Below are 114806 nucleotides of genomic sequence, written 5' to 3'. Positions count from 1 at the left end.
TCCTGCGCGCGATCCCCGATGAGATCCAGGAGGCGGCGTTCATCGACGGCGCCAGTCGCATCGGGTTCTTCTGGCGCATGGTCCTGCCGCTCTCGCTTCCGGGCGTCATCACCACCGGCATCCTGGCCTTCATCGGCAGCTGGAACAGCTACCTGCTGCCCCTGTTCATCCTCAACAACGAGGTCGCCTTCACGCTGCCGCTCGGCGTGCAGTCCTTCTCGTCGCAGTACTCGGTCGACACCGCCAAAGTGCTCGCCTTCACCTCGCTGTCCATGATCCCTGCGCTGATCTTCTTCAGCGTGTTCGAACGACGGATCGTGGGCGGACTCACCGGCGCGGTCAAGGGCTGATCAGACGGATGCCGCGGCATCCGTCTCCTCGAAGAAAGAGAACCACGTGTATTCAGATGAGGCACGGGCGGCATCGCCGCGCGTCCGCGACCTGCTCGCGCAGATGACCCTAGAGGAGAAGCGGGCGCAGCTCGTCGGATTCTGGGTCGACCAGGGCGACGAGGTCGTCGCTCCGATGGCCGGTGAGATGCAGACCTCCACCCGCTACGAAGAGGCGACCGCGCACGGTCTAGGCCATCTCACCCGGGTCTACGGCACGCGTCCGGTCGAGCCGGTGGAGCGCGCGGAATGGCTCTGGAGCGAGCAGCGGCGGCTCCGCGAGCGGTCCCGTCTCGGCATTCCCGCCATCGTGCACGAAGAGTGCCTCACGGGGCTCGCCGCCTGGAAGGCGGCCACTTTCCCGACGCCTCTGGGCTGGGGTGCCGCCTTCGACCCCGCACTCGTCGAGGAGATGGGCCGCACCATCGGGCGATCCATGCGTGAGCTCGGCATCCATCAGGGCCTGGCTCCCGTCCTCGATGTCGTCCGCGATCCTCGCTGGGGGCGCGTGGACGAGTGCATCGGCGAGGATCCCTATCTCGTCGGAGTCCTCGGCACCGCATACGTGCGCGGGCTGCAGAGCGAGGGCGTCCACGCGACCCTCAAGCACTTCGTCGGCTACTCCGGCTCACGCGCCGGCCGCAACCACGCGCCGGTGCAGGCCGGCGCCCGCGAGATCGCGGACGTGCTGCTGCCGCCGTTCGAGATGGCGGTGCGCGAGGGCGGCGCCCGCAGCGTCATGAACTCGTACTCCGAGATCGACGGCATCCCGGTGGCAGCGACCACGCAGTACCTGACCGACCTGCTGCGCGACGAGTGGGGATTCGACGGCGTCGTTGTCTCGGACTACTTCTCGATCGCGTTCCTTCAGACGATGCACCAGGTCGCCGCGGATCGCGCCGACGCGGCACGTCAGGCGATCGAGGCGGGGATCGACGTCGAGCTGCCCAGCGCCGACGCCTTCGAGGCGCTCCCCGAACTCGTGCGGGCGGGCATCCTCGACCCCGAGGTGCTCGATCGCGCCGTCGCGCGCGTCCTGGCGCAGAAGGAGGACCTCGGCCTGCTCGACGAGCGGTTCGAGACGCCGCCGAGCCGCGTCGACCTCGACTCGCCCGCACACCGCGCCATCGCCCGCGCGCTGGCCGAGGAGTCCCTCGTCCTGCTCAGCAACGACGGACTGCTGCCCCTGGGCGCCGGACGAACGGACCGGATCGCGCTGATCGGCCCCAATGCCGCGAGCTCCGAGGCGCTGATGGGCTGCTACTCCTTCGTGAACCACGTGCTCGCCCATCATCCCGACTCGCCGCTCGGCGTCTCGCTGCCGACCGTCCAGGACGCGCTGGCATCCGAGTTCCCCGGCGCCGTCATCGTGCACGAGCCCGGGTGCGAGGTCGAGGGCGACGATCGCTCCGGCATCGCTGCCGCCGTCGAGGCCGCACGGGCCGCCGACGTCGCCGTCGTGGTCGTCGGCGACCGGGCGGGACTGTTCGGCCGCGGCACGGTCGGCGAGGGGAACGACGTCGACTCCCTCGAGCTGCCCGGCATCCAGCGCGAGCTGGTCGAGGCGGTGTGCGCCACCGGCACGCCGGTCGTGCTCGTCCTGCTCACCGGGCGGCCCTACGCCATCGGATGGGCGCTTCCCGAGCGAGCCGTGAAGGGCGGCGCCGTCACCGGGCTCGGTGCGGTCCCGACGGGCTCGACCCCGAGCCCGTGGGCCGACGCGTCGGCTCCGCGCCCGGCCGCCGTGCTGCAGGCGTTCTTCCCGGGAGAGGAGGGCGGCGGCGCGATCGCAGCGGTCCTCGCCGGCACCGCCTCACCCTCGGGTCACCTGCCGGTGTCACTCCCCCGCGCCGCCGGCGCGCAGCCGTACTCGTACCTGCATCCGACCCTGGGCGGCTCGTCCGATGTGACCAGCGCCGACTCGGACCCCCTGCTGCCCTTCGGCCACGGACTCACCTACACGACGTTCTCTCGCGACGCCCTCGAGGTGGACGGCGACGTCGCTGCCGGGGCATCCTTCACCGTCTCGGTGCGCGTCCGCAACACCGGCGAGCGATCGGGCACCGATCTCGTGCAGCTCTACGCGCGCGACGAGGTCGGCAGCGTCACGCGCCCCGTCGCGCAGCTGCTCGCATTCGAGCGGATCGCGCTCGAAGCCGGTGAGGAGGCCGTCGTGCGCTTCGAGGTTCCCACGCAGCGCCTGGCGTTCACCGGCGTGCAGGGCCGTCGCATCGTCGAGCCCGGCGACATCACGCTGTGGGTCGGACCGTCCTGCGCGGAGCGCGAGACCACGGCCGCCCTCACGGTCACCGGAGCGCTCTACGAGGTCGGCCTCGACGATCCCCGCGTCGCCACCGCCACCGTGGTGCGCGGCGTTAGGGAGCGCGTGGCCTGACGAGCGGCGCACGCTTCGACAGGTCGACCGGGCTTGCGCAGGAGGTCTCGCTCGCCGAACCTCCTGGGCAGGCCCCGTCGTCCTGTTGAGCGAGGTCGCCGACGCCTCAGAGGGATGCCGGAACAGCCCCGCGCCACTGCGCCACCGGTGTCAGGGGCACGAGGTCGGGCGTGGTCACCGTTGTGGCGAGCCGCTCCCGCACGCCGGAGGATGCCGAGACGCCGAGCAGCGTCATGATCTCGAGGACGTGCAGCGCCATCTCGCCGCTGGCACGGCCGGCGCCGCTCACGAGGTCGATCAGTCCGGCACCGCGTCCGGCATCGACGTATCCGGCGGCGGGCGGAAGGGTCTGCCACTGCTCCCCGTGCGGCTGAAGCAGCACGTCGCCGGAGAAGTGGTTGGGGTCGGGCACCACGAGGGAGCCGGTCACACCGTGCACCTCGATCGGCGCAGCGGTCGACGCGACGCCGTCGAAGCTCATCGTGACCGTCGAGAGCGCGCCGGAGGCGTGGTGCAGGATGCCGGTCAGGTGCGTGTCGACCTCGACTCCGATCGACTCGCCCGCGCGCGGACCGGTGGCGATGACCCGCTCGGCGCGCGACCGCGACGCGGCACCCGAAACCGCCTCGACGGGGCCGAGCAGCTGCACCAGGCTCGTGAGATAGTACGGACCCATATCGAGGAGGGGCCCGCCGCCTTCGCGGTAGTAGAAGTCGGGCTGCGGGTGCCAGTGCTCGTGGCCGGGCGAGATCCACATCGCGGCCGCCGAGACGGGGCGTCCGATGCGGCCGTCCTCGATCGCCGCTCGAGCGGTCTGGACGCCGGTGCCGAGCACCGTGTCGGGCGCGCACCCGAGGCGCCTGCCCGCTCGCGTCGCGGCATCCACGATGCTCATCGCATCGGCGAGCGTCGCCGCGAGCGGCTTCTCGCCGTAGACGTCCTTGCCGTGCGCGATCGCAGCGAGCGCTACCTCGGCGTGGGCGGCGGGAATCGTGAGGTTGAGCACGGTCTGCACCTCGTCGTCGGCGACGAGCTCGGCCGTCGTGAGCACACGGCAGCCGGGGATGCGCTCGGCCACGGCGGCCGCACGCGATGCGTCGAGGTCTGCGACGGCGACGACGCGCACCTGATCAGACCCCAGGAGCGTGTCGAGGTACTGCCGTGAGATGACGCCGAGACCGACGATGCCTACCGGGTGCGCGATGCCCACAGCATGCCCCTTTCGATGATCGTGCGAACGTTCGGGTCGCTGAGCACATCGACGCTGTGCCCGGGAGTCGCGACGAACACGCGCCCGGCGCCCCATTCACGGGTCCACACCGCCGGGGAGGTGATGGCGCGGTGCCACGGGTGATAGGGCTGCACCGGGTGCGTGGTGGTGGCGAGCACGTCGTTCAGATCGTCGTGGAGCACCCAGTACTGCTCGGTGCGCAGCGAGAAGTCGTCGAGCCCCGCGGTGATCTCGTGCGCGCGCCCGAGCTCGGTCAGCTGCACCGTGTACTCGAGGTAGTTGTCGGTTTCGCCTCCGTGCACCTCGTCGGGATGCTTCGACGGATGCGTGGCGAACTGCCCGCCGACCAGCTGCAGGTAGTCGGAGCTCGCGCGATACGAGTCGGCGATGCCGCCGTGCCAGCCGGCGAGGCCGGTGCCCGCGGCCACGGCGGACCGGAGCCCGGCCACCGCCTCCCCCGAGATCTCGGACATCGTCACGCACTGGACGACGAGGTCGGTCTGCGACATCCGGGCTGCGTCCGCGTAGACGTCGGGCGACTCCTCGATCGTGATGTCGAACCCGGAGTCGCGCAGGAACGGCATGAAGAGGTCCGTCGCCTCCACCGGGTGGTGTCCGTCCCAGCCGCCACGGACGATCAGCGCCGATCGGGTCATGAGCCTGCTCCTCGTGTCGTCATCGTCATCGTCATCGTGCGAGCTCCCTGCCCTCCGAACATGCCACCGGTGGTCGCGCCGGTCGAGAAGCTTGCGCAAAACTGGAGGCATGCGAGTCACCCTGGCGAGCGTCGCGGCCGAAGCGGGCGTCAGCGTCGCGACCGCCTCGCGCGCGCTCTCGGGCCGCGGCGACCTCTCCCCGGGCACACGGCGGCGGGTTCTGGCCGCCGCGCGTCGCATGGGGTATCGCCGGGACCCCTCCGGCGGCGGGCGGCCCGCGGCATCCGCTCGCCTCATCGATCTCGTCCTGAGCGGCTTCCACAACCCCTACTCCGACGAGGTCACCGCCGGAGCGCGCAGCGCGGCGGCCGCCGCGGGCTACGACCTCGTGCTCACCGAGGAGCGCGACAGTCCCGACGACGACTGGCCGATGCGCATCCGCCGCCGCGGGTCGGCCGGTGTGGTGCTCGGACTCGTCTCGCCGACCGCGTCTCAGCTGGCGGCGCTGGCGGATGCCGAGATCCCGGTGATCCTGCTGGATCCCCGGGCGGAATCGCTCCATGGCCTCGCGAGCGTGCGCACCACCGATCACGAGGGCGGCCGGGCGGCCGCGGCGCACCTGATCTCGCGCGGAGCGACCCGCTTCGCAGTGGTTCGGGGCACGCCGGCGTACCGCTTCGGACGAGCCCGGCACGAGGGCTTCCGTGCGGGGCTGCACACCCTCAGCCCCGACACGGAAGCCACGGTGGTCAGCGGCGACTGGGGAGCGGCGAGCGCCCGGGAGGCCGTCCTCCCGCTGCTGCGCGCGCTTCCACCGGGCGAGCGACTGGGGGTGTTCGCCTGCACCGACGAGATGGCCGCCGGCGTCTACGGCGCGGCGGCTGCAGCCGGACGCCGCATCCCCGACGACGTCCTCGTGGTGGGCTTCGACGACCTGCGTGGCGCGCGCTGGCTGACGCCCCCACTCACCACCGTGCGCCAGCCCATCCGCGAGATGGCGGCGGCGGCGGTCGATGCACTCGCCGAGGCCGCCGACGGCGGGGCGCTGCCGGACGAGCCCATCGTCCGACCGACGCGGCTGGTCCCCCGCGGATCGAGCTGAGGACGGACGGTCCGCCGCATCGGGCGCCCGAACCGGACGAACCGTCGCATGCCGCTGCGCCGGGCACGCGAGTAGCGTGGGGAGAACGTCAGACGGAAGGCCTGCCATGTCCACCACCGAGCAATCCGTTACCCAGCGCCCTGTCCGCAGCGACGCGGAGCTGCAGCAGATGGCGAAGGACCATCTGTGGATGCACTTCGCACGCCAGTCCGTCATGACCGAAGGTCCCGGCGTGCCCATCATCGTCAAGGGCGAGGGTCACCACATCTGGGATTCGCAGGGCAAGCGCTACATCGACGGCCTCTCGGGCCTGTTCGTCGTCGCGGCGGGCCACGGCCGCAAGCGCCTGGCCGAGACGGCGGCGAGGCAGGCCGAACAGCTGGCGTTCTTCCCGATCTGGTCGTACGCCCACCCCGCGGCGATCGAGCTCGCCGATCGGCTGGCCGACTACGCTCCCGGCGATCTCAACAAGGTCTTCTTCTCCACCGGCGGCGGCGAGGCCGTCGAGACGGCGTTCAAGCTCGCCAAGTACTACTGGAAGCTGCAGGGCCAGCCCACCAAGCACAAGGTGATCTCGCGCTCGGTCGCGTATCACGGCACCCCGCAGGGCGCGCTCGCGATCACCGGCATCCCCGCGATGAAGGCCATGTTCGAGCCGCTCACGCCCGGCGGGTTCCGGGTGCCGAACACCAACTTCTACCGCGCGTCCGACATGGGCGCGCCGACCTCGAGCCTCGAGGAGTTCGGCGTCTGGGCCGCAGATCGCATCGAGGAGATGATCCAGTTCGAAGGGCCCGACACCGTCGCGGCCGTCTTCCTCGAGCCCGTGCAGAACTCCGGCGGCTGCTTTCCTCCGCCTCCCGGGTACTTCCAGCGCGTCCGCGAGATCTGCGACAAGTACGACGTGCTGCTGGTGTCTGACGAGGTCATCTGCGCCTTCGGCCGCATCGGCCACATGTTCGCGTGCGACGCGTACGGCTACCAGCCCGACATGATCACGTTCGCCAAGGCCGTCACGAGCGGCTACTCGCCGCTGGGCGGCACCATCGTGTCGGACCGCATCTACGAGCCCTTCGCCCACGGCGACACCGCGTTCTATCACGGCTACACCTTCGGCGGTCACCCGGTCTCGGCGGCGGTCGCCATGGAGAACCTGGACATCTTCGAGGAGGAGGGCCTGAACGAACGCGTCCGTGAGAACTCGCCGGTCTTCCGCAAGACGCTCGAGAGGCTCACCGACCTCCCGATCGTCGGCGACGTGCGCGGCGACGGCTACTTCTTCGGCATCGAGCTGGTCAAGGACAAGGCGACGAAGGAGACCTTCGACGACGACGAGTCCGAGCGCCTGCTGCGCGGATTCCTCTCGAAGGCCCTGTTCGACGCCGGCCTCTACTGCCGCGCCGACGACCGAGGGGATCCCGTCATCCAGCTCGCACCGCCTCTCACGATCGGTCCGAGCGAGTTCGACGAGATCGAGCAGATCCTGCGCAGCGTCCTCACGGAGGCCTGGACTCGCCTCTGACGGACGACGGCGTCCGGACGGCGCCCGCTGCGTCGCTATACCACATGCCAGCGGCGGTGCGTCCGGAGGGTTAGGGTAAGCGCGTGGGCACGATTTACTACGGTGGATCGGCCATGCCGATCCACATCGAGGACCGTACGCTGGCGCACCTGAAGGTCGTCATCGCAACGAAGCTTCGGCGTGACGAGAGCTTTACGGTCTCGTGGCGTCACCCCGACGACCAGCCGCGGGGCCGCAGCACGATCTGGCTGCATCCGTCGATCCCGCTGCGGTTCGTCTTCGACGATCCCGACCCGACGGAGCTGAGCCGGGAGTGGATCGAAGAGCTGGCGAACTCGGCCAACTCCTCCGGGGGGATCATGCTCGTCGCCGAGCACTTCGACACCGGCCCCGTTCCCACGATCCAGGACGGTGACGACTCGGGCGACGTGACGCTGGGCACCGTCGAGGTCGAGAACCTCGAGATCGACAACCTCAAGGTGGCCGGCGGCGACATCCCGTCCACGACGCTCACCAGCAGCTGAGAGCCGAGCCGCTCACCCGGAATCGGCCGATCCGATCTCGGCTCAGCCGACCTCGGGCTCCGCCTCTCCCGACGGCTCGGGAAGGATCGTCAGTCCTCCCGGTCCGCTGGCGGCGAGCATGAGCTCTTCGACCCACAGGCGGTTGATGCGCGGCGGACGGCTGCCGAAGAAGTGGAACTGCAGCGGCACCGCCGGCGCGATCCAGTAGCTGCGCCGGCCGCTGCCGTCCCCCACCTCGACGTCGAACATGAAGGGCTCCGAGCGGCGGAGCTTGTTCATCATGACGATGCGGAGGTGAGCGAGCGTCCGGTCGTCGATGTCGATCGAGTTGCCACTCGTGTCGTAGATGAACCTGCCCATGCCAGGAGCATAGTCGGGCTCGAACCCGGTTCAGCGCGGCGCGAAGGCGGCGTGGAAGAGCGCCCGCGCACGCGTTGCGACGGCGGGCCGCTGTGCTGCATCGGCTCGCGCGAGCTCGGTCGCCAGCATCCCGGTCGCCATCGTCACGTCGTCGGTGTCGATGTGGGTTCCGACCCGCCCGGCCGCATGATCGCGGGCGACCACGCCGGCCACCAGCCGGTAGAACCGCTCGCCGAGACCCGCGACCCGCGGATCGCTCATGTCGGCGGTGATGAGCTCGATGAACGCCGTCGAGACCACGGCCTGGTCCACCACCCGATCGAGCAGGTCATCGACGGTCCGGTCGTACGACGCGGTGTACTCCTCGAGGTCGCGCACATTGTCTTCGAACACGGCGACGGCCAGCGAGATCCGATCCGGGAAGTGCCGGTAGAGACTCCCCTGTCCCACGCCGGCGCGCTTGGCGACGGCGCTGAACGGGGCGCCGAGCCCGCCTTCCGCGTACACCTCGCGCGCGGCGGTGATCAGGGCCCGGCGGTTGTCGGCCGCGGCGGCAGGACCGCGGTTCTGACGAGAGGGGATCGCCCGGGGAGGAGCGGAGTTCGACACGGGTGTAGCCTAGTACCGGACATAGTTGTCCGGTAGAAAGGACGCACTCATGAGCACCAGCACCCCGCCGACCGGCGGTTCCACCATCGCCACCTGGCTCGACGATCCGATCGGCGGTCCGATCCTGCGAGACCTCCTCGCACAGGGCGGGCAGAGCGCGGACGCGCTGGCGCCCGTCGCCGGCCTCCCCCTCGAGAAGCTCGTCGAGCTCAGCCGCGGCGCCTTCAGCCGCGAGGCGCTCGACCACCTCGTCCAGCAGGTCGCCACCACCGAGCGTCCGGAAGCGGCGCCCGGCGAGAGCGGCGGGGCCGAGGCATCCGCTCCCGCCGTTCCGAAGCGGCAGTGGACGGAGCGCATCGATCAGGGCCGGTTCACCGGCAAGACCATCATCGTCACGGGCGCCGGATCGGGCATCGGCCGGGCGACGGCGTCGCGCGTGGCCCGCGAGGGCGGCCGCGTGGTCGCCGTCGACGTGAGCCAGGAGCGGCTCGACGAGCTCGTCGCGGCGCACGCAGACGGTGACATCGTGCCGCTCGTCGCCGACATCACCGACGACGCCGGCGTGGCCCGGATCATCGGGGCCGCCGGCGGGACCGTCGATGGGCTCGCCAACATCGCCGGGATCATGGACGACATGACGCCGGTCGCAGAGGTGACGGATGCCGTGTGGCAGCGTGTCTTCCGCGTGAACGTGGACGGCACCATGAAGCTCATGCGCGCGGTCATCCCCGGCATGCTCGCGCAGGGCGGCGGATCGATCGTCAACACCGCGTCCGAGGCCGCGCTGCGCGGCTCCGCCGCCGGGGTCGCCTACACCGCCTCGAAGCACGCGGTCGTCGGCCTGACGAAGTCCAGCGCCTTCATGTACGGTCCCAGCGGCATCCGCGTCAACGCCGTCGCGCCCGGCCCGACGATCACCAACATCGAGGCGTCGTTCGCGTCGCCGCTGGGCGCGAGCCGCGTGCAGACCGCGATGGCCGTCATGCCGACGCCGGTGAGCGCCGACGCCCTGGCGGCCTCGATCACGTTCCTGCTGAGCGACGACGGCGTGAACGTCAACGGCGTCGTGCTCGCGAGCGACGGCGGCTGGTCGGCCGCCTGAGCCCCTTCGACCCGCGGCGCTCCGGGTGACCCGAACCTCCGGAGCGCCGCGCACCACCGGGTCGGTCAGAACGGCCAGACGAGCGGCACGTACAGCACCGCCATGGCGAAGAAGAAGAGGGCAAGCGGCAGCCCGAGCCGCCAGTAGTCGCCGAAGCGGAAGCCTCCCGGTTCCATCACCATCAGGTTGGCCGGCGTCGCGATCGGCGTGAGGAACGCCGCCGCGCCGATCACCGCGAGAGCCATCATGAACGGCTGCACCGAGAGTTCCATCGAATGCGCAACGGCGATCGCGATCGGAGCCACGATCAGCACGGTTGCCGTGTTGCTGATCAGCTGACCGAGGACGAGAGCCAGGGCGCACAGTGCGGTCAAGGCGGCATGTGGTCCGGCGTCGCCCAGCATCGACAGCATCCATCCGGCTACGAGATCCGCGGTGCCGGTCGCGATGAACGCGGTCGACAGCGGAATCATGCCCGCGATCAGCACCACGGTCGTCCACGAGATCGAGCGGTACGCCTGCGTCACGCTCACCGTCCGCGTCAGGACCAGTGCGCACGCCGCGAGGAGCGCAGCGACGGCGGGCGGAACGAGCCCGGTCGCCAAGAGCACGACCATCCCCAGCAGGATGCCGATCGCCCGCTTGGCGCCCCGTCCCAGCGGGACCGAGCGGCGCAGCCGCTGCGGGTCGTCGACGACGAGCATCCCGGGCTCGCGCGATCGCCGCGAGAGGTCGTCCCACGCGCCCTGGAGCAGCAGGGCGTCGCCGGCCTGCACGAGGAACTCGGTGCCCTTCAGCAGCTCGTCGCCGCGGCGCGCTGCCAGGACGACGAGGTCACCGTCGGGATCGGTCATGCCCGCGCACACGCGTGTGCCGATGAGCGGTGAGCGGGGCGCCACGACCACTTCCGTGACACCGGTCACAGGTCCGAGGATCGTGCCTGTGTCGAGCGAGAGCGAGTACTGCTGACGCAGCAGACGCGCGTGGCGCACAAGGTCCAACGGCATGCGGGCAGCGGGCCGATCGGGCACGAGGCGGCCGCCGAGCAGCAGAATGACGATGGTGCCGGCCAGGACCGGGATGCCGACGAGCGCGTACTCGAAGAATCCGAAATGCCGACCGCCCGCGCCGATGGCGAAGTCCGACACCAGGATGTTGACCGGTGTGCCCGTGAGCAGGAGCAGGGAGCCCGCCGAGGCCGCGAAGGCGAGCGGCATCAGCAGCTTCGACGAGGCGATTCCGGCGCGGGCTGCGACGACCACGACGAGCGGCAGCAGCGCCGCCACCGCCCCGTTGATGCTGATGAGCGCCGTGAGCCCGGCCACGAGGAGCGCGATCACGAGCAGCAGTCGGCTGCGGGTCGAGCCGGCGCGACCGATCACCCTCTGCCCCGCCCACGCCGTCACTCCGGTCGCGTCGAGCGACTCGCTCACGACGAAGAGGGCCGCGATGAACAGCACCGTCGGATCCCCGAACCCCGCGAGCGCCTCCGGGAGTGTGAGCACGCCGGTGAAGAACAGCGCGAGCGCCACACCGATCGAGACGACGCCGATCGGGACGCGGTTGCTCACGAAGGCGGCGACCGCGAGAACCAGGATGACGAGCGTTGCCGCGACGGGGTCCACGAGATTCAGCGTACTGAGCGGGCGCGGCCGTCCCCCGCCGGATGATGCCAGCGCGCACCCGGGTGGCGCAGGCGCGGGGGAGGGTCAGGCGCGAAGAGTCGCGAGTCCGGCGACGTCGTAAGCGAGCTCGACGGCCTCGAAGATGGCGGCGTCGATCGTGCGCGGGGCGAACGCATCGCCGATCGTCACGATCCGCGGCGACGCATCAGGCGTGAGGGATGCCGCAGGCCCGGCGAGCGGAGACGCCGCGGCATCCATCATCCCGGCGATGCCGACGGAGGCGCGCGGCTCGATCGCGACGACCGTGTCGAGTCCGTCGAGCACGGTCACCTGACCGGTCACGGAATCGGTCAGCGCAAGAGTGCCGAGCCCGACCGCGTCCACGCGCTGCGCCGGGGTGCGGCGGAACCCGCCGTGCGCGCCGAGGCGCTCGAGAAGCAGCGGGCGGTCGTATCCTGCGCCGATGTGCGGGAACACGGTCTCGAACGGCGTCACCAGCTCGAGTTCGTCGACCGCCTCGAGCAGCGTCAGCACGATGCCGGCCGCATAGGCGGTGCCATCGGCATCCACCACCGCGATCCGTCGGCCGAGCGGGGATTCCGCGCCGGTCACAGCGCGCGGGTTATGCAGCGTGAGGGCTGCCGCGGCGAACGCGTCGATCGTGCCCGCCGCCGGGAATCCCCCGGCGTACGCCCCGCCGAGAGCGAGCGACGTGGCCCGCGGTGCCACCGCGCCGGTCGCCACGACGATGCCGTCCGGTGCCGCGGCGCGGAGCTCCTCCGCGGCAGCCAGCACGCCGAGCCGCACATCCACTCCGGTCGACGCCAGGTCGCGCTCGAGATCGTCGACGAGCAGGCCCACGCTCTCGCGCCCGGGAACGCGGCGCGCCAGCCGCAGCTGTCCGCCCAGCTCGTCCTCCCGCTCGAGCAAGGTGACGGCGTGCCCGTCGGCCGCGAGCTCGACAGCGGCGCGCATGCCGGCCGGTCCGCCGCCCACGACGATCCACCGCTGCACGGCCGCGGCCCGCGGTCGCTCGCCGCGCTCGCGTTCTCGCCCGGCGATCGGGTTCACGGTGCACGACATGGCGAGTCCGCGACTGCCGCGGCCGAGGCATCCCTGGTTCAGACGGATGCAGTGACGGATGCCGCGACCGTCCGGCGAGACGGGCTCGATGCCTAGCAGCTTGCGGCCGAGGTCGGGGTCCGCGATCTGCGCGCGGGTGAGCGCGACCATGTCGGCGATGCCGTCGCGGACGACCTCCTCGGCCTCTTCGACCGAGCGCGCCGCCCCCACTCCGAAGACGGGAACGTCGGGGTTCGCGGCCTTGACGGCGGCGACATCGTCGCGCAGCCACGCGAAGGGCATCGGCGACGACGGGAAGACGTAGTGGACGTTGTGATAGCCGCCCGCCGCCAGATCGAGGAAGTCGATGCGGGCCCCGGCCCGGAGCCGCGCGATGATCGCGCGCATGTCGGCACCATCCAGGCCGGCGCTGTTCAGACCAGCGCCGTCGGGGCCACCGGGACGGAACTCGTTCGCCACGATGCGGATGCCGACGGTGAAGTCGTCGCCGACGCGCGCCCGCACCGCCCGCAGCACCTCGCGCGGGAACCGGGTGCGGCCCTCGATGTCACCCCCGTACCCATCGGTACGCGCGTTGTACAGCGGGGAGAGGAACTGATGCAGGAGATATCCGTGCGCCATGTGGATCTCGACGCCGTCGAAGCCGCCGTCGCGCGCGTGCGCCGCCGACGTCGCCCAGCCCTCGACGAACGCGGCGATGTCGGCCGCATCCATCTCGCGCGTCGCGTGGGCGGTCGAGGGCGAGAGCAGGCGCGACGGGGCGTAGACCGCGCGCGGCCCGTCGGGTCCGTCCGGCTGGGCCTGCGCGCCGTGGTGGTTCAGCTGCACCAGGATCTTCGCGCCGGCCTCGTGCACGGCATCCGTCATCTTCTTCGCCGCCGGCACGGACTCGGGACGGAAGGCGTCCTGGAATCCGCGGATCGACCCCGACGGGTGCACGAAGTGGTTGCCCGCGACGAAGAGCCCGCAGCCGCCGCGCGCCCGGCGCACGTAGTACTCCGTCTCGCGGTCGGACTCGACGCGGTCGGAGTACTGCTTCGAGTGCGCGGTCTGCATGATCCGGTTCGGCACCGTCATCGCGCCGATCCGCAGCGGCTGCGCCAGCGGGGAGAGGATGCCGGGGCTCGCGGTCATGCTCCCGAGCCTACGGTCCGCCGCTCCCTGAGCCGTCCCGGTCCCCGAGCCCGTCGAAGGGCGCTTCCTCACCCGGGTCCCCGAGCCCGTCGAAGGACGCTTCCTCACCCGGGCCCTGAGCCCATCGAAGGGCGCTTCCTCACCCGGGCCCTGAGCCTGTCGAAGGGCGCTTCCTCACCCGGGCCCTGAGCCTGTCGAAGGGCGCTTCCTCACCCGGTCCCTGAGCCTGTCGAAGGGCGCTTCGACAAGCTCAGCGACCGAGCGACAAGCCCAGCGACCGAGCGGCAAGCTCAGCGACCGAGCGACAAGCTCAGCGACCGAGGGTCGCGAGCGCCTCGTCGAGGTCCGCGATGAGGTCGGCGGCGGTCTCGATGCCCACCGACAGGCGCACGACCTCCGGCGGGACGGCGAGCTCGGTCCCCCGCACCGAGGCGTGGGTCATCTCGTCGGGGTAGTTCATCAGCGACTCCACGCCGCCGAGCGACTCGGCGAGCTGGAAGAGCCGGGTCGACTCGGCGAAGCGGCGAGCGGATGCCGCGTCCTCGAGTGCGACCGACACGATGCCGCCGAACCCGCTCATCTGCGCGGCGGCCAGTTCGTGCCCCGGGTGAGTGGCGAGCCCCGGGTAGTAGACACGGGCGACGGCGGAGTGAGCGTCGAGGAATCGGGCGATCGCCTGGGCGTTCTCGCTGTGCCGCTGCATGCGCAGGCCGAGCGTCTTGATGCCGCGCGTGGTGAGCCAGGCGTCCAGCGGGCCCGACACGGCGCCGACCGCGAACTGGAGGAACTTCGCCCGCTCGTACAGCGCGTCGTCGTCGAGCACGAGCGCTCCGCCGACGACGTCGGAGTGCCCGCCGAGGTATTTGGTCGTCGAGTGCACGACGACGTCGGCGCCGAGGGCGAGCGGCTGCTGCAGCGCCGGTGAAGCGAAGGTGTTGTCGACCACGACGAGGGCGCCGGCGTCGTGCCCGAGCCGGGCGAGGCCGGCGATGTCGGTGATGCGCAGGAGCGGGTTGCTGGGCGTCTCGACCCAGACGACCCGGGCGGGACGCTCCTCGAGCGCCGAGCGCACCGCGTCGAGGTCGCTCATGTCGACCACCCGGACACCGACGCCCCAGTCGCCCAGCACCCGCGCGATGAGCCGGTACGTGCCGCCGTACACGTCGCTGCCGAGCAGCACCTCGTCGCCCGGCTTCAGCGCCGCCCGCAGCAGTGCGTCCTCGGCGGCGAGCCCCGACGCGAACGACAGCGCGTGGGCGCCGCCCTCGAGGGCGGCGAGCTGGGTCTCGAGCGCGGTGCGCGTGGGGTTGCCGCTGCGCCCGTACTCGTAGCCTTCGCGAAGCCCGCCGATGCCGTCCTGCGCGTAGGTGGTGGAGAAGTGCACCGGAGGGATCACGGCCCCCGTCGTCGGGTCGAAGGCCTGACCGGCGTGCACCGCGGCTGTATCGAAGCCGGCGGTCTCGAATCCCCGGTGGGTCGTGGGGTCGCTCATGCGTCGTCTCCTTCGTGAGGGGTGGTGGATGCCGGGACGTCGAAGCCGTGCTCGCGCATCCAGTCGTCGTCGTAGAAGCGGTTGAGGTAGCCGCGGCCGTGATCGGGAAGCAGGACGACGACCACGGCGTCCGCCGGCAGATCCCGCGCCTCGCGCAGCGCAGCCACGACGGCCATGCCGCTGGATCCGCCGACGAGCAGCCCCTCCTCGCGCGCGAGGCGGCGGGTCATCGCGAACGACTCGGCATCGGAGATGCGGTGGATGCGATCCGGCACCGACGGGTCGTACGAGCCCGGCCAGAAGTCCTCGCCGACCCCCTCGACGAGGTACCCGTGGATCGGGCCGCCCGAGTAGATCGATCCTTCGGGGTCGGCTCCGATCACCCGCACGGCGCCGCTCGACACCTCGTGCAGATACCGCCCGGTGCCGGTGATGGTGCCGCCGGTGCCGATCCCTGCGACGAAGTGGGTGACCCGGCCGTCGGTGTCGCGCCAGGTCTCGGGCCCCGTGGTCTCGTAATGGCTGAGTGGCCCGTTCGGGTTCGCGAACTGATTCGGCTTGAAGGCCCCCGGGATCTCGCTCACCAGCCGGTCGGACACGCTGTAGTACGAGCGCGGATCGTCGGGCGGCACGCTCGTGTCGGTGACGACGACCTCGGCGCCATAGGCGCGGAGCACATCGACCTTGGCGCCTTCGAACTTGTCGGGCACGACGAAGATCATGCGGTAGCCGCGCTGAAGGGCGACCAGCGCCAGGCCGACACCGGTGTTGCCGCTGGTCGGCTCGACGATGGTGCCGCCCGGCTTCAGCAGTCCGTCCCGCTCGGCGGCGTCGACGATGCGGCGGGCGATGCGGTCCTTCGCCGAGCCGCCGGGGTTGAAGTACTCGACCTTGGCGAGCACGGTCGCGGCGATGCCGCCGGTGACGCGGGTCAGCTGGACGAGAGGGGTGTTGCCGACGAGGTCGGCCACGCTTTCGGCGTAACGCACAGATGTGTCCTCGGTGTTGCCGCGCGCGTGCGCGGGGAGATCAGTCGGGGGTCGCGGGGGCGTGGGCGAAGCGGGAGCTTCACCGGCAAGGGCGACAACAGCGACAGGTCAACACGCGGGCAAGTCTAGACCGGGCGCACGCGGCACGTCGAGGCACTTCGACGTCGGAGACCGCAGAGACGACGGATGACGCGGCCCGGCGTCCCGGCTCCGGTTCAGCCGCGAAGCGCGAGGGCGAAGGGAAGCACCGCGCCCGCACCGGCACGGTGCAGCGTGCGAGCGGCGACGGTGAGCGTCCACCGGCTGTCGACGGCGTCGTCGACCAGCAGCACCGGCCCCGCGGGCACATCGAGCGCGGAGGCGTCGAACCGGTCCCACACTCCGGCGAGCCGGAAGGCGCTGTTGCCGCCGGGCTGGCCCGTCGGGCCGCCGTCGACGAGCTCCAGCCGGCCGAGGTAGGGCAGCCGGCCGATCTCGGAGATGCCGCGGGCGAGCGAGTCCACCAGCTGCGGGCGACTGCGCGAGGGCATCGCCACCACCGCGACGGGGCGCTGCGCCCACCCCCACTCGGCGAGCACCCGGACGCACGCCGTCAGGACCTGGGGCGGCACGGGCGCGTCGGGCGCGTCGGCCGCGAACAGGTCGCGCAGCGTTCCGCCCCAGCCGAGGTCGGTCAGGCGCGCGAGGGCTCGGCCCTCCTGAGCCTGCTCGTCGGCGGGGATGCGGCCCTTGACCGGCAGCCCGAGCCGGTCGGCGCCGGTCGGCCATTGCCGGCGCGGCTCGATCGCCACCCCGACCCGGTCGAGGGCGGCGGTCGCGGCATCCGTCGCCTCGGCGGCCACGCCGGTCGGGTACCAGGCGCCCGCGCAGTTGTCGCACCGCCCGCAGGGGGCGGCCGTCTCGTCGTCGAGCGAGCGCTGCAGGAACTCCATGCGGCAGGACGAGGTCTCTTCGTACTCGATCATGTGGCGCTGCTCCGCCACGCGCTCGGCCGCGATGCGGCGGTAGCGCTCCTCGTCGTAGTCCCAGGGCGCACCGGTGGCGATCCACCCGCCCTGCACGCGCGCGACGGCGCCGTCGACGTCGAGCACCTTCAGCAGCAGCTCGAGCGGCGTGCGGCGGATGTCGACCACCGCCTCGAGCGCCGGCGTCGACATCGGGCCTGCCGACGCCGACAGCGCGTTCAGCACGCGTTCCGCCCGCTCGCGATCGGGCATGGAGGCTGTGGCGAAGTAGTGCCAGATGTCGCGGTCCTCGGCCCCGGGGAGCAGCAGCACATCGGCCGATGCGGTTGCGCGGCCCGCGCGCCCGACCTGCTGGTAGTACGAGACCGGAGACGACGGTGCACCGAGGTGCACGACGAAGCCGAGGTCGGGCTTGTCGAATCCCATGCCCAGAGCGCTGGTGGCGACGAGGGCTTTGACCCGGTTCTCCTTCAGCAGCCCTTCGGACTCCTCCCGCTCGTCGGTATCGGTCTGCCCGGTGTACGCGCGGACGTCGTAGCCGCGCTCGCGGAGAAGGCGCGCCGTGTCTGTGGCCGCCGACACGGTGAGGGTGTAGATGATGCCGGATCCCGGCAGGTCGCCCAGGTGATTGATGAGCCAGGCGAGGCGGCTGGGCGCGTTGGGCAGACGCAGCACGCCCAGGCGCAGCGAGGTGCGTGCGAGCGGTCCGCGGATGGTGAGCACGTCGGCCGGTGCATCGCTGCTCGCCCCGAGCTGCTCGGCGACGTCGGCGACCACCCGGCTGTTCGCCGTCGCGGTCGTCGCCAGGACCGGCACCCCGTCGGGCATCCGCGCGATGAGTTCGCGCAGGCGGCGGTAATCGGGCCGGAAGTCGTGACCCCAGTCGCTGATGCAATGGGCCTCGTCGACGACGAGCAGGCCGATGCGCGGAACAAGATCGGGCAGCTGCTCATCCCGGAACGACGGGTTGTTGAGCCTCTCAGGCGACACGAGCAGGACGTCGACCTCGTCGGCGTCGAGCTGCGCGATCACATCGCGCCACTCGTGCGCGTTCGTGGAGTTGATGGCGACGGCGCGCACCCCCGCCCGCCGGGCGGCGGCGATCTGGTCGCGCATCAGCGCGAGCAGCGGCGAGACGAGGACCGTCGGCCCGCCACCCCGCCGACGCAGCAGGAGTGTGGCGACGAAGTACACGGCCGACTTGCCCCACCCGGTCCGCTGGACGACCAGCGCGCGCCGGCGTCCATCGACGAGCGCCTCGATCGCCTCGAACTGCCCCTCGTGGAAGTCGGCGTCTTCGCGGCCGACGAGCGCGCGCAGGACTTCGCGCGCCTCGTCGCGGGTCGTCGTCGTCGCGGTCATGTGTTCCACCCTGCCCGATCCCCCTGACAGCGGGCCCGATCGGGTGAGACCGGGGAGGATCGGCGCCTCGCCGATGCCGGGGAGGAGCCGGCGGAGGCGCTGTGGATCCGCGGGTGCTAGCGTGACGGCATCCGTGAGGGAAAGGCGGTGCCGTGTTCGAGTCGTTCGGCGTCGCGCTGCGCCTCCTCCTCGAGATCGTCGGCGCCACCGCCGTACCGCAGCCGGGAGCTGCCGCCTTCGCCGTCCTCGCCGTGACCGCTCTCGCCCTCGTCGCCGTGATGCTGACGGCGTTCGGAGGGACGCTGCACGCCCGCGGCACACCCCCGACTCCCGAGCGCGGGATCGACGACTCCACGCGCCTCGCGCAGAGTCATCCGGATGCCCCGGGTCATTCGCGACCGCGAGCCCCGGGATCCGCGGCCTCGGCCGCGTAGCCTCCGACGCACGTCCGCACCGCCCACCCGGGCGGATCCCGACGTGTCCGCCGGCGCCGTCGTGGCCATACGCCACGCATCGGCATCGACGAAACGGACACCTCTCTTGGACCTCTACGCCTTCCCACCCATCGCCGCGATCCTCGACGCGGCCTACGCCGGACTCATGGGCCTCGCGGCCCTTCTCGAGCCGCTGACGGGATCGGCGGCTGCCGCGGCATCCGTCGTCCTGCTCACCCTCCTCGTGCGCGTCGCACTCATCCCCGTCGGGGTCTCCCAGGCCAAGGCCGAGCAGACCCGCAGCCGCCTCGCTCCGAAGCTCAGGGCTCTGCAGCAGCGCCACAAGCGCGATCGGGAACGGCTGCAGCGCGAGACGATGAAGCTCTACGCGGACGAGAAGGCCTCCCCCCTGGCGGGATGCCTGCCGATGCTCGCGCAGGCGCCGGTCATCGCGATCGTCTACACACTGTTCCTCCATTCGACGATCGCCGGCCACGCCAACGGCCTTCTCACCCAGCAGCTGCTCGGCGTGCCGCTGGGCGCGAGCCTGACCGGCGTGATCGTGACGGGAACGGTCTCTCTCGGCGCGCTCGGCGTCTTCGCCGCCGTGCTCGCCGTCATCGTCATCACCGCCGAGATCACGCGCCGCGCGTTCCGTCCCCCGGTCGACGACGCACCGGATGCCTCGGCCCTGGCCGGCGCCGGAATGGCACGGCTCGCCGGGGTCCTGCAGTTCGCGACCGCGGTCGTCGCGCTGTTCGTGCCGCTCGCTGCCGGCCTCTACCTGGCGACGACCGTCGCATGGACGCTCGTGCAGCGGGTGCTGCTGCGGCGGAGGTATCCGCTCGCGCCGGCGGATCCGAGAGACTCGGGCCGCGCGTGACCGGGGCGCGCCGGGAGAAGATGGGGTGTGCCGACCCTGACCACCCTGACCGACGACGGCTTCGCGTTCATCTCCGACTACCACCTCGCGACACTGTCGACGATCGCCCGCGACGGCCTCATCCATGCCGTCGCCGTGGGATTCACCGTCGACGACGGCGTCGTGCGGGTGATCACGTCGGACGGCACCCAGAAGGTGCGCAACATCGAGCGGGACTCGCGCGCGACCATCGCGCAGGTGGCGGGTCCGCGCTGGCTCAGCGTCGCCGGACGGGCGACGATCGAGCGCGACCCGGCGGAAGTCGCACGGGCGGAGGCCCTGTACGCCGAACGCTATCGGCCGCCGCGGGTCAATCCGCGCCGCGTCGTCATCCGGCTCGAGCCCGACACCGTGATGGGATCCAGGGGTCTGTTCGCCTGATCTCCGGCGAGTCATCGGCTCCGGCGTGTCGACCGCGGGCGAGTGAGCGGATCGTCTGCCAGAGTGATGCCCGAGGGCGGGGAACGGAGAGGGCGATGCAGCCGACGTTCGGCATCGAGGAGGAGTTCGTCCTGCTCGACCCGGTGACGCTGACCGCGGTGGACCGTGGGCCCGAGGCCATCGCCGCGCTGCACGACGCCGGCGCCGGCGTCGTCGACAGGGAGTTCTTCCCCTCGCAGGTCGAGTTCGCCTCCCCTGTGCTCTCCTCCGCCGACGAGGCCTGGGACGAGGTGCGCGGCTTCCGCCGGCGACTTGCCATGTGGGCCGAAGAGGAGGGCGTGATCGCGGCCGGCACCGGCACGCCGTTCCGCGTCCGGAAGCACTTCGGGGTCAGCAGCACGGATCGCTACACGCGCATCGCCCGCGACATCGCCGGGATCACGCCCGATCACCAGATCAACGGGCTGCACGTGCACGTCGCGATCCCGGACGCCGAGTTCGGCGTCCGCGCCTCCAACGCGCTGCGAGCGTGGCTGCCGACACTGCTCGCACTGGCGTCGAACTCGCCGTTCTGGCAGGGAGATGACACCGGCTTCGACAGCTGGCGGGCCATCCACGGTCGACGCTGGACCACGCACGGAATTCCGCCCGTGTTCCGCGACGCGGCGGAGCAGCAGAGGACTCTCGACGCCCTTTGGGGCATCGGCGCGAGCTCCGACCACGGCACGATCAACTGGAACGTGCGCCTGTCGGTCCACTACCCGACGATCGAGATCCGGGTGTTCGACTCCCAGCTCGACGGGCGCTCGAGCGTTGCGCTCGCTCTGATCACGCGGGCGCTCGTGGTCGCGGCAGCCGACCAGCCATCCGCATCCTCCGACATCGACATCACCGATGCGGCGCTCTGGCACGCCGCCCGGTACGGTGTTGGCTCGACCCTGGTGCATCCGTTCACCGGGACCCTCATACCCGCCGCGGAGGCACTGCGCGTGCTCGACGAGCACATCCGACCGCACCTCGCCGAGGCATCCGCTCACCGGCTCGTCGATGACCTGCTCAGCCGCGTCGCGCGCGACGGCTCGGGCGCCGCCCGGCAGAGGCGGGCCTACGCGGGGGGTCAGGCCGAACTGAGCGACCTCTACCGGGGCGAGCTCGACGACGGAGCGCCCTGGCGATGACGGCGTCGGAATGGACGACGCTCACCCGGCCCGCGGAGCCGGTCTGGCCGGCGACCGACGACAGGTTCCGCCGGTGGGAGGGATCGACGGTCCTCGGCCGCGGCGGACGGGTCTGGGACTGGGCACGCGCCGAGGTGCTGAGGTGGGGCGTGAAGACGCGCAGCGGGTTCCGGGTGACCCCCGAAGGCGCGGCTGCGGATGGCGACCGCCCCCTCATCACGGCGCACGCGTTCGGGCTCTCGATCAAGGAGCCCGTCGAGGTCGTGGCGGTCGTCGAGACGCCCGACCGGGTCGGCTTCGCCTACCGCACGCTGCCGGGCCATCCCATCTCGGGAGAGGAGGCGTTCATCGTGCACCGGGCCAGCGACGAGGTGACGCTGACGATCCGGTCGCTGACGCGTCCCGGCGACAGTCCGCGGTGGCGGGCGGCGTACCCGGCGCTGCTGGTGGCCCAGGCCGTCGCCCGGCGGCGCTACCTGCGAGCGCTCCGCCAGCGCGCCCGCGGCTGACGCGCCCGCCGCTCCCGGCGGGCCTGCTGCACCGCGCTACACCGGGGATCCCCTGAGCGCAACGGGGGTGGAGCGCCGCGCCGCCGATCGTACGCTCGCCGTCAGGAAGGGAGAGAACATGTCGGACACGCCCATTCCCCGGCTCTCGCCGGAGGACTCCAACCCCGCCAGCGACCTGAAGACCGACGTCATCAAGGACGTGGAGCGGGAGCACACCATCACCGGCGACGTCGTCGGCCCGCGCAGCGACGAGATCCCGGACGAGGAGTCCGACCAGAGCGAGTAGCCCTCCCGTAGAGCGGGTCGTTCGCCAGGACACGCCGGGCTTGAGCGCCCGCGGCGGCGTGTCTTGGCGAGTCGCATGGCCGAGAAGGCGAGTGGATGCCGGTGTCGGCGGTTCGCCGTACGCTCGCGGTGTGGCTACCCTCGACGACCTGCGCCGCATCGCCGCCGGGCTGCCCGGCAGCGAGGAGCGCATGACCACGGGCGGTGCGGCATGGTTCGTGCGCAGCAAGCTCTATGCGTGGGAGTGCCACCCGTGGCCGAGCATCCCCGACGACATGCGCGCGATCATCGCGGCCGAGCTCGTCGTCGGGGTGAAGGTCGGCGACCGCCTCGACGCGCTGGCCCTGCGCGAGATGGCACCCGATGTCTTCCTGCGCGCCACCACGACGTGGAGCGAGCCCAAGGTCGCGTTCCGGATGGCCGGCATCGACCAGACGCACCTCACCGAGCTCGTCACCGAGGCATGGTTCGTGCAGGCCCCGAAGTACCTGCGGCGCGAACTCGACGGCATCCGTCCCTGAAGAAGAGGGCGGCTCAGGCGTCCTCGAGCGCGGCCCGGGCGGCGGCCACCGCCTCGTCCGTCGCGGAGTAGGCGTGCTCGGCGGCCGGGAACGCCCGCGCCCGCACGTCCTGTGCGTACGCGGCGACGCCCGCCACCATGTCGGGGCCGATGGCGGCGTAGTGCTTCACGAACGACGCGGTCCTGCCCTCGGTGATGCCGAGCAGGTCGTGCATGACGAGCACCTGACCGTCGGCCGGGCCGGCGCCGATCCCGATCACCGGGATGCTCACCGACGGCAGCACGACCTCGACCACGTCGCTCGGAACCGCCTCGATCACGAGAAGGCTCGCGCCCGCCTCCTGCACGGCGAGCGCCTCACGCGCGAAGCGGGCGGCCGAGTCCGCCGTGCGGCCTTGCGCGCGGAGCCCGCCGAGCGCCGTGGCCGTCTGCGGGGTGAGGCCGACGTGACCGACGACGGGGATGCCCGCCGCGACGATCGCGCGGATCCGGCTGAGCCGCATGGCGCCGCCGCCCTCCAGCTTGACGGCGTCGGCGCCCGCCTCTTTGACGAAGCGCATCGCCGTCGCGACGGCCTGCTCGTCCGAGACCTCGGTCGACCCGAAGGGCACGTCGCAGACGACGAAAGCCGAGCGGATGCCGCGCCGCACCGCCGCCGCGAGCACCAGCATCTCGTCCACCGTCACGCGCACCGTCGAGTCGTGCCCGAGCACGACCTGCGCGCCCGAGTCGCCGACGAGCACCATGTCGACCTCGGCCTGCTCGGCGGCGCGCGCCGTCGGATAGTCGTAGGCGGTGACCATGACGATGGGCTCACCGGCCTCCTTCATCTCGGCGAGGCGGCGGAGAGTGATCTGGGGACGCATCATGCCCCTTCCTGAGAGAGCGGGCCGGGCCCCACGGCGTGGGCCGAGATCACGGTGTTGTCGATGAGTCGCGTGCGCCCCACCCGTGCCGCGACGGCGACGAGGACCGGGCGATCAAGCGCAGCGGCCGGCTCGAACGTGGCCGGATCGACCAGCGCCAGATACTCGAGGTCGATGCCCTCGCCGGCCAGCTCGGCGAGTCCGCGTGCGCGCAGCGCCTCGACATCGGCGAGGCCGGCGGCCGCGGCATCCGTCACCGCCTGCAGGGCACGGGGGATCGCGAGCGCGCGTGCGCGCTCGTCGGCGGTGAGGCGGGCGTTGCGGCTCGAGCGGGCGAGGCCGTCGGCGTCGCGCGAGGTCGGGCACACCACCAGTCGCACCGGCAGGTCGAGGTCGGCGACGAGGCGCTGGAGCACCGCGACCTGCTGCGCGTCCTTCGCGCCGAAGTAGGCGGCGTCGGGGAGGGCGGCGAGGAGCAGCTTCGTGACGATCGTCGCGACCCCGTCGAAATGCGCGCGGCCGCGTTGTGCGCCCTCGAGCGTCTCGGTGACCGGCCCGGCGATGCGCACCGTGGTGGCGAACCCGGTCGGATACATCTCGGCCGCATCGGGTGCGAAGACGATGTCGACCCCGGCCTCGGCCGCGAGGGCGGCGTCGCGGTCTTCGGTGCGCGGGTACGCGGCGAGGTCGGCCTGCTCATCGAACTGCGTCGGGTTGACGAAGATCGACATCACCACGGTGCGGTTCTCGGCGCGCGCGGCGCGAACCAGCGTCAGATGCCCCTCGTGCAAGGCGCCCATGGTCGGCACCAGGCCGACCGGTGTGTCGCGGCGCTCGCGCAGCGCCGTGCGCAGGTCGGAGACCGTCCGCACGATGATCACGGTCGGGCACCTCCGGACGGGCCCGGTCCGCGGCCGGCGAGGTCGCGCGTCGCGGCGGCGAGAGCGTCGAACAGCGCAAGGCGTTCGGGCAGACGCTCGGCCACGGCGGCGCGCTGGCGCGCGACGGTCTCGTCATCTCCCCGGGCGACGGGTCCCGTCAGCGCCGCGGCCCCCTGTGACTGCCAGTTGCGCGCTGCGGTGAGCACGAGCGGCGCGAGCGCCGCGCGGTCGACGCCGGCGGTCGCCGCGAGCTCCTCCGCGAACACCTCCAGCGCCACCAGGTAGTTCGCGGCGATCGACGCGGCGGCGTGGTAGGCCGGACGATCTTTCTCGTCCACCCGCAGAATCCGCAGTCCGAGGGCGCTCGCGAGCGCCTCTGCCACCGCCAGTGAGTCCGCCGTCGATCCGGCGACGGCGGCGGGCACGCCGGCGAACGAGGTGTCGTGGCCGGTGACGGTCATGAGGGGATGGATGCTGAAGGCCTCGTGCGGTGACAGCGGCGCTAGGGTCGTCGCACCTGACAGATGACCGACCGTTCGCCCGGGGGCGATCAGCGCGGCCGCGGCGTCGATCTCGGCATCCGGAACCGCCAGCAGCACGATCGCGGCGTCCTCCGCACGTGCACCACGACGGAGCGGGCCACGCACGTCGAGTCCCGCGGCCAGGAGTCCGGCGGCGAGCGCGGCGCCCATGCGGCCGGCGCCCACGATCGCGATCGGCCCCGCAGTGGACGGCGCAAGCGACGGCGCGGCGGCATGCGGGTGCTCGCGGGGGCGGTCCGGCATCCTCGTCGTCTCCCGTCAGGAACGCGGTCCTTTTCAGGACCTCGATCAAAAATACCGTGCGGAAGGAAGTCGGCCGGTCGACAGGGATGAGGCGGAGAAGCGCCGCGGGCTCTGGGCCGCGCCGGCGAGACGAGCGGAACCCCCTGCCCTTTCCAGGATAACGGGACAGGGGGGCCTTGCGGCAAGGGCCCCTCAGTGGCGCATACTGGTCGGCCGCCCGTGAGAACCGCCACCCGCGCGCCCCTCCTCCACCCCGCCTGCAGCTCGGAGTCGATGCCGTGAACCCCGCCATGACCAGCCCTTTCCAGCTCGCCGACCGCCTTGTCGCCAAGGCCGACCCTGCCCTCATCGCCGCCGACGAGCAGCACTTCGCCGCCGTCGTCGAGAGCCTCGAGCGCTCCATCGCCGAGATCTCGGACCGCCTCGAGATGCTCCGCCTGCAGCCCGGCGGCGGTGGCCAGGCCGCACTCGAGCGCGACCTCGAGATCCATCGCCTGTCGGGTCGCCTCCGCGTGCTCCGCCGCTTCACCCTCGACGCCTGCCTCGGCCGCATCGTGCCCACGGGCGACGCCGAGCCCCTCTACATCGGCCGCTTCGGGCTCAACGACCCCACCGGCCGGCGTCTGCTCCTCGACTGGCGCACGCCGGCGGCGGAGCCGTTCTTCGGCGCCACCCACGCCGATCCGATGGGTCTGCTCAGCCGCCGCCGCTATCGCTGGACCGGCGGCCGCGTGACCGACTACTGGGACGAGGTCTTCACACCGGAGGGCCTCGAGCACCATGCCGCTCTGGACGACCAGTCGGCGTTCATCGCGAGCCTCGGGGCGAGCCGCTCGCCGCAGATGCGCGACGTGCTCGGCACCATCCAGGCCGACCAGGACGCGATCATCCGTGCGGGTTCGCGCGGTGCACTCGTCGTCGACGGCGGACCCGGAACGGGCAAGACGGTCGTCGCGCTGCACCGCGCGGCGTACCTCGTCTACTCCGATCCGCACCTCGGCGCGGGTCGCGGCGGCGTGCTGTTCGTCGGCCCGAGCCCCGCCTACCTCTCGTATGTCACCGACGTACTGCCGAGCCTCGGCGAGGAGAGCGTGCAGACGTGCACCCTCGGCGATCTGATCGCCGAGGGAGCCGGCGCGCGGATCGAACGGGACCCGGCCGTCGCCCGTCTGAAGGCCGACCTGCGCATGATCGACGCCATCGAGCCCGCGGTCGCGCTCTACGAGGAGCCGCCGGCCACGGGCCTTCGCGTCGAGACACCGTGGGCGGACCTGTGGCTGTCGGCCGACGACTGGGCAGAGGCCTTCGCCTCCCCCGAGCCGGGCACTGCGCACAACGAGGCGCGCGACCAGGTGTGGGAGACGCTGCTCGACATCCTCATCGACCAGGTCGATGGGGAGGAGGTGCCGCCGCACCAGCTGCGGCGAGCGCTGGCGCGGCACGAGGAGCTCACGCGCGCCTTCCACCGTGCGTGGCCGCTGGTCGAGGCATCCGTCCTGGTCGCCGATCTGTGGTCGGTGCCGGCGTACCTGCGCCGCTGCGCGCCGTGGCTCTCGCCCGACGACGTGCAGCGATTGCAGCGAGCGGAGCCCGCAGCGTGGACCACGGCGGATCTGCCGCTGCTCGACGCGGCGCGGCGGCGGCTCGGCGACCCGATCGCCTCGCGGCGGCGTCGCGAACGCGAGGCGACGCTCGCCCGCGAGCGGGAGTACATGGGCGAGGTCGTGGAGAGACTCAAGGAGGCGGGAGACGAGCTGCTGCAGTGGATCGACGGCGACGACCTGCGCAACAGCCTCGTCGATGAAGCCGCACTGCCGTCGGTCGATCCCGATCTGCTCGCCGGACCCTTCGCGCACGTGATCGTCGACGAGGCGCAGGAGCTGACCGACGCGGAATGGCGGATGCTGCTGGCCCGGTGCCCGTCGCGGAGCTTCACGATCGTCGGCGACCGGGCGCAGGCACGCCACGGCTTCGCCGAGACCTGGCAGGAGCGCCTGGAGCATGCCGGGCTGACGGAGGTCTCGCTCGCCTCGCTCACGATCAACTACCGGACGCCGAGCGAGATCATGGTCGAGGCGGAGCCGGTGATCCGTGCGGCCATCCCGGACGCGAACGTCCCGACCTCGGTGCGCAGCAGCGGGACGCCGGTGACGCACGCGGCGGTGGCCGATCGTGACGCGATCCTCGACGCGTGGGTCGCGGATCACCCGGAGGGCATCGCCTGCGTGATCGGAGATCCCGCGTTCTCGGCACGCGAGCGCGTGCGCTCGCTCACCCCGGAGCTCGCGAAGGGTCTCGAGTTCGACCTCGTGGTGCTGGTCGAGCCCGATCGTCTCGGCGCCGGCATCGAGGGCGCCGTCGACCGCTACGTCGCCATGACGCGGGCGACGCAGCACCTCGCCATCCTCGAACCGGCGTGACCTCGCGGCGCCCGCGTGAGGAGCCGCTTTCTAGCGTGTTCGCCGACAGGGTGCAACCCCGGGTGGTTTTCCACACGGAGGGCGTAGAACCGAGGAGTGAAAAGGGTGATCTACGCGGGCACCGAGTTCCTGACCGGCGACAGGATCGCCGCGGCGCTGATGAGATACAGCGGGGCGCTGGCCGAGGCCGGGCAGGCCGAGACCATAGCGGTGCCGGCCGTCGGGGACGACGGCTCGGTCGTCGAGGTCATGGTGCTCATCGGCCCGGCCAGCCAGATCGTGGCCCAGGACGCCGACACCGACCATCCGGAGCTCGTCGACGAGGCGGTCATCGGCGAGCTCGACGCGAAGGCCGGCCGGCTGACCCCGACCGCCGTCGTCGAGACCGAGCCGGCCTTCGGTGCGGACTGGGACGGCGCCTCCTCGACCGACGACATCTGACTCAGGCAGCGACCGCTGCGCACCGGCACGCACTCCGCACGCCGAGGCGCATCATGCCCGACGAAGCGTGACGTCCGCGACGCCCGCTGGGGGCACCTCGACCGACAGGGCGGCGTGTCCCTGGAGAACCCTGGCGAGGACCGGCGCATCGGTGATGTTGCGCAGTCGCGCCCGGACGCCGTCGGCGACCGGGCGCAGCTCGACGAGCAGCTCGGGCCAGGGCTCGACGGCAAGCGCGTCGCCGCGCGTGAGCCGAGGGGCGAGGGGCGCATGGCGCGCCTGCAGCGGTTCGAGCAGATCCCGCCCGTACCGCCGCACGTCGGCCCTGGTCGGGGCGGGCGTCGACGGCGACGCGCTGACGGGACGGAAGCGGTAGCGGAACCGCCGCGTGACCTCCTGCCGCGCCTGGAAGTTGGTGAAGTGGAGGTTGTTCATCAGCCAGCTGTGGACGTGCCCGCGCGGAGCGTCGAGCGCCGTCGCCCACGTGCCGGTGTGGTAGCCGCCGACCTGAACCAGCGGGGCGTCCATGGCGCCCCAGAGCACACCAGCGTCGGCGCCCGCGATGCCCACCGCGTGCTGGATGGAGTACCAGTCCTTGCTCGTGTCCGGCAGCTGCTCCCGCTCCGCCGCGAACACCGCGCCCGCCGTCTCGAGGAGGAAGTCCGGCTCGGCGACAGCGAACGGGAACGACACGAAGACGCTCTCGGGCTCGAACCGCTCGGGCTTGCTCACGTGCACGTCGAGCTCGACGTCGGCGGCGTGGTCGGCGATCACGAGCGTCGACACCACGCGCGGGATGCCGGGGGTCGCCGTCTCCCATCGGATCTCGGTCACCCCGCCGCTGCGGCGGACGCGCACGGGCTCCGTGCCGGTGGCCACCGCGCGCAGGAAACCCGGGCCCGGGTGGTCGGGATGGAAGTGCTTCGGCGATGTCGTGATCATCGGGTGCCGCGACCCGGCCTCGACGAGCTCGTCGACCAGCGCGCCCAGCGGCGTCTCGGCCGAGGCATCCACCAGTTCACGGCCGTCCGTCGTGTCGATGAGCGACACGATGCCGCCGCGCCCCGGATCGACGCTCACCCGATATCGGCCGGCGACGATCGGCCCCTCCACCGCCTCCTCGGTCTGCGGAACGGGAACCGGCAGCACCGTGACGCCGAAGGGCGCGACCTCGGCCAGCGTCCGGACTCGACGGCTTCCCCCGATCTCGACATCCACGAGCTCGCGCCGCGGCGCCTCGGTGGGATTGACCACGACGATCACGCCGCCCTCGTCGCCGCCCGCGCGCTCGGCGGCCTCGGCTGCGGCATCCGGATCCTCGCCATCGGCGTAGGCGTAGCGGAACCACCCTTCGATGGCGAGGTCGCGCGCGTGGTCGAAGGCCTCGTAGGCGAACGCCGACTTGGCGTTGTGATGCGAGTGACTGAACGTCGAGTGGGGCTTGGAGTACGTCTCCCAGCTGCCCCACGTGTGCTCGCCGTACAGCAGCAGCTGCTCGTCGACGTGGCGGAGCGTCTCGGCGACCTCGTCGTCGGATCGCAGGCGGACCGGGCCGCGCCGATAGCCGAGGACGTCGAAGCCCGGCTCGTGAACCGACCCGCTGAGCGCGGCGAGGGAGAGCGTGCTCTGGGCGGCGCGGGCGAACGAGCGGGCCTCGCGGTACACCGCCACCTCGCGCGCGGTCGAGGCGTGGCCGTGCGACCACCAGTCCGCCCACTCACCGCGCACCGTCGGCACATCCAAGCCTTCGACCTCCGACTCGAGCTGGTCGAGCGCCTCGTCGATGGTCGCCGTGCGCATCGGAAGCTCGGGATGCCTCGCGTTCCAGTGACGCACGATGCCCAGGAAGTGCGCGGTCGGCCAGCGATTGTCGTTCCCCGCGTGCACGATCGCCGTGCTCCACGGATAGTCCGGGCGCTTCTCGAGCTCGTCGACGAATTCCGCGATACGGGCCTCGGCTCGTACTGCGTCGCCGTCGACGATGCCCCACTCCTCTCCGAAGCCGTAGTGCGTCGACAGCCAGACGAAGACACGGCGTCCCGACGGCCCTTCCCACCAGAAGCCGCTGGGCTGGGTGAACGGCGCGCGGCCGTGGTCGGGGTTGAGAGCCATCACCAGCCGGGTCAGCCCGGCGTCGCGCATCTGGTCGACGACGCCCCACGAGAGGCCGTTGACATCGCCGTGCTGCTGAGTGCGGATGTCGATGCCGGCCGCGCGGATGCTCTCGAGCTGCTCGTAGGCGGCGTCGAACTCGAAGGAGCTGGGCAGCTGCGTCATGTTGAGGTACCCGCCGGTCACCGAGACCGCGCCGGTTCGCGAGAGGTCCGCGAGCTGAGCCACCTGATCAGGCGTCGCTCGGCGCAGGAACGAGAGCACCGGACGTGCCACTTCGAAGGTCCAGCGGAAGCCGTCCGATCCGGTCGCCGGGAGCTCACGGGCGATCTCGAGCACCCGATCGACGATGCGCCCGTGCATCCGGTCGATCAGGCGAGGGCTGTTGGTGTAGCCGACGTCGTGGTGGGTGTGGCCGATGAGAAGGATCTGCTGGAGGGACATGGCGAGGTGAGGTTCCCGGGTGGTCGAGGGATGGGAAGAGGAGCGAAGGAAGGAGAAGGGCGGGTCGACCGAAGTCGACCCGCCCTGGTTCCCTGGAGCGAGCGTTGCGGATCAGCCCGCCGTCGCGTTGTCGTATGCCCGCATCGCGGCATCCTGCGCGTCGGCCAGCGCCTCTTCGGGCGTCTTGTCGCCGAGCAGCGCCGCAGTGATGGCGTTGTTCAGTTCGTTCTGGATGTCCTGACCGGCCGGCGACGACCCGAACGACTGGCCGTAGTCCAGCACCTCGTAGTACGTCGAGATGGTCTGGTCGAAGCCCGCGTTCCCCGACTCCACGACGTACTCCTCGCGGATCGACTGGTCGGGGCCGGGCGAACCGGTGAACAGGCCGGTGTTGATGCCGCCGTCCTCGGCGCGGGTCTCGGCACGCGCCTCGCCGGCAGCGGCCCAGGCCTCTTCGCTGGTGAGCTCGACCATCCACGCGCACGCGGCGGCCGCGTTCTCGGCACCCATCGGGATCACGAACGCCGTGCCGCCGGAGACCGAGAAGGGGTTCCCCTCGGCGTCTTTGAACGGCACCGCCTCGATCTGGATCTGATCCACGTACGGCGACAGCACGTTCGGGTACCACTGGGCGTTGACCTGCGCACCCACCTGGTCGGCGACGAACTGGTTGTTCTCGCCGAAGGTGTCGAACGAGTCGGTGAAGCTCTTCACGGCCGCGTAGCCGCCCTGAGCATCATTGATCTGCTTGAGCAGCTCGATGGCCGGGATGTTGGCCGGATCGTCGAGGGTGGGCACGCCCTCTTCGTCGGTCAGCTGCCCGCCCATGCCGAGGATCCACAGCGGCGCCTGCCCGGTGGAGACCGGGTCGAAGCCGAGTCGCGTGGGCACGCCGCCCGACTCCTGGTACATCTTCTCGACGGCGCCCAGCAGGGCGTCGGGGTTCGACGTGTCGATCTCCTCGTTCGTCACACCGGCCTCGTCCATCACCCGCTTGTTCAGGATGATCGCCGGCGGCTGGTAGAACTGCGGCACGGCCCACACCGCGTCGTCGTACCGGACGTCGTCCACGACGAACGGATACCAGTAGTCGTCGGGCGTCACGCCCTGCGCCTCGAAGCAGTCGTCGAGGGGCATGATCAGGTCCTGCGCCGCGTACTGCGTGACGTAGCGCCGATCCATCTGCACGACGTCCGGGACGTCGCCGCTCGCGATCCGGGTGGTGAACTTCTGGGCGTCGAACGCGGTGGCGTCGAGGTCGACCTCGACGTCGGTCAGCTGCTCGGCCGCATAGTCGACGCGCGACTGGCCCACATCGTCCGCGTTCTCGAAGCCCCACGCCTTCAGGGTGCCGGTCGGCTCTGCGGAGAAGTCCGCCGCCTCGCCGCCGCCGCCGTTTCCGCCGCCGCCGCCGCAGCCGGCGAGCACGACGGCCGACGCCGCGATGGCGGCGATTCCGATAATGCGCTTGCGCATCTGTTTCCCTTTCGATCGGGTGTTTTCTCGTGGATGTGAAGGTGGGTGTCGAGTCAGTGCGCCTGCGGCATCCGGATCATCCCTTCCGGCCCTGCGTCGCGACACCTTCGATGAAGTACCGCTGGCCGAAGGCGAAGATGATGAGCATCGGAAGCGTCACCAGGAGTGAGGCGACCATCACGTACTGGTAGTCCCCCTGCCCTCCGGCCGTGGGGCTGTACTTCGTCATGGCGTACGCGATGCCCAGTGGCGCCGTGAAGTCTTCGACGCTTCCTGCGTTCAGATAGATGAGCGCGGCCTGCAGATTGTTCCAGCTCGCCTGGAACTCGAACAGGAGCACGATCACGAACGACGGGATCGACAGCGGCATCGCGATGCGCCAGAACAGTCCCCAGTAGCTCGCGCCGTCCAGGCGTGCGGCCTCGAACAGCTCCTTCGGCAGACCGAGGAAGAACTGGCGTTGCAAGAAGATGTAGAAGGCCGAGCCGAACAGGTTCATGCCCCACAGCGGAACCCACGTGCCGAGGAAGCCCGTCTCCTTCCAGATGAGGTAGATCGGGATCATCGTCACGGCGCCCGGCAGCATCATGGTCGCCAGCACCAGCCCGAAGAGCAGGCCGCGTCCCGGGAATTTGAAGTAGGCGAAGCCGAAGGCGACGATCGAGCTCGAGATCGCGACGGCGCCGGCTGCGAGGAGCGCGATGGCGACGCTGTTCCACATCCAGCTCAGCAGCGGCAGCTGATTCCAGACTTCGACGTAGTTCTCGGGCATCCACGTCTTCGGGATGAGCGAGTTGTCGAAGACCTCGCCGCGGGGCTTGAGGCTGGCCGACAGCAGCCACACGAACGGGTAGAGGAACAGCAGGCCGAATCCGATCAGCACGATCGTCAGGACGATGCGGCCCACGAGCGACTTCGGCCGCGCCATGCTGCGGCGCCAGCGCGAGCGCTGAGGAACGGTGACGGCGACGGTGGCCGCCTCGGGAACGGGCCTGGCGACGCCCGGGGTCTGCAGCGACGCCGACATCAGCGGTCTCCCTCGTAGTAGACGAAGCGATTTCCGAACTTCACCTGGATCACCGTGATGACCATGATGATCACGAACAGGAGCCAGGCCATGGCGGCGGCGAAACCGAAGTTGAACTGCCGGAAGGCCTGCTGGAACAGGTAGATGGCATAGAACAGGGACGCCTCTGGCGAGGAGTTGCTCTGATCTCGCCAGAACAGCAGGAAGGCCTGGTCGAACACCTGGAACGCCGCGATCGAGAGCACGATGATGTTGAAGAACATGGCGCCCGAGATCATCGGGAGCGTGATCGAGAAGAACTTGCGGATCGGTCCCGCGCCGTCGAGCGAGGCGACCTCGTAGAGCTCACGCGGCACGTTCTTCAGCGCCGCGAGGAAGATCACCATCGTGCCCGCGACGGTCCACAGCGTCATGATGACGATGCTCGGTTTGACCCACGCGGGATCGACCAGCCATTGCGGACCCTGGATGCCGATGAGCCGCAGTCCCTGGTTGATCGCTCCCGTGTTGCCGTTCAACAGGAGGAAGAAGACGGCCGCCGTGGCGACGGCGGGCGTCATCTTCGGCAGGTAGTACAGCGTGCGCCAGAATCCGGCGGCGCGGGAGGCGCGGTCGAGCAGCATGGCGAGCACCAGCGCGAAGATGATCTCGAGCGGCACGGCCATCACCACGTAGAACAGTGTGTTGGCCAGCGAGACGCCCACGCGGGGATCCTCGAAGAGGCGCGCGTAGTTCTCGAAGCCGACCGGTCGTGCCGTGTTCGTCGCCAGGTTGTAGTTGCTGAACGAGATGTAGAGGCTGTAGACCATCGCGCCCGCGGTGAAGACGAGGAAGCCGATGATCCAGGGCGAGATGAAGAGGTAGCCCGCGATGGCCTCGCGCTTGTTGTAGTGCGTCTTGACCTTGGGAGCGCGCTTCTTCTTCCTGCGCTTCCCCTCGCCGCTCTCGGCTCGACCCTCCAGCGCCTCGACGTAGGCGTCGGGCTGGGATGTGAGGCTCATGGCCGAACCCCGCGTTCCGCGGGCTCGCGAGCATCGTTGTTCGTCATCTCACTTCTCCACATCGAGATGTGGCATCGTTACCACATGCTTGCGACTATACGTCGGGACTCCGCGTCCCCGCAACCGCTCCCCATCTGTCACGATGCGAGGGTAGACACGGGGCGTCGAATGGTCACCGGGCTTGCGCGAACCGCTTCTCCTGTGCTCGCCGGCAGGGCAGCCCGATGATCGACGCGGATGTCGCGGTCTACGGCGCCACGTCGGCAGGGGTCTGCGCGGCGGTGGCCGCCGCGCGAGCCGGTGCGCGCGTGCTCCTGCTGGAGCCGGGCCGACATGTCGGCGGCATGACGAGCGGCGGCCTGGGCTATACCGACGTCGGCGACCCGCGAGCCCTGGGCGGCATGGCTGCCCAGTTCCGGGCCGCCGTGGCCGAGCACTACGGCGTGCCGGTCGGTCGATACGCGGGACCCGAGCCGCACGTCGCCGAGGAGATCTTCCTGCGCTGGCTCGACCGGGCCGGCGTGACCGTGGTCATGCACGCGCCGCTCGTCGGCGTCGAGACGCACGATGGCCGCATCCGCACTGCGGCCTTCGGCGACGGGACGCGCGCGGCGGCTGCCGTGTTCGTCGACGCAAGCTACGAGGGAGATCTGCTCGCGGCATCCGGCGTCTCGTACGCCATCGGCCGCGAGTCCCGCGCACTCCACGGCGAGCAGTTCGCCGGCCGTCGTGAGGTCGTGCCGGGCCGCCACGCCATGCCACCCTGGATCTCGCCGTTCCGCGATGACCCGGCCGGTCTGCGAGAGGGCGAACTGCTGCCGCAGATCAAGCCGGCGCCGATGGCGGAGGTCGGGCACGGCGACGGCGGTGTCATGTCGTTCGGCTACCGCGTCTGCCTCTCGCGGGCGGCTGACCGCATCCCCTTCCGCCGGCGCGACGGCTACGACGACGCCCGGTGGGAGCTCGGCCGGCGGATCTTCGCCGACGCCGAACGACGCGGCGACGTGCATCCCGCGGGCCGGTACGTCGGCCTGGAGCCGAACCTTCCCGGCGGCAAGGCCGACGGCAACTCGCTCGGACCGTTCTCGCTGAGCGTGCTCGACGGGAGCGCGTGGGAGTACCCGGATGCCGATGCCCTCCGCCGTGAGCAGATCCGCCGGCATCATCTGCACCATGCCGAGGACTTCCTCTGGTTCCTCGCGAATGATCCGGCCGTCCCTGCCGAGGTGCGCCGCGGCATGCAGGAGTGGGGGCTTCCGGCCGACGAATTCGCCGACACCGGTCACCTGCCCCACCAGCTGTACGTGCGTGAGGCGCGTCGTATGGTCTCGCACGTCGTCCTGACCGAGCACGAGCTGCGCGCGGGAGCGGTGCCCCGCGACGTGGTCGCCCTCGGGTCGTACCACCTGGACATCCGCGAGGTGCAGCGCACCTGGCGGTGGGTGCACGAGCATCCGCAGCCGATCGCGATGGTGGTGAACGAGGGCTACCTGTCGGTTCCGGTGCCGGTGTACGGGATCGGCTACTCGGCACTCGTCCCTCGACGGGACGAGTGCTCGAACCTCGTCGCGGCGGTGTGCATCTTGGCATCGCACGTCGCATTCTCATCGGTCCGCATGGAGCCGCAGTACCAGATGCTCGGCCACGCCGCCGGGCTGGCCGCGGCGGCCGCGGCGCGGCGGCGGCAGGCCGTGCAGGATGTCGACGTGGACGACCTGCAGAGCGCGCTGCGCGACCAGGGAGGCGTGCTGTCGCTCTGAGCGCCGCCTCCGGCTCTTCAGGCGCGGTCGCTTCCCCGCGTCTGTCCTCAGCCCCAGGCGGATCCGGGGTCGAGCCGGCGCGCGTCGCGACCGTGCAGCGTGAGGGCGAGCTCGGCAGCCGCCTCGAGTTCTTCGCAGAGGTCGACGGCACGCAGCAGGTCGGTCGCGCAGACGACGCTGCCGTGGTTCGCCAGCAGCATCACGTGCGCCCCCTCCGCGGCGCGGCCGACCCCGTCGGCGAGCGCGTTCGATCCCGGAGGCGCGTAGTCGACCAGGGCCACCCGCCCCAGTGTGCGGATGCGGTAGGGCGTGTACGCGGGCAGCGGGTCGGCGCCCGGAGGGCACGCGAGGCACGACACGGCGGTCGCCGCCCGGGAATGCAGGTGGATCACGGCGCGAGCCTCCGGACGCGAGCGATACGCCGCGCAGTGCAGCGCCCACTCCTTCGTGGGCGCTGGGCCCGAGAGGTGCGACCCGTCGAGCGCGAGCTCGGCGAGGTCGCCCGTGGTCACCCGTCGCAGCGACGAGCCCGTCGGGGTGATCAGGATCCGGTCGCCGGCCCTCACGCTCGCGTTTCCCGAGCTCCCGGGCGAGAGTCCCGCCGACGCGACCGCGCGGCACGCCTGGACCAGCTGCTCGGCGGTCATCCGTCCTCCTCGAAGGCGGCCGAGAAGAAGTCCGTAGCGCCGAAGTTCCCCGATTTGAAGCACAGGTCCAGCTCGCGGCCGGCGGCGTCGGTCGCCGTCGTCCACGCGACGCCGGGTGCGGCGACGCGCCGCACCCGGAGCACCGAGACGCCGAGCGCCGCCGCGACCGCCCCCGATGTCTCGCCACCGGCGACGAGGATGCGCCGCACGCCGAGCGATGCGATCGAGGCCGCAGCGATGGCGGCGAGCGCGTCCTCCACCAGCGCCGCCGCCCGTTCACGACCCCACTGCTTCTGCGTGCGCAGGACGGCCGCAGGGTCGGCCGTGGCGGAGATCAGCGGAACGCCGCGCGCGCGGTCGATGAACGAGACGGCTTCGGCCACCGCGCGATCGAGATCTGTGGCGAGCGTGTCGACGTCGAGATCGAGCCGCGGGCCGCGGAAGGCAGCGACCTGCGCCCGCGTCCGCTCCGAGCCGCTCCCCGACAGGATGAGGGCGGCGCCGGGGGGCGCAGGTACGGGACGGCGGGGTTGCCCGTCGCCGAGTCGGCGCGCGAGAGCGACGGCGAGGCCGGCCGCCCCGCCGAGCAGCAGGTCGTCCGCGTCGGCGACGGCCCCGGCCGCGGCATCCAGGTCTCCCTCCTCCACGGCGTCGATGAGCACGTGGCGCACGCCGGCGGCGTGGAGGTCGCGGATGCCGGAGGCCACCGCCGCAGCGCCGGCCCGGGCCGCCTCGACCGGCACGAAGGCGACCGGGCGCGACGTCTGGCGCCCCAGCACACGAACCAGATCGGGGTCGCGCATGGGCGTGAGCGGATGGTGCGCGAGCGACGACTCCGAGAGCAGCCGATCTTCGACGAACAGGTGGCCCCGGTGCATCGTGCGCGCGACGGCGGGCGTGGCAGGGGTGCCCACGGAGGCGGCGGCTCCCAGCTCGTCGACGAGGGCATCGGCGGCGGGACCGATGTTGCCGTCGTCAGTGGAGTCGAACGTCGAGCAGTACTTCTGATAGATCCGGCGTGCCCCCATGACACGCAGGACCCGTGCGGCGCGGAGGCTCTCGTCGACCGCTTCGGCGACCGGCGCGGTCCGGGACTTCAGCGCGACGATGACGCACGCCTCGGTCGGCGCCTCATCGGCACGGGGAACGCCGAGCCGCACCTCGGCGCCGAGTCCCGCGGCCGTCACGCCGGCCGCCACATCGCAGGCGCCGGTGATGTCGTCGGCGATCACGCCGAGCTCGACGCTCATCCCGCCACCCGCACGACGACACCCGCGTCTTCGAAGCGGGCGATCACGTCGCGGTCCGCACGGTCGTCGGTGATGAGCGTGTCGACGATGTCGAGCCCGGCGATCCGCACGGCCGACGTCCGCGCGAGCTTGTCGGCGTCGGCGAGCAGCACCACGCGTTCGGACTGCCGGGCGAGGATGCGCTTGATCGCGGCGTCGAGCACGTTCGTGCCCCACAGCCCGTCGAGCCCGACCGCCGTCGCCGACAACAGGGCGAGATCGCACCGCACTCCGCGCAGGGTCTCTTCGGCGAGCGGGCCCGCGAAGCATCGGGTGTCGGGCTGGTAGTGGCCGCCGGCGGCGACCAGTCGCGGCTCGGGCTCTCGCGCGAGAGCCTCGATGACGGGAAGCGAGTGCGTCACGATGGTGTTCGCGCGCAGCAGGGAGGCGACACCGGCGACCGTCGTGCCCGCGTCCAGCGCCACCACCTCGGCACCTGCGGCCTCGCGAGCGGCGAGCTCGGCGATCGCACGCTTCTGCGCCGCGCCGACGGCGCCCCGTCGCTCGAACGGCACACCCACGGCGGCGATCGTCGCACCGCCGGCGACACGACGGAGCACGCCTTGATCCTCCAGCAGCCGCAGATCTCGGCGCACGGTCATCTCCGAGACGCCGAGCCGCTGGGCGGCGTCCGCCGAGGCGACATAGCCATCTGCCGTGACCAGGCGCTCGAGTTCGGCGCGGCGTCCCGGCGCACCCGTGTATCGCATGAACCCATCCTTCCGCCCTGACGATTATTGAACAAACTTGGCAAAACTGTTCGAAATGTCACAAACTTGACCCGTGACGCTCACCCTGGGTCTCGACATCGGCAGTACGACGACGAAGGCCGCCCTCGTCGCCGTGGGCGATGACGTCACAGTCCTGCGGGTGCGGCGAACCCCCACGCCGACCGACGCCGCGGAACTCATCGCCGCCGTCGCCGCCGTCTCGCGCGGATGCCTCGACGGAGCGGGCGAGCCCGTCGCGGCCGTCGGGATCGCGTCCATGGCCGAGAGCGGCGTCGCGGTCGGCGCCGACGGGGGCGCCCTCACTCCGCTGCTGCGATGGGATCGACGCGTCGACCGCGCGCACCTGGACGCGCTGCTGGCACGTTTTCCGCGGCTGCCCGGCGACACCGGCGTGCCGGCGACGACCAAGCCGGCCGCCGTCGCCCTCACGGCGCTGCGGGCGGAGCGTCCCGACATCTTCGCCGCCATGCGGCACTGGGCCGGCGTCGCCGACCTCGTCGCGCACGCGCTCTGCGGCGAGCGCGCCACCGACCACACCCTCGCGGCTCGCACGATGATGGCGGGCGCGGACGGCGAGGACTGGGACCCCGATCTTCTGGACGCCGTCGGCATCGACCGCTCCGTTCTCCCGCAGCTGCGGTCGCCCGGCGAGGCCGTCTCGACCACGACCGCGACCGCTCGCGTCTTCGGTCTGCCCGCGGGCGTCCCCGTCCACGTCGCCGGACACGATCACGCCGTCGGCGCGTGGGCGGTGGGCGCCCGCCGGCCCGGCGCCGTCGCCGATTCCCTCGGCACGGCGGAGGCGGTCGTCCGGGTGACGGATGCCGCCGCCACCGAGCGCGCGGTCGCGGAAGGCATCTCGGTCGGGCGCACCGTCGACGGGGCGGCGCGCACGATCCTCGGCGGGAGCCCCGCGTGCGGGGCCCTGCTCGCGTGGTGGGACGAGGAGCATCCGCAGGACGAGATCTTCGCGCGGCTGAACGAGCTCTCGGGCGACGCGTGGGCGACGAGCGGCTCCGTGGTCCTCCCCTATCCCTCCGGTCGCCAGTGCCCGTCGCCCGACCCGGCCGCACGCGTCCGGGTGCTCGGCCACGACGGCGGCACCGGCGGCCGCGCGCGCGCCCTGCTGCAGTCCCTCGTCCTCCACGCCCGCTGGATGCGAGAGACCGCCGACGCTCTGGCGGGGTCGCCGGCCACCGGCATCACCGTCCTCGGCTCGCTCGCCGAGCGCATCCCCGCCTGGCCGCGCCTCATCGCCGCCGGCGGGGTTCCCACGAGCCTCGCCGCGGCCGGCGAACCGGTCGCCGCCGGTGCCGCGCTCCTCGCCGCGGTGCGTCAGGGCGCGGCATCCGCCGCTCTCACCCTTTCCGGTGCGACCGTCGCTCCCGCGGACGCCCCCGACCTCGACAACGCCTACCGACGGTTCCTCACTACCGTCCTCACCCAAGGAGACCGATGACCACCCTCGATGCCATCGCCCGTCCGAGCGGCGCCTTCGCCATGGTTGCGATGGACCAGCGCGAGAGCCTGCGCCACATGTTCGACGTCGCCGGTCGCGGACGCCCCGCCGACGACGTGCTGATCGACTTCAAAGAAGCCGTGGCGGCCGAACTCGGCCCCTACGCCTCGGGCTTCCTCGCCGATCGGCAGTTCGGCTTCGATCGCGTCCGCGCCGCGCTGCCCGACACGACCGGCCTGATCCTCGCCGTCGACGCACTCGATCAGGCCGACGGCGGCCCGGTCGAAGACACGTCGCTGGATGAGGCCGCGCTCGCCGCGATTCCGGAGCAGGTCGACGCCCTCAAGCTGCTGCTCATCTGGCGGCGCGACGAGCGCCGGGAGGCGCGCGTCGAACTCGCGAGCCGCTTCATCGAGGTCGCCCGTGCCCACGGCGTGCTCTCGGTGCTCGAGCCGGTCGTCCGCGCGGCGCCCGGCGAGAGCGACTTCGATCCGGATGCCGCGATCCGCGAGGCCGCGCGCGAGCTGTCGGCTCTGCGGCCCGACCTCTACAAATCACAGGTTCCCCTCGCCGGTGCGGGTGACGAGGCTCAGCAGCGCGCCGCGAGTGCCGAGCTGAACCGCTGCATAACAGGCCCGTGGGTCGTCCTCTCCCAAGGCGTCGAGCGGGACCGCTTCGCGGATGCCGTCCGAGCGGCGTGCCTGGAGGGCGCCAGTGGATTCCTTGCAGGAAGAGCACTGTGGAGCGACATCGTCGGCAGCGACCGTGTGCGCGACGTGCTGCGCGCCCGCTCGGTGGACCGGCTGAAGGCGCTCGCCGAGATCGTCGACGGCTCGGCGCGTCCGTGGCAGGACGCCTGAGCATGCGCGCCGGCGTTCTCCACACGGTCCCCGCGCTGGTTCCCGTCTTCCACGGGCTGCTGACCGGCCGCCGCGACGACCTCGACATCGTGCACGTCGCCGATCCCTCGCTGCTCGCGCGCGCGGTCGCGTCGGGCATCACCGACGACGTCGTGAGCGACATCCGCGGTCACCTCGACGGCCTGCGCGCGACCGGCGCACGCGCGGTGCTGGTCACGTGCTCGTCGATCGGCGAGGCGGCGGCGGAAGCCGCGAGATCCGTGGGCCTGACCCTCGTGCGAGTCGACGCGGCGATGGCGGCGACCGCCGTCGAGCGCGCGCGCTCGGGCAGCGGACGCGTCCTCGTCCTCGCGACGCTGCCTGCCACCCTCGGGCCCACGAGCCGCCTCGTCGGTGCGGCTGCGTCGGGCACCGAGGTCGACGTGACGGCGCACGTGGTCGAGGGCGCGGCCGCCGCACGATCGGCAGGCGACCAGCAGCGGCACGACGCGCTCATCGCCGACGCCATCAGGGAGGCGTCCGGTTTGGACGTCATCGTCCTCGCCCAGGCGTCGATGGCGCCGGGCGCCGGAGACGATCCACGCGTGCTCACCTCGCCGGAGTCCGGAGCCGAGGCGTTCGTCGCCGCATTGAGGAGCGAGCCGTGAGCGGAGTCTCGCTCCTGACCTACGCCGACCGCCTTGCGGGCGACCTCGCGGGACTCGACCGGGTGCTGACGGAGGAGCTCTCGGTGTTCACGGGAGTCCACCTTCTGCCGTTCTTCACCCCCTTCGACGGCGACGACACCGGCTTCGACCCGGTGGACCACGCCGCCGTCGACCCGAGGCTGGGCTCGTGGGACGACGTCCGCGGCATCGCCTCCACGCGCGAGGTGACCGCCGATCTCATCGTGAATCACGTCTCGAACCGCTCCGCCGAGTTCGAGGACTGGCTCGCCCGAGGATCCGCGTCACCTCACGACGGCATGTTCCTCACGTTCGATCGTGTGTTCCCGCGCGGCGCATCCGAAGACGACATCACCGCCTTCTACCGCCCGCGTCCGGGCCTGCCGTTCACGCCCTACCGCGCTGCGGACGGCAGCCGTCGCCTCGTGTGGACGACCTTCATGCCCTCTCAGATAGACATCGACGTCGCCGACCCTGCCGGCGTCGCCTATCTCGAACGCCTCGCCGACACCCTCGCCGCCGGTGACGTCGCCACGGTTCGCCTGGACGCCGTCGGCTACGCGGTGAAGACCCCCGGCACGGACTCGTTCATGACGCCCGCGACGCTGAAGTTCGTGGCGACGGCTGCCGAGCTGATCCGCGCGCGGGGCATGCGCGTGCTGGTGGAGGTGCACGCGCACCACTCGCAGCAGCAGGCGATCGCGCCGCTGGTCGATCTCGTCTACGACTTCGCGTTCCCGCCGCTCCTGCTCGACGCCTTCGCCACCGGCCGCAGCGACCGCATCGCCTCGTGGCTCGGCATCCGCCCCGATAACGCCGTGACGGTGCTCGATACGCACGACGGCATCGGCGTGATCGACGCCGGGCCGTCGGCGGGCCGCCCGGGACTGCTGTCGCACGACGACATGGCAGAGGTCTTCCGGCGCGCGCACGACGCGACCGGCGGGCATTCGTCGGTCGCGTCCGTGATCCCGGCCTGGATGACCCTGCCGCATCAGATCAACGCCACCTTCTTCAGCGTGCTCGGGCGTGATGACCGGCGGATGCTGCTGGCCCGTGCGCTTCAGATCTTCCTGCCCGGCGAACCGCAGTTCTACTACGTCGGCCTGCTCGGCGGCGTGGACGACACCGAGCTCTTCGCGCGAACCGGCCAGGGACGGGAGGTGAACCGCCATCGCTACACTCCCGAAGAAGTGCGGCGGGCGCTCGACACCGACGTCACGCGCGGTCAGCTCGCGCTCGCACGGCTGCGCCGGGATCCGGTCTTCGCGGGGACGTTCTCGTGGGACGCACCCGACGACGCATCGCTCGTGCTCCGCTGGCGCGGGGGCGCTCACGAGGCGCTGCTGCGGGTCGCGTTCGACGATCCCGACTTCGAGATCACGCTCAACGGCACGCCGGTGGACCTCACGGCGTGAGAACGCCTCGGCCCCGAGGACCCGCCCGGCTCAGGGGCGCGCGTACCTCAGGCCTCGCGGAGGTCGCGGTCTCGGCATCCGTCAATGGAAGGGGCAGCGCGCTCCTTCGCCCGACCGGCGCACCCGGCCGCCCGAGCGCGGCATCGTGGGCAGTCGGCGACGATTCACTTCGAGCCCCGAGCCCCGGACCGTCACCCGCGGGTCGCTCAGCGCCGCGATCGCGACCGCGAGGCCGGCGATGGCCAGCTTCTCTCCCGGGCACCGGTGGCCGGTCGCCACGTCCGCGCCGCCATGGGGGATGAAGACGGTCAGCGCCTCGTAGTCCTCCACGTCCCGGAAGCGCTCGGGCTCGAAGTCGTCGGGGTGGGCCCACGAACGACGGTCGGTGTTCGTGCCCAGGAGGTCGAGCACGACGCGCCCGCCGGCAGCCATCCGCTGTCCGTCGATGTCGACGTCCTCGAGGGCCCAGCCGGGCAGCATCGGCACGAACGGCGCGGTGCGCCGGATCTCCTGAGCGAACATCACCGCCAGCGGGCCATCCACGAGCGTCCCGCGCTCCGCGGTCTCGGCCGTGATCCGCTCCCGCCACTCCGGCCGGTCGTGCAGCTCCTTGGCGGCATAGGCGACGAAGCGCGCGACCGCGATCATCGGACGCATGCTGTTCTGCAGCTCGATGCCGGCGAGCTTCGCAGGCAGAAGCTCCCCGGTGCGGTCCCGGTGCTGCGCCCACTCGTCCAGGGCCGTTCCCGGCTCGGCCGGCAGGCTCCCGGACCGCACCGCCTCGATCAGCCGCTCGGCGTGCCGGTCGGACCACCAGCGGTTCGCATGGGCGGCGACGAAAGCGGGCGAGTACGGTGCGCCGAAGCCGTAGACGATCTGCGCGAGCCGCGCCGCCCAGCGCGTCTGCGCATCTGCCGTTCCCGGAAGCCCTGCCCACTGCATGACGGCTCGGCCGAAGGCGCCCACGGCGGCGTCGTAGGCCGTCCTGACTCCTCCGCCGGCCCAGGCGTCGAGTTCGCGCTGCCATTCCCGTTCGAGCAGCGGCCTCAGGCGCTCGACCTGCGCGTCCTCGTAGGCGACGTCGACGAAGGTGGCCTTGCGGTGCCGATGGTCGTCACCATCGAGGCTGTGAACCGACCCGTGGCCGAACAGCGTCTCCTGGACGAGCGCGGGCATCGCCCCGTGGCGCGCGATGCGCCGCTCGTCGTAGAAGAGCTCCACTCCCTCCGCGCCCCGCACCAGCAGCGCGTCCTTGCCGAGCAGTCGCATCGGGGCCGATCGTGCGCCGGCGCGGACGCGGCGCCAGATGTGGGCCCCGGCATCGTAGCCGCGCGTGAGGATGGAGACGGAATCGTCGTGCAGGAGGCCGGGTCGAGTCTGCATACGCCCACAGTCGCAGGCGCCGGCCTGATCTCTCCAGGGGATGCCATCCCCGATGCGCTGTGCTACGGATGCCGCGTGCCGCGGCGATCTCGCCGGCTCGTCGGAGCGGCGGCGTCGGAGTCGTGGACCGTCTCCCCGCCCCCGGCTCGCGGGTTCGGCGCAGCGGCTGGTGGTTGAGCCAGGCCGCGCGGTACGTCCAGGTGCCGTAGGCGAAGAAGCCGACGACCATGCTCAGCGCGACGACGACGCCGGCCGCGATCCCCCACCCGATGGCGCCGCTGCCCGCGACGACGCACGAGCCGGCCAGCAGTCCGACGACGCACGCGTTGACGATGATGATCAGCGTGAACGAGCTGCCGAAGAGATGGCTGAAGTTCCGGTGACGCAGGAACGAGTACGTGCGCTCGACGCCGAGACGGTCGTCGGCGATTCCCGCGAGGAAGTAGCGCTCGATCGACGGGTCGAGGTCGGCGTAGGCGCCCCGCAGCCGGTTCATGGCGACGACGTACATCAGGTCTTCTTCGGCGACGTTGAGGACCCGGGTCTGGGTCATCAGCCCGACGAGCGCGAGGAACCCGAGGATCGCCAGAGCGGCTCCGGTGAACCAGCCGTCGAAGCTCGTCGCCTGACCGAGAAGGCCGATGGTGACCAGGCCGGCCGACACGAGGGTGAGATAGATGGTGATCCGGGTCAGCACCTCGGACTGCGCCGTGCCGCGTGCGGCGAGGAGTCCCCAGTGCTCGGTCGCGAGGATCTGCGCGCGCCGCCCGAGCGCTGCGTCGGAGAGCGATGGCTCCGGCGCCGGCGGGATGCCCGCGTCCCCAGGATCGACGGGAGGCTCGACGACCATGGCTCATTGTCCACCCGCCCCGTCGGGCGCACCAGGTCAGCGTGCGCGCTGCGCCGATCCGCGTCAGAGGCCGCGCCGCAGGCTGATCGCACGTCAGCGCTCCGCACGCTCCAGCACGGCGCGCACGAACGGCGGCACGACGTCTGTCGCGACCTTCGCCGGGTGCGCCTCCGCCCGCGCCAGTGCCGCCTCGACCTCGGGGCGCGTCGTCGTCCCCTCGTCGTAGGCGAGCGCCGCCACTCCCGCGGCGCCCATGTCGCGCGCGGCCTCGAGCCACGGGCGCAGCGACCGCGCCGGTTCCCGCTCCGTCGCGAGGCCGCCGAGCGCGGCGAGCTCCTCGAGGATCCGCCGCAGTTCCGCGGTGTGATCGCCGGCGAGCGCCGCCTCGGCGGCGAGCGCCAGCTCGGGATCCATCGGCGCGGACGGCGGCCACGACGACAACGTGCGCACGAGGGGTGCGAGGGCCGCGGCATCCGTCCCCGCCACGAGGTGCAGGGCCGCCTGCGCGGCGCGTTCAGGGTCGTAGGCGGCGGGATTCCAGGCCCAGTCCGCGAACGCCGCGATCCCGAAGCCGCCGGGCGCGAACTCGACCATCGGGTTGGTCCAGGCCCCGTGGAGGGCCGAGCCCTCGACATCGGCGGAGCGGCCGACCAGCGGGCCGAGGAAGGCGCGACCGCGGTCGAAGTCGTTGACCGGGAAGTTGTCCCACAGCAGCAGCCGATCGCCGAAGACCTCCGCGGCGGCGTCGATGTCGGCGCGGGTGATGTCGCCCACCACGATGTCTCGGCCGGTCCACCACACGAACGCGTCGCCGGGCAGCCCGGCCGCGAATGCCGTGCGGTACTCCGACGATCCGGTGCCCGCGTAGTCGGTTGCGACGACGAAGAGCTCGGCGTCCGGTCGGCGCGGTCGCAGCACCTGCTCGGCGAACCGCCGAGCCGTCAGGGCGTGAGCCTCGCCGAGGGCGCCGCCCCCCGAGCCGAAGCGCTCGCGATCGGCGGCGTGCGCCGGTTCGAGCGGGACGTCGTCGAACAGCAGCGCGACCGACGGGATGCCGGCGTCGAGCAGCTGCCGCGCCTTCGCAGCGAGCAGCTCGTGTTCACTGTCGTGGGAGAACGCCATCGACCCCGCGGGATGGATCGCCACCACGACGTCGACCCCATGGGCAGAGCCGTCGCGGGCGAGTTCGGCGAGACGCTTCAGCTCGGCCTCGGGATACAGCTCGCGCCACCGCTCGCGATGCCAGGGGTCGTCCTTGGGCGCGTAGACGTACGAGTTCAGACGGAGTCGCCCGGCAAGGCGCAGCGCGGCGCGGCGCTCGTCGTGCGACCACGGCTCGCCGTAGAAGCCCTCGATGATCCCCCGATGGCGCAGCGCCGGCCGATCCTCGATGACGACCCCCGGCACGAACCCGCCGTTCACCTCGCCCAGTTCGCGCAGGATGGTGCGTCCGTAGCGCAAGCCGCGAGGGTCGGATGCCTCCACCCGCGCGCGCCCGTCGGCGACCACCACGCGGTAGCCCTCGGCCGGCATCCCGTCGACGGCGACGACGTCGATCGGAAGCGATGCCTGCGGCCAGCGGCCGGCCCGGATCTCGCACACCCGAGGGGCAGGAAGGAGCGTGACGGAACCCGCGATGGCGTCGACATCGAGCACGTGGGAACGTTATCACATAGACTTTCCCACATGAGCTCCGCCCTCTCGCTGACGAGTGACGACGATCGACGGACGATCCGAGCCGCCACGTATTCGCTGTCGTGGCGCACCGGCCCCCGCGGCATCACGGTGTCGCCGTACCTCGATCTCGACGACGCCGACGGCAACCCGTGGATGCGCCTGTGCGCGCTGTCGAGCGTCCACACGCGCGCGGTCCACGACGAGACCATGTCGATCTCAGCGCCCGAGGTCCGCAGCGAGTCCGACGCCGTCGTGCTCACGATCCGCACCGCCTCCCCAGCCTGGACCGAGCGACTGCTCGAGATCCGCTGCACGCACGACAGCGTCGAGATCACGCTGGAGGCCGTCGGCAGCGGCGAGCTGACCGACGTCACGATCCTCGGCGGCGACGGAATCGTGCCGACCGGCGCGAGCGGGACCTTCCGCTCGGGATTCGAAGCCCAGTCGCTGTACGTGCCGAGCCCGACCGAGCCGGTCGCCTTCGTGCGCCCGGTCTGGTCGGCGGCGTCGCTGGGCGTCGTGGGAGACGCCGACCCCGGGCGACTCAACGGCATCTTCTCGCCGCCGCCCCTGGCTCTCGCGTTCGGGCGCGACCCGGCGACCGACGCGTTCACGCCGGGACCGGGCCCGTGGCTGGCGACCTGGCTGCGTGCGCCCGTGGCACAGCTGCGCTTCACGACGATGCGCTTCGACCCCGTCGACGGCGGCGGCCTGGTGAGGCTCGCGCACGAGGGCCACACCCGAGTCGACGGCGAGTGGCGCTCGCCCAGCCTCGTCATCCGGCCGGTGGCGTCGCCGGCCGCCGCACTGCAGGCCTACCGCGGCGACCTCGTCGACACCGGCTGTGCGTCCGGCGCCGCACCCGCCATCCAGCCGTGGTGGCTCGAGCCGCTGTTCTGCGGCTGGGGAGCGCAGGTCGCCCGCGCCGGCAAGAAGGGCTGGGCGCCCGACCTCTGCCGGCAGGAGACGTACGACGAGTTCCTCGCGACCTTGGCCGCGGCATCCCTCGATCCCGGCACCGTCGTGATCGACGACCGCTGGCAGGCGCAGTACGGCACCGCCGAAGCCGACACCGAGGCGTGGCCCGACATGCCGGGGTGGATCGCGCGTCAGCACGATCAGGGACGCCGCGTCGTGCTGTGGTGGAAGGCGTGGGACCCGGCGGGACTGCCCGTCGAGGAGTGCATCGCGGATGCCGCGGGTCGCGCCATCGCGGCGGATCCCGGCAGCCCCGCCTACCTCGAGCGCCTCGACGGCATCGTCGAGCGTCTGCTCTCGCCCGAAGGGATGGACGCCGATGGGTTCAAGGTGGACTTCACCCAGCGCGCGCCGAGCGGGGCGACCCTCCGATCGGCTCCCGACAGCGACGGCGTGTGGGGTGTCGCGGCGCTGCATCGGCTGGTCGGGCGCCTGCACGCCGCGGCGAAGCGCATCAAGCCCGACGCCCTGATCATCACGCACACGGTGCATCCGTCGTTCTCGGACATCGCCGACATGATCCGAACGAACGACGTGCTCGAGCACGACGTGAGCGGCCGGCCCGTCTCGGTTGCCGCTCAGCTGCGGGCCCGCCAGGAGATCGTCGCGACGGCGATGCCCGGGCATCCGGTCGACACCGATCAATGGCCCATGCCCAGCCGCGACGAGTGGCTGGATTATGCGCACGCGCAGGCCGGGCTCGGCGTCCCGGCCCTGTACTACCTCGAGACCGTGGAGAACGAGCCGATCGATCCGGAGCACCTCGAGCTGATCGGCCAGACCTGGAAGAAGTACCGGGAGACGCTCGGATGACCGTGACGGCGATCGCGCGCGGCGTGTGGCGCGTCGCCGACTCCTGCAGCGTCTACCTGATCGTGGACCCCGACACGCCACCCGGCGAGCGCGATGCGATCGCCATCGACTTCGGGTCGGGCGTCGCGCTCGAGTACCTCGCGCAGCTCGGCATCCGTCGCATCACCGACGTGCTGATGACCCATCACCACCGTGACCAGGGACAGGGTCTTCCGCTCGCAGTGCAGCACGGCGCCCGCATCCACGTTCCGCCGGTCGAGCGGGAGCTGTTCGACCGCGTGGAGGAGATGTGGGAAGGGCGGCAGCTCGACAACGACTACAACCTGCGCCAGGACCGCTTCTCACTGCTGGAGTCGGTGCCGGTGCATGCGACCGTGCCGGAGTACCGCTATGTCCATGAGGCGGGGGTGCGGCTCTTCGTGCTTCCGACACCAGGTCACACCATCGGCTCGGTGACCTACCTGCTCGACCGCGACGGCGAGCGGATCGCCTTCTCGGGCGATCTGCTGCACTCCCCGGGGAAGGTGTGGTCGCTCGCGGCCACGCAGTGGTCGTACACGCAGACCGAGGGGCCGGCGATGACGGTGCTGAGCGCACTGCTGCTGCACCGCTACCACCTCTCGGTGCTCGCACCCTCGCACGGCGAGATCATGCGTGATCCCGATCGGGCCCTCGAACTGCTCGCACAGACGATGCAGGAGTACGTGAACTCGCGGCGCTCGTACCCGTGGGAGCTCCGGGCGCGTTTGGAGGACCCGTTCGTCGCGATCACCCCTCATCTGCTTCTGAACCGGACGTCGATGTCGTGCTCGTACGTGCTGCTCTCGGAGACGCGCGAAGCGCTCATCATCGACTACGGCTACGACATGACCACCGGGCTCGTGCCCACCCAGGAGCGCGCGGCGCGGCGACCCTGGCTCGCGTCCCTCCCCGCTCTGCGCGAGCTGTTCGGGGTCACGAAGATCTCGGTAGCGCTGCCGACGCACTATCACGACGATCACATCGCCGGCATGCCGCTGCTGCGTGACGTCGAGGGCACGCAGCTGTGGATCCCCGAGAATGTGGCGCCGACGATGGCGGACCCCTGGTTCGAAGACCTTCCCTGCCAGTGGTACGACCCGATCGTCGCCGACCGCGTCCTGGCGCTCGACGAGCCCTTCACCTGGAACGAGTACGAGATCACGGCGCACCCGCAGCCCGGGCACACGCTCTACGCCGTGGCGTACTCGCTCGTCGTCGACGGGGTGAAGGTCGTCTTCACGGGCGACCAGCAGGAGGGCCTCGGCGGACGCGACGGACGTCGCGACATCATGAACTACCAGTACCGGAATCTCTTCCGCCTGGGGGATTACGCGGCGAGCGCCGCCCTCTATCGCCGGATCGGACCCGGGCTCATGGCGAGCGGCCACTGGGATCCCCGGTGGGTGGACGAGGGCTACCTCGACTACCTCGCCGAGTCGGCGCGACAGGTCGACGATCTGCACGAGCGGCTGCTGCCCCTCGAGGCGCTCTCCATCGGACCCGACGGTCAATGCGCACGGCTCCTTCCCTATCGGCGACGGACGGCGATGGATGAAACCGTCGAATACCTCGTCCGCGTGCGCAACCCGCTCCCCGAGCCCGCGCGCGCACGGCTGACTCCCGTGCTGCCGGTAGGCTGGCGCTCGTCCGAGCCGCAGTTCGAGCTCGACCTCGGACCCGGCGAGGAGTCCTCTGTGCAGCTGACCGTGACCCCCGCGTCCCCGGGACGCAGACAGCGACTGGCGATCGACGTGACGATCGGCGATCTCCGGCTCGGCCAGCACGCCGAGGCGATCATCGACGTCGAGGCAGCGGCGCGGTGAGCGACAGCCCGCGCCGTGGACCCGTCGTCCGTCCGACGATCCGCGAGGTGGCCGACACCGCCGGCGTCTCCCGATCCACGGCATCCCGGGCCCTGTCGGGCAACGGCTATGCGGCGCCCGAGGTGCGCGACCGCGTGCGGGCCGCCGCCAAGCAGCTCGGGTACGTCGTCGACGTCACTGCCCGCAGCCTCAAGCAGGGCACCAGCCGGTCCGTCGGCGTCCTGGTGTCGGACCTGCGGAACGTCTTCTACGCCGAGCTGGCCTCGGGCATCGGCGAAGAGGCCCGCGCCCACGGCCGCACGCTGGTGATGGTGGATCTCCGCGGCGACGGCTCGGACGAGCTGGAGGCCGCCGAGACCCTCGTGGCCTCGCGCGTCTCGGGGGTCATCGCGACGCCCGTCTCCGCCGAGCTCAGCACGTTCCTGGGCCGCATCGGCGTACCCCTCATCGAGGTGGACCGCCGCTTCGACGCGAACGAGACCGATGCCGTCGTCGTCGACAACCGCGCGGCGGCGCGCGACACCACCTCGCGCCTCCTCGCCGCCGGGCACGAGCGCATCGCACTGCTCATCGACGAGACCGAGTGGACGACCGGCGATGAGCGGCAGCGGGGCTACCTCGACGCGCTCGCGGCGCGGAAGATCCGAGTCGACGACTCCCTCATCGTCCAGGCAGGGTGGGACGCCGAAGAGGCGATGGCCGCCGCCCAGCGCATCCTCTCGCGTCCCGACCGGCCGACGGCGGTGTTCGCCGCCAACAACGTGCTGACCGAGGGGACGTGGCGCGCCGCGCAGGCGCTGGGCCTCGGCATCCCCTCCGATGTGAGCCTCGTCGGGTTCGACGACGCTCCGTGGATGACGATGGTGCACCCGGGCGTCTCGACACGCATGCAGGATGCCGGAGCCCTCGGTGCGACCGCGATGCGCGCTCTCCTGGACCGCATCGAGACGCCGGATGCGCCGGTGCGCACCATCGTCATGCCGACGCGCTTCGTCGATCGAGGCTCGATCGCGGCGCCACCGAGCTGAGCCGCGCCGCCCCTCCACCCTGTCGCGAGCCCGAGACTCCTTGTGAGGACGCACTGCTTTGCTATGATGTGGGAACGATGTCACATCGGGTCTCTCACCTCGGTGACGTCGTGATGACTGTGCCCAGGCCGGAGGAACCCATGGCAACGACGCACCCGGTGCTTGCGCTGGACATCGGCGGAACGAAGCTCGCCGTCGCGATGGTGACCCCCGACGGCCGCACGCATGGATTCCTCTCCGAGCCGACCGAGAAGCATCGCGGTCCTGAAGCGGTCATCGCTCACCTGTTCGACATGGGTCGACGCAGCATCGCCGCGGCCGGCCTCGGCGAGCCGGCGGCTGTGGGCATCAGCTGCGGCGGACCGCTCGATGCCGCAGCCGGAGTGCTGACCGGACCGCTGCATCTGCCCGGCTGGGTGGACGTGCCGATCGTCGCCATGGCCGCCGAGTCCTTCGGCGTGCCGGCGGTCGTCGAGAACGACGCCACCGCCGCCGTCCTCGGCGAGCACCGGTTCGGCGCCGCGCGCGGCGCAGACATCGCGCTGTACCTCACGCTGTCGACCGGGGTGGGAGGCGGATCGATCATCGACGGCCGGCTGCACCGCGGCGCCGCAGGCAACGGCGGTGAATTCGGGCACGTGATGGTGCGGCCCGGCGGCCGCCGCTGCGAGTGCGGCAGGAACGGCTGCCTCGAGGCGTACGCCTCGGGCACGAACATCGCCCGGCGCGCTGCCGAGGCGCTGGCCGCGACGGATCGCCCGTCCTCGCTGCGTGAGCTTCCGGCGGTGCGCGCCGAGCACGTCTCAGCCGCCGCCGCGGCCGGCGATCCGCTCGCAGCGGAGCTCTGGGACGAGACGACCGCACTGCTCGGGCAGGCTGTCACCGACCTCGTCAACGTGTTCGAGCCGAACGTCGTGGTCCTCGGCGGCGGAGTGACGCGCTCCGGCACGCTGCTCCTCGACCCGGTGCGCGCGGTCGTCCGCGACACCGCCATGGCGCCTGCCGCCGCGCGCGCGGTCGTCACCCTCGCGGGCCTCGGCGACGAAGTGTGCGTCGTCGGCGCCGGCGCCCTCGCCCTCGATCTCGCCCACCACCTCGATCTCAAGGGGACCACCCGTGTCTGACTGGCTCGACGAACAGCTCGACGCTCACATCGCCACCGCTCGCGAAGCGGCACCGCTGCTCCCCCAGGTGCGGGAGGTCGGCGCGGTGCTCATCGACGCCTTCGACCGCGGTTCCACGCTCTACACGTTCGGCAACGGCGGGAGCGCCGCCGACGCGCAGCACTTCACCGGCGAGCTCATCGGCCACTACAAGCGCGACCGCCGGCCGCTTCCGGCGGTGACCCTCACCACCGACGCGACGGTCTCGACGTGCATCGCCAACGACTACGCGTTCGAGGACGTGTTCTCGCGGCAGGTCGAGGCGCTCGCGCGGCCGCGGGATGTGGTGGCGGCCTTCACGACCAGCGGCCGGTCGGCGAACGTCGTCAACGGACTGCGCGCCGCCCGCGCCAACGGCGCCACGACCCTGCTCTTCGCCGGCGGCGACGGCGGCCCATCGCTCGATCTCGCCGATCATGCCTTCCTGGTCCCCTCGCGCGAGACGCCCCGGATCCAGGAGCTGCACACCTTCCTTCTGCACGCGCTGTCCGAGATCCTCGATGCATGGGCGGCGGGAGAGCAGCTGCGATGAACGACTCCATCAACCCGAGCGAGCGCGCCGGCATGGCCGAGCACCTCGACCCGGGCCTCGCCGGCGCGGCGGTCGAGCTCGTCGAGGAGCCGCACGGCGTCTCGCCCGACGCGCCCGCCGTCACCGGACAGACGCGCAAGGCCCCGGTGGCCAATGCGCCCTCCGGCGACCAGCCGCGCGACATGGCGGCGGCGCCGCGGCCGACGGCGACGCCCGACCGCACGCTGCACATGATCGGCAACGCGCACCTCGACCCGGTGTGGCTCTGGCCGTGGCAGGAGGGCTACCAGGAGGCCCGCGCGACCTTCGCCAGCGCGCTGGACCGCATGGACGAGTACCCGGACTTCGTCTTCACGTGCGACCAGATCGTGCTGCTGTCGTGGGTCGAAGAACAGGACCCCGATCTCTTCGCGCGCATCCAGGCGCGCGTCGCCGAAGGGCGCTGGGTCAACGTCGGCGGCTGGTGGGTCGAGCCCGACTGCAACACCCCGATGGGTGAGTCCTTCGCGCGACAGGGCCTCTACGGCCAGCGCTACCTGCACTCCCGGTTCGGTCGCATCGCCACCGTCGGCATGAATGTGGACCCGTTCGGGCACAGCGCGTCACTTCCGCAGATCCTGCAGAGCCAGCGCATGGACTCGTACTGCTTCCTTCGGCCCGGGCCGCACGAGGGCGACCTCGACGAGACGCTCTTCCACTGGGAATCGCGCGACGGATCCCGCGTGCTCGCCTACCGGATCCCGTTCGAGTACGGCAGTCCTCCCGGCGACGTCTCCGGGCAGACGGAGAAGTCCCTGGCACAGCTGGACCGGTCGCTCGGCGAGATGATGGTCTTCTACGGCGTCGGCAACCACGGCGGCGGGCCCACGAAGGCGAACATCGAATCGATCCACCGCTATGACCGCATGGGGAGCTTCGGGAGGATGACGATGTCGTCACCGCGCGCGTACTTCGACGAGATGCTCGCTCGGGGCGAAGGCTTCCTCGACTCGCTCGCGGTCCGCCGCGATGACCTGCAGCATCACGCGCCGGGCTGTTATTCGTCGCATTCGGGGATCAAGGCGTGGCAGCGCCGGGCGCAGTGGGCCGCGCTGTCCGCCGAGCGCTGGAGCGTGATCGACACGGCGCTCACCGGCGCCGAGTACCCGCGCGACGACCTCGAGCGGGCGTGGAAGCAGATCCTCTTCAACCAGTTCCACGACATCCTTCCGGGTTCCGCGATCGAGCCGTCGTACGACGACGCCCGTGATCAGCTCGGCGAGGCCGTGGCGATCTCGAAGCGCCTCATCACCCGTGCGCACAACCGCATCGCCCGTCGGATCGACATCCCGATGGATGCCTCGACGCAGCCGGTCGTCGTCTTCAACCCGCACCCGTGGCCGGTGTCGGTCGACGTCGACATGCAGTACGGGGCGCAGCGCAGCGGCGTGCGCGTCGTCGACCATGAGGGCACGCCCGTTGTGTCGCAGGGGACCCAGTCCACCGCCACCACCGGCGATCTCAGCCGCGGCGCGGTGACCTTCCGGGCCGATGTCCCCGCGCTCGGGTACGCCCTGTACCGCATGCTGCCCGGACCGGCGCTGCCGGTCGACACCGGGCTCTCGGTCGCCGAGGACGGCACGGTCATCGAGAACGCCCACCTGCGGGTGGAGATCGATCCGCGCACCGGCGATGTCGTGTCGCTCCTCGACAAGGCCAGCGGCGCCGATCCGCTCCGCGGTACGCAGGGACAGCCGCGCACGGCGGTGTGCGACGACCCCACCGACACCTGGGGCCATCGCGTGATCTCGTACGCGTGGCCCGGCGTGGCCATGACGCTGGATCGCATCGTCGTGCGCGAGACGGGGCCGTTGCGCTCACGGGTGCGCGTCGAGCGGTCCTGGGGTGCCAGCACCCTCACCGAGGAGTATCTGCTCGCCCACGATGCGCGCGCGGTGCGCGTCGACGTCACCATCGACTGGCGCGAGAAGGCGCACCTGCTCAAGCTCCGCTTCCCGGTCGGCCTCGCCGACCCGGAGGCGACCTACGAGATCCCGTACGGCACGATCTCCCGCCCGGTCGACGGTGCCGAAGAGCCCGCGCAGTCGTGGGTGGACCTCACCGGCACCGTGGACGGCGAGGCCGCCGGCCTGACGGTCGTCTGCACCACCAAGCACGGCTGGGACGTGTCGCCGAGCGGATCCGCGGGACTTCAGACGCCGAGCATCGGCATCACCGCAGTGCGCAGCCCGGTGTACTCGTGGCACGATCCGCGGCTGCTCGACCCCGAGGGCGTGTACTCGTTCCAGGACCAGGGCGTTCAGCGATTCAGCCTCGAGCTGGTGCCGCACGCCGGCGACTGGCGTGCGGCACAGCCCACGCGCCGTGCCGCGGTGCTCGGCTCGCCGGTGAGGGCGCAGCTCGAGTCGTTCCACGACGGCGACCTGCCGCCGCGCGACGGCTTCGCCGACGACGGCGCGGGAGCCGTGATGGTGACAGCGGTCAAGGGCAGTGAGGACACGCCGACGATCGCGCCCGCAGACCTCATCGTGCGTGCCGTCGAGACGCGGGGCGCGAACGCCGCGGCGCGCATCGAGCTGCCGCTGCTCGGCCGAACGATCGAGGGCGACTTCCGGCCGCACCAGGTGCGCACGTTCCGCGTGCCGCTGGACCCGGATGCCGACATCGTCGAGGTCGACCTGCTCGAGTGGCCGCTGGGAGAGCAGCCCGCGTGAACCAGGCACCGTCGCCCTCGGCGACGATCCTCGATGCCGCCCCGGAGCACTTCGCCGTGCGCATCACGGCCGAGAGCGATGGGCATCGGATCGCCGTCCGCTACGAGGGCCCGCACGAGGTCTCGGCGGCCGTCCGCATCACGGTGCGCATCGACGCCGCCACGGATCCGTGGTGGCTGATCCCCGGGGTCTTCTACGGCGAGAACCGCCCGGCAGCCAACGACCGGCTGTATCCCCGCTTCGAGGCCGGGGCCCGGTCGGCCGCGCAGCACGACGCGTTCGTCAGCGACGAGTGGCACTTCCGATCCGACCGTGCGGCGACCCCGGTGGTCTTCGCCTGGCCGGCTCCCGGCGCCTCAGGCCTGGCGCTGTCAGCCGACCCGACCACCGCACTGGGGCTGACCGGTCTCGGCTTCGCGCTGCGAGACGGCCGCGCCGAGCTGAGCGCGACCTTTCCCGCGCGAGAGTTCCCGGTGACGTACTACGGCGACGCGCAGCCGAGGCCTGCCGAGGCGCTTCGGCACGTCTTCCGCCCCGGCGACGAGATCATGCTCGGGGTGCGCATCCACACGCTCGGTCCGGATCGTCACGACTACGCCCGCGTCCTGCGAGCCCTTCACGCCGGTTCCGCGCCTGCCGCGCCTCTGCGCCCGTGGGTCGACGTGCCGACGGCGGCGGAGCTGGCCGCGGAAGGGCTGCTGCGCTGGCACTACGATCCGGACCCGGGTGTTCTGCTCGAGACCGTCGGGTTCGATCGCGAGGTCTCGGGCCGGGACGGCGCACCCGTCGATCGGCAGGCGATGCACGTCGGCTGGGTGTCGGGCATCCCGTGGGCGTACGCGATGCTGCGACACGCGGACCGGACGGATGCCGCGACCCTCCGCGACGCGGCGGTCGACGTCATCGACTTCTGCACGAGAGAGCTGTCGCCGAGCGGCACCTTCTGGGGCGTCTGGTATCGCGGAAGCGGCTGGACCCAGAGCTGGACGACGCAGCGTCGCGGACTGCACAGTCGCACACTCGGAGAGGCCACGCAGTTCCTCGTGCGCGCCGTCGCCGTCGCGGGCTACGGGCGGTGGCGGGAGGCGGCGCGCTCCAACCTCGACGCGGTGGTCGCGCGCCAGCGCGCCGACGGCAACCTCGGCAGCATCCATCACGCCGAGACGGGCGAGGTGCTCTCGTGGGACGGATCGGCGGGTCTCGCCTGGGTCGGCGCGCTCGTCGAGGCCGCGGACTGGGATCCGCGCTACCGCCAAGCGGCTGAGCGAGCCGGGCGCTACTACGCACGGTTCGTGCTCGACGAGTACCTGCACGGGGCGCCGGAGGATGTCGATCTCGCCGTCACGAGCGAGGACGGCTACGTCGCCTTCATGGCCTACATGGCGCTGTTCCGTGCCGGCGGCGGCGGAGAGTGGCTCGACCTCGCGCGCCGGTCCGCCGACTTCGCCCTCACCTTCCGCTACACCTACGACGTCGACTTCGCGCCCAGCTCGATGCTCGGCGTCTACGACTTCGGAACGCGCGGCGCCGACCAGGCCTCGGCATCCAACCAGCACCTGCACGCGTACGGCCTCGTCTGCACCCGCGAGATGCTCGAGCTCGCGCAGGTCACCGGCGACCCCCATTACCGGGAGCGCGCCCTCGAGACGCTCGCGTGCTTCCGTCAGTTCGTCGCGCGCTTCGACGGCGACTTCAACGCCTACCGGGGCATGGTCACCGAGCGCTACTACCAGACGTCGTGCTTCCAGCCGAAGGGCATGCTCCTCACCCTCTCGCATGCCTGGAGCGCCGGAGTCCTGCTGCTCGGATGCGAGGACGCCCTCGCCACCGGGGCCGCCTGAGACACGGCATCCGGCCTACCGCCGAAACGCTTGCACACGAGCCGCCTTCAGGCAACCCCCTCGGCGCCTTCGGCTGAGAAGAGGCACGATGGCATGTTGCCTCGTGAAGGAGATGCTGGGTGGACGTCATCCTTGTTCCCGGACTCTGGCTGGACGCGTCGTCGTGGGACGGCGTCGCCACCCGCCTTCGCGCCGCAGGACACGACGCTCACGCGCTGACGCTGCGCGGCCTCGACTCCCGCACTGCGGACCGCCAGGGATCGATGCTCGCCGATCACGTCGCCGAGATCACCGCCGCCATCGACCGCTGCCGCGGCCCCGTCGTGCTCGTCGGTCACGCGGAGTCATGCGGACTCGTGCACGCGGCCGTCAACCGGCGCCCCGACCGCGTGGCGCGCGCCATCCACGTCGGCGGCCTTCCCAGCGCAGACGGGGCGTACGTGCTCAGCGGCTTCACCCTCGACGCCCGCGGCACGACGACCATGACCGCCGGATACCGTGCCGTCGACGCGACGCTCGCGGCGCTGCACAAGCGCACGCAGAGCAATGCGTCGCACGTTCTCGACCAGGTCCAGAAACTCACCGACCCCCGCCGCCTGGCCGTGCCGGTGACCCTCGTCGCGACCGAGTTCACGGCCGACGACATCCGCCGGTGGATGGCGGCCGGCATCGATCCCGCGCGCGAGCTGCCGCACCTGGCCAAGCTGACGATCGTCGATCTGCCCGCCGGACGGTGGCCGCAGATCGAGTGCCCCGACGAGCTCTCGCGGATCCTGCTGGAGGCGATCCCCGCTCAGACGGGTGCCGACACGCCTTCGACGGGACGCACGCCCGCGATCGAGCCGGTGGTCGCCGACTCATAGGCGGCCAGGATCACGCCGAGCACATCGATGCCCTCGACGTGGGTCTGGATCGGCCGGCGGCCCTCGCGCACGCACCCGGCGAAGTGGGCGACCTCGGCCGCGAACTCGTGCACCGGCTCGAAGGTCGTCGTGACCGGCTCCTCGCCGCGCACGCGGACGTGGAGGGTGGTGCCGTCCGAGCTCAGCGACCCCTTCTCGCCGACGAGAGAGAACTTCTCGGTGCCCACCGCCGGCTCGTACGCCCAGCTCGTGGTCACATGGCCGACGACGCCATTGTCATACCGCACCAGCACCTGAGCCGAGTCCTCGCCCTCCATGAACTCCAGACGATGACGCGAGAGCATCGCGCCCACCTCGACCGGAGTGCCTCCGGCGAGGTGCTGAAGGAGATAGAGCGGGTGATAGCCGGTGTCGATCAGCTCGCCGCCGCCCGACGTCGCCGCCCGGGCCCGCCAGCCCATGCTCTCGACCGTGAAGTCGTTGAAGAAGCTGTCGGTGGTGCGCACCTCGTAGACGCGTCCGAGCGCGCCGCTCTCGATGAGCTCCTTGGCCGCCGCGACCGCCGGCTGGAACAGCTGGTTGTGCGCGCACATCACGGTCACGCCGGTGCGCTCGACGGCGGCGGCGATCTCGGCGGCCTCGGCGAGCGTAAGGCACAGCGGCTTCTCGCACAGCACGTGCAGCCCGGCGTCGGCCGCCGCGATGACCGCATCGGCGTGCAGGTGATGCGGCAGGCAGATGTCGACCGCGTCGAGGCCGCCCGCAGCGATCATCTCGCGATAGTCGGCATAGATGCGGACGCCGTCGTCGTCGCCGCGACGCTTCTCGGCGCTCTCGCGCACCGGGTCGGCGATCGCCGCGAACTCGACGGTGTCGGAATTGCGGCGGTAGCCCGCGACGTGCGCCCCCGCGATTCCTCCCGCGCCGATGAGCCCGATCCGCACTCTGCGTGTGCCGGCACCTGTCATGACCGTTCTTCCTCCTCGATGTGCACTGTCCCGCCGGTGGCGGCGGCGGTGTTGGCGGCGACGACGAACCGGGTGAGGTCGATCGCCGTCCGCAGGTTGTCGTCGATCTCGGCCGCGAGGTCCGCGCCGCCGACGGCGTCGGCCCACAGCTCGAACGGACTCCGCCCGCGTTCGTCGAGAGGCACCGCCGCCCATCCGTCGCCGAAGCGGCCGCCCTTGGCGATGAGGTCCTCTCGCCCGAACCCGAAGAGCAGCGAGGCCTGCGTTCCGCGCAGCTCGAAGGCGAAGGCACCCGGCGTCGTCACGAAGCTCGCCTCGGCCACGCCCAGCGCTCCGCCGGGGTAGCGCGCGATCACCACGGCGTTGTCTTCGACCGCCTTGTCCGTCACGTGGCCGTACGCCGCGGTCACGACCGCGGGCCCCGACCCGAGGAACCGGCGCACGAGGTAGGCCGGGTGGCATCCGAGATCCGAGAAGGCGCCCCCGATCGCAGCGACGGGGTCGGCGAACCGGTCCGGCAGCCAACCGCCGAGCCACCCGTCGTGGGCGATGCGCACGCGTGCGTACGTCACAGCGCCGAGAGCACCGGAATCGACCAGACGGGATGCCGTCACCAGCGCCGGCTCCGACAGCCGGGGAAGCGACACCACGAGGGCGACCCCGCGCTCGCGAGCCGCCGCGGCCAGCGCCTCGCACTCCGCCACGGTCGGCGCGAGGAGCTTCTCGGTGAAGACGTGCGTGCCGGCACGGATCGCGCGCGCGATCACATCGGTGTGGTCGGCGGTCGCCGTGGTCACGACGATTCCCGCCACGTCGGGTCGGGTGAGAAGCTCGTCGAGGGATTCCGCCCGCGCGATCCCGAGGCGGTCCGCGCCCTCGCGACCGAGGTCCGGATCCGCATCCCATCCCGCGACCACTCTGGTCCTCGGGTGCTCCGCGGCGTCACGGGCGTAATCGTCGGCATGGACGTGCCAGAACCCGGCGATCCCCACGCCGATGACGTCGTCTGTCACGCTGGGCACTCCTTTGTGTCAGGGCGGTGTCGCGGTGGGCCGTTCGACGTGTGGCAACGTTACCAGAATGTGTGGCAACGTTACCAGGACCCGCCCCGCCGACGCGGCACGCACGGAAGCCCCGCGGTTCCTGTCACCAGGGAACGCGGGGCTTTCGAACGTGTCGCGGACGTCACGTCAGCTGATCTTCTTGCGGTAGATGGCCATCGCCGCGAAGTACGCGACGATCAGGATGCCGACGCACCAGGCGAGGGCGACCCAGATCTCGTTTCCGACCGGCTGGCCTGCGAACAGCGCGCGAATCGTGTCGACGATCGAGGTGACGGGCTGGTTCTCGGCGAACCAGGCGACCGGAGCCGGCATGGTGTCGGTCGGGACGAACGCCGAGCTGATGAACGGCAGGAAGATGAGCGGGTACGAGAACGCGCTCGCTCCGTCGACCGTTTTCGCCGAGAGTCCGGCGATCACGGCGATCCAGGTCAGCGCCAGGGTGAACAGGATCAGGATGCCGGCGACGGCAAGCCACTCGAGCACGTTCGCGCCGGTGCGGAACCCCATGAGGAGCGCCACCCCCACGACGATCACGAGCGAGATCATGTTCGCGACGAGCGAGGTAAGCACGTGTGCCCACAGCACGGACGAGCGTGCGATCGGCATGGACTGGAAGCGCTCGAAGATCCCGCCCTGCATGTCGAGGAACAGCCGGTACGCGGTGTACGCGATGCCCGACGCGATCGTGATCAGCAGGATGCCCGGGAGCATGTAGTCGATGTACGACATCGAGCCGGTGTCGATCGCGCCGCCGAGCACGTAGACGAACAGCAGCATCAGCGCGACCGGGGTCACAGCGGTGGTGATGATCGTGTCGGGGCTGCGGAGGATGTGCGTCAGCGAGCGCTTGGTCAGGACGGCGGTATCGCCGGCGAAGTGGGTGGTGCTCATGATCGCTCCTTACGTGTCGTGTCGGTCTCTGCGGCCGGGGCGGCGACGGTGGCTCCGGCGCCGGTCGTTCGGTTGCCGACGACCGCGAAGAAGATCTCCTCGAGGCTCGGCTGCTTCTCGACGTACTCGACCTTGGCCGGCGGCAGCAACTGCTTCAGCTCGGCCAAGGTGCCGTTGACGATGATCCGGCCCTCGTGGAGGATCGCGATCCGGTCGGCGAGCTGCTCGGCCTCATCGAGGTACTGCGTCGTCAGCAGCACTGTGGTGCCGCCACGGGCGAGCTCCTGAACCGCGCCCCACACCTCGAGGCGCGCCTCGGGGTCGAGACCGGTCGTCGGCTCGTCGAGGATGATGAGCGGCGGGTTGCCGATCAGGCTCATCGCGATGTCGAGCCGGCGTCGCATGCCGCCCGAGTAGGTGCCCGCCCTGCGCCCGCCCGCATCGGTGAGCGCGAAGCGTGCGAGCAGATCGTCCGCGATGCCGCCGGGGTTCTCGAGGTGGCGCAGCTTCGCCACCAGCACGAGGTTCTCGCGCCCGGTGAGCACCTCGTCCACGGCGGCGAACTGCCCGGTGAGGCTGATGGACTCGCGGACCTCGCCCGGCTGGGCGGCGACGTCGAAACCGTTCGCGACCGCGGTTCCGGCATCCGCCTTCAAGAGCGTGGCCAGAATGCGGATCACGGTGGTCTTTCCGGCTCCGTTGGAGCCGAGCAGGGCGAAGATGCTGCCCGTGGCCACGTCGAAGTCGACGCCGCGCAGGACGTGGAGGTCTTTGTACGACTTCTCCAGGCCTCTGACCCGGATGGCTGCGTCGGTGCTCATTTCTGCTCTCCCTTCTCGGCGTCGGCGACGGCCTTGTTCAGCCGCGCCCGCTCCTTGTCGATCCACTGCTTCGCGTCGTACGCGGCGGCGAACGTCTCCGCGAACTCGACGGGGTCCTCTCCGACGATGTCGCGGACGGGCGTCTCATCGGCGGCCGCCCGCTCCCACAGGTCGGCGAAGTCGCCGAACATCGTCATCATGGTGTCGCCGTCGGTGATGGCGCCGGCGTACATGAGATAGCGCTCGGTCGCCTTGGCGACGCTGCCGTACGGCTCGGGCAGCGCGGCGATCCGTGCCTTGTACTGCTTGTACTGCTTCTTCTGCTCGAGGGACCCGGTGAGGGTTTCGATCCATTTGGCGGCCATGTCAGTTCTTCCCTTGCTCGGTGTGGTCGTCTTCTTCACTGCTGTCTGTGTGCTCGACGCGCAGGTGCTCGATCCGCTCTGCGAGGAAGGTCCAGGTGCCCCAGAACTCCTCGAGCTGCGCCCGTCCCTGCGGGTTGAGCGAGAACACCTTGCGCGGTGGCCCCTTCTCTGAGGGGACCTTCTCGACGTCGACGAGTCCGCGCTGCTCGATGCGCACGAGGAGCGCGTAGACGGTGCCCTCGACGATGTCTGAGAAGCCCTCGTCTCGCAGTCGCGCCGTGATCTCGTAGCCGTACGCGGGGCGCCCGGCCAGGATCGCGAGCACCATGCCCTCGAGAGTGCCCTTCAGCATCTCCGTCATCTGATTGCCCATGTTCTCCACCTCCTTCGATCTACTCTGTGTTGCTGAGTACCACTAGACAGTACCACTGAGTACCGGTAGTTAGCAACACTGAATAGCGAACTTCTTTGCGGGCAGCCGGAGAGGGACGGATGCCGCGGCCCGCGGCATCCGCCCCATCGTGGTGTGTTCTAGTCGGCGTTCTCGCCCGTCGCCACCGATTCCGGGATCTCGCCGGGGCGGAAGTCGGGAAGCCGGCTCGCGGGAACGATGGCGAGCGCGCTGACGCCGGCGAGGATCAGCAGGCCCAGCTTGAGTGCACTCAGGCGCGCCTGCTCGTTCAGGGCGACGGCGGCGTCGACCTGCGCGGGCGTCGCGTCGGTCTGCGACAGCACCTCGTCGAGGCGATCGTTGCTCACGAAGGTCACGCGGTCGAGGTCGACCTGCGAGACCAGCTCGGGCGAGAGCTCGGGGTGCTCGGCCAGCGACGACACGACGTTCACGCTCAGGATCCCGACCAGCAGCGCACCGGCGACCGCGGTGCCGACCGCCGAGGCGAGGTTCTGCGTGGTGCCCCGCACCGATCCCACGTCGCCTGCCAACTCCTTCGGGGAGGCGGTGACGAGCACGTTGAACACGAGCGTCACGAGTGCGCCCTGCCCCACGCCGAACACGAAGAGCCCCAGAATCGTCGGGAGCGTCTCCCAGTTGTTGGTGACCACGAACGCGAGCCACACCAGCGCCACCGTGGTCAGACCGAACGAGAACATGCCGATCGTGCGCGGCGAGAACCGCCGGTAGAAGCGCACCACCAGCATCGCGGTGAAGAACACCGTGAGGTTGAAGGGCAGCATCGCCAGCGACGTGTCGAACGGCGTGCGTCCTTGCACGATCTGGATGTACAGCGGGATCGTGAAGTTCAGGGCCGCCTCCATCGCGACCACGATGAACATCGCGTACACGGCCGCGCGCTCGCGGCTGGACCCGAAGACCGAGAGGCTGACCAGCGGCACCTTGCCGGCCCTCATCCGTCTGCGGGTCCACACGAAGAACAGCTGCACCAGCACCACGCCGATCACGATCAGCACCGGTGCCGGCGACAGCCCGAGGATGTCGAACGGCGCGTCGGGACGGGCGAACAGGAGGCCCCAGCCGTTGAGGTTGTTGATGCCGAGCGTCAGCGACACGATTCCGAGGCCGATGAGGACGGCGGCGACGAAGTCGATCTTGATGCCGCGGTTGCCGGGAGCGCCCCGCAGCCGGAAGCTCAGCAGGAACACCGCGACCGCCAGCACCAGCACCACGACGAAGACCTGGCGCCATCCGACGAGGGTCGCCAGTGTGCCGCCGATGAGGAACGCGCTCACGCCGGCCAGTGCTCGCGCCGATCCCAGCGATCCGATCGCGGTCTCCTGCTGGGCACCGTGGTAGTTCTCGGCGATGAGCGCGACGAGGGACGGGACGATGATCGCCGCGGACGCGCCGGCGAGCGCCTGGGCGAAGATGACCCACTCGACGCCGGGTGCGAAGATCATCGTCAGCGCCGACGCGGCGAACAGCGCGACGACGATGCGGAACATGATCACCCAGCCGACGCGCTGGCCGATCTTCGCGCCGACCATCACCAGCGCGGCGACGACCAGGCCGTAGGTGACGATCGCCGTGCTGACGTCGGTCGGCGAGACGCCGAAGGTCTCGACCATCCCTCCCAGCGAGACCGGGAGCGCCGAGACGTTGTACGACATGAGGATCTGGGCGAGGAACAGCCCGATCATGGGCGCCCAGGACGCCCGATCGGTGGCGCTCCGGCTGGCCCGGGTGGCGGGTGTCGAGGTCATGCGAGATCTCCTCGGGAGTAGTGGGAGTCGGAGGCGAAGATGTTGAAGCCGAGCGCGCGCGAGAGGTAGGCGGTGGCGATCTGTCCCCGCACGCTGTTGCCGGCGCTGTCGAGCCGCGGCGCGTACGCGGCGATCCCGGCCTTCCCCGGGGCGACGGTCACCAGCCCGCCGGCGACTCCCGACTTGCCGGGCAGCCCGATCTCGAACAGCCACTCGCCCGAGCGCTCGTACAGTCCGCTCGCCGCCAGCACGGCGAGCGTGTCGCGGCAGACATCGGCCGACACGACCCGCTCCCCCGTGACCGGATTCACCCCGCCGTCGGCGAGCGTCGCGCCCATGACGGCGAGATCGCGCGCGTCGACCAGAAGCGAGCACTGACGCGTGTAGACGTCGACGGCCTCGGCCGGGTCGGACCGGATACGGCCGTAGCTCTCGAGCAGCTGCCCGATCGCGCGGTTGCGCTGATTGGTCAGGGTCTCGGAGCGGTAGACCTCCTCGTCGATCTCGAGCTCGCGTCCGGCGAAGCGGGAGAGGCCGGCACGGATCCCCTCCCACCGGGCCTCGGCCGAGTCGCCCGGCAGCAGCGCCGTCGTGGCGATCGCGCCGGCGTTGACCATGGGGTTGCCCGGGTGGCCGCCGTTGAGCTCGATCGCGACGACCGAGTTGAACGCGGCGCCGGTGTTGTTGACTCCCACGACGTCGAAGACCTCTTCGTGACCGAGCGCGTCGCAGAGCAGCGCATAGACGAAGGCCTTCGAGATCGACTGGATCGAGAAGAGCGCGCCGGTGTCGCCCTCGGCGTGCACACCGCCGTCGACGTCGACGACGCACAGCCCGAACAGCTCGGGATCGGCCTCGGCGAGGACAGGGATGTAATCCGCCACCGCGCCCTGGGAGTGGCGGAGCGCCCGGGCGTGCGCAGCGGCGACCACCGCATCGATGTCTTGACCGGGCGGAACGGCGCCCGTCCGCGCGATCTGACCGACGTCCCCGACATCCAGCTCGCCCTGGCGCATGCGCTCAGGCTATTGCGGCAAGCGTTCGCTGGACAGGCCTCACTGCTCCAGGCCGCCGAGGACCGGATACGGGGCGAACCGCGCTGTCGCCTCGCCGAGCTGTTCGAGTTCGACGACGACGATGACGTTGCGTCCCTGCCGGGTCGCCGGCGCGGGCACGTACAGAGTGCGCTGCGGTCCGTTGGACCAGTACCTGCCGAGGAAGAGGCCGTTCACGAAGGCGTAGCCCTTGCCCCAGGCCTCCGTGTCGAGGAAGAGATCGTGCGGCGCGTCGAGGTCGAACTCACCGCGCAGCGCGACCGGTCCGACAAAGCGGGCGCGGCCGGCACCGTGCCCGGTCGACTCGGCGGCGGCGCGGGCGACCGAGGCGAGATCGATGGGCGTGGCACTCCAGCCGGTGACGGGCCTGCCGTCCAGTCGCGCGTTGCCGATGAGGCCCTTGCGCTCGCCGATCCGGTGGTCGTAGTTGACCCGGCCCTGCTCCTCGACGAGGAGTCGGAGGCGCGTGCCCTGCGGGATGGCTAGTGCACGCTGGTGCAGGGTGCGCGACATCGTCCCGACGGGCCGCCCATCCACGCTCACCCAGGCGTGGTCCCGAACCTCATCGACCTCGAAGAGCGCGGGCCCGCCGTGGCGGAACGCATCGTCAGGGAGCTCGGCTTCGTACACGACCAGCGCCCCGGTGTGGTCCAGCTCTTCGAAGGTGGGCGGCTCGACGTGCGCGGCGCTGTCGGCGGCGGAGCTCCACTGCTGGTCGCCGGTGCCGCTCAGCTCGACGGTGAAGACCGATGCCTCGACGGGTCCTGGGGGCACCTCGTCGGGGACTTCGGTGTACTTCGCGAGCACCTCGCGCAGCGCCCAGTACTTCTCGGTGGGGTGACCCGCCTCGTCCAGCGGCGCGTCGTAGTCGTACGACGTCACGATCGGCAGATAGCGGCCCTTGTCGTTGGCGCCGTTCGTGAGGCCGAAGTTGGTGCCGCCGTGGAACATGTAGACGTTCACGGAAGCACCGGCCGACAGCAGGTCGTCGAGCTCGCTCGCCGCCGCACTCGCGCTCGTGGTGTGGTGGTGGCCGCCCCACCAGTCGAACCAGCCGTCCCAGAACTCCGAGCACATCAGGGGTCCGGTGGCCTGGTGCTCGCGCAGCGTCGCGAGGCGCTCGGCCGCGCGGGAGCCGAACGACCCGGTCGCGTGCAGCCCCGGCAGGGTGCCGTTCGCGAGATGGTCGTGCACCGGCTGGTCGACGGTGGTGAGCGGCACCGTGATGCCCGCCGCGCGGGTCGCATCGACCAGCTCGCGCAGGTAGTCACGGTCGGCGCCGTAGGCGCCGTACTCGTTCTCGATCTGCACGAGGATGACGTTCCCGCCCTGGTCGATCTGCCGCGGCGCGACGATCGCGTAGACACGGCGCAGGTACTGCGTCACCTCGGCCAGATACCGAGGATCGGAAGAGCGCAGCCGGATGCCGGGAATGCTGGTCAGCCAGACGGGCAGCCCGCCGTTGTGCCATTCCGCGCAGATGTAGGGTCCCGGTCGCACGATCGCGTGCATGCCCTCCTCGGCGACGAGGTCGAGGAACCGTCCGAGATCGTTCCAGCCCGCGGCATCCCATTGTCCCTTCCTGGGCTCGTGGACGTTCCACGCCACGTACGTCTCGATGGCGTTCAGACCCATGAGCCGTGCCTTGCGGATGCGATCGGCCCACTGTTCCGGGTGCACCCGGAAGTAGTGGATCGCCCCCGAGAGGATGCGGTGGGACTGCCCGTCGAGGAGGAAGTCGGCGTCGCCGATGGAGAAGGATGCCACGGAGCGTGCTTTCTGAACGTCGGGGGCCGCCCGGGTGAGGACGTCGATGCCCGACTGCTCACGTAAGACACTAGTCAGCTCCTTCCACACCGAGCCGCCACGAGTCAAGGCTCTCGTCGGTGGTGATTCGCAGAGGCATCGTCGCCGCATGGAAGGGATGCCGCTGCTGCGCTCGGTCCGCCTGGATACGTCGGTGCGCACGCTCGAGGAGCTCGCCGGGCTCGTCTCGGAACTGGGCGTCGCCTATGTCCGGTACAGCGAGGGACCGGAGCGCGACGACCGCCCCAGCATCGACACCGAGAGCGGTCTGGAGCTTCCCGGCCTGTCCGTCAACCCCCTGCACGCCGAGCGGTGGTGGGACCGGCCGTTCGAGGACTGGCTGGCACGCCAGGTGTGCCAGTACAACGAGCTTCAGGCGAAGAATCCCGCCCGATTCCCCTGGGTGCTGCGCGGCGAGGAGGTCGGCCGTGGGCCGGACTGCGAGCCGCTGCTGCGCGACGTCGTGCCCGTGGCGCGCATCGACGACGCGCTCCTGCGCGAGGCGACGCAGCGCTACCAGGAGCGGTTCGACGCGGGGAAGGGCCCCGAGGACTGACGGGTACGGGCGGCGATCCGTGCGGGCGTGCTCTCTGGGAGGCGCCGTTAGCAACTCGGTCGAAGATCGTCGCCGTACTGAACGGTGCCGCCGCTAGCGCGCGGCCTCCACTCGCGTCAATCCCTTCCCGTCACCGCGCGGCGATGCCCGATGGTGGGCCCGAGGAAGAATCGCGATGGCGCTTCCCGCGTCAGGAGGAGACAGATGAGCGTCGGTGCCGCCCGAGGCGCCCAGGACAGGGCGTCGATGTCACCGGTCGCCGGCGGCCCCTCCGTCAGCGGGTTCCTCGCGGCCTCCACTGCGCAGATCGTGCACGCCCTCGATGAGTGGATCCGGATCCCCTCGGTCGCGGCCGACCCCGAACGCACCGCCGACATGCTGCGCTCGGCCCGGTGGCTCCGCCGTCGCCTCCGCGACGCCGGCCTGTCGAGCAGGCTTCTTCGATCGGGCGAGAGCGCAGCGGTCTACGCCGAATGGCTCGTCGACCCGGACCTGCCCACTGTGCTCGTCTACAGCCATCACGACGTTCGTCACGCCAAGGCCGAAGAATGGCACGTCACCTCGCCCTTCGCTCCCACCGTCCGCGACAACCGGCTGTTCGGGCGGGGCGCCTCCGACGCCAAAGGGCAGGTCATGGCCCATCTGTGGGGACTGCGCGCCCACCTTGCGGCGACCGGACGCAACCAGCCCGCCGTCAACCTCAAGCTCCTCGTCGAAGGCGAAGAGGAGATCGGATCGCCGCATCTCGCCGAGCTTCTCGACAGGCATCGAACCGAGCTCAGCTGCGACATCATCGTGTTCTCCGACACCGTGCAGTGGCAGCGTGAAGCCCCGGCCGTGGTGACCTCGATGCGCGGCGTGATCACGGGATCCCTCTCGATCACCGGGGCGGCGCGCGATCTGCACAGCGGCGCTGTATCCGGCGCTGCGGTGAACGCCACTCATGTGCTCGCCGAGGTGGTGGGCGGACTGCACGACGCGGAGGGCCGCGTCACGCTGCCGGGCTTCTACGACGATGTCGCCCCGCTCACTCCGGAGCGTCGGGAGGAGCTGGCCGAACTGCCGTACGACGACGACAGCTGGACGGCGCGCACCGAGACCCGCGGCGTCACCGGCGAGGCCGGGTACACCGTGCCCGAGCGGCTGTGGGAGCGCCCGTCGATCGAGGTGCTGTCGCTGCTCGCCGGCGACCCGGAAGGCATCGCGCGAGCCGTCATTCCGGCGACCGCACAGGCCGGCCTGAGTATCCGCACCGTCCCGAACCAGAAGATCGCCACCGTTGCCGAACAGCTCCGCGAATACGTGCGGCAGCGGACACCCGAGACCGTCACGTATTCGCTCGAGGTGGACGAGGAGCTCTCCCAGCCTCCCTACGTCACCCGCCGCGGCGTGGCGCTGGACTGCCTGGAGCGGGCGATCGCCGCCGGATTCGAGCGTCCCACCGGCCTTCGGATGGGCAACGCGGGTGGAGGGCCGGCCGACCTTCTTGCCAGGACCCTCGACGCGGATGTGCTGTTCCTCGGGACGGGCCTTCCCGAGGATCACTGGCACGCCGGCGATGAGAGCATCGACATCGACATGCTGCTCCGGGGCGCGGCATCCATCGCCCATCTGTGGAGCGAGCTGGGTGCGATGCGGCCTGCGGATCTACGATGAGTCCAGCCGCGCAGCGGACTCGAGGCGTCGGCAGCTCCGGCTCGACCTGACGCCTGGGCGCCGCGAGAGCGGTCGTGACCCCCGGCCCCCTGGCCGGACTCCCCAGTGCCCGCACTCCGGGGGTCACCGAAGCATTTCGGAACCGTGCCGGAATCGGATTGGCAAGCGCGATCGGTTCGTCGAGAACGACCGTCAGGAGCGCACTTCGATGGTGCGTTCCTCTGCGACGCGACCTCCGACCTCGACCAGCCCATCGAGCACGAGCGAATGGGTGTGGAGGACCGAGCCTCGTCCCTGGACGATCTCGAGGTCGCGCCCGAGTTTCGAGGTGAGCCGGACGGCGGCCGCGCCCGTCGCCTCGTCTTCGCGGATGCCGAGGTCGGGCGCGAACATGCGGGCCCTCACCTGCCGCGACGACTCGTCCCGCCAGGCCCAGACGTAGTGCAGGCCGTCGCCGTACGCGTCGGGATCGACGGCGTCGACGTCACCAGGGGTGTCGAGCTGATCCAGTTCGAACGCAGGAGCCCATCGGGGCGAGGCCGTCACGAAGACGAGCTCCTCATCGAACCGCACCTGCACCTTCCCGGCCGGCACATCGATGGCTCTCACGTCGTCCCCGCTGCTGCGGAGCCATGCCGCGAGCCCGACGGTGGGGTGGCCGGCGAACGGCAGCTCCTGCGCCGGAGTGAAGATGCGCGCCGTCGCGATCCCGTCTGCGAAGCCGTCGATGAAGATGGTCTCGCTGAAGCCGAGGTCGGCGGCGATCCGCTGCTCGTTCTTCCGCGTCCACGACGAGGCCCAGACGATCCCGAGCGGGTTGCCGTACTGGCCCTCGTCGTCGACGAAGACGCTGACCACGTTCACCAGGAGACTCACGACAGTCCCCCTCTCACGCCGCGGACGTCGGCTCCGGCACGAGTCGCAGGCCGCTGCTGCTGTTGGCGGCTCGTGCCAGCGCATCCAGCCAGTGCCGGTTCAAGTCGTGGGCGCGGGGCTTGTCGAAGCTGAAGTACAGCGACGAGCTCTTCGAGATCCACACCGTCCCGTACACACCCGGGGAGGCACGCGTGACATCGCCATCGACATCCGGCTCGTTCTCCCAGCTGAAGCTGAAGCTCTCATCGCGACGGAGCTTCGTGACGATGACGAAGCGGAGGTGCTCCAGCGCCCAGTCGTCGATCGCGATGGCGGGGGCGACGCCGTAAATCAAATGGCCCATCTCGACCTCGATCTCCTCATGAGCCCTCGGTAACGGCGAGCTCGGGCTTCACGCGCCGCGCAGATCGATGTCGTCGTCGTAGAACATGCCGCCGTCGTCCTCAGCCTGGACGCCGGGTGGCCGGCTCAGTCGCTCGATCCGCTCCTGAAGATACCGAACGGCTTCCTCATTGTCAGGCGGGACGACGGTCGAGTTGGTCGATTCGACCATCATCACGCTCGTCGCATTGAGCAGGAAGGCCGCGTCGACGGTGTTGCCGTCGACGCCGATCGCTCGAACGGTGACCGTGTCGGCGTGGCCCCCCTCGGCGAGAAGCCTCGCGTACTCCAGGATCGCGTCCGCGACCTCATCGCCCATCAGAAGGGACTTCTCGGCGTACATCACGTGCTTCATCCCCACACCGTACGCGCTGACGATTCGAGTCCGTACGGGCCTTGACATCTGCGTACGCCACAGGCAAACGGGCACCGGGAAAGTCAAGCCCCATTCCGACCCTTGCGTCGTCGTGCGATGCTCGCTGCGCACAACGGCGCGGCGAGAGCGAAGGAGCGCCAACCATGACCACACAGTTCACCGCGATGCGCGTCACCGAGACGGACTGGATCATCGAAGACACCCGGTTCCCGATCGACGACTCCCGCCATGTCGTCGCGTACGTCGAGGCGACCGAGCACCTCTTCCGGGTCACCTGGGTGCTCCCCCTGCCGCTGCCCACCGAGTACCTCCGCGTCGAAGACGTGCTCGACGATCTCGCGCGCCGCCAGGAGGCCGCCGCAACCGGCGGCTCGACCCGGCCCGTGCCGATCCCTCATCACCCTCCCGCGCACTGACACGGCGGCACGACGCCTGGACCCGGCGGACGCGGACGACGGGCGCCGGGCGTCAGGCCGGCAGAAAGTTCTCGCTGGCGAGCGGCGCGATCTCGCAGGTCGCCGCATCCGCTCGCCGCACCCACCGCAGCTCGGCGATCTCGGCCCCCACGCGCGGACGCTGCTCGCCGAGGTCGGCGGCGAACACGTCCGCCACCACCACGAACCCCGGCTCGTTCGCCGCCGCGGCCGTGAACTCGCCGAGCGGGCGCAGCTCGTGCGGCGGGATCCGGATGCCGAGTTCCTCTGCCAGCTCGCGGCTGAGGGTCTCGCTCGCCGACTCGCCCGGCTCCGGCTTGCCGCCCGGCTGCATGAACGCCGTGGTGCCGTTCTTGCGCACCAGCAGGAGTCGCCCCTCACCGTCGAGGATGACGGCGGCCGAGACGTGGATGCGGCGCGGGTCGGGATGGTCGGCACTCGCGGAGGTCACTGTCGCAAGGTAACAGGGGCGCACGGTAACAGGCTCCGCCCATGCGCGCCGACGTAGAATCGCGTGTGCTTCCCGAGACGCCTGCCTCCTCCGACCTCCCGCCGAGCGGCATCGACCCGGCGGACCTCGAGGTCACCCTCCGGGTGCTCGGCGGAATGGCCGGGCTCGACGAGACCCACCCCGACTTCGTCGCGGTGCGGCAGGCGACGGCGAAGATGTTCAAGGCCGTCAAGAAGGTGCGCCGCCGCGAGATCCGCGAGGCGATCGCGCAGGCCGACAAGGCCGTCGTCGCCGCCACGGCGACCGGGGCGCCCGACCGCATCGACGACGAGACGCGCGGCATCCCGATCAGCACCGCCACGACGGCGCCGACGGCGGGCACGCTGCTCAAGGCACGCGCCTGCTACATCTGCAAGCAGCCGTACACGGTGGTCGATGCCTTCTACCACCAGCTCTGCCCCTCGTGCGCGGCGATGAGTCACGCCAAGCGCGACGCCCGTACCGACCTCACCGGCAAGCGCGCGCTGCTCACCGGCGGCCGCGCGAAGATCGGCATGTACATCGCGCTGCGCCTGCTGCGCGATGGCGCGCACACGACCATCACGACCCGCTTCCCGCGCGATGCGGTGCGGCGGTTCAGCAGCCTTCCGGACGCCCCCGAGTGGATCGACCGGCTCAAGATCGTGGGCATCGACCTGCGCGACCCCGCCCAGGTCATCGGTCTCGCCGACGACGTCGCGGCGGCCGGCACCCTCGACATCCTGATCAACAACGCCACCCAGACGGTGCGGCGCTCGCCGGGCGCGTACCAGCCGCTCGTCGACGCCGAGCTCGCGCCGCTTCCCGACGGGCCCCTTCCGGAGCTCGTGACCTTCGGCCACACCAACGACCAGCACCCCCAGGCGCTGGAGCGGTCGGTCAGCGCGCATCCGATCCTCGCCGCGGCGGCCGCGCGCGCGGATGAGCTCACCGAGCAGGCGATGGCCGCGGGCTCCAGTTCGCTCGAGCGCCTCGCCGCCGGGACCGCGATCGACGCGGGCGGGCTCGTGCCCGACCTCCACGACGTCAACTCCTGGACGCAGCGCGTCGACGAGGTCGACCCGCTCGAGATGCTCGAGGTGCAGCTCGCGAACACGACGGCGCCCTTCCTGCTGGTCTCGAAGCTCCGCCCGGCGATGGCCGCGAGCGGGGCCCGGCGCACCTACGTCGTCAACGTCAGCGCCATGGAGGGCGTCTTCCACCGCGGATACAAGGGGCCGGGGCATCCGCACACGAACATGGCGAAGGCAGCCGTCAACATGCTCACCCGCACGAGCGCGCGGGAGATGTTCGAGACCGACCGGATCCTCATGACCAGCGTCGACACCGGGTGGATCACCGACGAGCGCCCGCACCCCACCAAGGTGCGCCTCGCCGAGGAGGGCTTCCACGCGCCCCTCGACCTCGTCGACGGCGCTGCGCGCGTCTACGACCCGATCGTGCGCGGCGAGGCCGGCGAAGACCTGTTCGGCGTGTTCCTCAAGGACTACGCTCCCGGCGCGTGGTGAGACTGCCGCCGCCCGGCCGCCGTGTCGTGGTGCGTTACCTGCTGCCGTCGGGGCAGGCGACCGACGCGCTGGGCCAACTGCTGAGCGCGGATGCCGCGACCGTCGTCGTCGACGGCAAGCGCGGCGTCGAGCGCATCCCCGTGTCCGACATCATCGCGGCGAAAGAGGTGCCGCCTCCGCCGGCTCCCCGCCCGCGGCGCTCGAGGACCGGCCTTCCAGACGAACGGTCGGATGCCGCGGACGACAGGTCGGGCGCAGAACCGGGGCCGGAGCGAGGCTGAAGTCATGTCAACGACCGCTTCGCTCCCCGTCGTATCGCCGGCATCCGCTCAGAAGATGCGCTACGGCGGCCTCATCGCCATGATGCTGATGAGCTTCGTGCTCGTCACCGCGGAGTTCCTCCCCAACGGGGTGCTCACCGACATGGCCGCGGGGCTCGGCGTCAGCCCCGGGCAGGCCGGTCAGACCGTCACGGTCACGGCGCTCGTCGGGCTGATCGTCGCACCGACGGTCGGACTGGTCTTCCCGCGGCTCGACCGCCGTTCGCTGCTCGCGTGGATGGCTCTCGCGGCGGCGGTGTCGAACCTCATCGTCGCGATCGCGCCGAACCTCGTCATCATCCTGGCGGCCCGCTTCTTCCTCGGCGCTGCGATCAGCGCGTTCTGGGCGATGTCGATCACGGTCGCCGCGCGCATCGCCGGACCGGAGCGGCTCGGCCGTGCGGTGATGTTCGCCTCCGCCGGAGCATCGCTGGCCACGGTCGCCGGCGTTCCGATCGGAGTCATGCTGAGCACCGTGATGGACTGGCGCGTGGTGTTCGCGCTCACCGGCGTGGTCACCGGGCTGCTCGCGATCGCGATGCGCGTGCTGCTGCCCTCGGTGCCGCCGGCCGCCGCCTCGAGCTTCGCCGTCCTCATCGACACGGCCCGTCGTCCCGGCATCACGCTCGGTCTCGTCGGCCACGTGCTGGTGGTGCTCGGCCACTTCCTGGCTTACACCTACATCCGCCTCGCGCTGGATCGCATGCAGATCGGGCCCGACAGCGCCCCGATCGACGCGGGGACCGTCGTTCTGCTCCTGGCGCTGTTCGGCGCGGGAGGCCTGATCGGCAACATCGTGATCGGCATGGTGGTGGACCGCTCTTTCGCCTTCTTCGCGGTGCTCACACCGATCGTGATCGCGGTGGCGGTGCTCGCGATGCTGCTGTTCTCGAACTCCGTGGCCGCCGTCGCGATCGTCGCGTTCGTGTGGGGGTTCTTCTTCGCCTCATGGCTGATCGTCGTGAACACGTGGATCGGCCACCGGATGCCCGACCGCCTCGAAGCCGGCGGCAGCCTCGTGGTCGTCGGCTTCCAGGGTGCGATCGCGATCGCCGCCGCCCTCGGGGGCGTGATCGTCGACAACGTCGGAGTCGAGCTCGTCTACGTCATCGGCGCGGTGATGCTGCTGATCGGGGCCGGGCTCTTCGGGGCGTCCAACCGCGCGCGGGCCTGAGTCCTCGGCCCGTTCTCGGGCCTGCCCGCGGGGTCCCTTCGGGCCGCCACACCTTCACAGCCTTCGCAGGATGGCACGGATCTCGCACGTTTCCGGGCGATCCCTGCGAAATCGGCGACAGTCTCCGAAGTCTGTGAGCCCGCTCCGCGCAGCCGCCTCGGGCTTCGCACGGAATAGCCGCCTCCGGCCTCGCGTTGCGTCACCGCATGGCCGTCGTCGACTCGGAAGCTCTTACCCAAGTGCTCGGCTCCATCGACGTCCGCGTCGGGAAGGCCCGCCGGATCGAGTTGTTGCCGGGAAGCGTCCTGCCGGTCTCATCGGCGACGGTGACGCTCGTCTATGTCGTCGACGGCAGCGTTCGCGGTCACCCCCCGCTCGGCACCGGATGCCGGATCCAGGTGGACCGCGCGTCACAGCAGGTCTCAGTCACCGCGGAAGGCGATGTCACCGCGGAAGGCGATGTCACCGCGGAGGGCGATCGTTCGCGCCTCGTCGCCGGTGACGCCCTGATCACCCTCGGCACCGGCGACTTCCTGTTCGAGCCGGAGGAGTCCGCGACGCTCGTCGTCTTCGAGTTCGACCTGTCCGATAGCGCGCGCGACTTCGGCGCCCTCGTGCCCGATGTCGTCATCGTGACGGATTTCGCCGGCCTTGAGCCGGCTGCAGCGGCTCTCGCCGCCAACATGGGGGTGGCCGAGCCCGCCACCTGCGCGCTGCGCTCGGGCGATCCCGTCATCTGCCGCATGATGGCGACCACCGTGCTGCTCTCGGTCGTGCGGGCATGGGCCGAGAACGGGTGCGCGCCCGACGGTTGGCCCTTCCGCTCGAAGGATCCGTTCCTCGAGCGGGTCGTGGAGGCGATCCACGACGAGCCGGGCCGCGAGTGGACCGTCGAGCTGCTCGCCTCGGTCGGGGCGATGTCGCGATCGGTGTTCGCCGAGCGCTTCCGCGCCGCGCTCGGGAGCACCCCCGCCACCTACGTCGCCGAGGTGCGGATGAACGCGGCGAAGCGGATGCTGGAGGACGGGCTGCCGGTCTCGAGCGTCGCCCGCGAGCTGGGCTACGTCTCGGACGAGGGATTCAGCCGGGCGTTCCGGCGCCACAGCGGCATGACCCCGTCGGCGTGGCGGATGACCCGGCTCGCACCCGCACCGGCATAGCCCGTCACACTCAGCCACGCCCTCCGGTACGACGAAGGGGAGATTCCCGCGCGCGTTGGCGTTTGGCGGGGAATCTCCCCTTCGGCGAGGCGGGTCCGCGCCGGGTCAGCTGTCAGAGAGTCGCCGCGAGCGGGTCGAAGTCGGCCGGCAGGGTGCCGACCTCGTCGACCGTGCTCTCGACGGTGACGAAGCTGCGGCTCGCCGCGGCTTCCTCGATCGAGAGGAGGGTGTCGAGCACGTGGTACCCGAACTGCCCGGTCGCGACGTGCGGGCGATCCTCGCGGATCGAGCGGGCCATGTCGAGCAGGCCGAGTCCGCGGCCGGCGAGCACGCCCTCCTGCGGCACCTGGATGACGTCCTGTTCGCGCACCGACGCGTCGCTGAGGGGCCGGGTGATCGTGATGTCGCCGCCGAAGGTGTTCGGGTCGGGGATCACGAGGGTGCCCTCGGTGCCGTTGATCTCGACGATGCCGTGGCGCAGGAGCGGAGAGTCGGTGCTGTACAGGCTCTGCGCGTGTCCGCCCTGCTCGAACTCCATCAGCACCGACAGCGTCGACGGGATCTCGACCGGGAACTCCTGACCGGCGAGCTCTCCGGACTTCACGGTGCGGGTCGGAACGCCCTGCAGGCCGAGAGCCGCGACCGATCCCACCGCGCCGAACACGTGCACGAGCGTCGACACGTAGTACGGACCCATGTCGAGCAGCGGCCCGCCGCCCTTCGCGTAGAGGAAGGCGGGATTCGGGTGCCAGAGCTCGGGTCCCTGCCACTGGAACGTCGTGGTCCCGAACAGCGGCCGGCCGATGTCGCCGCGGGCGATCGCGCGCTTGGCGGTCTGCACTCCCGGGCCGAGCACGGTGTCGGGCGCGACGCCGACGCGCAGGCCCGCGGCATCCGCCTTCGAGAGCAGTCGCTGCGACTCTTCGCGGTCGATGCCGATCGGCTTCTCGGTCCACACGTGCTTGCCGGCGGCGATGATCGCCTCCGAGACCTCGACGTGCACGGCCGGAATCGTGAGGTTCACGACGATGTCGATGTCGGGATCGCCGAGCACCAGGTCGACGCCGCCGCCGCGCGGGACGCCGTACTTCGCGGCTTGCGCACGCGCCCGGTCTTCGAGCACGTCGCCCACCGCCAGCACCCGCACGTCGGGGAAGCTCGTGAGGTGCGTGAGGTACTGGTCGCTGATGTTGCCCGCGCCGATGATGCCGACGCCGACGGGCGCGTTCGCCGCGGCCATCAGGAGACGACCTCTGCCGCAGCGTCCTCGTCCAGGAACAGGCGGCTCTGCTCGATCGCGTCGTAGAGGTCGCCGGGGAAGTGATCGAACTCGATGATGGCCACCTCGAGGGCGGATGCCGCCTCCAGCGCCTCGCGGAGCGGGACGACGCCCTGCCCGGCCGGCACCTGATCGGCCGGCGGGTAGGCGGCGATGGCCTCGGGGTCGAGGGTGCCGTCCTTGACATGGACGGCGATGACGCGGTCGCCGAGCGTGCGGAGCAGCTCCGGCGAGTACACGCCGGCCCGGGCGACCCAGTACAGGTCGACCTCGAGCACGACACGGGGGTCGAGCAGGTCGGCGAGCACCTCGAGACCGGTCTTGCCGTCGAAGGTCGCCTCGAGCTCGTGAGCGTGGTTGTGGTAGCCGACACGGATGCCGCGGCTCGCGCCGATCTCAGCGGCGGCGTTGAGCAGGCGCGCGGTCTCTTCGATCTGCTCGCGCGTCTGCCAGCGAGCGGGCTCGGTGTAGGGGTCGATGACGGTGGTCATCCCCAGCTTCTCGGCGGCGTCGAACACGACCTCGGGCGCCGGGACGGGAACGGTGGTGCCGCTGCCGTCGGGATTCACGAACGACGTCGACGCGAGGAACGCGTGCCCGGTCGGCGCCGCCAGACCGTGCGCGGCGAGCGCGGCGGCCAGGGCATCGGCGCGACGCACGAAGTCGTACGGCTCGACGGCGGTGAAGCCGCGGGAGGCGACTTCGGCGAGCGTGCCGTCGAGATCGGCCTCGAGGGCGGTGTTGACGGTGAAGAGCTGGATGGATGTCTGGACCGGCACGGGCCGCACTCCTTCGGTAGTCGTCGGTGACGTGAGTGGCGGCTCAGCCGCCTGCGGGCTAACCTAGCACAAAACCTCCAACTGGAGGTATTCAGATGGATAGGATTCGGACCATGCCGGAAGAGGGAGCGCCGATCGCCCGCGGGTCGTACGCGAAGGGCATCGCCCGGCGGCAGGAGATCCTCGACCGGGCGATCGAGGTGTTCGCGCGACGGGGTTCGGAGAAGACGAGCCTGCGCGCCATCGCCGAAGAGGTCGGCGTCACGCACGCGGCGCTGAAGCACTACTTCGGCTCGCTCGAGGAGCTGCTCGTCGCCGTCTACCGGGAGTCGGAGCGCCGCGGCGATCCGGACGACTCCGCAGGCCCCGACGCCACCCCCGTCGAGCTGCTCCGGCAGTGGACCGAGTCCAACCGCGAGGTGCCCGGGCTGGTGCAGCTCTACTCCACCCTTGTCGCGACGGCGCTCGAAGAGGGGCACGACGCCGCGCGGGACTTCGCCACCGAGCGCTTCGCCCGTGTCCGCTCCGATCTCGCCGACCGCGTGCGCCGCAATCAGGCGGCGGGCCGGCTGCGTGCGGACGTCGAACCCGACGCGGTCGCGGCGCTCGTCATCGCGGCATCCGACGGTCTCCAGACGCAATGGCTGCTCGACCCCGCAGTCCCGCAGGACGCGGCGCTGAGCCTGCTCGATGCGCTGCTCTCTCACCGCCAAGCGCCGCTGTGAGGCTCACCCGGCGTAGGAGGCGGCGAGGCGCTGGAGCCCCTCGTCGATCGAGACCGACGGCGACCAATCGAGCGCGCGCCGCGTCTCGCGCTGATCGAACCAGTGCGCCGTCGACAGCTGCTCGGCGAGGAAGCGCGTCATCGGCGGCTCGCCGTTTCCGGGCGCCACGCGCCACAGCTGTTCGATAGCGCCACCCGCGGTGCGGCCCAGCCACGCCGGAACGCTCCAGCGCGGACGCGGCGCGCCCGCCGCAAGGCAGATGCCGGCGAGAAGCTCGCCCACCGGACGCGGCTCGCCGTTGGTCAGCACGAAGGCCCGGCCGTGGGAGATGTGAGCGCGGTCGAGTGCCGCTGCGATCCCGCTCGCCGCGTTGTCGATGTAGGTCGAGTCGATGAGGGCCGTCCCACCGTTGAGCAGCGGAAGCCGTCCGCGACGAGCGCGGTCCACGATGCGCGCGACCAGCTGCGTATCGCCGGGTCCCCACACGAGGTGCGGACGAACGGCGACGACCGGGAGCGACGACGAATCGCGTGCCAGCGCGATCAGTTCGGCCTCGGCCTTCGTCCGCGCGTACGCGCCGCGGGCGCGGCGAGGATCCGCGGGCTCGGCGCCGACACCCGCGAGCGCGCGTCCCGCGTGCGCGACGGACGGGGAGGAGACGTGCACGAACCGGGCGACGCCGGCTCGTTCGGCCTCGTCCAGGAGCGAGCGCGTGCCGGCCACGTTCACCGCTCGGAACTCATCCTCGTGACCGGCCAGCGACACCTTGGCGGCAAGGTGCACGATGCCTTCCGCCCCCTGGATCGCGCGCGCGACGTCGGTCGGTGAAGTGATCGATCCGAGGATGTCGACGGCTCCCTCGACGCCCGAGGGACGCCGCTGCATCGTGCGAACCTGGTGCCCCGACGCGACGAGCCGTGCAGCGACCGCCCTGCCGAGGAACCCCGACGCACCGGTGACGAGAACGATCATGGGGCGAACGGCCTTTCGCCGGCGAGGATCCGCTCCGCCCAGACCGACAGCTTCGACCGGTCGATCTTGGAGTTGTGCCGGATGTCGGTGGGCAGTCGTGGGACCGTCAGCACCGCGGCCAGAGGGATGCCGGCCGCCGCACGCACGCCGCGCGTGATCTCCGGTGCGGCGAGGCCGGCGCGTGCGGTCGGAGGAATCGTCTCGACGACCGCGACGGCTTGGCGCAGACCGTGCGGTCCTACTCCCACGACGGCGGCCCGCCGGACGGCGTCGACGCGCTCCACACCCTGCTCCGGACCCACCGGTGCGACGGGATCGTCCTCGGTGACGATGACGTGCTGCGTCCGTCCCTCGACCCACAGGCGTCCGCGCCGGTCGAGGTGGCCGACATCCCCCGTGCGATGCCAGCGCACCGCGGGGTCGAGGTCGCCGGTGTCACGCATGGCCTCCTGGTCGGTGAGCCAGAGCCGGTCGTAGTGATCCTTGAGGTGCGGCGCCGAGATGACGATCTCTCCCACCACACCGGGCTCCTCACTCGGAGCGCCGGTTGCGCGCCCGTCACGGTCCAGCGCACTCACGCGCACGCGGTTGGACCCGATCGGCGAGCCGACGCACACACCGGTGTCGGGGCTGTCGGCCGCATCGTGGACGCCCGGCAGCGTGATGTCGGTCACCAGCAGGCACTCCGTCATGCCGTACGGCGTGTGCGGGGTCGCATTCGGCATGAGTGCCGCGACGGACTCCAGCAGCCGCGCGCTGATCGGCGCCCCGGTCGAGAGAAACGTCTCGACTCCGGCGAGCGCCGCGCGATCCTCGACGGTCAGTGCCCCCGCCGTGTCGACCACGTTGAGGATCGCGGCGGGAGAGAGGAAGACCACGCGAGCGGCGGATGCACGCACCGCCGCGGCGACGGCCCTCGCGGTGAGCGTGCGTGGCGCGGAGACATCCATGTCGGGCGTCACCGAACGGGTCCCGAGCGCCGGCCCGAGCAGCGCGAAGGGGGCGAACCCGGTCACGAGCCCCGTGTCGCTGGTCACCTGGAAGTGCGCGGCCAGCACGTCACGCAGCGCGGAGAGCTGCTCGTGCGTGTACGCCACGCCCTTGGCGGGCCCGGTGGAGCCCGACGTGAAGAGGACCGCGGCCGCGTCGCCCGCACCCGGTGCGTCCGGGAGTGGAGCGCCGGTGCCTTCACGCAGGATGTCGCTCAGCGAGAACGAAACCCCCAGCGCGGCGGCTGCCGCCTTCGGCAGTCGTGCCGCGGAGATGCGGATGCCGGGCCAGCCGAGAACGCGGGCGGCGGCGAGGCCGCGCGATCCGCCGATGATGACGTCGGGCCATGCTCCGCGGACCGCTCGAGTGAGGCCGCGGACGCCGAGGCCCGCGTCGGCGACGACGACGACGGCGCCGATCCGGAGGCAGGCATAGACGATGGCCGAGAGGGTGGGACCGGGCTCGACGAGGAGCGAGACCCGATCGCCCTTGCGCACGCCCACGCGATACAGCCCGGCGGCCAGTCGCTGGACGCGATCGTGGAATTGCCGCCAGCTCACTCGCCGGTCCGGACTGCCGGCGCGCGACATCTCCACGATCGCGATGTCATCGTCATCGCGACGCTCGTCGAGCCGGTGCCATAGCGGCGCGAAGGGCGGTGAGGCGGAGTCCTCCGACCCCGTGCGCTCGGGGACTGCGCGCGGCGATGTCGGGTGGACGCGTGCAGGCCGGCCGCCGTGGTCTCGGAGCCACGCCAGGAGCGCCGGGGCGTAGGGGCGGTCCTCGGCGAGGAGGTGACCCGCGCCCTCGAACCGATGCACGTCTGCCTGCGGGAGGCGGTCGATCAGATCGTCGAGGTGGCGATCGCCGAAGACCGGGTCCTCGGGGCCCCACAGCAGCAGCGCCGGCACGTCGAGGCGGCCCACCTCGGCCGCGATCCGGTCGAGTTCACGACGACTTCGATGACGCACGTCGGCGGGGATGTCGGCGACGAAGCCGCCGATCGCACGACGCCGTGCCGCCGCGAGATACGGCATGCGATACGCGGTTCTCGTCTCGGCGTCTAGAGCCGGAGAGGCGAGCGAGAGCGTCGTATCGAGAAATGCCGGAGTGGCGACAGTAGCGCCGGCCATGAGCCCTCGCGCACCGGCGATCCGCAACGGAAAGGGAATCGGCACTCCGTCCGGATGGTGAACGGCGGTGTTGAGCAGCATGACGCCCGCCAGCGACGCGGGATGATCGACCGCCCACCCCAGCGATACCACTCCGCCCCAGTCGTGACCGAGCGTCACGACGGGACCGTCGACGTTCAGCGCATCCGTGAAGGCGCCGAGGTCGGCGACGCGTTGCGCGAGCGGGCGATGCGTGCCCGTGCGCTCAGAGAAACCCATGTCGAGCTGATCGACCGCGACGACTCGCCACGCCGGGCCTTCCTCGTCGGCCAGCCGCAGCGACTGGGCGAGGAGATCGCGCCAGAGATACGACCACGTCGGATTGCCGTGCACGGCCAGGATCGTGCCCTCCGGCTCGACACCACGACGTGCGAGCTCGGCACCGGTGTCGAGGCAGTGCCACTCCCGCATGACGCCGGCGTCGATGCCCGTGCCCGGGACGGCGACGATACGGCTCCATCGAGGGTCCAGTCCCGGAAGCCCGCCGGGCGGAAGAGACGCGTTGTCCCTCACCAGGCCAGTTCCATCATCGCGGTGTTGAGTCCCGAGCCGACGCCCATGAGAAGCACGCGGTCGCCCCTGACGAGCGTCGCCTGCTCCTCGGCGAGAGTGATCGGAATCGACGCCGGCCCGACATTGCCGTACTTCGGGAAGGTCACGGGCACCCGTGACCGGTCGAGCTTGGCAGCCTTCACGATCGCGCGGGTATGGACGGCCGAGACCTGATGGGTGATGTACCGATCCATCGACGACCAGTCCCACTCCGCGGACGCCTCCTTCCAGGCGGAGACCACGAGGTCGAGTCCGCCGTTGAGAAGAGCCTTCGCATCCGTGAACATGCCGTCCACACTGCCCACGCACAGGTCGTGGAACTGTGTCGCTGCACGGGACACTCCGCCGAGGATCCGATGACCGTCGGTGTGCTCGTCGGCGCGCCCCAGAACCGCGACCGCAGCTCCCGAGCCGAGGGTGAGCGATGCGAACTCGCTCATGAATCCTTCCCGGCCGACGTCATCGCGCAGCAGCCGCCGGATCGTGTTGCCCTGGATCTCGTCGGCATCCTCTCCGTTCACGACGAGCGCGTAGCGGATCTGACCGGACTCGATCATGTTCGCCGCGAGACTCATCCCGCTCACGAATCCCAGGCACGCGTTCGCGACGTCGAAGTTGATGGCGGAGCTGGGAAGAGCCAGACCATGGTGCAGCCGCACCGCCACCGACGGTTCGAGGTGTCGGCGTGACACCGATGTGTTGATGAGAAGACCGACGTCGGCGGGGTCGACCTGCGCCTCGGCCAGCGCGCGGCGGCCGGCTGCCACCGTCGCGTCGTCCGACGACTCGTCCTCCGCCCAGTTCCGGCGTTCGAGCACACCCGCGACGCGCTGCAACAGCCCGCCGGGCAGCCGGAGTCTCCGGAGCGCGAGCGACAGGCGGTCCTCGATCTCCTCTGATGTCGTCACACGACTAGGCAGAGTTCTCGTCACCGACAACAGTGAGACGTTGTCGAAACGAGTGGTTGCGTTACCGGCCACGGGACCTCCGTTGCGCGGGCCCATCAGGCGCTGTCGTTCGGGAAGTTCACTCTACGCGGCACATCGCGCGCAGGGGCGACGCTTGCGTCCGGCGGCGGAGTGTCCTATGCGAATCTCTTGTCCGCACCGGGCTGGTCGGCGACAATGAGCCGGTGGCGGAAGGGCGCATGCGGCGGTGAGGGCGAATCTCGGCAGGTATCAGGAGATCGCCGACACGCTCGCGCGTCAGGGACTGGGATTTCTCGCAGGGGCCACCGGCGTGGGCCGCTGGGTTCCCGGCGGTCGCCGTGACGGCGGACGCCGGGCGAACGGCGAGACGCGCACCGTGGCGGCGCGGGTGCGACTCGCGCTGGAAGAGCTGGGCCCCACGTTCATCAAGCTCGGCCAACTGCTCTCGACCCGGCCGGACCTGCTGCCCCCGAGCTACATCGGAGAGCTGTCGAAGCTGCAGGATGGCGCTCCCCCGGTGCCCGCACAGGAGATCCGCAAGACGATCGAGCGCGAGCTCGGCGCCGAGCCGGAAGAGCTGTTCGCCTCGTTCGACTCTGCACCCCTCGCATCCGCATCCATCGGCCAGGTTCACGCAGCGACGCTGCAGGACGGCGCCTCCGTGGTCGTCAAGGTGCGCCGCCCCGACGCCGTGCGGCAAGTGCACGAAGATCTTGAGATCCTCAACAATCTCGCGGATCGCGCGGCCCGCGTGTGGGAACCGGCCCGCACCTACGACGTCCGGGGAATCGTGCAGGAGTTCTCCCGGACCCTCCGCCGGGAGCTGGACTACGTGCGGGAGGGAGAGAACGCGGATCGGTTCGCCGCGAACTTCGAGGGCCAGCCGGACGTCCACGTTCCGCAGGTCTACTGGGACCGCACCACCTCCCGCGTCCTGACTCTCGAGCGGGTGACGGGAATCAAGATCAATGATCTGGCCGCGCTCGATGCCGCGGGCGTGGACCGCTCCGCGCTGGCGCTCCGGGGCGCCGACATCATGCTGCGCATGATCTTCGAGCACCGCTTCTTCCATGCCGACCCGCACCCGGGCAACATGTTCGTCCAGCCGGACGGGAGCATCGCCCTGATCGACTTCGGCATGGTCGGTGAGATCAGCGAGGAGCTGCGCGATCAGTTCGCCGACTTCCTGATCGCGTTCGCCCTGCAGAACCCGGATGCCCTGGCGGACGCGCTCGTGCGCGTCTCGGTGACCAAGGGCGTGGTGAATCGCGACGAATTCCGCCAGGCGTTGGCGTCGTTCATCGGCCTCTACGCCGACCGGTCTCTCAGCGAGGTCGGTTTCGGGCGGATGGCGTCCGAACTGCTGCGCGTGCTTCGCGAGCAGCGGCTGCAGCTTCCGCGAGAGGTGTCGCTGCTGTTCAAGGTGCTCATGATGGTCGAGGGCACGGGGGTTCAGCTCGACCCGTCATTCGATCTGACGGCCGTGGTCACACCCTATGGCCGAAGACTGGTGCGCGAGAGGCTCTCTCCGACGGCGCTCGCCAAGCGAATGGCCCGGGCCTCCAGCGACGCCGGGGCCCTCCTGCTGGAGCTCCCCACCCGCGTGCGGAGGCTGCTCGACTCCGTGGACTACAACGGGCTGGAGGTCCACCTCCGGGCCGCCGAACTGGACCCCCTCGTCGCCCGGACGGAGCGGATCGGCAACCGGCTCGTCGCCGGCGTGATCACCGCCGCGCTCATCAACGCCCTCGGCCATCTCGTCGTGCGCGACGAGCGATGGCGTGGATGGCAGAGCGGGCTGCTCGGCGCCGGGATGACGGTCGCCACCACCTTGAGCGGCTATCTGCTGCTGACCGCGCGAAGGCGCCGGCGCTGAGACGGAGAACCTCGGGCGACGGGTAGCTCGCCCACGCACCCCGCGCGGCCGTCCTGCCTACTCCGCGGTGTAGTCCTGCGCCCAAGCCGCCTCGGGGCGGATGAAGAAGACCGCGAAGCCGTGGCGGATGTCATACGGCTTGCCGGTGTAGATCTGCGAGATGCGGTCGATGAACGGCATGGCGGCATCCCCCTCGATGCGCCGGACCGCGCGACCGCGCACGAAGGCGGAGTCGAGGGGTTCCTCGGGATGCGTGATCGAGACGGCCACCCGGGGGTCGGCGGCGAGGTTCTTGTCTTTCCGGGTGCCCACCTCGGTGAACACCACGAGCTCGTCGCCTTCGACGCCCACCCAGACGGGCACGCTGTGCGGAGATCCGTCCGGCAGAAGCGTTGCCATGTGCGCGACCGCGCCCCGATCGAAGTAGTGGCGAACGTCGTTCCAGCGCTTCGGCATTCAGGGCTCCTTCGGGACGGCTGCGCTTCCAGGCTAGGCCGAACCGGGCTACCCCGTCGCAGGCGCCCGCCCCACCGAGGCGTACAGCGCCGCCGCCTCTGCACGGTTGGCCGCACCGATCTTCGCCAGGATCGCCGAGACGTGCACCGACGCCGTCTTGGGGCTGATGAACAGGCGTCGTCCGATCTGCGGGTTCGTCAGGCCTTCGGCGACGAGTTCGAGCACCTGCCGCTCGCGCGGTGTCAGGGCGACGATCGCCTCGGCATGGGTTGGCGTTACCGTCGCCAGCCGCGCCTGAGCCGCCAATGATGTGGCCCACCGCGCCACGCGGGCGGCTCCCTGGCTCGGGGCTTCCGCCCGAACGTGCTCGAGAATCACCGCGGCCTCCTCGCGCTCACCGTTCTCGATGAGCGCCGCGGCGAGGCTGCAGCGGGCGATGTGCAAGTGCCAGACCGGGAACACGCGTTCGGCGATGTGGGGCATCAGCCCACGCCACAGCGCCGCCCTTTCGGCCGCACCAGCGCCGGCCGCCTCCTTCAGCATCGCGTGGGCGTACTGGGCGTACACCGGCGCGATGCCGCGGGCGGGCCAGGCATCCACCGATGCCGCGAGCCGTGCGCGGGCCGCAGGGTCGTCGGGAGCGGACGCGAGCAGCATCGACCCGCTGAGTGCCGCATACCGCCGCATCGTCGGACTCGACCGCTCGGTGTCGTCCACGAGGTCGAGGATCGCGGAGGTCGCAGCCGCTCGTTCGTCGGCGTCGAGTATCGGCTCGTCGAGTGCCCGCAACGAGATGAGCGCGTCGGCGCGGTCGATGATCCACGAAGAGTGCTTCTCGGGATGCTTCGCGATCGACTCGGCGATCGCCTGTCGCTCGTCCTCGAGCAGCGCAGCGCGTGCTTCCGGCTCATCGGACCAGGTGTAGTGGGTCGACAGCAGCCGGACCATCGAGACGCGATTGGCTCGCTCGACCAGACGGCGTGCCCGACGCGTGTAGCGCAGGCCCTCGTCAGGACGGCCCAGACTGAACAGCACGCGTGCGAGCGAGTAGGCGATCGATGCTCCCGAGCCGCGTTCGACACCTGCCCGGACGGCTTCCGCGTAGCGACGCTCACCGACGACCGCCGCCTCGTCGTAGCGGGCGAGGCGAGCGAGCATGTCGACGTGCGCCTCGCCCACGTATGCGCGCATCGCCGGACTCACATCCAGGGTCGTGGCGCGTTCGAGCGGGATCAGCGCAGCCGGCTCATCATCCTCGTCCGACGCGATGCGCCACGCCTCGCTGGTCAGCGCGACGGCCAGGGCAGCATCGTCGCCGGCTTCCTCGGCGAGGGCGATCGCTCGCCGTGCCTGCTCGGCGGCTTCGGCACCGTGCTCACCCATCGACAGGTTCGTCATGATGCGCGAGAGGAGCGTCCGGGCGGGCAGGTCGTCCCGGCCCTCGAGCAGCTCTGCCGCGGCGAGCAGGTCCTCGCGCCGATCGCGATGCTGGCTGTTGAAGGCCTGCACGTACCGCTGCCGCAGCAGCGCGGCTCGCGTGAGCGGGTCGTCCGTGCAGACGGCCAGCCCCTCATCGGCCGAGCGCAGCGCCCGCACCGCATCACCGATGTCGTGCCACGCGAGTGCGGCGGCCAGATGGATCTCCGGCAGCGTCATGTCGGCCCGAGCCGCGGCATCCGGCACCTGATCCCACAGCTCGGTCAATCGCTCGGCGAGCTTGGCGGACATCGCGGGTGAATAGTGCGATCGGGTGTGACGCAGGGCGGCGACTGTCGCATCGAAGGCGGCCGGCAGATCGCGCGCCGCCAGCCAGTGCTCGGCGATCGAGGACGCGTCGTCGGGCTGGTCGGAGCGATGCTCGGTGAGGAACTCGGCGTAGGCGCGGTGGACGCGAACGCGTTCGCTGGGAAGCATCTCGCTCTCGACCGCCTCCCGGGTGAGCGCGTGACGGAACGAGTACCCGGCGCCATCGGTCAGGATCACCCGCGAGTCGATCGCCTCGCGGATCGCGAGGTCGAGGGCGCGGTCGTCGAGCGTGGACACGCCGGCGAGCACTTCGTGGTCGGCGTGCACGCCGCCGGCCGCCATCGTCCGCACCACCTGCTGCCCGGATGCGGTCAGTCGCGTGTAGCGGGCGAGGACGAGTTCGCGCAGCGTGTCGGGGAGCCCGCTGTCATCGAGGTCGACGAGCTCTTCGACCAGGAACGGGATGCCGCCGCTGCGGTCGGCGAGACCGGCGATGTCCCGCGGATCGGCGGCAGCAGACAGCTGGACGACCTGCTCCGCGACCTGTTCCGCGGTGAGCGGTTCGATCTCGACCCGCAGGATCGCACGGGTGCGGTCGAGCTCGGCCAGCACGGGTCGCAGCGGGTGGAATCGGTCGATGTCGTCGGAGCGGTACGTCGCGACGATGGTGAGGTGACGTCCGCGCAGCGTGCTGGCGAGGGTCTTCAGAAGAGCGAGGGTGGCGGCATCCGCCCACTGCAGGTCTTCGATGACGACGACGATGTGGACCTCACGTGACAAGCGCTCGAGAAGCACCTCGATCGCCTCTGCGAAACCCCCGGCGGGATCCTCTCGGGGGCTCGCATCGACCGCGATGCCGGGCACGAGCGCGGCGAGACTGGCGATGGCCGCGGTCGACCCCGCTGCCGCGCGCAGGGTCTCGGTGCCGAGCTCGGTGTGCAGGTCCCTCAGTACCCGGCGGATCGGCCCGAACGGCGAGCCGATCGGGCCGAGGTCCACGCACTGCCCGACCGCGACGACCAGCGGCAGGTCACCGCTGCGGCTCTGCGCCGCCGCAAGGAATTCCTGCACCAGCCGCGTCTTGCCGATACCGGCCTCGCCGCGGACGACGACCGTGCGCGGGCGCCCATCCCGACCCTCGTCGAAGGCCGCGACAAGCGACTCGAGCTCGTCCCGGCGTCCGATCATCCGGGGACTGCGCGCCGGTGCAGACATGGTCCCATCTTGCACCCCGGCCCCGACACCCGCTCTGCTCCGGTCGTGCACGTCGGCTGAGTTCACCTCGCCGGTCCGGCGAGGCCGAAAGCGGCGGCGCTCGGCGCGTCGGCCGCCGTCGTCACCTCGGACGGAGCACGACCGTCTGCCGCCGCGGTCGTCCGCGAGCGGCGCTCCCGCTGCGCGGCGAGGATGCGCAGTTCACGCTGCTGCTCGGCGGCGCGGTGGGCGTTCAGTGTGGCGATGGCCAAGGTGGCGGCATCCATGTCGTGCTCCCGTTCCGATCGATTCGGACAGGTACGACTCTCCTCGCTGAGGGGTGGGCGACTCATCGGGCGAATGCCCTATCTTCGCGGCGCCGTCGCCTAGGACGGGGCGGACATCGAGACCGGCCGCCGGTGAGGATCCTCACCGCTGAGCGTTCTCTGCCTCTTCTGCGATGTCGCGGCCGCGAAGAACCGCCCGCCAGTCGGCCGGCACTCTTTCCCTCGGCCCGGGTGATGTCTGACCCTCCGGGTGGCTTCTCGGTGGTGACAGCTCTGGCCCTTCCACCAGCTCCTGCGTCCGGTAGTCCCAGAACCAGTCCTCCCTCGGCTCGAAGCTCTGGACCAGAGGGTGTCCGGTGGCGGCGTAGTGACCCGAGGCATGGCGGCCGAGCGAGGAGTCGCAGCACCCGATGTGCCCGCACGCGGCACATCGACGGAGATGGACCCACCATCCCCCGAGGTCTTCGCACTCCGCGCAGCCCGTACCCGAGGGCGGAGCCGTTGATACCGGTCTCATGTCATCGGGCTCGTCATGCATGCGTCAGATCGTAGTGACGGCAGCGGCGCGGTGAAACAGGGAGCCCGCCGTCCCTCATGAGCAGACGCGGACCGTGCGTCCCTCGAAGCTGACGACGTCGCCGACCTGCAGCTGGCGTCCGCGGCGACGATCCACCTCGCCGTTCACCGTCACATAGCCATCGATGATGGCTTCTTTGACGTTCCCGCCAGAGTCGAGAAGACCGGCGAACTTCACGAACTGCCCGAGGCGGATGCCCTCGCCGCCGATCGGGACGTCCTCGATCGGAGCCGGGTTGGTCATCCCCGAATGCTAGCCGACCCCTTTCTGGCAGACGATGGCTCAACCCATGCTTCGAGTGAGGAACACCGGCCGAAGCGGATGCGGGGCCGGCACTGTTCGCCGCAGAGCCGTGTCACGGTGTCACCGTCGTGCACGTGAGGAAGGATGCTGTCATGCGTCGACCACGTCCATTCCGCGCCATCGCTTCGGTTGTCGTGACGGCCGCCGTCGTCCTGACCGTGTCTCTCGGCGGTTGCGCATCGGTGGAACCGGGCATGGGCGCCGCTGACCCGCACTCGATCGCAGAGCGCGCGAGCGCAGTCGGCATCGCGCCTGAACTCGTCTATACCACCACGGTCGACGGTTACAGTCTGGCGCCGCAGTCGGTCGGCCCTGGCGCCGATGACGGGATGTCGGCCACGTGGTACAACGAGAGCACGGGCGCCATGGTGACGATCCGGACGGACCGGGGTGAGCTCACGGCGGCGTCCTGCGTCGAGACACCGCTGTGGGATGCACCCGCCGATCCGGTGACGTGCACTGATGAGGATGGCGTCTGGCATCGATCAGGGGGCGGCGTCGACGAGTACATCGCGGTCCGCGACGATGTGCTGATCCAAGTGACCGGCATGAACAACGCCCCGCCCGCGGAACTCCTTGCAGCAGCGAAGGCCGTGCGCGTGCCGTCGGATGCCGAACTGGAGCTCCTCTTCTCCGACGTTCCCGACGTCCCCGCCGCTCCAGTAGAGCGTGGCGACTTGCCCGATACCGGCGACGGTGCGCCGGTCGATCCGGTCGGACCGGGTGGATGACTTGAGCGGCGACGGCTGGAGGCGGCTGTCTCGCACGCATCGCCGCGGATCGGATGCGGGCGGAGAACTCAGGCGGGCTCCAGTTCACGCTTCCAGGGCAGATCGGCTCCCGCTCGCGAGACCGTGATGGCGGCGGCGCGGGCAGCCGCCTGCCCGAACTCCTCCAGGTCGTGGCGTCGCAGGTCGGCGCTTCCTCGCTCGAGCAGCGAGTGGATCAGCGACGCCATGAAGGTGTCGCCGGCGCCGATCGTGTCGACCGCATCGACCGCGGTCGCAGGCACCCTGACGCGCCCGGCGCCGCTCGCCATGATCGCGCCGGCTGCGCCGAGCGTCATGACGACGAGGCGAGGGCCGAGCTGCAGGACCGCATCGACGGCAGCCTCGACGGAGAGACCTGGGTACAGCCACGATGCATCCTGGTCGCTCAGCTTCACGACCGTGGCCAGGCGCGCGATCGCCTCGAAGGTGGCGACGGTCTCCGTGTGCTCTCCGACGAGGTCCGGCCGGATGTTCGGGTCGAACGTGATCTCCGCGGCATCCGCTTGCTGGAGTGCGCGCAGCACCGACGACGCTCCCGGCTCCATGAACGCGGCGATCGAACCGGTGTGGACGATCCGCGCGGCCGTCGAGGGTTGCTCGAAACGGTCCCAATGGACGTCGAAGGTGTACTCCGCGTGGCCGTCCGCGTCGATCTCGGCTGCGGCCACCGACGTAGCGGCCCCGACCAACGACTCGGGCAGCACCACGACACCGGAGGCCCGCAGGTGCTCGGCGATGGCGCGGCCGCGCGCGTCGTCCGCCACCTGCGTCAGCAGCGAGACGGACACCCCGCGGCGTCCGAGCCCGAGCGCGACATTGGCGGGGCTTCCTCCTACGTGCTCGATGGCCACGGTCCCGTCGTCGACGACGTCGATGAGCGCCTCGCCGATCACGAGCACATCGCGCACGGCCGGGCGCGCTTCGTCCGCGCTCATCGCGGGACCGGGGTCAGGAAGCGCAGATCGCTCCCTGCGCCCTCGATGTGCTCCACGAGCACCTCGTTGAACGCACGCCCCGGCTCGGCACCGAGGTGGGCCTCGAACGCCGCCCGATCCCGGTAGATCTCGAACACGAAGAACCGGGTCGGCTCCTCCTGCCGTCGATAGATGTCGAACCGCAGGTTGCCGGGCTCAGCGCTCACGCTCTTCGCGTAGTCCCTGATGAGCCCTTCGACCACAGCGACCGAATCGGCGCGCGCCGTGAACTCGGCGTAGAGGACGACGGGCTCCTCGGCCACGGCGCCTTCGTGAAGGCCGGTCATGCCTGCGCCGCGCCGGTCATGATGGCGACCGCGTCCGTCATCGAGTGCGACTGCGGCGTGATGGTCGCCGCTCGCTTGCCGAGGCGCTGGATGTGGATGCGGTCGGCGACCTGGAAGACGTGCGGCATATTGTGCGAGATGAGGATGACGGGAACGCCCTGCTCGCGGAGCCGCCCGATCAGTTCGAGCACCTGGTTCGACTCGCGCACCCCCAAAGCGGCCGTGGGCTCGTCGAGGACGACGACCTTCGAGCCGAAGGCCGCTGCGCGTGCGACGGCGACCGCCTGGCGCTGGCCGCCGGACAGATTCTCGACCGCGACGCTGACGTCCTGAAGGGTCGAGATGCCCAGCCTCTGCACCTCGTCGCGTGCCTCCTTGCGCATGCCCGATCTGTCGAGAGCCCGGAAGAGGGAGCCGGCGATGCCGGGCTTGCGCCGTTCCCGTCCGAGGAAGAGGTTGGCGGCGACATCCAGCGCGGGCGAGACGGCGAGATTCTGGTAGACCGTCTCGATCCCGGCCGCGCGCGCGTCCTGCGGGCGCTTGAAGTGCACCTCCTGGCCGTCGAGCAGCAGCGTGCCCTCGTCCGGGATGTAGGCGCCCGTCAGGCACTTCACGAGAGTGGACTTTCCTGCGCCGTTGTCGCCGATGATCGCGAGAACTTCCCCGGCATGCAGCTGGAGGCTGACGCCGTCGAGGCCGACGACGCGGCCGAACGTCTTGACCAGGCGCCGTGCTTCGAGCACGGGCGTCTGCGGTGGGGTCGGCGCCGGGGTGACGGCGTCTTGGATGAGGCTCACTTGCGTACCTTTCTGATCCACTGATCCACCGCGACGGCGACGATGACCAGGATGCCGATGGCCAGCGTCTGGTAGAGACCGTCGACGCCTGCGAGGAAGAGGCCGTTGCGGAAGACGCCGACGATGATGGCGCCCAGCAGGGTGCCCCAGATCAACCCGCGCCCGCCGAAGAGGGACGTGCCGCCGATGACGACGGCGGTGATGGAGTCGAGGTTGAGGTCGGCACCGGCGTTGGGGCTTGCTGCTCCCGATCGGCCGATCTGGATCCACGCGGCGACCGCGAGTACGGCTCCAGCGGCGATGTAGACGCTCATGAGCACGCGCCCGGTCGAGATGCCGGCGAGACGCGCGGACTCGGCGTCGTCGCCCACCGCGTAGACGTGGCGACCCCAGGCGGTCCGGCCGAGTGTGTACGCGACGATGGCGTAGAGGACGAGCATGATGATCACGCCGACGGTGAGCCTCACGTCTCCGAGGGGGATCGCGGTCCCTGTCCAGGTGAGGAGCTCCGGCATCTCGGCTCGCCGGATCGTCTGCCCGCCGCTATAGAGAAGTGTGAGCGCGACGAAGACGTTGAACGTGCCCAGCGTCGCGATGAACGGGGGCAGCTTGACCCTCGTGACGAGGAAGCCGTTCAGTGCGCCCGCGGCAAGAGCTGCGAGCAGGCCGGCGAAGAGCGCCAGCGGTGCCGGAAGCCCGTTGTGGTAGGCCGTCTGGGCCATGACCATCGAGGCGAGGATCATCGCGGCGCCGACGGAGAGGTCGATGCCCGCGGTGAGGATGATGAGGGTCTGCGCGATGGCGACCGTGCCGACGACGGACACCTGGTCGAGGACGAGCGACAGGTTCGCCGGGGCGAAGAATCGGGGATTGATGCTCCCGAACACGATGATCGCGAGAACCAGCACGATGGCCGGGCTGATCGCGGGATAGCGGTGGAGCACACCGCGGATGCGGTCCAGCGGTGTACGCCGGTCAAGGAACTCGGCCGCGAGGTCGAGCGTCGAGGTGGGCGGTACTTGTTGTTGGGTCACAGGTTCACTTCCGTCGGTACGACGCGTCATCGCGCGTGAGGTGGGGGGTAAGGATGCCGCGCCAGGGCGGGCCGGGACGCGGCATCCTCACTCGAGAGGGATGTTTACTCGCCGCCCCAGCAGATCTCTGCGGCCTCGGCCGTGTCGATGGACTCGACGCCGTCGACCGGGCTGTCGGTGACCAGTGCCACGCCGGTGTTGAAGAAGTCCAGTCCGTCAGACGTCTCGGGTGCGGTGCCGGTCTCGACCAGCTGGACGATCGCCTCGACTCCGAGCTCGGCCATCTTCACCGGGTACTGCTGGCTCGTCGCATCGATGATGCCGTCAGCGACCTGACCGACGCCGGCGCACCCGCCGTCGATCGAGACGACGATGACGTCCTCGGGGCTCTTGCCCGCGGCCTCGAGCGCCTGGTGCGCGCCATACGCGGCCGGCTCGTTGATCGTGTAGACGACGTTGATGTCGGGGTTCTTCGCGAGGAGGTTCTCCATCGCCGTCCGGCCGCCGTCCTCAGCGCCCTGCGACGCTTCGTTGCCGACGATCGTGTAGCTGCCGCCTTGGCCGCCCGAGTAGGTGCCGGTCGACTCCTCGTCGCCGTTCACCGTCTCGTCGGCGAGGTCGATGCCCATGCCGTCGAGGAAGCCCTGGTCGCGGTTGTAGTCGACGCTCACGGCCTTGTCGTCGAAGAGATCGATGAGGCCGATGACGGCATCCTCTCCCGCAAGAGTCTCTGCGGTCCACTGGCCGATGTACTGGCCGGCGAGGAAGTTGTCGGTGGCGAACGTGATGTCCACCGCGTCGGCGGGGTCGGGCACGGTGTCCAGCGCGATGACGAACAGGCCGGCGTCGCGTGCCTTCTGCACGGCGTCGAGCACGGCGGGACCGTTCGGGGTGATCAGGATGCCCGCGTCGCCTTTCGAGATCGCCGCCTCGATGGCCTGGATCTGGGTGTCCTCGTCGCCATCCTCCTTGCCGGCGGCGAGCGTCAGGTTGACGCCGCTCTCTTCGGCCGCGGCCTGAGCGCCTTCCTGCATGGCCACGAAGAACGGGTTGGAGTTGGTCTTCACGATCAGCGACACACCGATGCCGTCGGCATCGGCATCCGCGGAGCTTCCACCGGCTGCGCCGCTGCCCGCGCATCCCGTGAGCCCCAGAATGGCCACAGCGGAAACCGCGGCGAACGTGAACGCGGAGCGCTTCGCCTTCATATGATTCGTCATTGAATTCCTCTCGGCAGGTCGTCGTCGACATGACAACGATGTCAACTAAGGATTTAGTCGACTCGTTCGCTAGTGTCAAGTGCGACCAAGGAGCGAAATCAAACCGTGACATCGATGTCGAACTCACCCCGTGTGACCATGAAGCAGGTTGCCGCCCTCGCCGGGGTGGGAATCAAGACCGTGTCCCGCGTGCTCAATAACGAGCCGAACGTGGCACCCGATACCGCCGAGCGCGTGAACGCCGCGGTGCGCGCACTCGACTATCACCTCGACCTCCAGGCCGGCAGCCTGCGCCGGATGGACGGCCGCACGCGGACCCTGGGACTGCTCGTCGGCAGCGTGGACAACCCGTTCTCGGGCGCCATCCATCGCGCCGTCGAAGACGCCGCCGTCGAGCGCGGCATCGCCGTGTTCGCCTCGAGCCTGGACGATGACCCGCGCAGGGAGGAGACCGCCGTCCGGGCATTCCTCCAGCGCCGCGTGGACGGACTGGTCCTCACCACGGCGCGACCACGACCGGACTACGTCACGACGCTCGGCGACCGAGGCATCCCCGCGGTCTTCGTCGACCGGCGGCCCATCGACGTCGAGCTCGACAGTGTGACCAGCGACAACCGTGAGGGCGCGGCAGAGGCGACGGCGCATCTGATCGCACACGGCCATCGGCGCATTGCGCTGCTGGCGGACCGCAGCGATCTGCAAACCGCCCATGAGCGCCGCGAGGGGTTCCTCGAGGCCATCGGCCAGGCCGGGATCCCGACATCCGAGACCATCACGGTGATGGATCTCCACGACGCGGCTTCCTCCGAGGAGGCGACGGCGCGCCTGCTGACCGGCCCCGACCGGCCGACGGCTGTCTTCAGTGCACAGAACCTCGTAACCGTCGGTGCGGTGCACGCCCTGCGCGCCGCCGGCCTGCAGCGCGCGATCGCCCTGATCGGGTTCGACGACATCCCGCTCGCCGACCTTCTCGAGCCGGGCGTGACCGTCGTCGCGCAGCACCCCTACGAGATCGGCAGGGTCGCCGTCGAGCACGTCTTCGCGCGCCTCGAGGGCGACAACGGGCCGGCTCGCCACACGGTCATCCCCACTACGCTCATCCCTCGCGGTAGCGGAGAGATCCGCCCCTCGTAGCCTCCGCGAGGCGCATGCCATCGTTGTCGGCATCCGTTCTCGGCTCTTGCGTTGTCCGCTGGACAGTGTCTAGCATCGCTCCCGTTCGCATGACATCGATGTCAGTCGGTTGCCACACGCAACCACGCACAAGGGAGAGCGAGTGAAGGACTCCACGATGACGCACCACCGGAGAGCCGGGTTGCGTCCAGGAACGAAGAAGCAGACGGCCGTCGCGGTCGCTGCGACCATGGCCCTCATCACGACGTTGGGCATGGCCACCCCCGCAGCATCCGCGGAGGTTCCGCCGGGCGATGAGCCTTACCGCCCGCTGGTGCACTTCTCTCCGGAGGAGAACTGGATGAACGACCCCAACGGTCTCGTCTACGCCGACGGGGTGTATCACCTGTACTTCCAGCACAACCCCAGCGGCACCCGGTGGGGCAACATGAGCTGGGGGCACGCGACCAGCAGCGACCTGCTCACGTGGACCGAGCAGCCGATCGCGATCCCGCAGACGTTCAATGAGCAGGGCCAGGCGATCGAGAGCATCTTCTCGGGGTCCGTCGTCATCGACGAGAACAACACGTCGGGCTTCGGCGAGGGCGGCGAACCACCCCTCGTCGCGATCTACACGAGCGCGTACGAGGCTGCTCACCCGACGCTCGCCGGTCGTCAAGCGCAGTCGCTGGCGTACAGCCTCGACGGCGGCTACACGTGGCAGAAGTACGCGAACAACCCCGTCCTCGACCGCGGGTCGGCGAACTTCCGCGACCCGAAGGTCTTCTGGTACGACGGGCCTGCCGGCCAGTACTGGGTCATGGCGGCCGTCGAGGCGACGGACCACAAGGTCGTCCTCTACAAGAGCGCCAACCTGCGCGACTGGGAGCACCTGTCCGACTTCGGCCCGGCCAACTCAACGAGCGGAATCTGGGAGTGCCCCGACCTCTTCGAGCTCCCCGTGGACGGCGACCCGAACAACACCAAGTGGGTGATGGTCGTCAACCTCAACCCGGGTGCCGTCGCCGGCGGGAGTGGCGGCCAGTACTTCGTCGGCGAGTTCGACGGGACCACCTTCACCAGCGAGAGCACCGAGGGCGCTCAGGAACTTCCTGAGGGCGACGTGCTGGCTGGATTCGACAACGGTTCGTTCGACGGCTGGACCGTCTCCAACGAACCGGCCAACCACCTGAACGGACCGTGGGGCCTCGAGCCTGCGGCGGGCACGCTGCCCGGTCAGAACACCGTGACCGGCTTCGTCGGCGCCGGACTGGTGAACGGCTTCTATGACGGCGACTGGCCCGCAGGGACCCTCGAGTCGCCGGCGTTCACGGTCTCGGACGACTACGTCAACCTGCTCGTCGGCGGAGGCCACCACCCGCACATCGCGGGGTCCCAGCTCAGCAATGATCCGCCCGCGGGCGCCTCGGTCTTCGACTTCGAGCTGCCTGACGGTCAGACCCTGGCCGACTCGGGCTGGCAGATCACCGGCGATTTCGCCACCGATCCGGCGCGCAACCCGTCCACCAACGGGGGCGACCACTACCTCGGCGCCAAGCGGCTGAACACCTGGGAAGGCGGTCCGCGCGGCGACGACAACGTCGGCGAGCTGCTCTCCCCCGAGTTCACGCTCGACGGCGACTTCGTCTCGTTCCTCATCGGCGGCGGCAAGCGCACCGATGGCACGCTTCAGGCTGAGCTCGTCGTCGACGGCGCCGTGGTCAGGACCAAGACGGGACCCGAGTCCGGGGCTCTCAACTGGGCGTCGTGGAATGTGTCCGAGTTCGCGGGAGAGCAGGCGCAGGTCCGCATCCGCGACGAGGCCACCGGCGGGTGGGGCCACCTCACCTTCGACCACGTCGTGGTCGGCGATGTCGAGGCGAAGCTGCGCAGCGACGAGACGTCGGTGAACCTCGTGGTGGACGGCGAGGTCGTCAGATCGGCGACGGGCTCGGACAGCGAGAACCTCGATTGGGCCAGCTGGGACGTGCGGGAGTTCGCCGGGAAGCGGGCGACCGTCCGCGTCGTCGACAACAACCGCGGCGGGTGGGGGCACATCCTGATCGACCAGGTCATGACATCGGATGCCGCGGCCCCCACGCGCCTGGAGAGCTACGACTGGCTCGACTGGGGCCGCGACTACTACGCGACCGTCTCGTACTTCGGCACCCCAGACAGGACGACGCGCATCATGCAGGGCTGGATGAACAACTGGGACTACGCCAACGACATCCCCACATCGCCCTGGCGCAGTTCGATGACCCTGCCCCGCGAGGTCACGCTGACCGAAACATCCGACGGGCCGCGCCTCACGCAGAAGGTCGTCTCGCAGATCGACGAGCAGCTTGAGACGGACGTCGCGCAGACGCGATCCGACGTGGCAGTGACGGGTGACACCGCACTGGACCTGTCGGGTGAGGTCGTCAAGATCGACCTGACGCTGCAGCCCGGTGACGCCGATCGCGCCGGCATCGTCGTCTTCGGCGACGACGAGTCGGGCACCCGCATCGGCTACGACGCGAACACCGAACGCGTCTTCGTCGACCGGCGCGACTCCGGCAACGTGGACTTCCACCCGGCGTTCGCCTCCGTCGAGGACGCGCCCGTCGCGCTCAGCGACGACGGGACCGTCACCCTGGAGCTGTATCTCGACCGGGCGTCCGTGGAGCTGTTCGCCGCCGAGGGCCGCGTCACGATCACGGACCAGGTCTTCCCCCTGGCCGGGGCCGACGACATCACGGCATGGTCCGAGGGCGGCACCGCAGTGATCCAGGCGATCACGGTCACCCCGATCACCCCGACGATGTGGAAGATCCCCGCGCCGGTAGACGTGCCGGGCGCTCCCACCGAGGTCACCGCGACGGCCACGGCCGACGGGGCGACGGTGGCGTGGACGGCGCCGACGGAGGACGGCGGCGCACCGGTCGGCGAGTACCGCGTCTACCGCGAGGGCGTCGATGCGCCCATCGCAACAGCCGCGACGACGGCGGCCCCGGTCACCGGCCTGGCGCCGGGAACGAACGCGCGGTTCGCCGTCAGCGCCGTGAACAGCGCCGGGGAGGGACCGCGGTCGGGGTGGAGCGCGGCGGTCGTCGTTCCGGATGGGGCGGCAGCCGCTCCCGCCAAGGGAGTGCTGTCGCACGACAACGGACGGGACACCGGGCTGGCCGACGGCGACTACAACGTCACCATGAACCTGTGGTGGGGTCAGAACGCAACGGAGTTCCGTCTGTTCGAGAACGGCGTCCTCGTCGCGACCGTGCCGTTGCCTTACGGCGGATTCTCTGCTCAGCGCGCGAGCGTGCCGGTCTCGGGCAAGTCGAACGGGACATACGTGTATACAGGCGAGCTCGTCAACTCCCAGGGCGTCACCGCGACGACGACTCTCAAGGTGAAAGTCAGCGACGCCGCCCCGGCGAAGCCCGTCCTGAGCCACGACAACCACGACGGGGACGGCACCTTCACGCTCACCGCCAACCTGTGGTGGGGCACCAACGCGACGTCGTACCGCTTCCTGGAAGGCGATGCGGTCATCGACGAGGGCGTCCTCGCGGCGAACACGCCGGGTGCGCAGACCGCCGAGCTCGACCTGGTCGGTGCGGCGAAGGGCAAGCACGTCTATCGAGTCGAGTTCACCAACGCGGCCGGCTCAACGGTCAGCGCGCCGGTGACGGTAACCGTGCGGCGCTAGCCGAATGCGACAGCGGAGGGGTGCGAGTTCGCTCGCCCCCCTCCGCTCCGAAGGCCGGACGGACGTTTCTCGCAGAGGCGTATACGGGTTGGCCGCTCGCGGAGTGACGGTGCGACAGTTGGGCCACCGAAGGTAGCGCCTGGAGACCGTCGAATCACACGGATGCAGCGGGCTTTTCGGGGTCGCGAGCGCCGTTGTGAGAAAGAGATGGGTAACCGACACGCCGGCCGCTCTTTCGCAAACCCATGCCCAAACGCAGATCAGCGCCATAGACATGGCGCTGATCTGGAAAAGTGGCGGTGACGGTGGGATTTGAACCCACGGTAGGGGGTTACCCTACACAACTTTTCGAGAGTTGCACCTTCGGCCGCTCGGACACGTCACCGCCGACAAGTGTACGTCACGGCCCGCGCACCTCGCGAATCGCGGCTTCACCGGGTCCGCGGCATCCGCTCGCCTCTTGCACTGAGGTGCCGGTGCACGGACGAGACGACCACCGAGCCTTCGCCCACCGCCGACGCGACGCGCTTCACCGAGCTGCGGCGGGAGTCGCCGACGGCGTAGAGCCCGGGCACGGATGTCTCCAGGGGCTCGGGCACGGCGCGCCCGGCCCACGGCTCCGGCGCGTCCTCGTCGGCCTCGGACGCACCGGTGAAGAGGAAGCCCCACCGATCGCGCAGCACCTGCGGGGGGAGCCAGCCGGTGTGCGGCTGCGAGCCGATCGTGATGAACAGCCCCTCGCAGGCGACGCGTCGACGCTCGCCGGTGCGGAGATGCTCGATCTCGATCTGCGCCAGCCGGTCGCCTTCGATATCCGCGTGCGCGTCGACCACCCGGCTCTCCGTCACGATCTCGACCCCGAGTGCCGTGAGCTGTTCGACCAGGTACGACGACATGCTCGCGGCGAGCGAGGGCCCACGAACGAGGAGGGCGACGGATGCCGCGTAGCGAGCCAGATGGAGCGCCGCCTGTCCTGCGGAGTTGCCGCCGCCGATCACGAACACCGTGCGTCCGCGCTGAGCCTTCGCCTCGACCGATGACGCGCCGTAGAACACCGAGGCGCCGACGAAGCGCTCGAGCGCCGGCACCCGCAGCTTGCGATATGACACCCCCGTGGCCAGCACGACCGCCCCTGCCGCGACCCGCTCATCCCCCATGTGCACCACGAATCCATGATCGATCTCGAGGCCCGTCACGGCCCGGGCCAGACAGAAGCGCGCGCCGAAGACCCACGCCTGCTGATACGCGCGGTCTGCCAGCTCCACGCCGCTGACGCCGCGGGGGAAGCCCAGATAGTTGCGGATCAGCGAGCTGCCGCCCGCCTGCCCCCCGAGCGACTCGCGCTCGAGCACGAGCGTCGACAGTCCCTCCGACGCGGCATAGACCGCCGCCGCCAGGCCACCCGGCCCCGCACCGACGATCGCGACATCGACCGGCCCGTCCGGGAGGGCCGTGCCGTGCCCTCGTGACGCCGCGATCTCGGCGTCGTCGGGATCGACGAGCAGCCGACCGGCGGCGGTGCGGACGACCGGCGCTCCCGTGTAGGCGACGCCCGCCTCCGCCAGCACCCGCACGCCGGCGGCCGAGTCCGGCTCCACGCGCGCCACCGACACGCCCGCGCGAGAAAGAAGCTGTTCGAGCACGTGCGTTCGCGGGGCGTGGTCTTCGCCGACCACCGTGTATCCCGCGCGTCCGCCGGCGGCGTGGCGCCACTCCCGCAGCAGCTCGGTGACGATGCGATGGAAGTCCTCGTCGGCCGGGTCCTGCGGACGCACCACGTAGTAGTCGATCCGCAGCTGCGACATCAGCTCGAGAACCCGCTGCACGGTCTCGGGGTCCGCCCACGTTCCCCAGGTCATCATCAGCCCGCGTCGCGCGTCGGGGAACAGTCGCCGGGCGTCGGCGAAGACCGTCTCGCCCGCTGGGCCGGGCCGGTCGTCGTCCGCGAGCACCAGCGCGACCGGGCGTCCTTCCGATGCGAGCGCTGCCAGCGCCGCGTGCGGATCGGCATCCGCGCGGACTACGGCATAGTCGGCGCCGTAGCGACGCCGAAGGACCTCCGCGACGTCCGGCCCCGCCGAGTTCGGCGTCTTCTCGGTGACGACGATCACCGGGTGCGTCGGATCCTCCATCGCCCCTCGCCTCCGTCGGCGGTCGCGTCGCCCGTCTGGCGGTGAGTGTAGACCCGCGCGGGCGCGGCCGAAAGGCTCTGAGCACGCTCGAGCGGATCCCGCGTTTCTGCGAGCCGTTGTGGGGCCGCGGATCTCGGGCAACGGCCCGGGCGTCCGAGGAGCGGACTACGGTGAATCCGTGCCCGACAATCCCCCGGCGACGGCCCAGCAGATGAGCGCGACCCAGCGGTCGGTGCTGTGGATCGCGATTCTGGCCTCCTTCGTCGCATTCCTCGACGGCACCGTCGTGAACGTCGCCCTCCCGGCCATCAGCGACGAGCTCGGCGGCGGGCTCACGACTCAGCAGTGGGTGGTGGACGCCTACCTCATCACGCTCGGCGCACTCATCCTCGTGGCGGGTTCGGTCAGCGACGCCTACGGACGTGTCCTCGTCCTGCGCATCGGGCTGATCGGCTTCGGCATCGCGTCGGTCGCGATCGCGGCGGCGCCGACGGCAGAGTTCCTCATCGTCGCGCGCGCCGTGCAGGGTGCGGCGGGCGCGTTCCTCGTCCCCAGCTCGCTTGCGCTCATCACCTCCAACTTCACCGGTCCGGCACAAGGCCGCGCGATCGGCGTCTGGACCGCCGCCACCACGACGGCGATGATCGTCGGCCCGGTCATCGGGGGCGTCTTCGTCGATCTGCTCTCCTGGCGGCTGGCATTCCTCATCAACGTGGTGCCGATCGCGGTGACCCTCCTGCTGCTGGCGCGCGGCAGCTTCCGCGACATCCGAAAGCCGGATGCCTCGATCGACTGGCTCGGCGCGATCCTCTGCACGCTCGGGCTCGGCGCCATGGTCTTCGCGCTCATCGAGCAGCCGAATCTCGGCTGGTCCTCGCCCGCGATCTGGGCGCCGATGATCGTCGGGGCCCTCATGTTCGCCGGTTTCATCGTTCGCCAGCGGCTGGTGCGCAGCCCGATCCTTCCCCTGGATCTCTTCCGGGTGCGCAACTTCTGGACAGGCAACATCGCGACGCTCTTCATCTACGGCGCCCTCTCGCTGAACGGCTTCGTCGTGGTCGTGTACCTGCAGCAGGGCGCGGGGCTGCCCGCGACGCTGGCCGGCCTCGCGAGCCTTCCGATGACCGTCCTTCTCATCCTCTTCAGCTCGCGCATCGGCGCGCTGAGCGGTCGGTGGGGTCCGCGCCTGTTCATGACGGTCGGCCCGATCACGATGGGGATCGGCGCGCTGCTCCTCCTCACCGTCGGGGGCGACTTCTCCTACTGGTGGCAGGTTCTCCCGAGCATGGTGGTGATGGGGCTCGGCCTCGCGCTGACCGTGGCGCCGCTGACCTCGGCCATCCTCGGTGCGATCGACTCGGAGCGCTCGGGGATCGCCTCGGCGGTCAACAACGCGGTCTCCCGTGTCGCGGGTCTGGTGACCATCGCCGCCCTCGCCACGATCGTCGGCGGCACGCTCGACCTCGACGGGTTCCATCGAGCCGCGATCGTCACGGCAGCCCTCATGATCGCGGGCGGAATCACCTCGTTCCTCGGCATCCGCAATCCGCCCCGCGCGACCGCTGACGAGAATCAGGCGGCCAAGAACTCCGCGTGATGGTAGCCCGTCGGGTCGAGTACGGCGACGGTCGACTCAGGCACCTCGAGGAACACCCCTGGCAGGTCGTTGAGCGGCTCGGAGACGACGACCTGGGCGTGATCGCCGAACGTCGACAGGCGTTCGACATCGGGATACATCGTCCGCAGGGTCGGCACATCGGCGGAGTGGAACAGCGTGCGCGAGCGCCCCTGCGACGAGTAGCGGAACGCCCACACCGTCTCACCGTTCGTCACTGCGATCGTCCCCTGCATCGGGAACTGCACGCCCGCGGCATGACCGGCTTCTTCGACCCGGCGCACTGCGGCACCCACCGCGGCGATCGGGTCGTCCTCCAGTCCGTACGTCAGCGCCAGATGGAACATCACCTCCGAGTCGGTGGTGCCCTGGATCAGCGGGAAGAGCGACGGGTCCACCGCGAGCAGAAGATCGCGCTTGAATGAGCTGAAGCCGGCGACGAAGCCGTTGTGCATGAACAGCCACTTCTCGTGCCGGTACGGGTGGCAGTTGGTCTGCTGGATCGGCGGTCCGGCGGCCGCCCGCACATGGGTGAAGAACAGCGGGCTGCGCACCGCCGAGCTCAGTTCCCGCAGGTTCTGGTCGTTCCACGCCGGCTCGATGCTGCGGAAGACGGCGGGATGCCCCGAGTCCGTGGCATCCGCCGGATACCAGCCGAACCCGAAGCCGTCCCCGTTGACCGTCTCGGCACCCAGTGGTGAATTGAGCGACATCGCCACCACCGAGTGCTGCGCGTCGAGGATGAGCGTGGAGGGCTGGAGCGCCTCTCCGGTGTAAGCCAGCCAGCGGCACATGATGCCTCCCGAGATCTCGTCGGCACCGTCACGCGAAGGGCGTCGCCGTGTGCCAGTCATCGTAGGGCTGGATCCCTCCGGCCGATAGGCCACCGCCGGCGTCGCCGACACATCGTCGCCTGCAAGACTGGCCCCATGGCCGTGATCGAGAACTCGAAAGTCACCATCGTCGGAGCCGGCAGCGTCGGCTCGAGCGCCGCATACGCCTCGCTGATCCGCGGATCGGCGCGTCACGTCGCGCTCTACGACATCGCGACGCAGAAGGTCGAGGCCGAGGTGCTCGATCTCGCTCACGGGACGCAGTTCACCGGCTCGAGCGACATCACCGGCGGCAGCGATCTGGCGGTCGTCGAGGGCTCGCACGTCGTGGTGATCACGGCGGGCGCGAAGCAGGACCCGGGTCAGACCCGCACCGAGCTCGCCGGCGTCAACGCCGGCATCATGCGCAAGATGATGCCGCGGCTGCTCGAGGTGGCGCCCGACGCGATCTACGTCATCGTCACGAACCCGTGCGATGTGCTGACCGTCCTCGCACAGAAGGAGACCGGCCTGCCGCCGGAGAAGATCTTCGCGTCGGGCACCGTGCTGGACACGTCGCGCCTGCGGTGGAAGCTCGGCCAGCGAGCCGGAGTCTCGACCTCCAGCGTGCACGCCTACATCGTCGGCGAGCACGGCGACACCGAGTTCCCGCTGTGGTCTAAGGCCACGATCGGTACCGTCCCGATCCTTGACTGGGTGACGCCGCGCGGCGATCGCCTCACGGTCGAGGAGCTCGATCAGATCGCCGTCGACGTGCGCGACGCCGCCTACAAGGTGATCCAGGGCAAGGGCGCCACCAACTACGCCATCGGCCTGTCGACCGCGCGCATCATCGAGGCGATCCTGAACGACGAGCGTGCCGTCATGCCGGTCTCGCCCGTGCTCGACGGGTTCCACGGCGTGAGTGGTGTCGCCCTGTCGGTGCCGTCGGTCGTCAGTTCCGCGGGGGCCGCGCCCATCGTCGAGACCCAGTTCGACGAGCGCGAGCTCGACCTCTTCCATCGTTCGGCCGCCGCGCTGCGAGACGTCGCCGACTCGCTCCGAGGCTGACAGACACGGGCAGAACGACGGTGACGGATGCCGCGGCTCGCACCGCGACGAATGAGTCGTCGAGTGCCACGCGTCTCGGTGCGGAGATCCCCTCTTAGAGAGCGTCCGACGTCATCGAGCCGAGTTCGTTCTTTTCTTTGACACCTTTGTGGACGATCGTTACGGTTTCTGTAATGCATCGAACGACGAGGAGGTCGTCCATGTCCGCTCCTGCTCTCGAAGCGCCCCTCAGGCGCTCACGGCGGCCCATCGCCGCGGCTATCGGGGCGGTCGCCCTCATCGGCTCGCTGCTGAGCCTGCCGGTGCCCGCTTCTGCAGCTGACAGTGACGTCCGCGTGGCTGGAGTGCTGCACGAGGGAACGCCCGCACAGGTGGTCTACGAGGCGATCCGCCCGGCCGAGTGGAACGGAACACTGATCCTCGACCTTGACTTCAACTCGTGGAACGTGGCGCGCCGCGACTACTTCTTGAGCAAGGGCTACGCCATCGGGGGTAACCAGCGGACCCAGAACGAGACCGCGTACGAGATCAAGGACTACGTGGAAAACCTGGTCACCACGCGGGATCTCCTCACGGAGGCCATCGCCGATACAGGCTCGGAGAGCCAGCCGACGCGCACGATCGCGTGGGGCAACTCCCGCGGTGGCTTCGTCGCCCGCATGGCGGCGCAGTACCGACCGGATGTCTTCGATGGCGCCCTGGCCGGAGCCGGAGGTGGTGCCGGTGTTCTCGCCAGCTGGCTCGGCAAAGCCGACGCGGTATGGGCGCTGCAGGAGCTGGTGAACCCGGACGCGGGGCTCGCGATCAACAACCTGCCTGACATCCCGCCGGGGGCGACATATGGGCCGAGCTACGACCAGAACGTCAAACTCGACGCGCTCGTCACCGAGGCCCGCGCAAGTGATCAGGGCATGGCACGACTCGTGCTCGCTGCGGCCTTCGAACAAGCCACCGATTTCCCCTCGGGCTCGGAGCCGCCCGCGCAGGACGACTACCTGACGCAGGGACAGCTCATCGCCGGCGCATTCGCCTTCGGCAACCCGCAGTTCGTCCACAAGGAGATCGAGGTGATGGCCGGCGGCCCCGTGGTGTGGAATCACGGCGTGGACTACCGCGACCTCCTTGAGCGATCGGGCGACGCGGACCGAGTGCGCTGGTGGTACGAGCACGCCGGGCTCGACCTGGATGCCGACCTCGATCTCCTCGCCGGAGCCGAACGCTACAGCGCCGACCCGGAAGCCGTCGCAGCGGTCGAAGACATCGGAACCTATGACGGCACCGGAAGCCCCGTGATGACGGTCAAGACACTGGGTGACTCCGCCGACCCGGCTCCGCTGGACGAGGCCTATCTGCGCACCTTCGAAGCGGCGGGGCGGGCAGGAACGCACGTGCGGACCCTTCTGATCGAGCGTCCAGGTCACGGCGGCCAGTCGTTCGGCGAGATGCTGGTGGCCTTCCGTGCTCTCGAAGCCCGCCTCGATTCCGGCTCGTGGCCCGATGTGTCACCTCAGGCGATGAACGCTCGCGTCGCTGCGCTCGCCGAGAGCGGTGAGATCGACTCGGCTCTGCTCGGCGGCGGCGGCGTCGGGAAGTACATCCCGTTCGGCGACCTACCGCCGGCGCTGCGAACGTGGGACTTCACCAACTGGGGAACGTATGTGCCGGCGGACGAAACGACGACCGCACCCGCGCGGGCTCGGTTGTCGACCGACAGCGGATGGGCCGACGGTCTGCACGACGGTACGCACACGGTCACCATGAACCTGTGGCACGGCGTCAACGGCTCGGTGTTCCGGCTCTACGAGAATGGTGAGCTGATCGCGACGCGAACACTGCGGCCGAACACGCCGGGAGCACAGTCAGCCACGGTGGAGCTCTCCGGCCGGGTCGACGGGACGTATGTCTACACGGGCGTGGTCTCCAACGGCGCCGGAGCCACCGAAACAGGCTCGGTGACCGTACGCGTGACCGATGCGGCACCCGGGAAGATCGTCCTGTCGCACGACAACCGCGACCGCGATGGCGACTTCACCCTCACCACCGACCTCTGGTGGGGAACGAACGCCACCGACTACCGCCTCTTTGAGAACGGCGAACTGATCGACGAGCAGACGCTGTCGGCGGCCACTCCGGGCGCGCAGCGGGCGACCTCCAGCGTGACGGACAGAGCGCCGGGCAGTTACGAGTACGTCGCCGTCTTCGTCAATGACGCCGGGGAGACGTCATCGCGGCCGATCACCGTCACCGTCCGCTAGTCCGGTCCCGCGAGGCTGCGATGGTCGTCGGGCGTGTGTCGCCACGCACCTGGCACTGACCGAGCATCTGTCACAGTTGACTCACTGGCGCGATGGGAGGAACCATGCCGCAGATGGGCACGCGACCGGGGACCACCTTCGGCATCCCGCGTTCAGCCACCGGCACCGACCCGCAGCATCTGCTGGCGACGTTGCTCGGCGACTACTGGTGGGGTAACACCGAGGCGGTGCCCTCGGCGGCCCTGGTCGACCTGCTGTCCGAATTCGGAACCACCGAGAGTTCGGCACGCCAGGCGATCCGGAGGCTGACGGCGCGCGGCATGCTGGTCGCGTCGAAGCACGGCCGGTCGACCTTCTACGCACGCCCGCAGAGCACCGCCGAAGCGACGGAGACGCGACTGAAGCGCGCGATGAACTTCGGACTCGCCTACCCGCCGTGGGATGGCCGCTGGACGGTCGTGGTGTTCTCGGTTCCCGAGGAGCTGCGTGACGTGCGCAGGCATCTCCGCATGGGCCTGCGGGAGCTGGGTTTCGCCCTGCTGCAGGAGGCCGTGTGGATCACGCCTCACGACTACGCCGAAGAGGCGGTGGGTCTTCTGAAGCGCCTTTCGGTGGGCACCGCCACGGTGATGCGATCCGACTTCGTGCCGCGCGACGGCCGCTCGCCTGATGTGAGCGAGGCGTTCGAGCTGCACGCCCTGGAGGCCGAGTATCGCCTGTTCATCGCGGACTTCGCCGGGCACGTCGACGACGCGGTCGGCGGTCGGCTCGATCCCGCCCATGCGCTCACCCTCCGCACCCGAGTCATGGGGCGCTGGCTCGGGTTCCGGTTCACCGACCCCGAGCTGCCTCGCGAGATGCTTCCCGCCGACTGGCCCCGTGACAGCGCGCGCGCGGTCTTCCTCGCGATCTATGACTCGCTGGGCGCCCCGGCCGAGCGGCGGTTCTCCGAGATCGTCGGGCGGTACGACGCGTCGCTCGCTGCTCTCACCTCGCACCACGTCTCGGGTGACGGCGAGCGCTGACTCGTCGTCCGCACGGGGCCGCTGCGTCAGAGGTGGACGCGCAGCGGCACAGACTGCGCGCCGACCTCCGGCATCCGTGTGCTCTCGATCGGCCCATCGATCTCGAGCCTTCGCGTGCGAGTGACGATCTGCTCCAACGCGATCCGCAGGCTGATCCGCGCGAGCGCCATGCCGATGCACCTGTGCCGACCACGTCCGAAACCCAGGTGTCGGGCGATGTTCGGCCGACCGAGGACGAAGTCATCGGGCTCATCGAAGACGCGCTCGTCACGATTCGCTGAGGCGTAAACGAGGGTGACGGGTTCGCCGGGCTCGATCGTTCGCCCATGCAGGGTCACCGGCTCCGAGACGGTGCGCGCGAAGCCCCGGTACGGGGTGTAGAGGCGCACGAACTCCTCGAGCGCTGCGGGGATGAGCGAGGGGTCGTCGCGCAGTTCGCGATGCAGTTCAGGGTGCCGGGCGAGGTGCACGCAGATCCCGCCGAGAAGGATGGGCGGCGCAACGAGCCCTACGACGAGGGATTGACGCAGTGCCCCCACGACGAGCTCCTGATCGAGCGGTGCGCCCTCGTACTCCTCCGCGAGAAGCGAGCTCGCCGGGTCCTCGTCGATCGATCGCGGTCGCGCGGTGCGGTCGGCGACGAGTGCACGGGCCATGTCGTACATCGCCTCGCTCTTCGCCGTGACGAGGGCGCCGTCCTGGCGACGCCAGGCATCCACCCACATCGACGACGTCTCGGCCAGTCGTGGAACGTCAGCCGGATCGAGATTGAGCCACTCGGCGGCGGTGTAAGCGGGGTAGAGCGTGCCGAAGCCGACGCAGATGTCGCCACCATCATCGGCGAGGAATCGTCCGAACTCACGCTCCGCGTGCAGACGCAGTCTGGGCTCGAGGCGCTCCAGCCGTGAGCGGTGCAGGGTTCGGTCCAGTGCCCGCCGGAACGGTGAGTGCGCCGGCGCATCGAAGTTGAGAGGCGGTCGACGGATGCCGCGCGGATCGCTCGGGACGACGGCTCGCACAGATGAGATGTATGTCTCGGAGTCGCGCGCGGCACGCTCGACATCGTCGAACCGTGTCAGCGCCCAGAATCCCCCGTACGCGGACGAGTGGGCGACCGGGCACCGTTCTCGCAGCTCGCGATAGGTGTCGTGCGGGCTGTCGAACGTCTCCGTCGCAGCCGCGTCGAAATCGTCAGGAGGCAACGCGGATGCCTCGGTCATACCTGTCACGCCCCTCACGCCCGTACGAAGTCCAGCGGCACCGAGCGCGTACCCCACTCGGCCCAGATGGCCATCTCGGGCTCACCCGCCTCGTGGAACGAGGCGCTGCGCGCGAGCACCTCCTCCAGTGTGATCCTCATCATCATGCGCGCGAGGGGTGCGCCCGGGCAGCTGTGGGTGCCGCGGCCGAACGAGATGTGCTTGGCGATGTTCGGACGATCGAGGATGAACGACTCGCCGTCCGGGAACACCCGCTCGTCACGGTTGGCCGAGGTGTAGACGAGCGCGACGGGGTCGCCTTCGCGGATGAGCTCACCGCCGAGCTCGACGTCCTCGCGAGCGGTGCGCGCCATGCCGCGGTACGGGGAGTACAGACGCAGGAACTCCTCGACCGCGTCGGGGATCTTCTCGGGTTGCTCGCGCAGATAGTCCTGCAGCTGTGGATCGCGGGCGAGGTGCACGAACATGTTCCCCGTGAACACGCTGGGCGCGACCATCCCTGTGACGATGAGCTGCCTCACGCAACCGAGGACCATCGCTGCCGGCAGCGGCTCACCGTCATGCTCCGCCTGCATGAGCGCCGTGGTGAGGTCTTCCTCAGGATCGAGAGGCTGCACGGCTCGTGAATCGATGATCGACTGCGCGATCTCGTAGAGACGGCCGCTGAGACCGCGCACCGTCTCGTGATCGAGCACCTGGATGGCATCGACGTACCGGCCCGTCACGGCCTTGATGAGCTCCGACGTCTCGACGTCGAGGTTGAAGAAGTCGGCGAAGACGAACGCCGGGAACCGGTGGGCGTACTCGCGGCAGATGTCGGCCCATCCGCCCGCGATGAGCGGATCGAGAAGCTCCACCGCGGCCGCCCGGACGCGCGGCTCGAGCTCGCGCATGCGCGGCGGGGTGAAGGCTCGGTTGATGACGCGTCGGTACGAGGTGTGCTCGGGCGGATCCAGGTGCAGCGGCGGGCGCACTCCGGTGAAGGCGAATTTGGGAATCGCGTTCTGCGTCGTGGTGGTGAACCGGTCGATGTCGGTGATGGCGGTGAGCACCTCGTCGTAGCCGAGAAGCGCCCAGAATCCGTCGTACTCCTGGCTGCGCGCGACCGGCCGATCGTTTCGCAGACGCGCGAACTCCTCGTGAGCGCTGGTGAAGGTCTCGGCCTCATCCGGCACGGGGTCGAAATCGTGGTCCGTCCGCCGACGCGCGAGCGCCTCCGGATCGTCGAAACCGAAAGGGCATCGTCCTTGCGACATGGTTCTCCTCTGGGTGCATTCCGGGACGCCCTGGGCGCCCCGGAATCGCGGTCAGAAACCGAACAGCTCGTTGATGAGCTGCGCGCGGTCCTCGGGCACCGGCTCGGGACGCACCCATCCCTCGACGAGGTTGGTGCCATACGGCGAGCTGCCTCCGGACTCCTCGGCGAGGAAGGTGTTCCCCTCCTCCGACAGCAGGTAGTGCGCGAACAGGCGCGCCGCGTTCGGGTGCGGCGCATCGGCCGAGATGCCGAGTCCGATCTCGGGTCCTGTGGTCGGCCCGAGCAGCGCCGCCTCGACCGGGGCGCCCTCTTGCTTCAGCGTCTCGACGATCGCGTACACGCCGGGGTGGGCGAGCGAGCCTTCGCCCGCCGCGACGCCCTGCGTCGTGTTGACGGCGCTGTTCATCCACGTCGGGTTGTTGGCGGCGATGTCGCTCAGGAACTCCTCGCCGTACTCATCGATCATGAGCGACCAGAACGCCAGGTTCGCCGGCGACGTCGCCGGCTCGGCGAAGAGCAGCTCGCCCTCGAACTCGGGGTCGGCGTAGATCTCCCAGCTGTCGGGGGCCTCGTCCAACGCCTCGGAGTTGTACACCAGCTGCGTCGGCACCATGCTGACGATCGGGGTGCCGTCCTCTTCGACGTAGTCGGCCGGATACGCGTCGAAGTCCGGGATGTCGGCCTCGGTCACCGGCGTGAGCCAGTCGTTGTCGAAGGCCTCGGCGTAGAACGGCGAATAGGTCAGCAGGATGTTGTCGGCCTGCACGGCTCCGGCATCCGCCTCGGCCGCGAAGCGCTGCGACAGGTCGGCCGAGACCAGGCGCAGCACGGTGACGTCGACACCGTACTTCGCGGTGAAGTCCTCTGCCACGGCGCGCAGGACGCGCTCGTCCGGGATGCCGTAGAGGGTGAGCGTGCCTTCCTCCTGCGCCGCCTCGATGAGCGCCTGGAGTTCGGGGTCCTCCACCGGCGTCGAGCTTGCGGCGGGCCGATCGTCGCCGGTGGCACCGCCGCAGCCGGTGAGCACCAGCGCCGCGGCGGCCAGGATTGCGGCGGTCGCCGCGAGTTTCTTCGTCATGACTGCATCTCCTTTGGTGCGTTCTGCCTTATGGACAGCTCCATGAGGTCTTCCCCTCGCACGACTTCGCCGTCGAAGTCCCGCTCGACGACCGTCCGCCAGTCGACGGAGTCGAAGGTGTTGCCGGGCACGAGGTGGCTGAGCACGAGCCGGCGTACGCCCGCGGCCTGCGCGACCGCGCCGACGTCCGACACCGCGGTGTGAGACTCCACCAGGTGCCGGTGCAGGTCCTCCCAGCGCGCGTTGCTCTCGTCCTCGCCGTACGGCCGGACGAGTTCCGGGTTGATGACCTCGTGAACGAGGGTGTCCGCCCCGCGGGCGAGGTCGATGAGTTCGGGGCTCGGCCCGGTGTCGCCGGAGATGACCACGGATCCCGATGGCGCGTCGAACCGGTAGCCGAGCGCCGGCTCCACCGGGGCGTGGCGCACCCGGACTGCACGCATGACCACGTCGCCCAGCATCCGTTCGTCACCGCCGTCGATTTCGGCCACGCGAATGAGATCGCGCAGGTCTGGGCGGCCTTCGTCGAGAACCCGGATGCCGATGTCGTACGCGTTCGCCTCGAGATGCGCCGCGACGATGCGACCGAGCGGCGCCGGTCCGTGCACCGTGAGCGGCCGCTCCAGGCCGTGCGCCCATGCCGCCATGAGAACCGTTCCGAGCGCCACGTTGTGATCTGAGTGGTGGTGGGTGATGACGATGTCGGTGAGCGCCGACGGGGCGATGCCGGCGCGCAGGAGCTGCTGAGGGATGCCGTGACCGCAGTCGACGAGGATCACGCCGTCGCCCGCAACGATGAGCTGCCCCGGCCCGCAGTGCGTCGGTGAGACGCGCGGGCCGCCCTTGGTTCCCAGGAGGATGAGTCTCATCAGCCGACCTTCGCCGAGATGCCGAACCTGGACTTGCGGCGCGTGTACCACATGACCAGTACGAGCACCGTGCCGGTGATGAGCACGAGCACCGTCGAAAGCGCTGCCAGCAGGGCGTACGACCCTCCATTGAACACCTCGAGGATGCGGAAACCGACGACGGGATTGGACGTCCCGGCGAGGATCGCGGACGCGGTGAGGTCACCCACCATACGTATGAACAGCAGCGCCCACCCGGCGACGAGCCCCGGAATCATCAGGGGCAGCAGCACGCGCCAGAATGTGCGCACCGGCGAAGCGCCCGCCACGGCCGATGCTTCGGGCAACTCCTTGCCGACGCCCGTCACCGCGGCATCCGCTGCGATCGAAGCCTGCGGAAGATACAGCGCGAGGTAGCCGATCAGCAGGATCGCGAGCGTGCCGGACATGTAGAAGGGCGGCCCGGCGAAGAGCAGCAGCACACCGACCGCGATGACCATGTTGGAGATCGCGGCAGGGAGCTTGATCGCGGCGTCGATGCCCCGGGAGAACGCGGTGCGCGTGCGGTGCACGTACAGCGCCACCATCGCCGCGCCGAGGATCCCGAGGAGACCGCCGACGAAGCCGAGGCCCAGGCTGTTCACGAGTGCCTGGCGGGTGAGGGCGTCGTCGATCACCGCGGTACGCAGGGCATCGAAGCTGAGCGAACCCCAGTCGATGTCCGGGGTCCAGAACCCGTTGAGCGAGACCAGCACGAGCGCGATGATCGGCAGAAGCGTCGAGATGAAGACGTAGAGCATCACCGCGATGCGCACCGGCCATCGCCAGCCACCCAGCTTCGCGACACCGGAGCGAGCTCCTTTGCCGGTGATCGTCGCATAGCGGCCGCTGCGCAGCACGCGCACCTGCAACAGGTAGGCCAAACCGACGAAGAGCACCACGAAACCGCTGAG

The 114806-nt window shown here is 70.4% G+C and carries 100 protein-coding genes, 1 tRNA gene and 1 pseudogene (1 of these 102 running past the window's edge); 44 read left to right on the top strand and 58 right to left on the bottom strand.

Going from position 1 to position 114806, the window contains the following annotated elements; all coding sequences use genetic code 11:
• Nucleotides 1-350 carry the final stretch of a carbohydrate ABC transporter permease gene (locus tag WYM_RS05065; protein ID WP_019179748.1) on the top strand. 562 nt of this gene lie to the left of the window's left edge, so the window shows 350 of its 912 coding nt (coding positions 563-912); its start codon lies beyond the left edge, outside the window; the stop codon is at nucleotides 348-350.
• Nucleotides 351-453: 103 nt separating this feature from the next.
• Nucleotides 454-2784: a beta-glucosidase gene (locus WYM_RS05060; RefSeq protein ID WP_051008068.1), complete on the top strand. Its 2331-nt coding sequence runs from the start codon at nucleotides 454-456 to the stop codon at nucleotides 2782-2784.
• Between the two features lie 106 nt (nucleotides 2785-2890).
• Here the strand turns inward: WYM_RS05060 and WYM_RS05055 are convergent, their stop codons facing one another.
• Both WYM_RS05055 and WYM_RS05050 read right to left on the bottom strand, forming a co-directional pair.
• On the bottom strand, nucleotides 2891-3994 hold the full coding sequence (locus tag WYM_RS05055) for a Gfo/Idh/MocA family protein (protein WP_019179746.1): 1104 nt from the start codon (nucleotides 3992-3994) through the stop codon (nucleotides 2891-2893).
• Nucleotides 3973-4671, bottom strand: coding sequence for a ThuA domain-containing protein (locus WYM_RS05050; protein ID WP_019179745.1), 699 nt, complete (start codon nucleotides 4669-4671; stop codon nucleotides 3973-3975). Before WYM_RS05050 ends, WYM_RS05055 begins: the two co-directional genes overlap by 22 nt.
• 109 nt (nucleotides 4672-4780) lie before the next feature.
• Here WYM_RS05050 and WYM_RS05045 point away from each other — a divergent pair, with 109 nt between their 5' ends.
• From WYM_RS05045 to WYM_RS19305, 3 genes and pseudogenes are all read left to right on the top strand, one after another.
• A complete protein-coding gene (locus tag WYM_RS05045; RefSeq protein ID WP_019179744.1) occupies nucleotides 4781-5773 on the top strand; it encodes a LacI family DNA-binding transcriptional regulator in 993 nt (330 codons plus the stop codon).
• Between the two features lie 106 nt (nucleotides 5774-5879).
• Nucleotides 5880-7295, top strand: a complete 1416-nt coding sequence (locus tag WYM_RS05040) for an aspartate aminotransferase family protein (RefSeq protein ID WP_019179743.1) — start codon at nucleotides 5880-5882, stop codon at nucleotides 7293-7295.
• An 83-nt stretch (nucleotides 7296-7378) separates the two neighbouring features.
• Nucleotides 7379-7681: pseudogene (locus WYM_RS19305) on the top strand (hypothetical protein); the annotation flags it as partial.
• 180 nt (nucleotides 7682-7861) lie between these two features.
• Here WYM_RS19305 and WYM_RS05030 read toward each other — a convergent pair.
• Together WYM_RS05030 and WYM_RS05025 are read right to left on the bottom strand one after the other, a co-directional pair.
• Nucleotides 7862-8179, bottom strand: a complete 318-nt coding sequence (locus WYM_RS05030) for a hypothetical protein (protein ID WP_019179741.1) — start codon at nucleotides 8177-8179, stop codon at nucleotides 7862-7864.
• Nucleotides 8180-8209: 30 nt separating this feature from the next.
• Nucleotides 8210-8788, bottom strand: a complete 579-nt coding sequence (locus tag WYM_RS05025; protein ID WP_019179740.1) for a TetR/AcrR family transcriptional regulator — start codon at nucleotides 8786-8788, stop codon at nucleotides 8210-8212.
• 49 nt (nucleotides 8789-8837) lie between these two features.
• On the opposite strand from WYM_RS05025, the gene WYM_RS05020 reads away from it, so the two are divergent.
• Nucleotides 8838-9890, top strand: coding sequence for an SDR family NAD(P)-dependent oxidoreductase (locus tag WYM_RS05020; RefSeq protein ID WP_019179739.1), 1053 nt, complete (start codon nucleotides 8838-8840; stop codon nucleotides 9888-9890).
• 65 nt (nucleotides 9891-9955) lie between these two features.
• On the opposite strand, the gene WYM_RS05015 is transcribed toward WYM_RS05020, so the two are convergent.
• From WYM_RS05015 to WYM_RS04995, 5 genes are all read right to left on the bottom strand, one after another.
• Entirely contained in the window at nucleotides 9956-11515 is a 1560-nt protein-coding gene (locus tag WYM_RS05015) for an SLC13 family permease (protein WP_019179738.1), read from the bottom strand.
• A gap of 84 nt (nucleotides 11516-11599) precedes the next feature.
• On the bottom strand, nucleotides 11600-13732 hold the full coding sequence (locus WYM_RS05010) for an NAD(P)-binding protein (RefSeq protein ID WP_019179737.1): 2133 nt from the start codon (nucleotides 13730-13732) through the stop codon (nucleotides 11600-11602).
• A 310-nt stretch (nucleotides 13733-14042) separates the two neighbouring features.
• Entirely contained in the window at nucleotides 14043-15224 is a 1182-nt protein-coding gene (locus WYM_RS05005) for a cystathionine gamma-synthase (protein WP_019179736.1), read from the bottom strand.
• Entirely contained in the window at nucleotides 15221-16213 is a 993-nt protein-coding gene (locus tag WYM_RS05000; protein WP_019179735.1) for a pyridoxal-phosphate dependent enzyme, read from the bottom strand. The genes WYM_RS05005 and WYM_RS05000 overlap by 4 nt, the downstream gene beginning before the upstream one ends.
• Nucleotides 16214-16428: 215 nt before the next feature.
• Nucleotides 16429-18540: a RecQ family ATP-dependent DNA helicase gene (locus WYM_RS04995; protein ID WP_019179734.1), complete on the bottom strand. Its 2112-nt coding sequence runs from the start codon at nucleotides 18538-18540 to the stop codon at nucleotides 16429-16431.
• 152 nt (nucleotides 18541-18692) lie between these two features.
• Here WYM_RS04995 and WYM_RS04990 point away from each other — a divergent pair, with 152 nt between their 5' ends.
• The 7 genes from WYM_RS04990 to WYM_RS04960 all read left to right on the top strand — a co-directional run bounded on the left by WYM_RS04990 (nucleotide 18693) and on the right by WYM_RS04960 (nucleotide 22770).
• Nucleotides 18693-18974 (top strand): DUF6412 domain-containing protein, encoded by a 282-nt coding sequence (locus tag WYM_RS04990; protein WP_019179733.1) that lies wholly within the window; start codon nucleotides 18693-18695, stop codon nucleotides 18972-18974.
• Nucleotides 18975-19080: 106 nt separating this feature from the next.
• On the top strand, nucleotides 19081-19857 hold the full coding sequence (locus WYM_RS04985; protein ID WP_026059561.1) for a YidC/Oxa1 family membrane protein insertase: 777 nt from the start codon (nucleotides 19081-19083) through the stop codon (nucleotides 19855-19857).
• Between the two features lie 27 nt (nucleotides 19858-19884).
• Entirely contained in the window at nucleotides 19885-20277 is a 393-nt protein-coding gene (locus WYM_RS04980; RefSeq protein ID WP_019179731.1) for a pyridoxamine 5'-phosphate oxidase family protein, read from the top strand.
• A gap of 95 nt (nucleotides 20278-20372) precedes the next feature.
• Nucleotides 20373-21455 (top strand): carboxylate-amine ligase, encoded by a 1083-nt coding sequence (locus WYM_RS04975; RefSeq protein ID WP_019179730.1) that lies wholly within the window; start codon nucleotides 20373-20375, stop codon nucleotides 21453-21455.
• The gene (locus tag WYM_RS04970) at nucleotides 21452-21964 is read left to right on the top strand and encodes a DUF1990 family protein (RefSeq protein ID WP_019179729.1); all 513 of its coding nucleotides are present in this window, start codon (nucleotides 21452-21454) and stop codon (nucleotides 21962-21964) included. The genes WYM_RS04975 and WYM_RS04970 overlap by 4 nt, the downstream gene beginning before the upstream one ends.
• 118 nt (nucleotides 21965-22082) lie before the next feature.
• Entirely contained in the window at nucleotides 22083-22250 is a 168-nt protein-coding gene (locus WYM_RS04965; RefSeq protein ID WP_157524892.1) for a hypothetical protein, read from the top strand.
• 130 nt (nucleotides 22251-22380) lie between these two features.
• Nucleotides 22381-22770 (top strand): hypothetical protein, encoded by a 390-nt coding sequence (locus WYM_RS04960; RefSeq protein WP_051008067.1) that lies wholly within the window; start codon nucleotides 22381-22383, stop codon nucleotides 22768-22770.
• A 13-nt stretch (nucleotides 22771-22783) separates the two neighbouring features.
• Here WYM_RS04960 and panB read toward each other — a convergent pair whose 3' ends face one another.
• From panB to WYM_RS04945, 3 genes are read right to left on the bottom strand one after another with little or no spacing between them, the layout of a single operon-like run.
• The gene (gene panB, locus WYM_RS04955; RefSeq protein ID WP_019179726.1) at nucleotides 22784-23638 is read right to left on the bottom strand and encodes a 3-methyl-2-oxobutanoate hydroxymethyltransferase; all 855 of its coding nucleotides are present in this window, start codon (nucleotides 23636-23638) and stop codon (nucleotides 22784-22786) included.
• A complete protein-coding gene (panC, locus tag WYM_RS19300) occupies nucleotides 23635-24516 on the bottom strand; it encodes a pantoate--beta-alanine ligase (RefSeq protein WP_019179725.1) in 882 nt (293 codons plus the stop codon). Before panC ends, panB begins: the two co-directional genes overlap by 4 nt.
• Nucleotides 24513-25301, bottom strand: coding sequence for a DUF2520 domain-containing protein (locus tag WYM_RS04945; RefSeq protein WP_019179724.1), 789 nt, complete (start codon nucleotides 25299-25301; stop codon nucleotides 24513-24515). The genes panC and WYM_RS04945 overlap by 4 nt, the downstream gene beginning before the upstream one ends.
• 290 nt (nucleotides 25302-25591) lie before the next feature.
• On the opposite strand from WYM_RS04945, the gene helR reads away from it, so the two are divergent.
• Nucleotides 25592-27721 carry an RNA polymerase recycling motor ATPase HelR gene (gene helR / locus WYM_RS04940; RefSeq protein ID WP_019179723.1) on the top strand — a complete coding sequence of 710 codons (2130 nt, stop codon included), beginning with the start codon at nucleotides 25592-25594 and terminating at the stop codon, nucleotides 27719-27721.
• Between the two features lie 96 nt (nucleotides 27722-27817).
• Nucleotides 27818-28162 carry a hypothetical protein gene (locus tag WYM_RS19295; protein WP_157524890.1) on the top strand — a complete coding sequence of 115 codons (345 nt, stop codon included), beginning with the start codon at nucleotides 27818-27820 and terminating at the stop codon, nucleotides 28160-28162.
• Between the two features lie 51 nt (nucleotides 28163-28213).
• Here WYM_RS19295 and WYM_RS04930 read toward each other — a convergent pair whose 3' ends face one another.
• The 4 genes from WYM_RS04930 to WYM_RS04915 all read right to left on the bottom strand — a co-directional run bounded on the left by WYM_RS04930 (nucleotide 28214) and on the right by WYM_RS04915 (nucleotide 34222).
• On the bottom strand, nucleotides 28214-30718 hold the full coding sequence (locus WYM_RS04930; protein ID WP_019179721.1) for a hypothetical protein: 2505 nt from the start codon (nucleotides 30716-30718) through the stop codon (nucleotides 28214-28216).
• A 111-nt stretch (nucleotides 30719-30829) separates the two neighbouring features.
• The gene (locus WYM_RS04925; RefSeq protein WP_019179720.1) at nucleotides 30830-32194 is read right to left on the bottom strand and encodes an ABC transporter substrate-binding protein; all 1365 of its coding nucleotides are present in this window, start codon (nucleotides 32192-32194) and stop codon (nucleotides 30830-30832) included.
• A 76-nt stretch (nucleotides 32195-32270) separates the two neighbouring features.
• A complete protein-coding gene (locus WYM_RS04920; RefSeq protein WP_019179719.1) occupies nucleotides 32271-33221 on the bottom strand; it encodes a carbohydrate ABC transporter permease in 951 nt (316 codons plus the stop codon).
• Entirely contained in the window at nucleotides 33221-34222 is a 1002-nt protein-coding gene (locus WYM_RS04915) for a carbohydrate ABC transporter permease (protein ID WP_019179718.1), read from the bottom strand. The genes WYM_RS04920 and WYM_RS04915 overlap by 1 nt, the downstream gene beginning before the upstream one ends.
• 224 nt (nucleotides 34223-34446) lie before the next feature.
• Here WYM_RS04915 and WYM_RS04910 point away from each other — a divergent pair, with 224 nt between their 5' ends.
• Nucleotides 34447-35982: an FAD-dependent oxidoreductase gene (locus tag WYM_RS04910; RefSeq protein WP_019179717.1), complete on the top strand. Its 1536-nt coding sequence runs from the start codon at nucleotides 34447-34449 to the stop codon at nucleotides 35980-35982.
• Between the two features lie 47 nt (nucleotides 35983-36029).
• On the opposite strand, the gene WYM_RS19290 is transcribed toward WYM_RS04910, so the two are convergent.
• Genes WYM_RS19290 through WYM_RS04895 form a run of 3 tightly spaced genes read right to left on the bottom strand, consistent with a single transcriptional unit; the run spans nucleotide 36030 to nucleotide 38628 of the window.
• Nucleotides 36030-36629: a class II aldolase/adducin family protein gene (locus tag WYM_RS19290; RefSeq protein WP_019179716.1), complete on the bottom strand. Its 600-nt coding sequence runs from the start codon at nucleotides 36627-36629 to the stop codon at nucleotides 36030-36032.
• Nucleotides 36626-37879 carry a 3-oxo-tetronate kinase gene (gene otnK / locus WYM_RS04900; RefSeq protein WP_019179715.1) on the bottom strand — a complete coding sequence of 418 codons (1254 nt, stop codon included), beginning with the start codon at nucleotides 37877-37879 and terminating at the stop codon, nucleotides 36626-36628. Before otnK ends, WYM_RS19290 begins: the two co-directional genes overlap by 4 nt.
• The gene (locus WYM_RS04895; RefSeq protein WP_019179714.1) at nucleotides 37876-38628 is read right to left on the bottom strand and encodes a DeoR/GlpR family DNA-binding transcription regulator; all 753 of its coding nucleotides are present in this window, start codon (nucleotides 38626-38628) and stop codon (nucleotides 37876-37878) included. The genes otnK and WYM_RS04895 overlap by 4 nt, the downstream gene beginning before the upstream one ends.
• A 73-nt stretch (nucleotides 38629-38701) precedes the next feature.
• Here WYM_RS04895 and WYM_RS19285 point away from each other — a divergent pair, with 73 nt between their 5' ends.
• From WYM_RS19285 to WYM_RS04875, 4 genes are read left to right on the top strand one after another with little or no spacing between them, the layout of a single operon-like run.
• The gene (locus tag WYM_RS19285; protein ID WP_019179713.1) at nucleotides 38702-40108 is read left to right on the top strand and encodes an FGGY-family carbohydrate kinase; all 1407 of its coding nucleotides are present in this window, start codon (nucleotides 38702-38704) and stop codon (nucleotides 40106-40108) included.
• Nucleotides 40105-40968 (top strand): hypothetical protein, encoded by an 864-nt coding sequence (locus WYM_RS04885; RefSeq protein ID WP_019179712.1) that lies wholly within the window; start codon nucleotides 40105-40107, stop codon nucleotides 40966-40968. Before WYM_RS19285 ends, WYM_RS04885 begins: the two co-directional genes overlap by 4 nt.
• A 2-nt stretch (nucleotides 40969-40970) precedes the next feature.
• The gene (locus tag WYM_RS19280; RefSeq protein WP_040569065.1) at nucleotides 40971-41615 is read left to right on the top strand and encodes an aspartate/glutamate racemase family protein; all 645 of its coding nucleotides are present in this window, start codon (nucleotides 40971-40973) and stop codon (nucleotides 41613-41615) included.
• Nucleotides 41612-43051, top strand: coding sequence for an alpha-amylase family glycosyl hydrolase (locus tag WYM_RS04875; protein ID WP_019179710.1), 1440 nt, complete (start codon nucleotides 41612-41614; stop codon nucleotides 43049-43051). Before WYM_RS19280 ends, WYM_RS04875 begins: the two co-directional genes overlap by 4 nt.
• 81 nt (nucleotides 43052-43132) lie before the next feature.
• Here WYM_RS04875 and WYM_RS04870 read toward each other — a convergent pair whose 3' ends face one another.
• The 3 genes from WYM_RS04870 to WYM_RS19270 form a co-directional block, all read right to left on the bottom strand.
• Nucleotides 43133-44227 carry a cytochrome P450 gene (locus tag WYM_RS04870; protein WP_423793901.1) on the bottom strand — a complete coding sequence of 365 codons (1095 nt, stop codon included), beginning with the start codon at nucleotides 44225-44227 and terminating at the stop codon, nucleotides 43133-43135.
• Entirely contained in the window at nucleotides 44166-45284 is a 1119-nt protein-coding gene (locus tag WYM_RS22155; RefSeq protein WP_019179708.1) for a hypothetical protein, read from the bottom strand. Before WYM_RS22155 ends, WYM_RS04870 begins: the two co-directional genes overlap by 62 nt.
• A gap of 93 nt (nucleotides 45285-45377) precedes the next feature.
• A complete protein-coding gene (locus WYM_RS19270) occupies nucleotides 45378-46940 on the bottom strand; it encodes a beta-N-acetylglucosaminidase domain-containing protein (protein ID WP_019179707.1) in 1563 nt (520 codons plus the stop codon).
• A 30-nt stretch (nucleotides 46941-46970) separates the two neighbouring features.
• On the opposite strand from WYM_RS19270, the gene WYM_RS19265 reads away from it, so the two are divergent.
• From WYM_RS19265 to WYM_RS19260, 8 genes are all read left to right on the top strand, one after another.
• On the top strand, nucleotides 46971-48752 hold the full coding sequence (locus WYM_RS19265) for a hypothetical protein (protein WP_019179706.1): 1782 nt from the start codon (nucleotides 46971-46973) through the stop codon (nucleotides 48750-48752).
• Nucleotides 48749-50596, top strand: coding sequence for an MBL fold metallo-hydrolase (locus WYM_RS04850; RefSeq protein ID WP_019179705.1), 1848 nt, complete (start codon nucleotides 48749-48751; stop codon nucleotides 50594-50596). Before WYM_RS19265 ends, WYM_RS04850 begins: the two co-directional genes overlap by 4 nt.
• Entirely contained in the window at nucleotides 50593-51624 is a 1032-nt protein-coding gene (locus WYM_RS04845; RefSeq protein WP_019179704.1) for a LacI family DNA-binding transcriptional regulator, read from the top strand. The genes WYM_RS04850 and WYM_RS04845 overlap by 4 nt, the downstream gene beginning before the upstream one ends.
• Nucleotides 51625-51764: 140 nt before the next feature.
• A complete protein-coding gene (locus WYM_RS04840) occupies nucleotides 51765-52748 on the top strand; it encodes an ROK family protein (protein WP_019179703.1) in 984 nt (327 codons plus the stop codon).
• Complete coding sequence (locus WYM_RS04835) at nucleotides 52741-53319, top strand: D-sedoheptulose-7-phosphate isomerase (RefSeq protein ID WP_019179702.1); 579 nt, start codon at nucleotides 52741-52743, stop codon at nucleotides 53317-53319. Before WYM_RS04840 ends, WYM_RS04835 begins: the two co-directional genes overlap by 8 nt.
• Nucleotides 53316-56033 carry an alpha-mannosidase gene (locus tag WYM_RS04830; RefSeq protein WP_019179701.1) on the top strand — a complete coding sequence of 906 codons (2718 nt, stop codon included), beginning with the start codon at nucleotides 53316-53318 and terminating at the stop codon, nucleotides 56031-56033. Before WYM_RS04835 ends, WYM_RS04830 begins: the two co-directional genes overlap by 4 nt.
• Complete coding sequence (locus WYM_RS04825; RefSeq protein ID WP_019179700.1) at nucleotides 56030-57874, top strand: hypothetical protein; 1845 nt, start codon at nucleotides 56030-56032, stop codon at nucleotides 57872-57874. Before WYM_RS04830 ends, WYM_RS04825 begins: the two co-directional genes overlap by 4 nt.
• Before the next feature lie 119 nt (nucleotides 57875-57993).
• Entirely contained in the window at nucleotides 57994-58737 is a 744-nt protein-coding gene (locus WYM_RS19260; RefSeq protein WP_019179699.1) for an alpha/beta fold hydrolase, read from the top strand.
• Here the strand turns inward: WYM_RS19260 and WYM_RS04815 are convergent.
• The 9 genes from WYM_RS04815 to WYM_RS04775 all read right to left on the bottom strand — a co-directional run bounded on the left by WYM_RS04815 (nucleotide 58668) and on the right by WYM_RS04775 (nucleotide 67846).
• A complete protein-coding gene (locus WYM_RS04815; RefSeq protein ID WP_026059556.1) occupies nucleotides 58668-59705 on the bottom strand; it encodes a Gfo/Idh/MocA family protein in 1038 nt (345 codons plus the stop codon). The two genes, WYM_RS19260 and WYM_RS04815, sit on opposite strands and share 70 nt — an antisense overlap.
• The gene (locus WYM_RS04810) at nucleotides 59702-60718 is read right to left on the bottom strand and encodes a Gfo/Idh/MocA family protein (protein ID WP_019179697.1); all 1017 of its coding nucleotides are present in this window, start codon (nucleotides 60716-60718) and stop codon (nucleotides 59702-59704) included. The genes WYM_RS04815 and WYM_RS04810 overlap by 4 nt, the downstream gene beginning before the upstream one ends.
• 177 nt (nucleotides 60719-60895) lie before the next feature.
• Nucleotides 60896-61660 (bottom strand): ABC transporter permease, encoded by a 765-nt coding sequence (locus WYM_RS04805; protein WP_019179696.1) that lies wholly within the window; start codon nucleotides 61658-61660, stop codon nucleotides 60896-60898.
• Nucleotides 61657-62481, bottom strand: a complete 825-nt coding sequence (locus WYM_RS04800) for an ABC transporter ATP-binding protein (RefSeq protein WP_019179695.1) — start codon at nucleotides 62479-62481, stop codon at nucleotides 61657-61659. The genes WYM_RS04805 and WYM_RS04800 overlap by 4 nt, the downstream gene beginning before the upstream one ends.
• Nucleotides 62478-62846 carry a DUF1048 domain-containing protein gene (locus WYM_RS04795; protein WP_019179694.1) on the bottom strand — a complete coding sequence of 123 codons (369 nt, stop codon included), beginning with the start codon at nucleotides 62844-62846 and terminating at the stop codon, nucleotides 62478-62480. The genes WYM_RS04800 and WYM_RS04795 overlap by 4 nt, the downstream gene beginning before the upstream one ends.
• A gap of 1 nt (nucleotide 62847) precedes the next feature.
• Nucleotides 62848-63219, bottom strand: coding sequence for a PadR family transcriptional regulator (locus tag WYM_RS04790; RefSeq protein ID WP_040569077.1), 372 nt, complete (start codon nucleotides 63217-63219; stop codon nucleotides 62848-62850).
• Between the two features lie 158 nt (nucleotides 63220-63377).
• Nucleotides 63378-65024, bottom strand: coding sequence for an MFS transporter (locus WYM_RS04785; protein WP_026059554.1), 1647 nt, complete (start codon nucleotides 65022-65024; stop codon nucleotides 63378-63380).
• Nucleotides 65021-66040, bottom strand: a complete 1020-nt coding sequence (glsA, locus tag WYM_RS04780; RefSeq protein ID WP_019179691.1) for a glutaminase A — start codon at nucleotides 66038-66040, stop codon at nucleotides 65021-65023. The genes WYM_RS04785 and glsA overlap by 4 nt, the downstream gene beginning before the upstream one ends.
• Before the next feature lie 39 nt (nucleotides 66041-66079).
• The gene (locus tag WYM_RS04775) at nucleotides 66080-67846 is read right to left on the bottom strand and encodes a glycoside hydrolase family 35 protein (protein ID WP_026059553.1); all 1767 of its coding nucleotides are present in this window, start codon (nucleotides 67844-67846) and stop codon (nucleotides 66080-66082) included.
• A 148-nt stretch (nucleotides 67847-67994) separates the two neighbouring features.
• Between WYM_RS04775 and WYM_RS04770 the strand changes: the two genes are divergently transcribed.
• On the top strand, nucleotides 67995-68441 hold the full coding sequence (locus WYM_RS04770; protein ID WP_237739309.1) for a DUF6098 family protein: 447 nt from the start codon (nucleotides 67995-67997) through the stop codon (nucleotides 68439-68441).
• A 204-nt stretch (nucleotides 68442-68645) separates the two neighbouring features.
• Nucleotides 68646-70097 carry a M20/M25/M40 family metallo-hydrolase gene (locus tag WYM_RS04765; protein ID WP_019179688.1) on the top strand — a complete coding sequence of 484 codons (1452 nt, stop codon included), beginning with the start codon at nucleotides 68646-68648 and terminating at the stop codon, nucleotides 70095-70097.
• Nucleotides 70098-70289: 192 nt separating this feature from the next.
• Here WYM_RS04765 and WYM_RS04760 read toward each other — a convergent pair whose 3' ends face one another.
• Genes WYM_RS04760 through WYM_RS04750 form a run of 3 tightly spaced genes read right to left on the bottom strand, consistent with a single transcriptional unit; the run spans nucleotide 70290 to nucleotide 71709 of the window.
• Nucleotides 70290-70973: a PhzF family phenazine biosynthesis protein gene (locus WYM_RS04760; RefSeq protein ID WP_019179687.1), complete on the bottom strand. Its 684-nt coding sequence runs from the start codon at nucleotides 70971-70973 to the stop codon at nucleotides 70290-70292.
• Nucleotides 70974-70986: 13 nt separating this feature from the next.
• Nucleotides 70987-71316, bottom strand: coding sequence for a hypothetical protein (locus WYM_RS04755; protein ID WP_019179686.1), 330 nt, complete (start codon nucleotides 71314-71316; stop codon nucleotides 70987-70989).
• 48 nt (nucleotides 71317-71364) lie between these two features.
• Nucleotides 71365-71709, bottom strand: coding sequence for a hypothetical protein (locus tag WYM_RS04750; RefSeq protein WP_019179685.1), 345 nt, complete (start codon nucleotides 71707-71709; stop codon nucleotides 71365-71367).
• A gap of 164 nt (nucleotides 71710-71873) precedes the next feature.
• Here WYM_RS04750 and WYM_RS04745 point away from each other — a divergent pair, with 164 nt between their 5' ends.
• On the top strand, nucleotides 71874-72146 hold the full coding sequence (locus WYM_RS04745) for a hypothetical protein (RefSeq protein WP_019179684.1): 273 nt from the start codon (nucleotides 71874-71876) through the stop codon (nucleotides 72144-72146).
• A gap of 52 nt (nucleotides 72147-72198) precedes the next feature.
• Here WYM_RS04745 and WYM_RS04740 read toward each other — a convergent pair whose 3' ends face one another.
• Entirely contained in the window at nucleotides 72199-72615 is a 417-nt protein-coding gene (locus tag WYM_RS04740; RefSeq protein ID WP_019179683.1) for an NUDIX hydrolase, read from the bottom strand.
• A 41-nt stretch (nucleotides 72616-72656) separates the two neighbouring features.
• Between WYM_RS04740 and WYM_RS04735 the strand changes: the two genes are divergently transcribed.
• The 4 genes from WYM_RS04735 to WYM_RS20995 all read left to right on the top strand — a co-directional run bounded on the left by WYM_RS04735 (nucleotide 72657) and on the right by WYM_RS20995 (nucleotide 76816).
• Entirely contained in the window at nucleotides 72657-74162 is a 1506-nt protein-coding gene (locus tag WYM_RS04735) for an SDR family oxidoreductase (RefSeq protein WP_019179682.1), read from the top strand.
• Nucleotides 74156-74443, top strand: a complete 288-nt coding sequence (locus WYM_RS19255; protein WP_019179681.1) for a hypothetical protein — start codon at nucleotides 74156-74158, stop codon at nucleotides 74441-74443. The genes WYM_RS04735 and WYM_RS19255 overlap by 7 nt, the downstream gene beginning before the upstream one ends.
• A 4-nt stretch (nucleotides 74444-74447) precedes the next feature.
• Nucleotides 74448-75656: an MFS transporter gene (locus WYM_RS04725; protein WP_019179680.1), complete on the top strand. Its 1209-nt coding sequence runs from the start codon at nucleotides 74448-74450 to the stop codon at nucleotides 75654-75656.
• A gap of 206 nt (nucleotides 75657-75862) precedes the next feature.
• A complete protein-coding gene (locus WYM_RS20995; protein WP_019179679.1) occupies nucleotides 75863-76816 on the top strand; it encodes a helix-turn-helix domain-containing protein in 954 nt (317 codons plus the stop codon).
• A 112-nt stretch (nucleotides 76817-76928) separates the two neighbouring features.
• Here WYM_RS20995 and WYM_RS04715 read toward each other — a convergent pair whose 3' ends face one another.
• Both WYM_RS04715 and WYM_RS04710 read right to left on the bottom strand, forming a co-directional pair.
• Entirely contained in the window at nucleotides 76929-78056 is a 1128-nt protein-coding gene (locus WYM_RS04715) for a Gfo/Idh/MocA family protein (RefSeq protein ID WP_019179678.1), read from the bottom strand.
• On the bottom strand, nucleotides 78056-78874 hold the full coding sequence (locus tag WYM_RS04710; protein ID WP_019179677.1) for a sugar phosphate isomerase/epimerase family protein: 819 nt from the start codon (nucleotides 78872-78874) through the stop codon (nucleotides 78056-78058). The genes WYM_RS04715 and WYM_RS04710 overlap by 1 nt, the downstream gene beginning before the upstream one ends.
• Nucleotides 78875-78987: 113 nt before the next feature.
• Here WYM_RS04710 and WYM_RS04705 point away from each other — a divergent pair, with 113 nt between their 5' ends.
• Nucleotides 78988-79599: a TetR/AcrR family transcriptional regulator gene (locus WYM_RS04705; protein ID WP_019179676.1), complete on the top strand. Its 612-nt coding sequence runs from the start codon at nucleotides 78988-78990 to the stop codon at nucleotides 79597-79599.
• Nucleotides 79600-79602: 3 nt separating this feature from the next.
• On the opposite strand, the gene WYM_RS04700 is transcribed toward WYM_RS04705, so the two are convergent.
• The 3 genes from WYM_RS04700 to WYM_RS04690 are packed head-to-tail and all read right to left on the bottom strand — an operon-like array spanning nucleotide 79603 to nucleotide 84289.
• A complete protein-coding gene (locus tag WYM_RS04700) occupies nucleotides 79603-80571 on the bottom strand; it encodes an NAD-dependent epimerase/dehydratase family protein (RefSeq protein ID WP_019179675.1) in 969 nt (322 codons plus the stop codon).
• Nucleotides 80568-83246 carry an alpha/beta fold hydrolase gene (locus tag WYM_RS04695; RefSeq protein WP_019179674.1) on the bottom strand — a complete coding sequence of 893 codons (2679 nt, stop codon included), beginning with the start codon at nucleotides 83244-83246 and terminating at the stop codon, nucleotides 80568-80570. The genes WYM_RS04700 and WYM_RS04695 overlap by 4 nt, the downstream gene beginning before the upstream one ends.
• Nucleotides 83243-84289, bottom strand: coding sequence for a 3-oxoacyl-ACP synthase III (locus WYM_RS04690; RefSeq protein WP_040569064.1), 1047 nt, complete (start codon nucleotides 84287-84289; stop codon nucleotides 83243-83245). The genes WYM_RS04695 and WYM_RS04690 overlap by 4 nt, the downstream gene beginning before the upstream one ends.
• Before the next feature lie 151 nt (nucleotides 84290-84440).
• On the opposite strand from WYM_RS04690, the gene WYM_RS04685 reads away from it, so the two are divergent.
• Complete coding sequence (locus WYM_RS04685) at nucleotides 84441-86090, top strand: ABC1 kinase family protein (RefSeq protein WP_019179672.1); 1650 nt, start codon at nucleotides 84441-84443, stop codon at nucleotides 86088-86090.
• A 57-nt stretch (nucleotides 86091-86147) separates the two neighbouring features.
• On the opposite strand, the gene WYM_RS04680 is transcribed toward WYM_RS04685, so the two are convergent.
• From WYM_RS04680 to WYM_RS04665, 5 genes are all read right to left on the bottom strand, one after another.
• A complete protein-coding gene (locus WYM_RS04680; RefSeq protein WP_019179671.1) occupies nucleotides 86148-86546 on the bottom strand; it encodes a TIGR03618 family F420-dependent PPOX class oxidoreductase in 399 nt (132 codons plus the stop codon).
• Nucleotides 86547-86594: 48 nt separating this feature from the next.
• Entirely contained in the window at nucleotides 86595-89507 is a 2913-nt protein-coding gene (locus WYM_RS04675) for a helix-turn-helix transcriptional regulator (protein ID WP_026059548.1), read from the bottom strand.
• 62 nt (nucleotides 89508-89569) lie between these two features.
• Nucleotides 89570-89773 carry a hypothetical protein gene (locus tag WYM_RS04670; RefSeq protein ID WP_019179669.1) on the bottom strand — a complete coding sequence of 68 codons (204 nt, stop codon included), beginning with the start codon at nucleotides 89771-89773 and terminating at the stop codon, nucleotides 89570-89572.
• A 142-nt stretch (nucleotides 89774-89915) separates the two neighbouring features.
• On the bottom strand, nucleotides 89916-90311 hold the full coding sequence (locus WYM_RS21370) for a UBP-type zinc finger domain-containing protein (protein WP_157524888.1): 396 nt from the start codon (nucleotides 90309-90311) through the stop codon (nucleotides 89916-89918).
• Nucleotides 90312-90365: 54 nt separating this feature from the next.
• On the bottom strand, nucleotides 90366-90593 hold the full coding sequence (locus WYM_RS04665) for an RNA-binding S4 domain-containing protein (RefSeq protein ID WP_019179668.1): 228 nt from the start codon (nucleotides 90591-90593) through the stop codon (nucleotides 90366-90368).
• 152 nt (nucleotides 90594-90745) lie between these two features.
• Here WYM_RS04665 and WYM_RS04660 point away from each other — a divergent pair, with 152 nt between their 5' ends.
• Entirely contained in the window at nucleotides 90746-91384 is a 639-nt protein-coding gene (locus WYM_RS04660; protein ID WP_019179667.1) for a hypothetical protein, read from the top strand.
• A 68-nt stretch (nucleotides 91385-91452) separates the two neighbouring features.
• Here WYM_RS04660 and WYM_RS04655 read toward each other — a convergent pair whose 3' ends face one another.
• The 5 genes from WYM_RS04655 to WYM_RS04635 all read right to left on the bottom strand — a co-directional run bounded on the left by WYM_RS04655 (nucleotide 91453) and on the right by WYM_RS04635 (nucleotide 95735).
• On the bottom strand, nucleotides 91453-92358 hold the full coding sequence (locus WYM_RS04655) for a carbohydrate kinase family protein (protein WP_019179666.1): 906 nt from the start codon (nucleotides 92356-92358) through the stop codon (nucleotides 91453-91455).
• Nucleotides 92355-92684, bottom strand: a complete 330-nt coding sequence (locus WYM_RS04650; protein WP_019179665.1) for a putative quinol monooxygenase — start codon at nucleotides 92682-92684, stop codon at nucleotides 92355-92357. Before WYM_RS04650 ends, WYM_RS04655 begins: the two co-directional genes overlap by 4 nt.
• On the bottom strand, nucleotides 92681-93481 hold the full coding sequence (locus WYM_RS04645) for an ATP-binding cassette domain-containing protein (RefSeq protein WP_019179664.1): 801 nt from the start codon (nucleotides 93479-93481) through the stop codon (nucleotides 92681-92683). Before WYM_RS04645 ends, WYM_RS04650 begins: the two co-directional genes overlap by 4 nt.
• A complete protein-coding gene (locus WYM_RS04640) occupies nucleotides 93478-94515 on the bottom strand; it encodes an ABC transporter permease (protein WP_019179663.1) in 1038 nt (345 codons plus the stop codon). The genes WYM_RS04645 and WYM_RS04640 overlap by 4 nt, the downstream gene beginning before the upstream one ends.
• Nucleotides 94516-94619: 104 nt before the next feature.
• Nucleotides 94620-95735, bottom strand: coding sequence for a substrate-binding domain-containing protein (locus WYM_RS04635; protein ID WP_051008065.1), 1116 nt, complete (start codon nucleotides 95733-95735; stop codon nucleotides 94620-94622).
• Nucleotides 95736-95849: 114 nt separating this feature from the next.
• Between WYM_RS04635 and WYM_RS04630 the strand changes: the two genes are divergently transcribed.
• Together WYM_RS04630 and WYM_RS19245 are read left to right on the top strand one after the other, a co-directional pair.
• A complete protein-coding gene (locus tag WYM_RS04630; protein WP_019179661.1) occupies nucleotides 95850-96869 on the top strand; it encodes a LacI family DNA-binding transcriptional regulator in 1020 nt (339 codons plus the stop codon).
• 229 nt (nucleotides 96870-97098) lie between these two features.
• Nucleotides 97099-100539 carry a GH32 C-terminal domain-containing protein gene (locus tag WYM_RS19245; RefSeq protein WP_019179660.1) on the top strand — a complete coding sequence of 1147 codons (3441 nt, stop codon included), beginning with the start codon at nucleotides 97099-97101 and terminating at the stop codon, nucleotides 100537-100539.
• A gap of 294 nt (nucleotides 100540-100833) precedes the next feature.
• Here the strand turns inward: WYM_RS19245 and WYM_RS04620 are convergent.
• Together WYM_RS04620 and WYM_RS19240 are read right to left on the bottom strand one after the other, a co-directional pair.
• A tRNA-Ser gene (locus WYM_RS04620) sits at nucleotides 100834-100924 on the bottom strand.
• A gap of 46 nt (nucleotides 100925-100970) precedes the next feature.
• On the bottom strand, nucleotides 100971-102671 hold the full coding sequence (locus WYM_RS19240; RefSeq protein ID WP_019179659.1) for an FAD-dependent oxidoreductase: 1701 nt from the start codon (nucleotides 102669-102671) through the stop codon (nucleotides 100971-100973).
• Nucleotides 102672-102882: 211 nt separating this feature from the next.
• On the opposite strand from WYM_RS19240, the gene WYM_RS04610 reads away from it, so the two are divergent.
• Complete coding sequence (locus WYM_RS04610; protein ID WP_040569071.1) at nucleotides 102883-104268, top strand: MFS transporter; 1386 nt, start codon at nucleotides 102883-102885, stop codon at nucleotides 104266-104268.
• On the opposite strand, the gene WYM_RS04605 is transcribed toward WYM_RS04610, so the two are convergent.
• On the bottom strand, nucleotides 104244-105140 hold the full coding sequence (locus WYM_RS04605; protein WP_019179657.1) for a class II glutamine amidotransferase: 897 nt from the start codon (nucleotides 105138-105140) through the stop codon (nucleotides 104244-104246). The genes WYM_RS04610 and WYM_RS04605 overlap by 25 nt on opposite strands.
• Nucleotides 105141-105215: 75 nt before the next feature.
• On the opposite strand from WYM_RS04605, the gene WYM_RS04600 reads away from it, so the two are divergent.
• The 3 genes from WYM_RS04600 (at nucleotide 105216) to WYM_RS19230 (ending at nucleotide 109449) form a co-directional block, all read left to right on the top strand.
• Nucleotides 105216-106169 (top strand): L-lactate dehydrogenase, encoded by a 954-nt coding sequence (locus tag WYM_RS04600; protein WP_019179656.1) that lies wholly within the window; start codon nucleotides 105216-105218, stop codon nucleotides 106167-106169.
• Between the two features lie 200 nt (nucleotides 106170-106369).
• Nucleotides 106370-108424: a hypothetical protein gene (locus tag WYM_RS19235; RefSeq protein ID WP_019179655.1), complete on the top strand. Its 2055-nt coding sequence runs from the start codon at nucleotides 106370-106372 to the stop codon at nucleotides 108422-108424.
• Nucleotides 108425-108537: 113 nt separating this feature from the next.
• Nucleotides 108538-109449, top strand: a complete 912-nt coding sequence (locus tag WYM_RS19230; RefSeq protein ID WP_192813711.1) for a PaaX family transcriptional regulator C-terminal domain-containing protein — start codon at nucleotides 108538-108540, stop codon at nucleotides 109447-109449.
• A gap of 26 nt (nucleotides 109450-109475) precedes the next feature.
• Here WYM_RS19230 and WYM_RS04585 read toward each other — a convergent pair whose 3' ends face one another.
• The 5 genes from WYM_RS04585 to WYM_RS19215 form a co-directional block, all read right to left on the bottom strand.
• Nucleotides 109476-110669, bottom strand: a complete 1194-nt coding sequence (locus WYM_RS04585) for a cytochrome P450 (RefSeq protein WP_019179653.1) — start codon at nucleotides 110667-110669, stop codon at nucleotides 109476-109478.
• A 14-nt stretch (nucleotides 110670-110683) separates the two neighbouring features.
• On the bottom strand, nucleotides 110684-111925 hold the full coding sequence (locus tag WYM_RS04580; RefSeq protein ID WP_019179652.1) for a cytochrome P450: 1242 nt from the start codon (nucleotides 111923-111925) through the stop codon (nucleotides 110684-110686).
• A gap of 51 nt (nucleotides 111926-111976) precedes the next feature.
• Nucleotides 111977-113005, bottom strand: coding sequence for an ABC transporter substrate-binding protein (locus WYM_RS19225; RefSeq protein WP_019179651.1), 1029 nt, complete (start codon nucleotides 113003-113005; stop codon nucleotides 111977-111979).
• A complete protein-coding gene (locus WYM_RS19220) occupies nucleotides 113002-113874 on the bottom strand; it encodes an MBL fold metallo-hydrolase (protein WP_019179650.1) in 873 nt (290 codons plus the stop codon). The genes WYM_RS19225 and WYM_RS19220 overlap by 4 nt, the downstream gene beginning before the upstream one ends.
• Nucleotides 113874-114806: ABC transporter permease (locus WYM_RS19215; protein WP_019179649.1), on the bottom strand; the 933-nt coding region annotated here is incomplete at its 5' end. The genes WYM_RS19215 and WYM_RS19220, both read right to left, overlap by 1 nt.

Origin of the sequence: Microbacterium yannicii PS01 (genome assembly GCF_000304335.1) — a bacterium.
Classification (GTDB): Bacteria; Actinomycetota; Actinomycetes; order Actinomycetales; family Microbacteriaceae; genus Microbacterium; species Microbacterium yannicii_A.
The sequence above is the reverse complement of the archived record's forward strand: the minus strand, read 5'-3'. Positions and strand labels throughout refer to the sequence as shown.

What these genes read in the sequence shown, in the direction of transcription:
- WYM_RS05060 (WP_051008068.1), top strand. Translation starts at nt 454, where the DNA reads ATGACCCTAGAGGAGAAGCGGGCGCAGCTCGTCGGATTCTGGGTCGAC.
- WYM_RS05050 (WP_019179745.1), bottom strand. Translation starts at nt 4,671, where the DNA reads ATGACCCGATCGGCGCTGATCGTCCGTGGCGGCTGGGACGGACACCAC.
- WYM_RS05045 (WP_019179744.1), top strand. Translation starts at nt 4,781, where the DNA reads ATGCGAGTCACCCTGGCGAGCGTCGCGGCCGAAGCGGGCGTCAGCGTC.
- WYM_RS05040 (WP_019179743.1), top strand. Translation starts at nt 5,880, where the DNA reads ATGTCCACCACCGAGCAATCCGTTACCCAGCGCCCTGTCCGCAGCGAC.
- WYM_RS05030 (WP_019179741.1), bottom strand. Translation starts at nt 8,179, where the DNA reads ATGGGCAGGTTCATCTACGACACGAGTGGCAACTCGATCGACATCGAC.
- WYM_RS05020 (WP_019179739.1), top strand. Translation starts at nt 8,838, where the DNA reads ATGAGCACCAGCACCCCGCCGACCGGCGGTTCCACCATCGCCACCTGG.
- WYM_RS05010 (WP_019179737.1), bottom strand. Translation starts at nt 13,732, where the DNA reads ATGACCGCGAGCCCCGGCATCCTCTCCCCGCTGGCGCAGCCGCTGCGG.
- WYM_RS05005 (WP_019179736.1), bottom strand. Translation starts at nt 15,224, where the DNA reads ATGAGCGACCCCACGACCCACCGGGGATTCGAGACCGCCGGCTTCGAT.
- WYM_RS04995 (WP_019179734.1), bottom strand. Translation starts at nt 18,540, where the DNA reads ATGACCGCGACGACGACGACCCGCGACGAGGCGCGCGAAGTCCTGCGC.
- WYM_RS04975 (WP_019179730.1), top strand. Translation starts at nt 20,373, where the DNA reads ATGCAGCCGACGTTCGGCATCGAGGAGGAGTTCGTCCTGCTCGACCCG.
- WYM_RS04970 (WP_019179729.1), top strand. Translation starts at nt 21,452, where the DNA reads ATGACGGCGTCGGAATGGACGACGCTCACCCGGCCCGCGGAGCCGGTC.
- WYM_RS04965 (WP_157524892.1), top strand. Translation starts at nt 22,083, where the DNA reads ATGTCGGACACGCCCATTCCCCGGCTCTCGCCGGAGGACTCCAACCCC.
- panB (WP_019179726.1), bottom strand. Translation starts at nt 23,638, where the DNA reads ATGATGCGTCCCCAGATCACTCTCCGCCGCCTCGCCGAGATGAAGGAG.
- WYM_RS04945 (WP_019179724.1), bottom strand. Translation starts at nt 25,301, where the DNA reads ATGCCGGACCGCCCCCGCGAGCACCCGCATGCCGCCGCGCCGTCGCTT.
- helR (WP_019179723.1), top strand. Translation starts at nt 25,592, where the DNA reads ATGACCAGCCCTTTCCAGCTCGCCGACCGCCTTGTCGCCAAGGCCGAC.
- WYM_RS04930 (WP_019179721.1), bottom strand. Translation starts at nt 30,718, where the DNA reads ATGTCCCTCCAGCAGATCCTTCTCATCGGCCACACCCACCACGACGTC.
- WYM_RS04925 (WP_019179720.1), bottom strand. Translation starts at nt 32,194, where the DNA reads ATGCGCAAGCGCATTATCGGAATCGCCGCCATCGCGGCGTCGGCCGTC.
- WYM_RS04920 (WP_019179719.1), bottom strand. Translation starts at nt 33,221, where the DNA reads ATGTCGGCGTCGCTGCAGACCCCGGGCGTCGCCAGGCCCGTTCCCGAG.
- WYM_RS04915 (WP_019179718.1), bottom strand. Translation starts at nt 34,222, where the DNA reads ATGAGCCTCACATCCCAGCCCGACGCCTACGTCGAGGCGCTGGAGGGT.
- WYM_RS04910 (WP_019179717.1), top strand. Translation starts at nt 34,447, where the DNA reads ATGATCGACGCGGATGTCGCGGTCTACGGCGCCACGTCGGCAGGGGTC.
- WYM_RS19290 (WP_019179716.1), bottom strand. Translation starts at nt 36,629, where the DNA reads ATGACCGCCGAGCAGCTGGTCCAGGCGTGCCGCGCGGTCGCGTCGGCG.
- otnK (WP_019179715.1), bottom strand. Translation starts at nt 37,879, where the DNA reads ATGAGCGTCGAGCTCGGCGTGATCGCCGACGACATCACCGGCGCCTGC.
- WYM_RS04895 (WP_019179714.1), bottom strand. Translation starts at nt 38,628, where the DNA reads ATGCGATACACGGGTGCGCCGGGACGCCGCGCCGAACTCGAGCGCCTG.
- WYM_RS04885 (WP_019179712.1), top strand. Translation starts at nt 40,105, where the DNA reads ATGACCACCCTCGATGCCATCGCCCGTCCGAGCGGCGCCTTCGCCATG.
- WYM_RS19280 (WP_040569065.1), top strand. Translation starts at nt 40,971, where the DNA reads ATGCGCGCCGGCGTTCTCCACACGGTCCCCGCGCTGGTTCCCGTCTTC.
- WYM_RS04870 (WP_423793901.1), bottom strand. Translation starts at nt 44,227, where the DNA reads ATGCCCGCGCTCGTCCAGGAGACGCTGTTCGGCCACGGGTCGGTTCAC.
- WYM_RS22155 (WP_019179708.1), bottom strand. Translation starts at nt 45,284, where the DNA reads ATGGTCGTCGAGCCTCCCGTCGATCCTGGGGACGCGGGCATCCCGCCG.
- WYM_RS19265 (WP_019179706.1), top strand. Translation starts at nt 46,971, where the DNA reads ATGAGCTCCGCCCTCTCGCTGACGAGTGACGACGATCGACGGACGATC.
- WYM_RS04850 (WP_019179705.1), top strand. Translation starts at nt 48,749, where the DNA reads ATGACCGTGACGGCGATCGCGCGCGGCGTGTGGCGCGTCGCCGACTCC.
- WYM_RS04840 (WP_019179703.1), top strand. Translation starts at nt 51,765, where the DNA reads ATGGCAACGACGCACCCGGTGCTTGCGCTGGACATCGGCGGAACGAAG.
- WYM_RS04830 (WP_019179701.1), top strand. Translation starts at nt 53,316, where the DNA reads ATGAACGACTCCATCAACCCGAGCGAGCGCGCCGGCATGGCCGAGCAC.
- WYM_RS04815 (WP_026059556.1), bottom strand. Translation starts at nt 59,705, where the DNA reads ATGACAGGTGCCGGCACACGCAGAGTGCGGATCGGGCTCATCGGCGCG.
- WYM_RS04805 (WP_019179696.1), bottom strand. Translation starts at nt 61,660, where the DNA reads ATGAGCACCACCCACTTCGCCGGCGATACCGCCGTCCTGACCAAGCGC.
- WYM_RS04800 (WP_019179695.1), bottom strand. Translation starts at nt 62,481, where the DNA reads ATGAGCACCGACGCAGCCATCCGGGTCAGAGGCCTGGAGAAGTCGTAC.
- WYM_RS04795 (WP_019179694.1), bottom strand. Translation starts at nt 62,846, where the DNA reads ATGGCCGCCAAATGGATCGAAACCCTCACCGGGTCCCTCGAGCAGAAG.
- WYM_RS04790 (WP_040569077.1), bottom strand. Translation starts at nt 63,219, where the DNA reads ATGGGCAATCAGATGACGGAGATGCTGAAGGGCACTCTCGAGGGCATG.
- WYM_RS04785 (WP_026059554.1), bottom strand. Translation starts at nt 65,024, where the DNA reads ATGACCTCGACACCCGCCACCCGGGCCAGCCGGAGCGCCACCGATCGG.
- glsA (WP_019179691.1), bottom strand. Translation starts at nt 66,040, where the DNA reads ATGCGCCAGGGCGAGCTGGATGTCGGGGACGTCGGTCAGATCGCGCGG.
- WYM_RS04770 (WP_237739309.1), top strand. Translation starts at nt 67,995, where the DNA reads ATGGAAGGGATGCCGCTGCTGCGCTCGGTCCGCCTGGATACGTCGGTG.
- WYM_RS04765 (WP_019179688.1), top strand. Translation starts at nt 68,646, where the DNA reads ATGAGCGTCGGTGCCGCCCGAGGCGCCCAGGACAGGGCGTCGATGTCA.
- WYM_RS04755 (WP_019179686.1), bottom strand. Translation starts at nt 71,316, where the DNA reads ATGGGCCATTTGATTTACGGCGTCGCCCCCGCCATCGCGATCGACGAC.
- WYM_RS04750 (WP_019179685.1), bottom strand. Translation starts at nt 71,709, where the DNA reads ATGAAGCACGTGATGTACGCCGAGAAGTCCCTTCTGATGGGCGATGAG.
- WYM_RS04745 (WP_019179684.1), top strand. Translation starts at nt 71,874, where the DNA reads ATGACCACACAGTTCACCGCGATGCGCGTCACCGAGACGGACTGGATC.
- WYM_RS04735 (WP_019179682.1), top strand. Translation starts at nt 72,657, where the DNA reads ATGCGCGCCGACGTAGAATCGCGTGTGCTTCCCGAGACGCCTGCCTCC.
- WYM_RS04725 (WP_019179680.1), top strand. Translation starts at nt 74,448, where the DNA reads ATGTCAACGACCGCTTCGCTCCCCGTCGTATCGCCGGCATCCGCTCAG.
- WYM_RS20995 (WP_019179679.1), top strand. Translation starts at nt 75,863, where the DNA reads ATGGCCGTCGTCGACTCGGAAGCTCTTACCCAAGTGCTCGGCTCCATC.
- WYM_RS04715 (WP_019179678.1), bottom strand. Translation starts at nt 78,056, where the DNA reads ATGGCCGCGGCGAACGCGCCCGTCGGCGTCGGCATCATCGGCGCGGGC.
- WYM_RS04705 (WP_019179676.1), top strand. Translation starts at nt 78,988, where the DNA reads ATGCCGGAAGAGGGAGCGCCGATCGCCCGCGGGTCGTACGCGAAGGGC.
- WYM_RS04700 (WP_019179675.1), bottom strand. Translation starts at nt 80,571, where the DNA reads ATGATCGTTCTCGTCACCGGTGCGTCGGGGTTCCTCGGCAGGGCGGTC.
- WYM_RS04690 (WP_040569064.1), bottom strand. Translation starts at nt 84,289, where the DNA reads ATGGGCCCGCGCAACGGAGGTCCCGTGGCCGGTAACGCAACCACTCGT.
- WYM_RS04680 (WP_019179671.1), bottom strand. Translation starts at nt 86,546, where the DNA reads ATGCCGAAGCGCTGGAACGACGTTCGCCACTACTTCGATCGGGGCGCG.
- WYM_RS04675 (WP_026059548.1), bottom strand. Translation starts at nt 89,507, where the DNA reads ATGTCTGCACCGGCGCGCAGTCCCCGGATGATCGGACGCCGGGACGAG.
- WYM_RS04670 (WP_019179669.1), bottom strand. Translation starts at nt 89,773, where the DNA reads ATGGATGCCGCCACCTTGGCCATCGCCACACTGAACGCCCACCGCGCC.
- WYM_RS21370 (WP_157524888.1), bottom strand. Translation starts at nt 90,311, where the DNA reads ATGCATGACGAGCCCGATGACATGAGACCGGTATCAACGGCTCCGCCC.
- WYM_RS04665 (WP_019179668.1), bottom strand. Translation starts at nt 90,593, where the DNA reads ATGACCAACCCGGCTCCGATCGAGGACGTCCCGATCGGCGGCGAGGGC.
- WYM_RS04660 (WP_019179667.1), top strand. Translation starts at nt 90,746, where the DNA reads ATGCGTCGACCACGTCCATTCCGCGCCATCGCTTCGGTTGTCGTGACG.
- WYM_RS04655 (WP_019179666.1), bottom strand. Translation starts at nt 92,358, where the DNA reads ATGAGCGCGGACGAAGCGCGCCCGGCCGTGCGCGATGTGCTCGTGATC.
- WYM_RS04650 (WP_019179665.1), bottom strand. Translation starts at nt 92,684, where the DNA reads ATGACCGGCCTTCACGAAGGCGCCGTGGCCGAGGAGCCCGTCGTCCTC.
- WYM_RS04635 (WP_051008065.1), bottom strand. Translation starts at nt 95,735, where the DNA reads ATGACGAATCATATGAAGGCGAAGCGCTCCGCGTTCACGTTCGCCGCG.
- WYM_RS04630 (WP_019179661.1), top strand. Translation starts at nt 95,850, where the DNA reads ATGTCGAACTCACCCCGTGTGACCATGAAGCAGGTTGCCGCCCTCGCC.
- WYM_RS19245 (WP_019179660.1), top strand. Translation starts at nt 97,099, where the DNA reads ATGGCCCTCATCACGACGTTGGGCATGGCCACCCCCGCAGCATCCGCG.
- WYM_RS19240 (WP_019179659.1), bottom strand. Translation starts at nt 102,671, where the DNA reads ATGGAGGATCCGACGCACCCGGTGATCGTCGTCACCGAGAAGACGCCG.
- WYM_RS04610 (WP_040569071.1), top strand. Translation starts at nt 102,883, where the DNA reads ATGAGCGCGACCCAGCGGTCGGTGCTGTGGATCGCGATTCTGGCCTCC.
- WYM_RS04605 (WP_019179657.1), bottom strand. Translation starts at nt 105,140, where the DNA reads ATGACTGGCACACGGCGACGCCCTTCGCGTGACGGTGCCGACGAGATC.
- WYM_RS04600 (WP_019179656.1), top strand. Translation starts at nt 105,216, where the DNA reads ATGGCCGTGATCGAGAACTCGAAAGTCACCATCGTCGGAGCCGGCAGC.
- WYM_RS19235 (WP_019179655.1), top strand. Translation starts at nt 106,370, where the DNA reads ATGTCCGCTCCTGCTCTCGAAGCGCCCCTCAGGCGCTCACGGCGGCCC.
- WYM_RS19230 (WP_192813711.1), top strand. Translation starts at nt 108,538, where the DNA reads ATGGGCACGCGACCGGGGACCACCTTCGGCATCCCGCGTTCAGCCACC.
- WYM_RS04585 (WP_019179653.1), bottom strand. Translation starts at nt 110,669, where the DNA reads ATGACCGAGGCATCCGCGTTGCCTCCTGACGATTTCGACGCGGCTGCG.
- WYM_RS04580 (WP_019179652.1), bottom strand. Translation starts at nt 111,925, where the DNA reads ATGTCGCAAGGACGATGCCCTTTCGGTTTCGACGATCCGGAGGCGCTC.
- WYM_RS19225 (WP_019179651.1), bottom strand. Translation starts at nt 113,005, where the DNA reads ATGACGAAGAAACTCGCGGCGACCGCCGCAATCCTGGCCGCCGCGGCG.
- WYM_RS19220 (WP_019179650.1), bottom strand. Translation starts at nt 113,874, where the DNA reads ATGAGACTCATCCTCCTGGGAACCAAGGGCGGCCCGCGCGTCTCACCG.